This window comes from Chryseobacterium cucumeris, from assembly GCF_016775705.1.
Lineage (GTDB): Bacteria > Bacteroidota > Bacteroidia > Flavobacteriales > Weeksellaceae > Chryseobacterium > Chryseobacterium cupriresistens.
On record NZ_CP068760.1, the window covers coordinates 3,114,259 to 3,229,601 of the forward strand.

Below are 115,343 nucleotides of genomic sequence, written 5' to 3' on the forward strand. Positions count from 1 at the left end.
TTTCTAACCTGTCTGTGTGCTTGAAAATGATAATTCATTTTGCAAAATTTTTAATCACCAAAAATAGTTTAATAAACTGGAAATGACAATTTTTGAGCAGGAGATTAAATCAAATTTTATATATTTTTATGAAAAAATCAGATCATACTATTGAGTTTTAAGACTTCAGCAGTTCTGCAAGTTGTATCAATACGGGATTTTTTAACAAACTTTAACTCAAAAATGGCATTTATTATGTTGATTAATGCAAGTATTTATCAGAAATTTACCACTTATTTTAAATCAAGCTATGTCAGAGATATATCAAGCTGAAGATATCCGCCAATTGACGGAAAAAGTAAAAGAAAAAAACTACTTATTTACTCTTCTGAGACAGGAAATCAACAAAGTTATTATCGGACAGGAATACATGGTAGACCGTCTTTTGGTAGGGCTTTTGGGAAACGGACACGTTCTTCTTGAAGGAGTACCGGGACTGGCTAAAACCTTAGCGATAAAAACATTGGCAGATGCTGTTCATGGAGATTTTTCAAGGATTCAGTTTACACCGGATTTACTTCCTGCAGACGTAGTGGGAACGATGATTTTCAATATCAAAGACAATGATTTTTCTATAAAAAAAGGGCCGGTATTTGCGAATTTTGTTTTGGCGGACGAGATCAACCGTGCGCCGGCAAAAGTACAGTCAGCGCTTCTGGAGGTCATGCAGGAAAAACAGGTGACGATTGGTGACGAAACCATGAAGCTTCCAAAACCGTTCCTGGTATTGGCGACACAAAACCCTATTGACCAGGAAGGAACTTACCTGCTTCCTGAAGCACAAAGCGACCGTTTTATGCTGAAGTGTACCATAGATTATCCTGCTTTTGAAGATGAAAGACAGGTGATGAGAATGGTTTCAACCTCACACCAGCCAACGGTTAAGCCTGTAATCTCCCTTCAGGATATTGTAGATGCAAAAGAACTGATCAATCAGATTTATCTCGACGAGAAAATTGAAAAATATATCCTGGATATGGTGTTCGCAACACGTTATCCGGAAAATTACGGTCTTTCTGAACTTAAAAATTATATCAGCTTCGGAGCTTCTCCAAGAGCATCCATCAACCTTGCTATTGCTTCAAGAGCCTACGCCTTCTTAAAAGGAAGAGCATTTGTCATTCCGGAAGATGTAAAAGCATTGGCAAAAGATGTATTGAGACACAGAATGGGATTGACCTTTGAAGCAGAAGCGGAAGAGATCACAACTGAGGAAATTATCAATAGAATTTTAGCAAAAATACAGGCACCATAATGAGTGATGTGATCATAAGAAAAGCAGTTCAGCAGGACTGTGCTGCTATGCTGGATTTGATAAAAGAATTGGCAGAATATGAAAAAGCACTGCATGAAGTAACCGTGACTTTAGAGGATTTTACTCAGGATGGTTTTGGTACTTCTCCTGTTTGGGGAGCTTTTGTAGCGGAATATGAAGGAGAAATAGTTGGAATATCCCTGTATTACGACAGATATTCAACCTGGAAAGGAAGAAGGCTGTATCTTGAAGATCTTGTAGTAACTGAAAAGCTAAGAGGAAAGCAGATTGGAAAAAAATTATTTGATGCAACACTGGAATATGGTCAAACCAATAATTACAGTGGAATGGTGTTTCAGGTATTAAACTGGAATGAGCCAGCCATCAATTTTTATAAAAAATACAACACAAAGTTTGATAATGAGTGGTCGAACGTATCCATTGAGTTTAATGACTAACCCAAAACCCGGATTCCGAAACTAGAACATTAAACTTTGAATTTGAATTCGTCTATGCAGATAAAAGATATTGTAAAAAAAGTAAAGCAGATTGAAATCCGTACCAGAAAAAAGACGGAGGCTGCTTTGATGGGGCAATATCACAGCGCTTTTAAAGGACAGGGGATGACTTTCTCTGAAGTTCGTCCTTATCAGTTTGGAGATGAGATCAGAAGAATCGACTGGAATAAAACCGCACGTTTCCGTGAACCATTCGTAAAAGTAATGGAAGAAGAAAGGGAACTGACAATGATGATTCTTGTGGATATTTCCGCTTCCATGGATTATGGAACAAAAGTCCAGCTGAAAAGGGAATATGTAGCTGAAATTGCCGCCAGTTTAGGATTTTCAGCAGCTGGTAATAATGATAAAGTAGGATTGATCCTGTTTGCTGATAAAGTATATAAAGTCATTCCTCCTCAAAAAGGAAGAAAACACATTCTTTCCATTATCAGTAATATTCTCACTGCAGATTATGTTCCGGCAGAATCTAAAATAGACAAGGCAATGGAATATATGATGGGAATTTTTAAAAGAAAATCTCTGGTATTTCTGTTTTCAGATTTTGAGGATGCCTATGACTCCAAAATGCTGAGAGTAGCTTCAAAGAAACATCAGTTGCTGGGAATGAGGATTTATGATGAAAAAGATAATGAAATCCCTGACGTTGGGTATGCCCGATTACTTGATGTAGAAACCGGAAAAGAGATCTGGGCCAATACTTCCAGTGCAAGATGGCGGTATACCTTCGCAGAAGCTCAAAAACAAAAACTCAGAGCGCTGGAAGAAGACTTTGCCAACAGCTCTGCCAGTTTTATGAATATCAATACCGGTTCGGATTATTCAAAATTATTGTATAATTACTTTCAGAAAAAATAACATCGGGCTGAGCCCGTAACTTAAAAACATCAGGCGTTTTGCCTTATTATTTAACATTGAGAAAAATACTTTTAATATTATCTTTTCTGATCTGTGCAAATGCTTTTTCACAGATATTATCCTCTAACGTAGAAAAGAAAACCCTTGCTCTCGGAGAAATCAATCATCTTACCATAAAGATTGATAACCTTAATGAGCAACAGGTAACTTCAGCAGCCAAAAATGAGCTGCTACCTTTTCATTTTGAAGAAACCAAAGACAGTATCGGACAAACGGCTAACACCTATGAAAGGAAGATAGAATTTGCTGTTTTTGAAGAAGGAAAATTTACCATTCCGGAACTGGAATTCAAAGTAGGTGACAGAATACTTAAAACGATTCCTTACGAAATAGATGTTATTAATACGGCTCAAAAAGCAGATCAGATTAATGATATCATGAATAATAAGCAGGTGAAACTTGAACCCAAAGATTATTGGGAGCTTTATAAGTTTTATATCCTTGCTGTATTGGCTGGTATTGCACTGGTTATTGCTATTATTATGTTTGTAAAATGGGGAAGAAAATCAAAGAGTTCTCCTGTAGTGGCAACCAACCAGACCTTAAAAGAGCTCGACTCTCTTAAAAAGAAAAAATATATTGAACGAGGAAACTTCCGTTCGTTTTATGTGGAACTGATCGATATTTCCAGAACCTTCATTACAAAACAATACTGCCTTCCTGCAGATGTACTTCTTACCGATGATCTTATTGAGGTCATGAAAAAAAATAATACCATCTCGCAGGACAACGAAAAAATAATAGAAGATGTTTTCCTTAGGGGAGACCTGGTGAAATTTGCCAAAACATTTCCTGATCAGGAAACCATGGAAAGAGATTTTGCCAATATCAGAGATTTTGTGAAAAGATCATCCAAAGATTTAGAATTCGAAAACTTAAGAAAGGATGTTTAATTTTGAGTTTTACAGCCCATGGTTTTTGCTGCTTTTTCTGCTGTTTATTCCACTTTTAATTAAAGATATTGGAAAAAATAAAAGAAAGGGTATAAAAGTTCCTACCATAAAAAATATGGATCACAGCGGGAGTATCCAGGGTGTGCTTTTTTTGCTGAAAATATCAAAATATATCATTCTTTCTGCGTTGATTATTGCCATGGCAAGGCCGAGAACGTTTACCATTTCTCAGGACAGAGATGATACAAAGGGAGTCGATATTATGTTATCCATTGATGTTTCTCTTAGTATGCTGGCGAAGGATCTGAGCCCGGACAGAATTACCGCCCTGAAGAATATTGCTGTAAAATTTGTTCAGAAACGTCCCAATGACAGGATAGGAGTGGTAGCATATGCTGCAGAAGCGTTCACAAAAGTTCCGGTAACCTCAGATCACCAGGTAGTTATTGATGAAATTAAAAATCTGAATTCTGCAGGTCTTGAACCTGGAACAGCTATCGGTGAAGGACTCTCAGTAGCAGTGAATCATTTGATTAAAAGTAAAGCCAAAAGTAAAGTGGTGATCCTGATGACGGATGGGGTAAGCAATATTCAGAATGCGATTCCACCACAGGTTGCTGCCGAACTGGCAAAAAATAATAATATAAAGGTATATTCAATCGGAATTGGAACCAATGGCTATGCGCTGATGCCGACATCGCAGGATATTTTTGGAGATCTTATTTTTACTGAAACAGAGGTTACCATTGATGAAAATACCTTGAGAGAAATAGCTCAGACAACGGGAGGCAGATATTTCAGAGCTACCTCAAACAGCAGTCTGGAAGAAGTATATAATGAGATTAACCAATTGGAAAAATCTGATGTAAAGGTTTCCAAGCTGTACAATTATGAAGAGTATTTCAAAATATTCCTTTGGGTTGCACTGGCCATGCTGGTGCTGGATGCATTGTTGAGATGGGTGTTTTATAAAATTTTAAGCTGATGAGTTGGTCTTTAGGAAATTATTGGTATTTATTTTTACTGTTGCTTCTGCCGCTGTTAGCTTCTTTTTTGATCCGTTTTTTACAATGGAGAAATAAAAAAAGAGAAATTTTTGCTGCCAGCCAGTTTCACGAGAATTTATTTGAAAAAAGATCAGGATTTACAAAGTTTTTTCCTGCATTATATTTATTGGGAACATTATTTCTGATATTTTCTATCATTGATCTTCTGAACGGTTCTGAAGAAGTGAAAAGTACCCAGAAACTGAACAATGTCATTTTTATGCTGGATGTATCCAATTCTATGAATGCTGAAGATATAGATCCAAGCCGTCTGACAGAGGCTAAAAACCTGATGCTGGCTACCATGAAGAAAATGAATAATGACAAAGTAGGTATAGTGATTTTTGCAGGGAATGCCATGTCTATTATGCCCCTTACAACGGATTATAATTCTGTGGAAACTTATATCAGCGGTATTGAAACCAGCTCTATGCAGATTCAGGGGACGGATTTTCTGAAAGGAATGCAGGCTGCTGCTGAAAAATTTAAAAATGTAAGCAAAGGATCCAGAAAAGTGATTCTGCTGAGTGATGGTGAAGATAATGAAGGAAATGATAATGCTGCCATCAGATTAGCTAATAAAGAAGGAATAAGCATTACTTCTGTAGGAGTGGGCACAGATGAAGGTGCGCCGGTTCCTGAATATGTGTTCGGACAGCTGATGGGATATAAAACCGATGCCAACGGTGGTACCGTGATTTCAAAAAGACAGACGGAAGCATTAAAGAAAATGGCGGAATCTACAGATGGAACTTATATTGACGGAAATAATATCAATGAAGCTCCGGACAGGATTGTAGATGCAGTGAATAAAAAATCTGCCGGTGCGGAAACTATGGTGAAATCACAGAATGCCAATCATTATTATCAGTATTTTCTTGCAGTATCTCTTCTGTTTTTCTTTTTAATTTATATTTTTAATCCTAAAAAAGATTTTAATGTGTAGAATTCCTTTATTTATAGAAGAAATTCTACAAGTACTTTAACCGAACTTTAACAAATAAAACTCTGTTTCTTAACATATAAAGGAATAATTTTGCAAGTGATGAATACTAAAATCATATTTTTATCGTTTATTGTTGCCATTTCTTTCTCAGGCTTCATGTTTGGGCAGGAAAGCTATAAGAATTTAGTGTATGAAGGCAATCAGAAATTTGACGGTAAAGATTATGAAGGTGCCTCTTCGAAATATATGGAAGCGATAAAATCCAATGATAAAGATTTTACCGCTCACTATAATATGGGGAATGCATTGTATAAAAGTAAAAAATACGAAGAAGCAAAGGCTGAGTTTGAAAAAGCAGAAAAACTTTCACAGACACTGCCTGATAAAGCAGCTGCTCTTCATAATTTGGGGAATGCTTATATGCAGATGAATCAGCCGGAAAAAGCGGCTGACTATTATAAAAAAGCTTTGAAGCAGGATCCCCACAGTGAGGTAACCAGAAAAAACTATGAGATTGCCAAACTGAAAGAGAAAGAAAAACAACAGCAAAAAAACGAACAGAATAACTCAGGAAAAGGTGGCGGCGGAAATGATCAGAACAAAGGAGATGATCAGAAAGGCGACAAAGACAAAAAACAGGATCAGGGTAACGGCCCGCAAAACGAAGGTAAAAGTGACCAGGGTGACAATCCTAAGCAGAATCAAAATAATGAAGGCAGAATGCCAAAGAATCTTGAAAATGCGATCTTAGATAAAATAAACGAAAAAGAAAAAGAAACCGCCAGAAGAATTTTAAACAAAAATTCTTATTCGATGCCTGAAAGCAACGAAAAAGATTGGTGATGCAGCATAAATTGATTTACATATTGCTAACGCTGGCATCCGTAATTACTTACGGACAGGTAAATCTATCTATGGATGCAGATAAAACCGAATATGCAGGTAAAGATATCATCAACCTGACCATCGTTCTTGAACTTAACGGTAGTGATCTTGTACAGCAGACAGGTTTCCAGCTTCCGGATCTTTCAAAATTTAATATTATAGGAAGCGGGTCTGTTACGAATACCGTGATTGATCCTGCTACCAATACTTTAATTACCCAAAAAGTCTCCAGAATTGCTCTGGAACCTAAGAAAAAAGGGAAAATAAAAATCGGTTCCGTTCTTGTTACCGTCAACAACAGAATCTATAAAACCGAACCTTTTGATGTCAATATCCGTGATATTGTCGACAGAAGATCTCTGGCAGCAAATACTTCCAATGATGTGTATCTGAACATGGAAATTGATGATCGGGATGTCTATCAGGATCAGCCTACTGTAGCTGTTCTGAGAGTGTATTCCAGAAATATGGATAACCTGAGAAAGGTGAAAAATATCCACCTTCCGCAGCAGGACAATATCAACGTGCATCCTATTAATTTTAATAAGTCTGAGATAGATCCTTCCGGATATGGAAATATGCCTTCGCAGGTTCTGGCCATGTTTATGGTATTTCCTAATGAAGCTGGATATGTGGAGGTTCCCGGAGTATCTGCTTCAGTAAGTACCTATTCCAATAAAACAAAAATTGTTTCCAATAAAGTCAGAATCAACGTAAGAAAGCTTCCTGAAGGAGCTCCCGAATGCTTTAAAAATGCTGTTGGAAACTTTAATGTAAACGTATACAATGCTTCCAAAGAAAAACCGGAAGCCAAAAAGCCTCTGAATGTAGTGGTGAAAGTTTCAGGAGAAGGTAATTTACCTGATATGGAACTTCCTAAGATTGCCGCCTCTCCGGACTATGAAGTTTTTGCCCCGAAAATTACCTCAAAAGTTGCTCCGGGAACTTCAGGAATGAAAGGTGAAATCCTGGCTAATTATGTGATTATTCCTAAAAAATCAGGAGTAATTTCAATTAAAACGGAACAATTTGCTTTCTTTGATCCTGAAAGCAAAGAATATGTAGATCTTGGACAGAAAACACTGGATCTGAATGCATTTTCCCACGACCAGATTTTGGAAGCACGTTCTACAGTGGAGAAAGTGAATGAATATACCAATAACCTTTTGGAGACGGTAAATACTCCGGTATTAAAAACCACTTCTTTTAAAGTAAAAGAAAAAAGCAAATTCCACTGGAATATTCTTCTGACCAATATTGCTATTCTGATCAGCTTATTCGTTGCATATCTGCTATTTAAAAATTGGCAAAAAAAACGTACATTAGTTAGGGAAACTGTACCGTCAAAACCTTTAGGTTCAGTGGCCGAAACAGAAAAGGAGATCAGAGAATTGATGAAAACAGATATCAATGATTATTTTGGATATCTGGAAAACCTTAAAGATAACGGAGAGTATGAAAAGTTCTTTGTAACGCTGGAAGAATTGGATGAGGAAGTAAGAAGCCAGTATTTCCAAGGCTCTACCCCTGAGTTTAAGACTTTTCTTGAAAAACACAAGGGTTCTTCAGTTGCAGATGAATACAGCAGACTGCAGCAGAAAGTTCAAATGGAAAAATACAATCCTGTGAAATCTGCTGAAGCTTTGGAAGAACTTTTGAAAACTATTGTTAATTTATATTCACAAATTAGCAAATAGTCAGTTTATTTTCATATTTTTGCGAAATTTTTAATTACAAAGAGATGGAAATTTTTGATGGTTTTTCTTTTAAAGAGATTGTTACCAGCTTTATGGTTCTTTTTGCCGTTATCGATATCATCGGCTCAGTTCCTATTATCGTAAGCCTTCAGCAGAAGTTTGGACAGATTGAAGCCGGAAAGGCTGCCATTACTGCGGGAGCAATTATGATCGTTTTCCTGTTCGTAGGAAATAAGATTCTGAAGCTTATCGGAGTGGATGTAAATTCCTTTGCCATTGCCGGAGCTTTTGTGATTTTTGTCATAGCGCTGGAAATGATTTTAGGAATTGAAATCAATAAAACCACTGAAGCAAAGGCTGCATCCATTGTACCCATCGCATTTCCGCTGGTTGCAGGAGCCGGAACCCTAACAACCGCACTGTCTCTGCGAGCTGAATTTCATGATATTAATATTATCTGCGGAATCATTCTTAATACAATTTTCGTATATTTGGTGCTGAAATCAGCGAAATGGCTGGAGAAGAAAATTGGGGATGCTACTTTGATGATCCTTCAGAAAGTTTTCGGAATTATCCTTTTGGCAATTTCAATTAAATTATTCACCGCAAATTTTGCTCAACTCGTGCAGAATTATATTAATTTTTAAGAGTCATGAAGAAGTTTTATAAAGTATTTTTAGTACTGTTTATCGTATTCATCGCCATCAATCTTTATGCTATCAACTGGCAAGCGACAGATATCCTTGGAGATGAAGATAATATTAAGTTTGTATTCTCTGCTGGCGCTGCTGCCATAGGCCTTATCCTGCTTTTTGTAATGGATACCTGGAGCAGAATTGGTGTAAAGAAATAAATTGATTATTTCAATATAGATATAGACCTCTTTCTTTTGAAGGAGGTTTTTGTTTTTTAGGTGGTAGATAAAAGGAATTAGGTAGCAGCGATTAGGAATAAGGGATTAGAAATTAGGTGTCTTAAATGCAATACTGTTTTTTATATTCAATAGGAACGGGCTTTAGCCCGTTCAAAAGAAGGAAATATATTCCATTGGCTTTAGCCAAAACTTATAATTATCGCAATATTCTCACTTAGGTTTTTATGAATGGTCATAAACTCGTTTTACTCAGTAAAAAAATGCGCGCAAATATCTGTGCAAATCTGTGCGATCTGTGGGAGAATCTAAAAATATCAGGAAATAACCAGGTTTTTCAATATCGCTTCAGACTTCAGTTCTGTTTCTCTCCATTCCTTTTCCGGATCACTTTGAGCTGTTATTCCGCCTCCTACAAAAACATGTACCGAGTCTTTATAAAGTCTTGCACAACGCAGATTGACAAAGTACAGAATACTCTCATCCGTTTCAACCTTGATATAACCTGCATAAAATTCACGTGGAAATTTTTCATATTTACGGATATTTTCGTTACAAAAATCTTTTGGAATACCGCAGACTGCAGGAGTAGGGTGCAGATCCTGGATAATTTTATCAAGATCTTCAGGTTGTATACTGGTTTTAAAATCTGTTCGTAAATGTTTGATATTACCGGAAATATGGTCATAGGTTTCCGATTGTTCTACATTGTCAGAATAGTTTTTAAGAATATCCTGAATGTAGGCAGTAACCGGCTTTTGTTCTTCAATTTCTTTCTCAGACCATTCCTCAGACACAGGAAGAGTTCCGGCAAGAGCCATGGTTTCAAATTCGTGAGTCGTTTTATTAAACTTCCCTAATACTTCTGAGAAAGCTCCCATCCATGCATTTTTCCCATCATTAAACAGATATCTGAAAGCATTGGGGTAATTTTTACATACATTTTTGAAGCTCTCTTTATAATCGATGGAACTAAAGTCTTTGAAAATCTTTCTTCTGGAATAAACCAGCTTTGGCAGGTGATTTTCTTTAATCACTTCGATCACTTTCTGTAATGTTTCGCAGTATTCATCTTTTGTTTCGGCAGAAGAATTTGTAGAATCACTGATCAGATTTTCATTGGTAATAGAAGTATGAGCAAATTCAACAGCATCAATTTCACAAATTTCTCCGTTGAAGCTGATTTGATCCAGGCCGTTATAAGAAAGAAAGTTGACAGCATTTTTTGTATTATTTTCATCAGCAGACAGGAGTCTCTCGTCAAAAGGAAGTTTGAAATAAATCATGAGTTATGAAAGATTTTGAAAAATCATCATGGAAATAACATAGAAATTCCCGTTGTGATTTTCCTTTTTACAAAGGTATTACTAGTCTTAAAGATGTCAAAATAAAAAGAGCTTAAATTTAATTTAAGCTCTTTATTTTTTTATGTTGCTGCAACTTATCTGTGAATAATATTATTCGTCATTGTAGTATGATTGATCAAAACGCCTTTTTCATCACGGATTTCAATTTCAGAGACATGCATGGTTTTGCCTTTTCTGATAAAACGTGCCGTAGCGGTTACAATACCATCTTTTTTACTTCTTAAGTGATTGGAGTTGATATTGGTTCCTACTCCATAATATTTTTCACCATCGATAAAAATATTAGACAGGCTTGACCCTAATGTTTCCGCTAAAACGCAGCTGGCTCCTCCATGCATGATTCCAAACGGCTGGTGGGTTCTTGGGAGAACGGGCATTGTGGCTGTAAGGGTTTCATATTCCAGATCAATATCGATGAATTTGATTTCAAGCGTTTTGGCAAGAGTTACATCTCCCCAGTTATTGATAAATGCTAATATTTCTTCTTTTGTCTGACCTTTCATTTTTTAATAGTTGATAAATGATGATTAATTTTGCTTCTAGCTTCTAGCTTCTAGCTTCTAGCTCGGTTCCCATAATATTGGGATTCCAGTTGGCCGGAACTTTTGGAACAATGTCATTTTTTACATAATAGTCCTGGATTTCCTGCATGATTTCTGAAAAAGGTACTGAGGCTATTCTTTCATAAGGAATGGTGTAACCCAGATACACAATTTTTCTTTTAAAATCACCTGCTGCCAGAACGATAGGAACTTTTGCTGCCAAAGCCATATGATAGAATCCTTTTCTCCATTTTGGTACCCAGCTTCTGGTTCCTTCCGGAGTAATAACAAGACTGAAATCTTCCTTTGAAAACTGGTTGGCCACGAAATTCACAAGGTCATTTTTCTGGCTTCTGTCGATTCCGATACCTCCAAGTCCTTTTACGATACTTCCATACCAGGCTTTGGTGTGTGCATCTTTGATGATAATTTTTAAAGGTTTTTCCAAGGACCAGTAGGCGAAATTTCCTAAAATGTACTCCATATTATGAGTATGTGGTGCAACCACAAGGATACACCTGTTCAGGTTGTTGACATCGCCCTGCAGGACGACCTTCCAACCTAATAATTTTAACATTGCTTTGCCTAATAGCTTTTTCATAGATTTCCCGGATTAAAAACAAAAAAGTATAACCAAACTTTGGTTATACTTTACAAATATATTGAAATATTATCGCTCTTAAAACAAACCGCTAATTAAATCTACGATTTTCATTACGAATTCCATTGCAAATTGTATCATGATAAGGCTGCGTTTTTGATTGGTTGGTTATTAAATTTTAGCTTTACGAAATTAAAACTTTTTTTTCACATAAGAAACTAAATGGAGCTTTATTTTCACTTTTCTGAGAGAAGAAGGGTGTGAATTTCAAACGGTTGCCATCCACCCACACCTTCTACCACTCTCTGAAGTTAATTATTTAGTTTGTATGGAAATTTCATTTTTCCCGTCTTTGATTTTGATGTCCATATCTTTATTTGATTTTTTAATATTGGACACTGCAGAATCAATTACTTTCTTTGCCTGGTTGTTCGGAACTTTTTTACCGTTTACAATGATGCTGTCTTTGTCATCAGAGTTGTACTCAATGCTGGAGCCGTTTACTGTGATTTTATTTTTTTCGATTCTGACACCGTTGTTGTCTTCATCACTGTCCTGATCATTATCATTGATTCCGTCTCCGTCTAAATCTCCATCCATGTTGATACGGTCTTTTTTCATCGATATAACCACCATTTTCTGAGGAACTACAAGTTCATAATCAAGTCTGTAATCTCTGAATCTGTGCTCATATGGATACTTGATGTAGTTTGGAAGTAATACTTTATTGTTGACCACTTCTACAGGAACTGTAAGCTGGATAGGGAAGTTATATCCTTTTCCTTCTTTTTTGATGATCAGATACGGTGTTTTGATGTCCGGTTTTCTGGTTACATCTACAGAAATATAATCTTCTTCATACACTGATTTTTTATCAGAATAAATATCATTGTCATACGCTTTGAAGCTCTGAGGAATGTTGATCTGTTTTACATCCACATAAACAGTATCTGAAGTAGTATTGATGGCAACATTTTCTACATCTTCCTTACTTCCTCTGTAGATCATATCTTTCTTAGCCATGCTGATACCGAAGTAAGTTCCAAGTCCGATCAGAAGAAGGAATAAACCTCCTACAACCCATCCGATATTTCTCAGTTTTGTTTTCGGAGAGAATATTTTGATACTTAACAAGCTGAAAAGGATTGCCGGAATTAAACTTCCGATCACCATCATCGCAGCCAGTACTTTATCCAATCCCTGATCATCCATATAGAATCTGATCTCATTAGCTCCCGGGAAGTCTGTGTCCATTGCGAAAAGGGCAAATAATACAAACACTCCGATAATGCTGCTTACAGCCATCAATACGAAGAATCCTCCTACAATATACTTAAATACATTCCAGATTCCGCTTCCTGCATTGTTGATGTATGGCTTGTTTTCGTTATAGATTTCTCCGACCCTCTGAGTAGATTCATTGGCAAACTGTACCAATTTATTAGACTCATTCTTAAGATTGTCGAAGTTCATAGGCTTTCCCTGCATTTTCAGGAAATCTGCTGCTGTTTCAGCTTTTGGAAGTACGATCCAAAGGATTACATATAGAAGACCTATTAATGAAGAAGAAATGGCTGCTGTAAAAATTCCTAATACGAAGATTCCCAGCCAGATTGCTCTCATGGTAGTAATATCCATTCCTACGTACTGAGCTAAGCCTGCGCAGACTCCGGCAACTTTTTGTTTTTCGGGATCACGGAACAGCTGCTTTTTATCGGTATAATGAGTTCCTGAATTATAGTTTCTGGCAGATGTTTTTTCAGAATAATAAGCTTCTTCCTGCTCTTCGATTTTTTCAGGGCTTCCGATCTGTGCGATTACCCTTTCTACATCGGTATCGTTGATCACTTCACGTTTTCCTAAAGAATCTTTGAAAATTTCCACCATTCTTATTTCTATGTCATGCATTACTTCATCAGCCTCAGAAGCATCCAGAGAGCTTCTCAGTGCGTTCAGGTAATCGCTGAGCTTTATATATGCGTGTTCTTCTATGGTAAAAGAAAAACCTGCGAGTCCTATTGAGAGTGTCTTGTTCATAGCTTTGTTTTTTAATTTTGTTGGGTGATTTGGTTTACTGAGGCTGTCAGTTCATTCCATGTATTGAGAAGTTCATCCAGGAAAAGTTTTCCTTTTTCTGTGATCTGATAATATTTTCTGGGTGGTCCTCCGGTAGATTCTTCCCATCTGTAAGAGAGAAATTCTCCGTTTTTAAGTCTTGTAAGAAGAGGGTAGAGGGTCCCTTCCACTACATCCAGTTTTCCTTTTTTCAGTTCATCAATAAGATCAGAAACATACATTTCTCGGTTATTGATGAGACTTAGAATACAGAATTCCAGAATTCCTTTTCGCATTTGCGCTTTGGTATTTTCGGTATTCATCTTTGATAAGTTTTGTTAATTAGTTATATTTTTAGAAAAATGCCCCTAGCTAGCTGAGCCTATTCTAATTTTACATTACAAAGATATGTAAATAAAATGGTATTATGCAATACAAAGTAGTGAAATTTTTAAAATAAATTATTTAAAACACTATAAATCAATATAATAATTTTAATCATCAATTTTGAGTCAAATGGATTTTAGAAGAAAATGTCTGAGAATTTTTAAATTTTTAGATAGAATTTTGAAAATTGGAGAGAAAAAATGATCTTTTATCACTTATCACTCATGTTCTAGCCCCGATAGCAGCGGTTACCCCACAGCAGCCACGGCTTTAGGCAGGCGCGAGGAGTATGAGCGGATAGCGGGAGAAAGCTTCTTATCTGTGAATACTGTTTTATGGAAAGGGAAATTCTGGCAGATAATGAGAACATGGATTTTGAGATCGGTATTATGATTCGTATTTTTGTTAGAAATAAAAAAGACCCAAATCATTCCTATTACCATGAATATTTTAAATAAGTACAGGCACTTATCAGTATTTCTTTTGGGACCGCTCTGTTTCGGGCAATATCAGTTTGAAATTAAAAATGTATCAAAGAACTATGATGCAGTCATTCAGACAGAAAACTGTTACGATGACCGATGTGGAGGAAAAGGAACGGTGGAACTGTTTGACCATAAAAACAGCAAAGTACAGACTTTTGTTTCTGATGATCTTGTTGTATATGCGGAACAAGGCCAAAAACTGGTTCGCGGGAAATTGATTCCGCTTTCAAAGGATCAGCGTAGTGTAATTGTAGATGATTTTAATTTTGACGGCACCGAAGATGTAGCGATAAGAAACGGAAATATGGGAAATTACAGTTCGGCTTCTTATGATGTTTATGTATTCAATACTACAAGAATGGCATTTGTAAAAAGTGAAGAACTTACAGACCTGGGCTCAAACGGTTTTGATTTTTTTGAAACAGATGCTAAACGAAAGCGTCTTATTTCCTACGGTAAGTCCGGTTGTTGCAGGATTTTTACAACAGAATATACCGTTATTCCGAACAAAGGGCTGGAGAGAGTGCTGGAAAAAGAGGAGGATATGACCAATGAGGATCAGGTAAAGGTCATAACGAAAGAAAAGATCAATAATAAATGGATTACCAGAACAAAGGTATATCCGTCAGATCAATATAACAGAAATAAAAAGTAAGATGAAAATTCAGAAAGAGATAGATTTTATTCTGGCAGTAGATGCGCTTAAAAATGTACAACGAAGAAATTATAATGCAGACGATTCCCGAAGAGAGAATACGGCTGAACATTCCTGGCAGATCATTATTCTTGCCCAGATCCTTTATCCATATGCTAAAAACCGAGCTGATATTGATTTGCTAAGAGTGATAAGAATGCTTTCCATTCATGATCTTGTGGAAATAGAAGCCGGAGACACTTTTATTTTTGATGAAAAAGCTATGGTCGGAAAGTTTGAAAGAGAGAAAGCTTCAGCCCAAAAGATCTTTGGAATTCTGGATGAGCCTTTACGTACAGAATTTTTTAACCTGTGGCTGGAGTTTGAGGAAGAGAAAACACCGGATGCTATTTTTGCCTGTGGAATCGATAGAATTATGCCGTTTATTTTAAATTCCCATACTACAGGAAAGAGCTGGACAGAAGCCGGAGTGACGGAAAGACAGATCCGGAATATGCTTGAAAATGCAATCAGCAGAGCATCAGACGAAATGGGAGAGGCTTTTGAACTTTTATTGAACAGAAGTCTGGAAACAGAAAAGGTATTGAAATAATGTCAATGAAAATATTTAAAGCTTCGGGCGGCCTTTGGCCGCCCGAATTTTTTATAATTTATAGTATCTGGATTGGTTTTTTGAATTCGTCGATGGCTACAAAAGTAAAATCACCTACAATAGCTTTTTCTCTTTCATAGGAGTACATCTGTTCAGTGTAAATTTCAACATTCACCTTCATACTGGTTTTTCCCACGTATGAAACTTTTCCGATCAGTTCCACAATAGTTCCGGCAGGAATAGGTTTTTTGAAATCAATTTTATCACTGCTCACGGTTACCACTCTTTTTCTGGCAAAACGGGTTGCGGTAATAAAAGCTACTTCATCCATCAGCTGCATGGCAGTACCTCCAAAAAGGGTATCGTAATGATTGGTGGTGTTAGGGAAAACCGCTTTAAAGATTCTGGTTTCGGATGCTTCAATTCTTTCTTCTGTAGTCATATATCATTATTAATTAAAGCGAAATGAAATAATACTAAAACAACAGAATAATGACAGGAATTGATAGAACTCCTGAAACAATCCATCAGATCAATACAACTTCAAATCGCGAAAGTTACATGTTTAAGAAAAAGGCAGGTCTCCTGACTTGTAACATCATTTATCTCCTTCCCATGCCTCGCACAGTGGATCTTTGATAAAGACTTCAGTTACTTTACAGTTGCGCGACAGTCCGTGATTTTCACACGGTTCCCTTTTAATCTGCGGTGATGCAGAACCAATTTCTGTGATGAATAAGCGTAAAAACTTTTCGAATGCAAAAATAATGAATTTATTCCGGATTATGATAAATAATCTGGCTGATTACTCTTCCTTTCTTAATCGTCCAGAGAGTAGTGTATCTGTTTTCCCCTGAACCATTGATCATATAAAGGAAAATATTATCATTGTCGAGGGAAGTTACCCCGATGTTCTCAAAATCCATGGTAGGCTGGAACATGTTTTTGATGGCTTCCCTTACAAAAACAGATCCTCTTCCGGGCTGCTGCACTCTGATGGATTTGATTTCGGTCATTCCCTCAGGAAGGTCATTTCCAATTCCCCATGGTTTTACTTTATCAATCGTAAGAATTTTTCCATCTGCATCTTTTTCCTTTTTACGGTATCCTGCATTGGAAGGGTAAATATCAATGACTACTTTGCTTCTTTGGGCGGTAGGGATTTTAGGATCGGAATTATCGGTAAAAATAAGGGATCTTCCATTTTTGGATTTGGATGGAGTATAGGCGGGAAGCTGGTCTACATAAGCAATACGTCCTTTATTCACCATTCCTTCTTTATCAAGAGTTTCATAACGCACAAAAGGCTTGTCGTCATCCTGTTTCTCAGGATATTTGATCCAGATCCATTCTGTTTCTCCCGGAGCCGGTTTTACATAAACAAATACATCACCTTTGCGCATACGGATCTTATCAACAATTTTTCGGTAGTCGTCTTTATGTACACGTACGTTGGCATATCCTTCCTCAGCTTTTACCACTCCAAAAGGAACTTTAGTTTGTCCTTTTACAAAGACAACAGATAAGATACTGAAAGCAGATAAATAGAATACTTTGTTTATGAAAGTCATCATGAAATTTTTTTGATCCCTCAAATATATAAATTAAATGCTTTTCGGAAGATAATTATACCGTTGCAGTTCATTTAAATCTTGTATTTGTTTCAGATAGCCTTCACGCAAAAGAAATATTTGGTGTGAAATATCAAGAACTTCCTGATAATTATGGTCAGAAATAATGAATCCCTTATACGCAGACTGTTCAATGATTGCAGCTTTCAATGCTGCAGAAATTTTCGGAGAAAGACTATGGAAAGGTTCGTCCAGTAAAACAAAATCAGCTTCAGAATAAATAATCATCAAAGTTTCAATAATTCTCTGTTCACCTTTGGAAAGGTTTTTAGGCTTTTCATGAAGGAAAGGCTGTACGAATTCTGATGTAAAAAGCAGCTCAGTATTCTTTTGATTACAAAAAAGAGGAACCAGGTTTTTTATTTTTATATTTTTGGGTAAAAAAAGATCTTGTGGCAAGTAAGCAATTCTGTTTTTTCTGTCGGAAATGCTTTTCAGAATAGTGTTGTCATATTTTATAAACTGAGTATCGCCATATTCAGTTCCGAAGATAATTTTTAACAGGGTTGATTTCCCGCTTCCATTTCTGCCCAACAGGCCTATGATTTGTCCTGTTTCGCATCCTATATAAATATCCTGCAGAATTTTCCTCTCATTAAAAGATTTGGTTACGCTATCAACATGCAGTCTGCTCATAAAAATAATGTTATAATTTTTACAATAATCCCCGATACTATTGTTCCTGTCCAGAGAAACATCCTTGAAAAGCCTGAATTGGCATAAAAGTAATATTCGCTTTTAAGCCTTACTTCATATATAAAATAATGAAGAACAGGTAAAATCAGAAGAAAACTTAATCCAAATGTTTCAATACTGAAGGGAAGCAAACAAGAAATAAGTAATGAAAACAATAAGGCGGGGATCTGTATTTTTTTATAAAAGATCCAAAGAATAGTAAAGTTTCTTGCCATGTTCAATACTTTATGAATTCAAATATATTAAAAACCTTTATACAAGAGAGAATGAAAAGCTTCATTAAAAAATAATAAAAAAGAGAGAGCTCCGAAAAGTGCTCTCTCTGTATTTACGTAACTAAATCTTCGGATAGATTAATTAAATTCTCTCAAGTTCATCTGCGTCAATTGTGGTTTTGAAAGTTCCGTAATTGACAATCACTTTGTTTCTGGAAATTTTCTCAATGGTTCCGACACTGGTACTTCCTGTAATACGGACACGTTGTCCGATTTTCATCCATACAGCACGATCGGTTTTACGCTTTTCTTCCAGTTTTTCATTGGTTTCAGCAATTTTTTCAATTACTTCTTCTTTTTTCAGCTGTTGAGTGATTTTTCTCTTGACAACCTGCAGGCGTTTGGATTCATCCTTATCTGTTCCCAGTTTTCGGAATTTTTCCTGTTCAAGAAGCTTTACAAAATCTTTTACAACATCCTTTCTGGATTTTCCTTTGGTATAACTGTCGATGAATGCTTCAATCTTATTTCCGAACTGAAGTTTGCGGTGTTCCTCTTCATACAGCTTCTGGAAATTGAAAAGTTTCTGCTGAAGCTGGTCATTCAGTTTCTGAAGGTTATCACGTTTATCTTCTACGGATTCTTTTCTTTCGGCAAGATCGGATTTCAGTTTCTCAACCTCAAATTTTTCCTGCTGCAGTTTTACAATCGTCTTATCAAGATTCACAATATCATGCTCTACCTTTTTCTTGGCCGAATGGATGATAAATCTTGGAATTTTATTCTTTTCTGCAACTTCAAAAGTAAATGAACTTCCTGCCTGTCCCACTTCAAGCTTATACATCGGCTCCAGTGTTTCTTCATTGAAAAGCATGGCTGCATTCTGGGCGTTGGGAAGCTGTTCTATCACCAGTTTAATATTGGTATAGTGCGTTGTGATAATGGCAAAACTCTTTTTATCATAGAAAAACTCCATGAAACTTTCTGCCAGGGCACCACCAAGCTCCGGATCAGAACCTGTACCGAACTCATCAATAAGCAATAGCGTATTGGCGTCTGCTTCACGGATGATTCCTGACATTTTCTTCAATCTTGATGAATAGGTGGATAAGTGGTTTTCAATAGATTGGTTATCGCCAATATCCGTCATAATTTTCTCAAAGAAAAACATTTCAGATTTTGGATGAACCGGAACCAGAATACCACTCTGAATCATCAGCTGTAATAATCCTACCGTTTTCAGGGTAATTGACTTTCCACCGGCATTCGGACCGGAAATACAGATGATTCTGTTATGTTCTGTTAAGGTAAGTGTTTGAGGGTGAATGGTTTTGTTCTCTACTTTGTTTCTTAACCATAAAAGAGGATGATAGGCATCTTTTAATCTCAGCGTTTTATGATGATTGATTTTTGGAAGAACGCCGTTAATCAGTTCACCAAATTTCGCTTTAGCTCTCGTAAGATCAAGGTCAAAAATATACACCTGATATCTCCACAGCTGAGGCTGAAATTCTGCCAGTTCAGCTGTAAGCTTACGGAGAACTTTATCAATTTCTTTTTTCTCTTCCTCTTCATTCTCACGGAGTTTGAAATAGTGCTTTACAACACTGTCCGGCTGAATATATGTGATGGAACCTGTTTTGGAAATTCCTAATGTTCTTCCGGCAACTCTTTTTTTGAATCCTGACTTTACTGCCAGAACCCTTTGGTCGTCAATAATTGTTTCCCGGATGTCATCCAGAAAGTCACTCTGTCCGTACGTGGTAAGCGCACGGTTGAAATTTTCCTGAATCGCCTTTTTAGCCAGCTGAATTTCAGTTCTTATCCCTTTCAGAGCTGGAGAAGCTTCATTTTTTACTTCACCAAAACGGTTAAAAACCTTATCCACCTTCTCAATGATCTCTTTTCTGAATTCCAGTACAGAAATTTCTTCCAATAAAGTAGGAAACGTTTCCGGCATGGTTGGGAAGAATTTCTGAAGTCTTCCGATCTGTTCCGTGATGGTTTTTATTTTGATGAAAGCAGCATTTTCCAGACGGTAGTTCTCGATCAGCATCAATTTCAGCTCACTTTCAATATCTTCATATTCATCAAACGGAATCGCATTTGAACTTTCAAAACTCGACAGATATTCTGACGTTTTTTTTAATGAAAGTTCCGCCTCGTCAATTTCCATCGGACGAAGTTGAAGAATTTTTTCTCTGGTTTTCGGAGAATACGCAAATGGGGAGATTTCCGCGAGCAATTGCGGAAACTCTAATTCGTCTAAATCTTCTTTATCTATATACACAGTGCAAATTTAATGAGAATTTTGATTATTACGTATATCTGAGAGATTTACAGAATAAATTAACCGGGATTTAAAGTTTTAACGCTAAAAAATAAACCTTAATATTCTTTTATTAAATTTGAAATATGAAACTGGAAACCCAAAGATTATTACTGAGAGATATCAACGAAAGCCACGTTGAGGATATTTTGCGAATCCGAAGCAATGAGGTGATCAATCGGTTCGTTATAAGGAAATCTCCTGAAAATAACTACGATGCACTCCAGTTTATTCTGACGATTAAAGAAAAAACTAAAAATAACCAAACCATCTATCTGGGAATTTCTTTAAAAGATCAGCCGAACCTTATCGGAACCATCTGTCTCTGGAATTTTTCTGAAGACCGTAAAACAGCGGAAGTCGGTTATGAATTACTGCCCGAATACCACAGGCAGGGAATCATGTCTGAAGCTTTGAAGACCGTTCTGGATTTTGGATTTGACGAACTGCATTTACAGGAAATTGTAGCCATTACCAACAAATTCAATGAAAGCTCAAAAGGACTTCTTTTGAAACATCATTTCATTTTGCAGGAAGGAAAGCCGGATGAAGGTTTTCCGGATAATATTATTTTCAGACTACAAAAAGCCTCTCGCAGCCCTTATCAAATCTAGCGGGTTTTTCTCTATCTTTATTGCCGATTGAAATTATATATGAAAAATGAAATAAAATCTTTAACGGGACTTAGAGGAGTAATGGCGTTATGGGTGACTTTTTTTCATTTTTTTGATTTTAAAAACGAAATTCTTCAGCATATTATAGGAAAAGGATACCTTGCTGTTGATGTCTTTTTTGTATTAAGTGCTTTTCTGCTAACAGTTTCCTATTCTGATACGTTTAAAAACTTAGAAATTAAAAGAGTAGTGACGTTTTATAAAAAAAGAGTCAATAGAATTTATCCTGTTTATTTTATTTCAATGATTTTGATTATTCTGTTGGCAGGAAAAATTTCATGGTTTACATTTTTTATCAATGCCGGATTGGTACAGTGTTTTTTTAATCCAGACCGTCTGTTGAATATCGTTTATTGGTCTCTGAGTACAGAATGGATGTGCTATCTGATATTTCCTTTCATGCTCTATCTGATCATTCGCTATAAAATCCGTGGTGAAATCCTGATTGTTGCAGGTCTGCTTTTAAGGGTGGCACTTCCACATTTTCCTGATATGTATTTTAACGAGGGGGCTGTCAGTATGTGGAAATCTTCAAAATACCTTGATATTCCCTACGGAGTAAATTCTTTAATCAGAACAATAGCTTCTTATTTTTTTGGAATCGGAGTTGCTTTGCTCCCGGAATTTAAAATAAAAGGCCGCTGGCCTGTAAATGCTGTATTCGTGCTATCCTTACTATTATTGTTTACGACAAGAGGACTGGTTTTTATTCCATTCTTATCAGCATTGATGATCAGACAATTATATACAGGTGAAAAAAATTATCTTCAGATGTTCTTGGAGACCAGGCCTGTTTATATTTTAGGGAATATCTCGTATTCATTGTATATTATACATTATATCGTTAAAAATCAGAATTTTATAATAGTAGGTCTGCCACTTGTTAATACCCTTTTATTGATCACTTTTTCACTAATGCTGTCTTACTTTTCCTATATGCTGATTGAAAGAAAAGTAAAGATATTTAAGGTATAATGTAAGCCCTTATTTTAATATTATTATTTTTGCACTATGACCTGGACAGAAATTTTAGCCCCAATAAAAAGTACGGAATACTTTACAACCCTTTGGGAGAAAGTGAAGAATGAATATGCAACAACCAAAGTTTTTCCACCAAAAAATCAGATCTTCAGAGCATTGGAACTTACTGCTTTTGATGATGTTGAAGTCGTGATTATTGGGCAGGATCCTTACCATAATGATTATCAGGCGAATGGTTTATGCTTTTCTGTTTCCGAACAGGTTGCAGCACCGCCATCCCTTAAAAATATTTTTATTGAGTTAAAAGATGATCTGGGAGTTGTAAGAACTTCCAAAGAACTTGATGATTGGGGAAGCCAGGGTGTTTTACTGTTGAATGCTACCTTAACGGTTCGTGCGCATTCACCCAATTCCCATAAAGACCTTGGCTGGGAAAAATTTACCAACTTTATTATTAAGGAAATTTCAGATAAAAAAGAGAATGTCGTGTTTGTATTGTGGGGCGCTTTTGCACAAAAAAAAGCCGAACTCATAGATCCGGCTAAACATTTTATTCTGAAATCGGCACACCCTTCACCCTTTTCTGTGCACAGAGGTTTTTTTGGAAGCAAGCCTTTCTCAAAAATTAATGAGTATCTTGTTTCCAAAGGGAAGAAGCCTATTTCGTGGTAGAATCAGCTGATGGTTCAGCTTTTTTTATTGTAATTCCTATTTTATATTTTCCGGCTAGTGCTTTTGTTCCGTCCTGTGATTTTGGATAAGGAGCAATGTCCTGTAATGTAATCGTGTAACCATTAAATTCTGTCGACTGGTGGTAATTTCTTGCCGGAAAATTTCCGCTGGCAAGGTTCAGAATCATCGGCCGGGTAGAAGTTCCCATGACTTCCACCTGAGCAAGAGCAACTCCCGACCAGATACAATTGACTCCTTCAGGACAACGGCTGTCTTCAGAAACCCCTTTGAACGTCACATTCATCTGGTATTCTCTTAAAAACTTATTCTCGCCTTCACTCAGGTAGATAATACCATCTTTCTGATTATCAGGACTTGTTGATTTTGTACCTGTAGACATTTCAGGGGATTTTGTATTAATTCTGGATTTCTTTTGGGCATCGCATCCTGTTAATGCAAATATTCCCAGACTGAGTATGATAATTTTATGGAACATAGTTTCTTATATTTAATTAAATGACGTTGAACATATCAAGTAATACTACCAAAAACATTGCCACTCCAACCACAAAGCTGAATCCGGTTCCGTAAATGAATCCAATCAGTGCTCCTTTGGTAGATTGTAAAGCCTTATTCATATCCTTACTGTCGTGAAGTAATTCACCAATAAATACCCCTGCAAACATTCCTATCAGAAATCCCAATGGAATCGGAAGAAATATCCCGACAATAGTTCCGATAACAGAACCAATGCTTCCCCAACGGGTGCCTCCGTATTTTCTGTTAGTCTTTGCCGGAATCACATAGCTTAACACTACAGAAGCTGCCGTAAGAATTCCGAAGGCCCAGATATAAATCATCGGAAGATCCGCATCTGTCCCGAATTTATAGATCAACAGTCCGCAGATACTCAGTAAAAGACCAGGTAATACAGGAAGAAAAGTTCCTAATATTCCTATAAATAATAAAATAAGGCAGAAAATATTAATAATCGTTGTATCCATTCTTTAAAAAAATATACATGCAATATAAAAAAAGTGGCCTTATAAAAAGCCACTTTGAGAACTGAGTTATAAAATTTTATTACAAATTTAAGATTACGTATTCCAGAATCGGTCCTGCTTTACCGATATTTCCGCTTGCGTGGTTATGGAAGGTGGTATAGTAGATATTTCCGCTGGTAGAGTTTCCTGTGCAGGATCCCATGGTATCTCCATGTGCCTGATGTGCGTTCCAGGCATTCTGGTTGATGGTAATGGTGATGTTATTTCCACTGGCTGTGTGATGACAGATGGTGATGTGGTTGTTGTTTAAAGAAGTTCCTACAGGAGTCTGTGGGGCAGAAGGATTGGTATAATGTCCTGTTCTTATCATCAGAGGTTCGTTACCTTTTTGTACCAGAACATCCCAGAATAAAGGGTCATAGTTTTGAATTTTTTCCCATGCGCCCATATCATATTGAATGTCCAGGGTATTAAATCCTAATGCAGTTGCCAAAGCCGTGTTTGAAACGTTACAGCCCATATAAGTGGTGGCTGTGCCTGTATCCTGCAGACAAAGAAGGTTATCATTGATAAAACCTCCCGGAGCATTACAGTTTTCAGTATTTGTATTTCCCCCTACCAGATAAGCCGAAGCCCAGTCTGAGCTGTAAAGGCTTCCGCCATTAGTTACAAAGGTGGAAAGATTGTTATAAACACTGGTATCATTGGATGGCGTGGAAGTTCCTGTTTGGGGGTAAGTACGGGATCCGCAATTCAGGAAAATAATATCATACTGGGAAATCGTATTGATATTTTTTAAATCCTGATACGTAATTTCAGTGGCAGTATATCCAAGTGAGGTTATAATGGCTTCAATTTCATCATAGCTCCCTTTTATATAAGCCATTTTTGCTATCTGATCCAATTTTGAATCTGTGGCAGCTACAGTAACTGTTTCATCTTTCTTAATGGTAAGAGGAAGTTCTGTTCTGAAATTTTTACCGTCACCTGTCTGAATGTGAAGGGTTGTCTTGCCTTCAGGAGCTGTTAAGCTGAAACTTCCGTCAGCATTGGAATAGGTATGGTAAACATTGCTCTGGCCGTCAGTAGTAAATACAAGAGCCCCTCCAATCGGTTTGGTCCCGTTTTTTGCCAATACTCTGCCTTCCACTGTTCCTGTGGATATTACTTTTGTGGGGTTTTCTTCGGGAGTAACAGAGTCGTCTCCTTTACAATTAGCTAAGAGCAGAAGGCTGCATAGCGTGATCAACAGGTAGTTTTGTTTCATATTTAATTGATTTTGATGGGTTTAGTTTTAATCAAATTTAATAAAATTTTAATATTAATACATTAAAATTGAAATTTGTTTTAATTTTTTTTACTTAAATGTATTGTTTGTGGTTTATTTTTCAATTGTAATGGTGGACTGTAGAAGATTTATAATTTTTATTAAATATTTTCTGATGAATACCTTTTGGGATGAAAATTGATTGCAAATAATAAAATGATGATTCTTAATTTCATAAATTTGCTGTAATGAATGACCAGTTACAAGAAACCAAAAACTTTATACAGGAGCTGAGCGAGCAGCTTTACATCTATATCACCCGGATTTCACCAGCCGGGCTCGACTGGGTTTTTCATATCATTGTAAAACTGAGCTTACTTCTTGTCCTGTTTTTAATCACTGATTTTATTTTTAAATTCATTATCAATTCAGTATTCAGGTTATTTCATAATGAACAGAAGTTCCCGATCGTAAAATCTATTTATCAGTCGAAAATCACCAATTCTGTAGCCCATTTTGCTGCTTTGATTGCGGTTGCCGGGATCCAGGGATCTATATTTCCGGAAAATGCGCTGCCGAAGACCACTATTTTTATTATAAGATGTATCAATCTTGGGTTGGTCTTGATAGTAGCGGGAATGCTTTACAGATCACTGACCGCTTTCAGGAATTATTTCAGTATTAAACAGGATTTCTACAAAATAATGGCACTTAATGCCATTTCAGAAACTGTAAAGATTTTAGGACTTTTTATATTTACAGTAGTAGGACTTTGTGTGATTTTCGGGATCAAAGGAACCACTATTGTTGGAAGTCTGGGGGCTATTACAGCTGTTCTGGTATTGGTTTTCAGAGATACTATTTTAGGATTTGTTACAGGTCTTCACGTGGCTACTTCTAAAAACTTAAAAGTAGGGGATTGGGTAAGTATTCCCAAATATAGTATTGAAGGGAATATCACGGAGATCAATCTTTTGACGACTAAAATCACCAATTTTGATAAAACGGTTTCCACAATTCCAACCTATGATCTGATGACCACTGAGATCAAGAATATGCAGGTGATGTCTGAATCCAATACAAGAAGAATAAAAAAATCAATCTACTTTAATATCAATTCTTTTAAGTTCCTGACGGATGAAGATGTCGAGCGTTTAAAGGAAATTAACCTGATTTCAGATTATCTGGATGAAAGGACATCAGAGATCAAAAAAGAAAAGGAAAGCCTTGTACATAAAGATAAAATTGTGAATGGAAGACAGCTTACCAATATCGGTGTATTCCGCTATTATGCACAGAAATATATTGAAAATGATCCTGATATTGATAAAAACGGAACCCGGATGGTCCGCCAGCTGGAGATCACCCCACAAGGGCTTCCGCTTGAAGTATACTGTTTTGCCAATGATTCCAAATGGGAACGTTTTGAGCAGATACAGGCCGATATTTTTGACCATTTACTGGTGGCTTCAAAAGAATTTGAACTTCAGGTGATGCAGGTAAGCGTGAAAGTGTAGAAGCAGGAAGATTGAAAAGGGAAGTGGATATTTCCAGTCTCTTTTAACCCAAATTTTAAATTAAATTTTTAAATGATCATAAATGTGGAAGACCAATAAAAGTACGAAGTCTGGATTTACTTCCAACTCCATGCTTCCAGCTTCCAACATCTTATATCTAACATCTAAAATAACAATGACAAAACTAAGCGTAAACATTAATAAAATTGCGACGTTAAGAAATGCAAGAGGAGGTGAAACTCCAAGTGTTACAGAAGCTGCTGTAAAAATTCAGGAATTCGGAGGACAGGGGATTACCATCCATCCAAGACCTGATGAAAGGCATATCACAAGAAAAGATGTCTATGATCTGAAGCCGTTGGTTACGACTGAGTTTAATATTGAAGGAAATCCTCATCAGGATTTTATTGATATGGTATTGGAAGTGAAACCTGAACAGGTGACTCTTGTACCGGATGCTGATGATGCCATTACATCCAATGCCGGCTGGGATACCAAAAAACATCTCGATTACCTTACAGAGATCATTGCAGAATTTAAAAAAGTGGGAATCCGTACTTCTGTTTTCCTTGATCCTTTACCGGAGCTTGTAGAATATGCGGCCAAAACAGGAGCAGACAGAATAGAGCTGTACACTGAAGCTTATGCAAAAAACTATCTTACCAATAAAGAACAGGCTATAAAACCTTATTACGACACTGCTGTTGAAGCGACAAAGTTCGGGTTGGGAATTAATGCAGGACATGATCTGAGCTTAGAAAACCTGAAGTATTTCTCAGATACCATTCCGAACCTTCTGGAAGTATCTATCGGACATGCTTTGATTTCTGAAGCACTTTATATGGGATTGGAAAATACAGTTCAGGCTTATCTGAAGAGACTGGCAAAATGGTAATTAATAAGAAATCAGAAGTTAGAGATGAGAAGTTAGTACAACTTCAATTATATTAAAAATAGCATAAACAGATGATGCATAATTTATCTAACTTCTAGTTTCTCACATCTAACTTCTAAAAATATGGAAATTTTAAACTCAAAAATATTCAGCGAAAATGTAACGAATACGCCGCTTCTAGTATTTCACGGACTATTCGGAATGCTCGACAACTGGGGAAGTTTCGGAAAGGATCTGGGAGAATATCTTCCGGTACACCTGATCGATCTTCGAAACCACGGAAGAAGTTTTCACTCAGAAAGTATGTCTCATGATGACCTTGCAGATGATATTGCCCGTTATATGGATCATTGTGGTATTCAGAAAGCTCATGTTTTAGGGCATTCTTTAGGCGGAAAAGCAGTGATGCAGTTTGCCATAAAATACCCTGAACGTGTTGAAAAACTGATTGTTGTAGATATTTCACCTAAAGCATATCCACCACATCATCAAGGGATTATCAAAGCACTGGAAACGGTTGATTTCAATACGGTAACTTCAAGAAATGAAGTGGAAGCTGTCCTGAATCAATATATTCCCGAAAGATCTACCGTGCAGTTTCTGACGAAAAATCTGTATTGGGATGACAATAAAAAACTGGGCTGGAGGTTCAACCTTAAAACATTATCTGAAAAATATACTGAGTTTGTTTCCAATGCCATCAAATTCGGAGTTTTTGAAGGTGAAACCTTGTTTATAGCAGGGGCAAAATCCAATTACATCCTTCCACAGGATGAATTCGGTATCAGGCAGCAGTTTCCTAAAGCTAAAATAGTGACGGTGAAAAATGCAGGACACTGGGTGCAGGCAGAAAATCCGGTTGATTTTGCAAATGTTGTTAAGGAATTTCTTGGTTTAAATTAATTTTATACTTTGATTTTTAATATTATGTTAAAATTTTATTAAAAACATATATTATTTCTCCATGAGTTGAAATTTTTGTACTTTGGATTTTCAAAAAACAATAAAAATATTAACTTATGGAAAACAAAAATTCAAAAAAGAAGCCGTTTTTTGCATCATTCTTAGAAAAACAGGTTAAAGATCCTGAAACAGTAAAAGGTGGAGGTATTACTTCCGTATTGGCAGATCAGATCACTACAGCCCTGCAGGATCAGATCACGACTCCTCTTAAGGATAATGTTACCAAGCCTGATAATGATAATGTAACCATGAAATATCCTTCTGACGGTGATGAGGATGTTTTAGAAGTATGATAATGTACAAGCATAAGCTAAATTATAATCCAACCAAAACTAAAACATTATGAAAAGCAACAACTCAAAGAAGAAGCCGTTTTTCGCATCATTCCTGGAAAAACAGGTGAAGGATCCCGAAACTGTAAAAGGAGGAAGTGACATCACACTTGCTGAAACAGATTTGATTACAAAGCCGACAATAGACACGGTAACCTCTCCAAAAGATGATATGATGCACACGCTGAAATATCCATCTGACGGTGATGATGATACAATCACTATTCCACTATAATAAGTAGAATATTCAATAAAATAATAGGGGAAACTTAAATAGTAAGTTTCCCTTTTTAATAAAAAACCGGCAAATGATTCTCTGCATCACCCACTCACAGGATTTTTATAATATTGATCTCTTTTTCGAATATCTTACCTCTAAAAATATTCCCTTTTTCAGACTGAATTCTGACCGCCTGAACCATCTTCAGAAAATCAGTATTCATGAAGATTCATTTGAATTGACTGACGAATCAGGAAATACCATCCATTCTGATGATATCAAAGGCGTATGGCACAGAAAAGCCTGGAGGATCAGTGCACCCGAAGAACTGGATCAGGATTATGAAAAAATCTTTCTCAACGAATATGGCAGCCTGAGGTATAACCTGATAACGGCTTTAGAACATATTCCCTGGATCAACCCTTATGAAAACGAAAAAAAAATCGACGGTAATAAGATCTTTCAGCTGAAAATTGCACAAAGAAATAATTTAACCATTCCCAAAACCATTTTTTCTAATGATGAAGAAAAAATAACCACATTTTTCCATCAGTACTGCCAGGGAAAAGCCATTGCGAAGCTTCACGGAGTTACCGCAAAAACAATGTCAGGGGAAAATATGATTTCCACTACAGTTATTGAGGAAGAATCCCTGGAACACCTTTCAGATATTGCATACTGTCCGATGATTTTTCAACCCTATATTGAAAAACAATATGAATTACGAATCGTGTATGTAGATGGTGAGTTTTTCACAGGAAAAATCAATAACAGTGAAAATGCAGACTGGAGAGTTGCCCGCGAAGGATATTTCTGGGAAGCCTACGAATTACCTGATGCTATTAAAGCCAATCTCACTTACATGATGAAAGAAATGGGACTTTATATAGGAGCGATCGATATGATCAAAGGAAGAGACGGGGCGTATTATTTCCTTGAAGTCAATCCTCAGGGAGAATGGGGAATGCTTCAGAAAGAACTGGGATTTCCCATTGCAGAAAAAATTGCCGATAACCTTATCGAAAGAATTAATTTCCATGAATAAAATTTTAATAATTACCCATACCGCAGATAACTTTTCCATTGAAAAAGTAACAGAATACATTGAAAAAAATAATTGTGAAGTCATTCGCTTTGATGTAGACGTTTATCCATTACAAAACAAACTGTCCACTATTTTCCAGGATGGAGAATGGGTAAGTTACCTTGAAACGCCTGAAACAAAACATCGTTTGGACGATATTTCTGCCATATGGTACAGAAGAGCCTACAATATCGGAAAAGGATTAAAGGAAGAAATGGACTCAAAATTTTACGGTGCGGCTATGGGAGAAATCAGAAATACCCTTTTCGGTTTCTTCGAATCTGTGGATGCTTATTCTCTGGGAAAACCAAGTGTTTACAGAAGACTCGACAGCAAAGAAGAACAATTGAAAATTGCAGATAAATTAGGGCTGACCATTCCGGCAACCTGTCTTACTAATAATCCTGATGAAGCAAGGAAATTTATTCTGAAACATCAGAATGTGATTGCCAAAATGCAGACCGGGTTTGCTATCTATGAAGACGGGGTAGAAAATGTAGTGTTTACCAATGTTGTTGGCGAAGATAAACTGGAAGAACTGGATTCATTGCTGTATTGTCCGATGCAGTTTCAGCAGATGATTCAGAAGAAAAAAGAACTTCGTATTACCATTGTGGGAAGAGACGTTTACGCATTCGAAATAGATTCCCAGCAGTCTGAAGATGCCAAAATAGACTGGAGAAAAGACGGGGTTAATTTGATTGATAAATGGAGCAGAACAGAACTTCCGGCAGATGTAGAAGCAAAACTGCTTGAACTGCTTGATACTTATAATGTAGATTATGGAGCCATAGATATGATTGTTTCTCCTGAAGACGAATATTATTTTATCGAGATCAATGCGGCAGGAGAGTTCTTCTGGCTGGATAATCTTACAGATGGAAACCTTATTTCCAAAAGCATTGCAGATGTTCTCTGCGACAAAGCGCCAAGAAGAAATAATGAGGTAATGGCGTAAGCAATAAAGAATTTTAAATATAAAAAGTCCTGAAAGTTGTCAATTCTTTCAGGACTTTTCACTTGGATACCCTTTTGTGATTTAAATTTTCAGGTTTGTGGTATTCGGAATGATAATATTGGTTAAATTAAGTTGAATTATGCTTTAAAAATCGCAAATTTGCAAAAACGGTTTTTCCAAATAATTTTTACCGATCCGGAAGCATTGCCGGATAGAAAATATTGTTATATTTTAGTCAGCAATCAAGTAAAATAATTAATGATTTTTGTAACGGGGGCTACCGGAATTCTGGGAAGAATAATTGTACTGGAACTTCTTAAAAGAGGGAAAAGTGTACGTGCTTCCAAACGGCCGGGCAGCAATTTAAACGAAGTAAAGCATTCATACAGCTTTTATACGGAGAATCCTGACGATTTTTTCAATAAAATTGAATGGGTAAATGTAGATTTTGATGATCTCGATTCTTTAAAAACTGCACTGCAAGGCGTAGATGAGGTGTATCACTGTGCTGCCAAAGTAAGTTTTCATCCGAAAGATGAAAAAGAAATGTACCATACCAATATCAAGGGTACGGAAAATCTTTTGTTTGCCTGTGAAGGATCCGACGTTAAAAAATTTCTCCACGTAAGTTCTGTTGCCGTTCTTGATAATTTCAATGAAAAAGGAGAACTGGACGAAGATTCTGACTTTAATCCAAAACTGGAACATTCTGCCTACGCCATCTCTAAGCATTTATCCGAAATGGAGGCATGGAGAGCATCAGCAGAAGGACTGAATGTGGTGATCATTAATCCCGGCATGATCGTAGGAAGCGGAAACTGGAACCAAAGCAGCGGCGAGCTTTTCTCAACCTTTGAAGACAATAGCTTTACCTTTTCAGGAGGCTCTGCTTATGTCGACGTAAGGGACGTAGCCAATACGGCTATAGGATTAATGGAAAATAACCTTTTCGGAGAACGTTTTATTATTGTCGCTGAAAACAACAGATATGCTGAACTTGCCAAACAGGTAAGATCACGCCTGGGACTTAAAGATGCGAGAATTCTTTCACAATCTGTACTCAATATCGGAAGAATAGCCAACACCCTTTTCGGATGGCTGATTCCCAAACTAAGGATGGTAACCAAATCAAATATTGAGGCCATCTCTTCATTCAACACCATTTCCAATCACAAAGTCAGAGAAAAGCTGAATTATCAGTTTATTCCCGTAAAAGAAAGTATAGACTTTCACCTGAATAATTATATTAACGACAAAAAGCTGAAGAAATGAATCTTGCAGAGGCAATTATCCTTAAAAATGTAGAAAAACATCCTATAAAAGCGGCCATCGGATTTAAAAAGAAAGATGCCTGGAAAGAGCTGAGCTGGAAAAAATTCAGTGAAATTATTTTTAAAACAGCCAATGCTTTAAAAGAATCCGGAGTTCAGGAAAATGACAGAGTGGCGATTTATTCAGACAACTCATCAGAATGGATGATCATGGATCTGGCTTCTCTGGCTATCGGGGCAGTTACAGTACCCATTTATTCCACGAATAATGCTGAGCAGGCAGAACATATCATCAACGATTCCGGTGCTAAAGCCGTTTTGGTAGGAAACCAGATGCAGTACGATGCCTGTCTTGAGTTTTTACATAAAGAAGAAAACAATCTTGAAACCATTATTGTTTCTAAAAAAGCAGTGTGGATCAAGAAAGAGTTCAATAGTTTTTATCTTGAAGATTTTATCGCAAAAGCCTCGCCGGAGCTGGAGATCTGTAAGAAAGAAAATGATGATACCGCTACATTAATCTATACTTCCGGAACTACCGGAATTCCAAAAGGAGTAATGCTTACCCATGGAAATTTCATCAAAGCATTCGACTCACACTTTGAATTTTTTAAGTTTAAAAACTTTGAAGAAGAACTTTCACTGGCATTCTTACCTTTAAGCCATGTATTTGAAAGAAGCTGGAGTTTACTTTGTTTGTACGGTGGTGCCCGTGTGTATTTCCTTGAAGATCCGAAAAATGTTGCCAAAGCACTGGAAGAAGTAAAACCTACCGCCATGTGTGCAGTACCAAGATTTTTCCAGAAAGTATATGCCGGAGTTCTTGAAAAAGCGGAAGAAGGTTCAGCTCTGAAAAAGAAAATCTTTGACTGGGCGCTTAAAACCGGATGGGAAACCGCAGAATTAAGAAGAAATGAAAGACCGGTTCCTTTTGGATTAAAGTTCAAAGAATCTGTAGCTGATATGTTGGTTTTCAGTAAAATTAAAAATAAAATGGGAGGGAGATTATGGTTTTTACCTTGCGGTGGAGCTTCATTATCACCCGAAGTTACCCGTTTCTTTGAATCGGTGGGCATTCACGTAACTGTTGGATACGGATTAACGGAAACTACTGCAACATTGACCCTTTTCCCTTTAACTCACTTTGAGCATGGAACCAGTGGAAAGCCTCTTCCTGGAGTAGAAATGCGTATCGGTGAAAATGATGAAATCCAGGCCAGAGGGAACGGAATCATGAAAGGATACTACAATAAACCTGAAGAAACCCGGAAAGTATTCACAGAAGACGGATGGTTCAAAACCGGTGATGCCGGAAAGTTTGATGAGAAAGGAAACCTGATCATCACAGACAGAATTAAAGACCTGATGAAAACTTCCAACGGAAAATATATTGCTCCGCAACAGATTGAAAACCTTCTGACCAATAATAATTTTATCCAGCAGATTATGCTGATTGCGGAAGGAAGACAGTTTGTTTCAGCACTGATCGTTCCTAATTTCGAATTTTTACAGGACTATATTAAGAAAAATAATATTCCTTTTACCAATTGGGAAGATGCTGTAAAAAATGAGAAAGTAATCGATCTTTACAAAGAAAAAATCAAAGAATTACAGAGCCACCTGGCAGATTATGAAAAAGTGAAGAAATTCACGCTAATGCCGGCAGAATTTGACATTAATACAGGAGAAATTACTCCCACTCTGAAAGTCAAAAGAAATGTGGTGATCAAAAAATATGCGGATATTATAGAGAAGATGTATTAAAAATTTTAATCTCCCTTTTCACGTCAATTACAACTGAAGATGTGAAAATTCCCCTCTTTTGGAGGGGTGGCAAAAATTCAAAGAATTTTTGACGGGGTGGTTCAAAATAATGATTTAAAGTAAACTATGACAACACAGGATTTTATAGGAAAAGAAAATTTCAATATTTATACCCAAACGGTTTCAGAAAGTTGCCCGTCTAATATTGCCCTGATTAAATACTGGGGAAAATATGCTGATCAGATTCCTGCTAACCCAAGCATCAGCTACACGTTAAACCATTGTAAGACCAATACTTCAATGGAATTTACTGCGAATGAGCCTTTTTCAGTACAAACTTTTCTGGCTGGAAATGAAGAAGTGAAGTTTGCCGAAAAAATTGAAAAATATTTCAGAAATATAGAACAGTATCTTCCATGGATTCTGAAAGGAAAATATATCATCAGAACAGAGAATACATTCCCGCATAGTTCCGGGATTGCAAGTTCTGCTTCAGGATTTGGAGCGATTGCAAAATGTCTGATGGCATTGGATGTTTCATTTACAGGAAAAACTTCTGAAGAAGAATCTTTGAGAAAAGCTTCATTCTTAGCAAGATTAGGAAGTGGAAGTGCATGCCGAAGCCTATACAACGGACTTGTCGTGTGGGGTGAAACCGATGAGGTAAAAGGAAGTTCAGATTTGTTCGGAGTACAGTATCCCGATGCTGAAATTCATGAAGTATTCAAAAATTTTAATGATTGGGTTCTGTTAGTCCATGAAGGGCAGAAAAGTGTTTCTTCAACAGTAGGTCACGGCCTGATGAAGACGAATCCTTATGCAGAAAGAAGATTTCAGGAAGCAAGGGAAAATTTTATTCCCATGAAAGACATCCTGAAAAAAGGAGATATGGAAAGCTTTATCAAATTGGTAGAACATGAAGCACTTACCCTGCATGCCATGATGATGATGAGTGATCCTGCTTTTATCCTGATGAAAACAGGAACATTGGAAGTCATCAATAAAATCTGGAATTTCAGAAGAGAAACCGGTCTTCCTTTATTCTTTACGCTGGATGCAGGAGCAAATGTTCATCTTCTGTTCCCGAATAATGGGACTGAAGAACAGATTAAAGCCTTCATTGAAGCTGAATTATTACAACATACTCAGAAAAATGGAGTAGTGAAGGATATAATGAAATTTTAAATAAGAATAAATAATCAATAAGAGTGGGCTTTAGCCCACTTTTTTTAATCCTCAGTGACCACAGTTTCCCGTTCGCCATCTTCTTTCTTTCCTTCCTCGATCATGATTTCAGCCTCAGCTTTCTCTTCAGCAGTTGCTGTTTCTATCAGTTCTTCCTGTTCATCGTTGTGATGATCTATGAAAAACTCGCAGTATACCGGAAGGTGGTCTGAACCAAAATTTTCCAAGGTCTTCAGCTGTTTAATAAAAATATCTTCACTGTGAAACATCAGATCGATAGGAAACCTTAAAAGACGGTATTTCGCATGAAAGGTAGAAACGAAAGAGTATCCGATTCTCGGATCTATCAGATGACTTGTTTTTCTAAAAAGAACAGATGACCGTGACCAGGCCACATTATTGAAGTCTCCCACCACGATAACCGGTTTTTGGATGTCTTTTACACGCTTGGCAGTACTCAAAAGATCGCCATCTCTTTCCTTTGATGTTTCTTCTTCCGTAGGACTTGGCGGCGGCGGATGAACTCCAAAGAAAACAAAAGAAAAGCCATCAGCAGTTTTCATATGGATCTCTATGCTCGGAATATCATCAGCTACAAAATAATGGGTTTTCGCTTCTTTAATCTCAACTCTTGAATAAAAATGCATTCCATAGGTATTTTCAAGAGTTACTTTGTGTTGGTAGGAATATTCTTTTTCCAGAGGTCTCATTGCTTTCTCCCAGTCACTGTTGCTTTCCATCGTCATGAAAAAATCAGGGTTATGTTTTTTAACAAGCCCTATGAATTTCTCATACTCTTTATTAAACTGATATACATTGGCAGAAATAAAATGTAGTTTATCAGAAGATCTGTGACGCTGTCTGTGTTTTTTTACAGGATAGAAATGGGTGTATCTGATCAGTGTTTGGCCGTGATGAATAAACATAACCAGCAGAAGCCCCTGATAATACCAGAAATATTCTGTAGAATCTGTGAAAAAGCCTAATAAAAAAGTACATAATATAAGGTAGGTGACCTGTATTTTGGCAAATTCAGGAACTCTGAATATCCAGTGGGAATGCTGAATTTTCGGCAGTATTGTCATGACCAGAAGAACTATGGCCAGAGTCAGGTAAATAATCCACATATAAAAAGCTCTGAAATAATTTTGACCACAATTTAAGGAAAATGAATTTTAAAATTTGTTAATCAATTTAAATTTTATTTTATCTATTTTTAATTATCTAAATCTATACTATGAATAAATTAATGGCATTTCTTGTTCTGATTAGTATTTCGTGCTTCGGCCAGCAGAATACAGATATTGAAAAACCTATCCGAAACCTGTTTCTTGGTATGAAAAATGCAGATCCTGAGTTGGTAAAATCCGCTTTTGCAGAGAGTGCAGTACTTCAAACCATCACCAAGGACGGTACTGTGAAAAGTGATAGTATTTCGGATTTCATTGCTTCGGTTTCCAAATTTACAAAAGGAGATCTGGATGAAAGAATTATAGTGGAAGCCATTCATACGGATGGGAATCTGGCAACTGTTTTTACCCCTTATTCTTTTTATTTAAAAGGAAAATTATCACACTGCGGGGCTAACAGTTTTCAGCTGGTAAAACAGAATAATGAATGGAAGATCCAGTATATTATTGATACGAGAAGAAAGGATAACTGTAAAGAAATACAATAATAAAGTTCAATTGAAAATCAGGTTAAAATAAAAATGAAGATTCACCATATTGCCATCATCTGTTCAGATTACGCCGTTTCAAAAAAGTTTTATACGGAAATTTTAGATCTGAATATCATCCGTGAAGTATACCGCGAAGAAAGACAGTCTTATAAACTTGATCTTGCTATAGGAGATCATTATGTGATCGAACTGTTTTCCTTTCCCGATCCTCCCCAACGTCCCTCACGTCCCGAAGCATGTGGTTTAAGGCATCTCGCTTTCTCGGTAGAAAATGTCAGTGAAAAACGAAATGAGCTGGTAGAAAAAGGATTAAACTGTGAAGAAATCCGCATAGACGAATTCACCGGAAAAGAATTTTTCTTTACCCAGGATCCCGACCAGCTGCCGTTAGAGTTTTATGAAATGTAAAAAATTAGTGCGCGTAACCGGCAAAGAAACTCACCGCCATAATCGCTAAAACAATAGAAGAAATGACTACATATACGTAGTCTTTTTCTTTTAAATAACCTATTAAAGCGAAAACAATTCTCATAAGGGGAGTGAAGATCAGCAAAAGAATACCCAGCTGAATGATAGCCATTCCTTCTCCTTTACACAGAGAGTTCCAAAAATGTCCCCATACTTTTTCAGAAGAAGTACCTACCACAAGGCTGGTATATTTTTCGGGCATTTTAAAACCTTCAATAAATAACTTGACAAAACCAATCAATGATGTAGCCACAGACAGAATAACACCCAGTCTCAGAAGATTTCCTACCGAACGGTTCAGATCGACATCTGTAAAATTCTTTTTCATTATCTGAAACTTTTGTTGATACCGTTATACATCATATAAATGGAGAGAATGGTAATCACGATGGCAAAAAATACTTTCAATTTTTTGGTCTTCGATACCATCAGCGTTTTTGAACCGATAAAACTTCCGATCACAACTCCGATCAGTACGGGAGCTACAATTACCGGAATGATTTCTCCCCTCTGGAAATAGATCAGGGCACTGGCCACTGCTGTTACTCCGATCATGAAATTACTGGTGGTTGTAGATACTTTGAAAGGAAGCTTCATCATATTGTCCATTGCCAATACTTTCAATGCACCGGAACCTATTCCCAGAAGTCCGGACATGGCTCCTGCAAACATCATCATCAAAAATCCGGGAACTGTATTTCTTGCAGAATAGCTTTTCAATACTCCTTTATCGGGAAATGTTCCGTACAGTTTCAGCTTTTCCTCCAGACTTCCTTTTACCAAAGGTTCCTGGTGATCAGGTTTCCCTTTAAGATTTAAAATAACGGTTAAAAGAAGGATACTTGCGAAAATAATTCCGATTGTATTTGGGTTAAGCATTCCTGAAACAAGGGCTCCAATAATAGCGCCTGCTGTGGTGGCTATTTCGAGAAACATTCCGATTCTCATATTGGTAAAGCCTTCTTTTACGAAAGCTACAGCCGCACCGGAAGAGGTCCCGATCACAGAAATAAGTGAAGCACCGATAGCGTAATGCATTGGAACGCCGAATCCCAGCGTTAATAAAGGAATGATGATAACTCCTCCTCCTAAACCCGTAAGTGAACCTAAAAGACCCGCTGAAATTGCGCCAAGGAAGAGTATGATGATTTCTGACATACTACAAATAATACTACAAATATAAAATTATTGTGATAGTCTGCCAAACATTTGAAAAAGATAAATTTAACGTATTTTTGTATGCATGAAAAATGAATTGAAATTATTTTATGTCATCCTCGGGGCAACACCCAAAGGCAGAAATATAGAGCAGCACGATGTTTTCTTCGGAATTGCGGAGAATCTGAAAGATCTGATTCCTGATATGAAAGAATTTTGGAAGGAAGCAGAAGGAAAAATTCACCTGGATTGTTACCAGGAAGTGAAATTTGCAGACGGTTACAAGGTGAAAATTGTAGAAAAGGGAGAGAAGACATCAGAAAACCAGTTGTTTTTTCTGAATCTGGGAGGTTATAAGCCAGGTTTCTTTGAAGAATTTCATGAGCAGCACTTAATGGTAGGACAGTCTATGGGAGAGATTGTGAAAAGAGCAAAAGCTACCGAATTCTATCAGACCATGGGATTTGAAGGTGCAGTAAGCCATATTGATGATAAGCATGGAGTGGATATTGATGATATTTTCAATGTGAGCGATATTCTTCCTGCGTATATGAAAGAAAAATATGCTATCATTCTTCAAAAGTCTGATGAAGAAAATCAGGAGAACCCAATGGGGTTAGGCTATTTAAAAATTGATAAAATTCAATAAGAGTAAATCTAATAAAAATAAAAAATGAAAATAGGAATTCTGGGAGGCGGACAGCTGGGAAGAATGTTGATACAAAGTGCACTGAAGTATGATGATGAGTTTTATACTCTGGATCCGGCCTCTGATGCACCATGTCATAATATCTCGTATTTTACACAGGGAAATTTCAATGACTATGAAACAGTTTTGAATTTCGGAAAAGATAAAGATGTTGTAACCATTGAAATAGAACACGTAAATGCTGATGCACTGGCAGAACTTGAAAAGCAGGGAATAAAAGTGGTTCCTAATGCCAATATCATCAAAACAATTCAGCAAAAAATCCTTCAGAAAGAATTTTATAAAGCTCATGATATTCCAAGCCCGGAATTTCAGGTAGTATGGAACAGTGATGAGAAAATCATCATGCCATTGCCGTTTGTTCAGAAGATGAATACCGGAGGCTATGATGGAAAAGGAGTACAGGTGATCAAAACGGAAGAAGACTATCAGCAACTATGGACTGAACCTTCTGTCATTGAAAGTCTTGTTGATATTGAAAAAGAACTTTCTGTCATTGTAGCAAGAAACGAAAAAGGAGAAACCAATATTTTCCCGGTAACGGAAATGGTTGCCGATCCAAAACTGAATCTATTGGATTTCAATGTATGTCCGGTTCTGCTGACGGAAGATGTTCAGAACCAGATTGATTCCATTACTGAAAAATTTCTGGCTGCAGTGAACTCTCCGGGGTTGTTTGCCATCGAATTATTCCTTGATAAAGAAGGAAAAGTATGGGTAAATGAAACTGCTCCAAGGCTTCACAATTCAGGACATCAGAGTCAGGAAGGAAATACTAATTCCCAATTTGAGCAAATGTACCGCGTGGTTAAAAATTTACCATTAGCGGATACTGACGCCATCACTTACAGCGGAATGCTGAATCTTGTAGGAGCAGAAGGATATTCCGGAAAAGTAGTCTATGAAGGAATGGAAGATGTTCTTAAGCTTCCCGAAACATACATCCACTTATACGGAAAAACTGAAACCAAGCCGGGAAGAAAAATGGGACATATCAACGTTCTTGCAGATTCCAGAGAAGAGCTTATGGAAAAGCTTGTACAGGTAAAAGGAATGGTAAGAGTAATTGCTGAGTAATATCGATTTAAGATAGATAAAAGGGAGCTGTTTTAACTTTAAAAACAGCTCCCTTTTATTTTTGAACTCATTCAATAGGAACGGGCTTTAGCCCGTTTAAAAATAATTGTCAACTCAATTGGCTTTAGCCGAAGCTTAATTTTAGGTTTTCGGCTAAAGCCAATTTTATTTTGATTGTTCACATCGGGCTAAAGCCCGATCCTATTGATAATGTAATGCTTTCATGATTAAGGATTTTTAACCACCTCAATATTATCCTTTTTATAATTGTATTTAATATAACTTCCTAAAGCGGTTGATAAAACAGAAAATTCTTCCAGCGTTGTAAGCGGTGCATAGAGTTTAAACGTACAAATGTCCGTTGCAGAAATAAAAGGATTGGTTACTAAATGGCTGTGGGTAGACATAGTTACCGTTCCTCCATTTTCTAAGGCTGTAGAGGTTGGAATAAGTCTTGAGTGAAATTTTTTATGGGAAATAATATTCCCTTTTTTATCCGAAACAAAAAGATAATCATTTCCGAAAGGAATTATACCAGACTGGACAGTACCAGGTATCAAATACACCTTATAGTTTTCATTAAACGGAATAATAATCATATTAAGACTATATCCCTGTGGTACCGTTACCGAATACTTTGGGTCGGATAACTGTGGAATAATGGCAGAACGGATATTTTTTAAAATACTTTCAGTTTCATTAAGTCCCCTTTCTTTAAAATTTTCTTTGACAGGTTTTGTCTGGTTATTTTTGAAAGACAGTTCTGCAATAATCATATTACCTGCTTTATTAAGAAAGGAAGTTTTGATGGTATCGTTTTTCTGGTACGTGACATAGCTTCCTGTATTTTCAGCAAGTCTTTTATTGCTGCCTACAAGATCTCCCGCATGCCATGATGCATTTTCGTAAGAATAGAGTAGGTTTCCTTCAGTTTTGATAGAATCCAGTTTTTGTTTCAGTTCTTTATCCGAAAGGGTAAGGTTTTGTGCAGAAAGAATGATGGACACAAAAAAGAAGAGAAATCCGATAATTTGTTTCATAGGTTATTTTTTTGCCAAAATACAAAATTCAATAGGAACGGGCTTTAGCCCGTTTAAAAATAATTGTCAACTCAATTGGCTTTAGCCGAAAACTTAAAATTAAGTTCGGTTAAAGCCAATTTTATTCCTATGGAGCCCGACGCTATTGATGATTTAATTGTTTAATCATAACGAAGAATTAATTATTCGCAGAGAAGAAACTTCCGGCACCCTTCTTCCTTCTTCCAGCCTTTTTATTTAAAAATCTTCTGAATCACATTTCCAATCTCCACAAAATCCCCGTGATTTCCTACAGAACGTATTTCCGGGCTGTTTTTGTCATACTCCGAGAAAGGGAAAATCAGAAGGTAATTATTGTCTTTCAGATTCCTGTTCAGCAGTTCAGGGATCAGTCTCATTCTTGGAATATATGACTTCATACCGCGCTTGGCCATCAGAATAATCAAGGCTTCATCATCTTTCAGCTGTGCTGCGGTTCTTTCTCCGTCCTGCCATGTGCTCATGATAATGAATTCAGCTTCTATATTGGCTTTCTTTATGATTTTCTGAAGAATATCAATAATATTTTCAGGAGCATAAAAAACAACTGTAGCACCGGAATTTCGGGCAATATTCCAGACTCTCAGCAGTGCATGGAAGAACCCTGCTTCCTGATGAGCATTTTCAGGAATCATCACCGCATATTTCTTAATGGTGGAAAGCGGTTGTGCAGCATGGTAAACCAGCACATTCACATCATCATTCTGCAGATAACCATTGTAAAGGTTATACACAAAAGAAGGGGAGAACCCTTTTTCATCTTCCAATCCGATGATAAGATCCGTTATTTTCTGTTCTTTAATCACATTATTGACCCCGTTGATGACATCATTGTCATATCTTTTTAAAGCCTGCAATTTTACATCTGCCGCTGCGGCTGCATCTGCTGCCTGGTGAAGAAGTTTCTCCGCATTCTTTACCGAAGATTCATTTTTGTCTTCGTTGATGACATTCAAAGCAAAAAGATCTTCTGTATTCGAATGTGCTTTGATCAGAATTCCCAGATTCACCATTCTCTCAACAGTGGCTTCGTGGTTGATGGCTAAGAGAATATTTTCTTCCTCATGGGTATTTCCGGAAACGGTATCTTCGTTATCACTCTCAGCAATTTTCTGGGCACTCGCCATGGAAATAAAAGACGAGATCGTACATGAAATGAGGATAAGAAGAATACTTCCGTTCAGTACGTGTTCATTTAATAATCTTACAGGTTCTCCGGTTTCGGTTTCAGAAAGGATGATGTTATATCCAACCATTACGGAAGCCAGTGTTGCTGCTGCCGAAGCGGAACTTAATCCAAATATCAGTTTTCCTTCCTCTTTGGTTAGTCTGAATGTTTTCTGAGTGGCCACCGCAGAAAGGTATTTTCCTCCGATAGAGGCAACCAGCATAATTGCGGCAACTTCAAGTGTTTCCCAGCTTTTAAAGAAAACTTTAAAATCAATCAGCATTCCTACACTGATCAAAAAGAACGGGATAAATATGGCATTTCCTACAAACTCAACCCTGTTCATCAAAGAAGAAGTGTGAGGGATAAGTCTGTTTAACGCCAGTCCGGCAAAGAATGCTCCGATGATAGCTTCTACACCAGCCAGTTCAGCAAGCATAGCAGCCAGATAAATCATAACCAGTACAAAAATATACTGCGAAATTTTATCATCCACTCTTTTGAAAAACCATCGTCCTATAATAGGGAATACAATAAGTACAATGAGGGCAAAAACGACAAAAGAGACCGATAATTTAACCCAGAATTCTGTTCCCACATCACCTTGAGACATTCCCACAATCACAGCAAGTACCAATAAAGCAAGAATATCTGTGATCATCGTACCACCAACGGTGATGTTAACTGCTTTATTTTTCGCAATTCCCAACTTACTCACCAATGGATAAGCGATAAGCGTGTGAGATGAAAAAAGACTGGCAAACAGAATGGAAGTCAGCATTGAAAAGTGAAGAAGGTAATATCCACCCAGATATCCTAATACAAAAGGAACTGTAAAGGTATAGATACCAAAGGTGAGACTTTTCCATTTGTTCTTTTTAAAGTCGCCCATATCGATCTCAAGCCCGGCCAGAAACATAATGTAAAGAAGTCCGGTGGTTCCGGTTACTACAATACTGCTGTCTCTGGACAATACATTGAATCCGTTCGGACCAATGATGGCCCCGGCAATAATAAGTCCCAAAAGGTGGGGAACTTTAATTTTATTAAGCAGCAATGGTGCTGCAAGGATGATGACCAGTACTAACAGGAATTTCAGTACCGGATCTTCTATGGGAAGACTCAGGTTGTGTATACTCAGTAAAATCATATGTGTTTATTTTGTGGAACGTACTAATTCAACAGAGAACTTGGCGGTACAGCCATCAGAGGTAATGGTTCTGGTTCCTTTGATCTTGTTGTCCGAAATATCATTAAGAAGAACGCTCATTTCTACATTCTTTTTGGCCGTAGAATCGGTTTTGAAGGACAGTCTGATCTCATTGTTTTCAAACTTGCCTGTATAAAGCCTTACCAGATTATTATTGTTGATGATTTTGGTAATAGGCTGGGTAGAATCATTATCAAATTCCCAGATATCGGTACGCTGGTCGCCTACAGCATATTCGCTGCAGTTGGATTCTGTACAGATTACTTTACCGTTCCATGGTCCGGAAATTTCTGCAGGCCATGCAGCGGTGATCACTACAGAATCTTTTTTCGCAAAAATACTGTCTCTCATTTTCAGCAGAGACTGATATTCGGATTCTTTTTTTGCGAATACTTTTTCTTTCTCTAATAATTGTTTTTCCCTGTCTGTCAGGTTCTTTTCCTTCTCTTTGTAATCACAGCTTACCAATAGAAAAGTGGCAGCCAGCAATAAAAAAAATGTGTTTTTCAGCATATTGTATCGGTTGGAGTATACAATATAAGAAAAAATGAAGGAAATAGAAAATCCCCATATAACGGATCTGCTTTTAATTCTATTTAATACATTAAAAAGCAGCGGAATAGATGGGTTGAAATAATGAATATTATTTTCTGATTTACGACTCGATTCTTTGTTTTTTAAACATGGCCGGATTGTAATTGATCACAAAAACCCCAACAATAATAAGTATGGCAGCAATGATGAATTTGGCAGAAATCTTTTCATCAAGAATCAGCCAGCTTAAAAAAATGGAAATTACCGTATTGATGTAGGCCAATATGGATACCTGAACCGGAGAAACTTTGGTCAATGCATAATGAAAAGCAAAAAATGCAGCTACAGAGCCGAAGCACGATAAATAAAGCATCGCAGAAATACTTTTCAGACTCCAGTTTCCGAAATTATAGTCTTCTGAAAAAAGGAAGGCAAAAATAATCTGGATAATTCCCGCAAAGGCAAACTGGTAAAAGAGGTTCAGTGAGATATTCCCGCTTTGAATGTTCAGTTTTTTGGTGAAAATAGTTCCTGAAGCCCATCCCGCAATGGCAATGAATAAAAATAATATTCCCAGTGCATAATCCGGATTTTTCAGATCATTAATGCCATCCCAGAAAATAAAAAGAATGCCGCTGAAACACAGAACAACTCCGGTAAAAGCCCGCCAGCTGAATTTCTGCAGGCCTAAAGCCATACTTCCGAAAAACACCAGGATAGGAGAGCAGGCACTTATCAGTGAAGTAAGGCTGCTGGTAACTTCCTCTTCCGCTACTGTAGTCATTCCGTTTGCAATCACAAGCATTAATAAAGAGAAGATCAACTGATACTTCAGACTTGTCCAGCCTATCCATTTGAATTCTTTTCTATAGGTAAGAATAAGGAACATGATAATCGCTGCAAGAAATTGACGTATTCCTGCGACAAACCAGGCGGGTATTGTTTCTACCGCAACCCTTATCGATAAAAACGTAGTACCCCAGACAATAGCAACGGTACATACAGCCAGTGTAAGTTTATAATCTTTCAATTTAATGTGGTGTAACAACAAATATATCTATTTTCCCAGGAATTGTTATGGATACAGATGCTGTAATTTATAGGAGTACAGATGAAAAATCTGAGCCAACAAGATCTTTATTTATTCTTTACATTTTAAATGGAAGATCTATTGAAAGATTAAATTATTTTTAGGAATTATAATCATAAATCGTTTCCCGGATTTTTTGTAATTATTCCTCTTTACATTTTTATTTTTTATCTTTGAACATCTAATAAAATTGAAGATGGTAGGAATTATTATGGGCAGTCAGAGTGATCTGCCGATTATGGAACAGGCTGCAAATTTTCTTAAAAGCCTTGATATCCCTTATGAATTGACAGTAGTTTCAGCGCACAGAACTCCGGAAAGAATGTTCGATTATGCAAAAACTGCTAAGGAAAGAGGGCTGAAGGTCATTGTAGCCGGAGCAGGTGGAGCAGCACATCTTCCGGGGATGGTGGCGAGTTGTACTACACTTCCGGTAATCGGGGTTCCTATTTTGTCCAGTAATTCTATAGACGGATGGGACTCTGTTTTATCTATCCTTCAGATGCCCGGTGGGATTCCGGTAGCTACCGTAGCTTTGAACGGAGCTTTGAATGCCGGGATTTTAGCTGCAAAAATTTTAGGAAGCGGTAATGAAGAAGTCGCTGCAAAACTTCAGAAATATCAGGATTCTTTAAAAGATAAAGTTCTGGGAACTGTGGATGATATTAAAGCACAGCACCCAAATCATTTTGATCAATAATTTATTTCAACTCAAAATAGAAGCCTCACTTTTCAGCGAGGCTTTTTATTTTATTTTTTAATGAATTTTGAAGAAATGGTCTGATCTTTCAAAATGAGCTGCAAAATATAATTTCCTTTCGGTAACGATCCTATATTGATCATTTCTTTATTAGGATTTCCTTCCAGTACAAGTCTTCCACTTGCATCAAAAATTTTGTAATTTTTAATATCACTTAATCCTTCAATATGGATATCATCTGCGGCAGGATTAGGATAAAGCAGAAATTTCTTTCTGAGCTTTATGTCTGATGAAGATAGTAAGCAGTTTCCTACCGTATCACCAGACATCGTCCATCCTTTATTAATAAGAATATCCCTTTTATCTGTTGCATTGGAAGCATAAGTCAAAGGGGCTACAATGTCTAAATCAACATTATTGGCAGTATTAGGATTATCTGCCCATCCTGCCAGTGTTTTACTGAAATTTTCACAATCCATTCCTGTCTGCATCAAAGCCTGGGCCCCGTTATTAACGCTGGCAAGATTCCAGCTTGCAAGGGAATGATTAAAGTTGGGTGTTTCCTTAAGAATCTGGTCTATTCTGGTAACCTTGGTCATATCCCAGTTTTCAAGGGAATGACTATAGGCCGTGCAGCCATGAATAGCATGTGCCATATTGGTAATTTTAGAAGTGTTCCAATGGTTTAAAGATTGGTTAAAGGCAGAATCAAAATGGAACATAAAACGGATGTCTTCAAGGCTTGAGGTATCCCAGTTATCCATTGGTTGATTATAGTTTGGGCAAAGAGCAAACATCCATTTCATATCCGTTACGCTCGAAACGTTCCAGTTGTTTAAGGTCTGGTTAAAATGTGCTCTTCCCGCAAACATAAAACTGAGATCAGTTGCAGAGGACATGTCCCAAGTATTAAAATAAGGAGGATTGAACTGATCAGAAACTGAGCTGATAACGGTGTCAAAGATCAAAGCAAACATAAATCTGAAATGCTTAACCTTAGAAGTATCCCAGTTTTGCATGGAGCTTGCGCCTGTAAAGCTTTTTGTACCATAAAACATATAAGAAGCATCTTCAACATTACTTAGATCGGGAATGTCTGTAGCAGTGATCTGAACAAGTTTACATTGGCTGAAGGCATTGTTCATCGATGTCCACACAATGTTTCCCCATTGTTCTATTTCCAGGATCTTATCAGCGCTTCCGTTGACCTGCCAGATCGGGAAAATCTGATCCGGAAGCTGAGTTTCCTGTACATCTCCGAATTTTATCTGTTGAAAAACGCCATTTCCGTTACTTACTTTTACTCTGTATTTGGCATCATTTTTTTCTGCGATCGACGTACCGAAGTCGATAAGAACCTGTTTTGTGGAGGTTACGCCGAGGAGGGAACCGTTGTGTTGTGGATATCCTACTTCTTCCCAATAGATATCATAGTTTTCACCAATTCCTGGAAACCATATCTGTTGGGAACTTGCCTGATAGGGAGCACTTACAGTAATTGGCTGTGTTATCGTGGAAGCGGGTTTCCAGATCGTGATAAATTCATTCTGGGCTTTAGCCATGAATACCAGTGTAATACAAAAGCTTACCAAAAAATTTCTGAGTAACATAGGGAAAAATTTATGGTTATTTTTTAATGAATTTTGAAGAAACCGTTTTTTCTTTCATGACAAGTTGTATCATATAATTTCCTTTTGGCAGAGTGCTTACATTGATGATATCATTATTAGGATTTCCTTCTTTTACAAGTCTTCCGCTGGCATCATAAATTTTATATGCCTTAATATCAGCTATTCCATCAATGTGAATATCATCCACTGCAGGGTTAGGATAAAGCAGAGGCTTTTTGTTCAGCTTTATATCCGATAAAGATAATAAGCAGCTTCCTGGAGTATCACCTACAAATGACCACCCTTTATTGATCAGAATATCTCTTTTGTCTGATACATTGGGAGCATATTTTAGTACTGTTAAGGAACCTAATGAGATATTGTTTGCTGTATTGGGGTTGTCTGCCCATCCCACGAGTGTTTTGCTGTAATTTTCACAATTAAGTCCTGACAGTGTTAAAGAGCCTGCACCATTAATAAGTGAAACCAAATTCCAGTTTCCTAATGGCTGATTGTAATTCGTTGCACCATTCAGTATATCATCTATTCTCTTTACTTTGGTCATGTCCCAATTTTCTAAAGACTGATTAAATGATGTACAGCCATGAAATATATGCGCCATATTGGTCACTTTTGAAGTATTCCAGTTTAAAGGCTGATTGAAGACAGGAATCATGTGAAGCATAAAGTGCATATCTTCAAGGCTTGAGGTATCCCAGTTATCCAGACGTTGATTAAAACTTAAACACTGCCCGAACATCCAGCTCATATCGGTCACCTGGGAAACGTCCCAGCTATTAAGAGACTGGTTAAAAACTTTTCTGTTTCCAAACATATAGCTGAGGTTGGTAGCAGAAGACATATTCCAGCTGTCAAGATAAGGCGGGTTGAATTGCTCAGTCAGCCCGGCTGCTGGGGGCGTATCAAATAAAAGTGAAAACATAAAGCTGAAATTCTTAATTTTCGATGTATCCCAGTTTTGCATAGAACTGGCACCCTTAAAGCTGGTTGTGCCATAAAACATGAAAGAAGCATCCTCCACATTATTAAGATTGGGAGTATCGGTTGCCGTAAGCTCCATAAGCCTGCACAGACTAAAGGCACCGTTCATCGTAGTCCATGAAATATTACCCCATTGCTCTATTTCCAGTATCTTATCTGAACTTCCATTGATCTGCCAGATAGGAATGATTTGCTCAGGACCAGGAAATAATTGAGCAGTTCCGAATTTTATCTGCCTGAACATTCCGTTACCATTCGTAACTTTCACCCTGTATTTGGCATCATTTTTTTCTGCGATTGATGTACCAAAGTCGATAAGAACCTGTTTTGTGGAAGTTACATCGAGGAGGGAGCCATTGTGCTGAGGATAGCCCACTTCCTCCCAATAAATATCATAATTATCGCCAATCCCGGGAAACCATATCTGTTGTGTGGTTGCCTGGTACGGAGCGTCTACATTTACCGCCGGTAATACAGTAGAGGCCGGCTTCCAGATAGTGATAAATTCATTTTGTGCCTTTGCGAGAAATAGTAACAAAAGAAAAATGAGTGTTGGAATTTTCTTTAGAATCATGGTTATCGTTTTATGGGTATTAGTTGTTGTCTTGGGCTATTGTTTAATAAATAGAAAGGAGAGATCCTCTTATCCGCCAGAACTTGTTGCTGAACGGATATGGAATTTTGATCATGTTCCTATATGACTTTACCGGAAGTGTTTTTTGCGAAATGAAATGATAATATATGGAGAGAAAAAAGTGAAAGTTTTTGTGCATGTCATTAGTTTGTGAAATAAGCAATGCTAAAATAATAAAAACTTAATATATTTTCAACTTAAATGTAAAATTTATAGTATTTTATAAATTTTAATGAATTTATGTAAATAAAAAAACTCTCCGTTTTGGAGAGTTTACTTTATTCCTGAAGCATATTATCACGGGTGTTTTTCTGAACTGCAATAGCTCCGAAGAGTGCCAGTAGAAAGGCAAAGGCATAAAAACCTTTTTCACTTGGAAGGATGGTGGCATTCCAAAGTCCGATGGCCAGTAGTACAATCGATGATAATGTTGCAAACCAGCAGATTCCATAATAAATATCGGTTACCTGAATGTTTTCTAATCTGTCACGTACTGCTTTCTGTAACGAAACCACAGCAAATAAGCCATAAAGAAGGATGGTGAAATAATATCCTTTCTCATTCAGCAGCATTTCTGCTCTTGCAAGACCGACAATAAAGCCGATCATTCCTGCTCCCAATGCTACCCACGACGCAGCCACAAATGCATTCGATACTCTTTGTTTTTTCATAGTTTAATGTTTTATTTAAGAGGGCTAAGATATTCATTTTTTATAAATAGAGCTGTGACAAAGGAAAAATATGGGAAAAATACTGGATAGAAGGATGAAGTAGGTGTATGTTTCAGGCTCCCTTCGTCTAAACTCAGGATATCACCCGTTACTATTGAATAATATAAATCTATTCATCATTCATCACTCATCATTTATCAATTATAATTCATCATCTTCTCCTAGCCCCGATAGCAGCGTTTACCCCGAAGCATGAGTGGGAGAGTTGGTGGGTAAGAGGCTGGGGCAGGTTGGAGCGAGGAGTATGAGCGGATAGCGGGAATCAGCTCATAAAAAAACTCTCCAAAATGGAGAGCCTTGTTTTACAGAGTGATATATTCGTAAGTATATTTTGCATAATCATTATTATCCAGTTTTACCATGACCTGAGTTGGCAGTTGATTACTATTATATTCTATCTGATAGGTAAAATTCATAATTTGACTCCAGTTTCCAGTGCCATCTTTGCCACTTATTTTTACTGTGGTATAATTATTTTGACTTAAAAACTCTGCTCCTCCCATAATCATTCTAAAATATTTGCCCATCAAAGAATAGGGATTTACCTTATTATCATATGAAAATTCTTTTTTATTAGTATGTGGACCGCCGATACCATCACTAACCGAAATTTCTTCCGAAACATTATCACCACTATAAGTATATGACATGGTAGACGGAATGGGACAACTGGAAGACTCACAAGTAGAAGTAGCAGTAACTTTACCATAAGTATAAGTCATTGTTGTATTATAGTGAGTATCTGGATCTATTTTCTTGATCATCGTAAGCTGATCACCATTATAAGTAAAGGTTTTATAATAAGCTACGGTACCATCTGCTTTCTGGTAAGTGATTTTTGAAGGTTTTCCGGCACCATCATATTCCAGAACGGAGGTTGTAGTTTCTGATGTAATTTTAAGTAATTGTTTCTGACTGTTATAATCTAATTTTGTAATACTGGTGTGCGGCCCGGAGGGACTTGTATAATAAACTGTAGTGACTTTACTTAATAATATTTGAGAATCAGAAGGATTGGGTTCATTATTTTCGTCATTATTGCTACTGCAGTTGAGGAATAAAAATGAGCTCATCAACCCGATAAATAATTGGTTTTTCATGTATTTAAAAGTTTTATTAAATAAGGATTAAATATATTCATTATTTATAAAAACAGGCTTAATTGATGACGAATATATCAGATAAAAAAACTCTCCAAATTTTGAAGAGTTAAAGCCTTATTATTGAGTGATATATTCGTAAGTATACTTCGCTGAAAGATTTCCGTTGGCTTCTTTTGAAATCACCTCAGTAGGATAACCAGCGCTGTTGTATTGAATGGTGGAAGTTCGGGTTTGATTTTGTGTCCAGACTCCATTACTTTTATAGCTGATTTTTTCCGACAGATAATTGTTTTGACTTACAGCGTAGGCTCTTCCCATCATAATTTTTAAATATTTGTTGATATTGATGTATGGGTTCTGTTTATCATCATATGAGTAAACAATTTTTGTGCTGTAGCTGGATCCTCCACCTTCTGAAATTTCTGTTGAAATATTGTTTCCATCATAAGTATAAGTATCCACGATGGGGTTGGAACAGGCTGGTGACTGGCAAAGAGATGAAGAAATTACCTGTCCGTTGGTATTATAATTATAAGTAATGGTTCTGTTATAATCCGGATTAGTAGTATAAATGGCTTTAACCGTCGTAAGCAGATCTCCATTGTAACTATATGCTGAGTAATAGTCTACCGTACCATCTGGTTTATAATATGTGGTTTTAGTTGGTTTTCCGTTACTGTATTCAAACTTGGAAGTTCCTAAAGCTGACGATGTTTTGATAAGTTCACCCTGATTATTGTATTCCAGAGTTTGTATGCTTGTCTGCGGCTGCAATGGATTGTCATAATAAACTATTGTGACTTTGCTTAATAATACTTTAGAAGAGGTATTGTTTCCCTCATTATCATCATTACTGCTGCAGCTGTTAAAGAAGATTACAGAGCCCGCGAGCCCCAGAAATAAGAATTTTTTCATGTTATTTTTTTAGGGGACAAAAATAACGAATGCTTTATTTCTCCGCATAAAAAAATCCCACTATCTTACCAATAGCGGGATCATATCATGTTTTATTAAGATCTTAGTATCTGTAGTATTCAGGCTTGAATGGCCCTTTTACGTCTACACCGATATACTCAGCCTGCTCAGGAGAAAGAGTTTCAAGCTCCACGCTTAATTTCTTAAGGTGTAAAGCAGCTACTTTTTCATCCAGGTGCTTAGGAAGCATATATACTTCGTTTTTGTAAGCTGCAGAGTTATTCCATAGTTCGATCTGAGCTAACGTCTGGTTAGAGAAAGAGTTAGACATAACGAAGCTTGGGTGGCCAGTAGCACATCCTAAGTTAACCAATCTACCTTCTGCAAGGATGATTACTTCTTTTCCTTCGATTGTATAGATATCCACCTGAGGCTTCACTTCAGATTTAGTATGACCATAGTTTTTGTTCAACCATGCCATATCGATTTCATTATCGAAGTGACCGATATTACAAACGATCGCTTTATCTTTCATTTTAAGGAAGTGTTCTCCTCTTACGATATTGAAGTTACCTGTTGTAGTGATGATGATATCAGCATTGTCTACCACAGTATCTAATCTTTTTACTTCATAACCGTCCATAGCAGCCTGAAGTGCACAGATCGGGTCGATTTCCGTAACAGTAACGATAGAACCAGCTCCTCTGAATGAAGCTGCAGTACCTTTACCTACGTCCCCGTATCCGCAAACTACCACTCTTTTTCCAGCAAGCATTACGTCTGTAGCTCTTCTTACTGCATCTACAGCAGATTCTTTACATCCGTATTTGTTGTCGAATTTAGATTTAGTAACCGAATCATTTACGTTGATGGCAGGCATTACTAAAGTTCCGTTCTTCATTCTTTCGTAAAGTCTGTGAACACCTGTAGTGGTTTCTTCAGAAAGACCTTTGATATCCTTTGTGAACTCAGGGTATTTATCAAAAACCATGTTTGTTAAATCTCCACCATCATCCAGAATCATGTTTAATGGCTTTCTGTCTTCACCGAAGAATAAAGTCTGCTCAATACACCAGTCAAATTCCTCTTCATTTAATCCTTTCCACGCATACACCGGAATTCCAGCAGCAGCAATAGCAGCAGCAGCGTGATCCTGTGTAGAGAAAATATTACAAGATGACCATGTAACTTCAGCTCCTAAAGCTACAAGAGTCTCGATAAGCACAGCCGTTTGGATGGTCATGTGAAGACATCCTGCGATTCTTGCTCCTTTCAGTGGCTGAGATGGTCCGTATTCTTCACGGATAGCCATCAAACCTGGCATTTCTGCTTCTGCAAGGGTAATTTCTTTTCTACCCCATTCTGCAAGGGAGATATCCTTAACTTTATAAGGAACGTATTGTGTTGTAGTACTCATATGTAATGAATAGTTTTTAAAATTCAATTGATAACGAAAGGCAAAATTACGATTTATAATTAAGATATAAAAACAACCGAGCAAGTTCAGGTTTATGAGATTAAACATAGTTTAGTATTATTTAGTCTTAATATAAATAACTAATTTTAGCTGATAAACAAATATATTATGAATCAAACCCATACAGAAAAGAGAATCAAACCTGTTGCTCCCAGAGTACAGGAACTGATCAATGCTTCAAAAAGTGTAATTCTTGCTACTGTTGATGCCGAAGGAAATCCTAATTCAAGCTATGCACCTTTTGTACAGGTAGATCAGATATTCTATATTCTGGTATCTTTCATGGCAAAACATACTAAAAATCTTGCAGACGGAAGAAAAACATCTGTTATGTTTATTGAAGATGAATCTGCCACCAAACAGATCTATGCCCGCGAACGTCTGACCATTGAAGCAGCCACTTCTCAGATTGAAAGAGATTCTGAAGTATGGAATGCTGTTGTTGGGAAACTTAGAGAAACTCATGGCAAAGTAGTAGAGGTAATTTCCGAAATGGGAGATTTTATTTTAATTGCATTGCAGCCTGTAAAAGGCTCTTATGTAAATGGTTTCGGAAGTGCTTATTTTGTAAATTCAAAACTTGAAATTATAGAGCACAGAAATGATGTGAATCATCAGTCTAAATAATTAGCTGGAAGATGGAAGAATGATGCTGGAAGTTATAAAGATTAAGGAAACAAAGAGTTTGTTTTTTCCTCAACGGAAAATTATTTTTACGATGAATAGTAACTTCCATCTTCCGGCATCCATCTTCCATTCCTTTCAACTTCCGCATCTTTTCACTATTTTTGTCCAATAAAAAAAGAATGCCCCTCTACAGAGATTTTTCAGATGATAATGCCACCATTCTGGTTTGGAAGTACGATGAAAGTGAAGAACTTGATATCAACCAACTTCTGGAGCCTGAAAATGCTGAGAAGGTAAAAGATTATCATCCTAAAAAATTGCTGGAAGTCCTGATGGTTCGCAAGCTCCTGAAAGGATTAAAGCCTAATTCTAAAATTTTATATAAAGAAAGAGAGCCTTTTCTTTCTCCCTACGATGCGGAAATATCTATTACGCATTCTTTTCCTTTTGCAGCGATTGCTGTTTCTAAAAATAAAATAGGAATTGATATTGAGAAATTCAATCCTAAGATTTTAAGAGTGATTGATAAATTTACCTATGAGAATGAGCGTGGATTTATTCTGGAAGACAAAGCGGATACTTTCTATACCATTATATGGAGTGTAAAAGAAAGCATGTACAAAATTCATCACTCAAAATATTGGTCTTTAAAAAAGAATTATGAAGTAAAGCCTTTTGAGCTGAAGCACCTTCATAAAATCAGTTGCCGTGTTTACGATGATCAGTTTTCAGATGAATTCAAAGCCAGGGTGGAATTCTTTGACGATTACTGCTTTACGATTGTGGAGGAGTAGGCTCAGTTTCGTTTTTATATTTTTCGATCACTTTTCTCTGCTCTTTTGCGACATCATAGATCAGCTCAAGAATATCGTGGATATTTTTAAGCTCGGTTAAATGTGAAATTTTATCAGGATCTCTTCGGTCAACAATTTCATTTTCTTCAATCTCTGTTTTTCTTTTCAGGAGCATATCTTCAATGGAGGAATCTTCCGGCTCAAGACGGCTTTCCATTTTCAGTGTTTCGTTAATATCATTTCCGTTGAGAAGGGTAGAGGTTTGCTGCATTTCGGCCTCAATCTTTCTGCTCCAGCTTTCAGCATCTATTTCAGGATACTGCTCATTACTTTTTGCATATTGGGATAGGGAAGCCGTATAGGCAGTAATCAGGTGAGATGTTGCCACAAACTGGTGAACCACTTCCAGTTTTTTCTGCTGATTTTTAGGATCAGAAATCATTCTCTGGAAATTATCGGAAAGGTTAGCCAAAGAAATAATGGCATTTTTTCGCTTTACCTTATAATCTTCGAGATCGAAATTTCCCTGTAGGAATTTGGAAATCACGCTCTGGAAGTAGATAAGGTTGTCCGCGGCAGACTTCTTCATTAGATCCAGGTTTTGCGTATGTTCCCAAACCGGCAGTACAATATATGACACGGCAAAGGCAATGATCCCGGCAATAGCAGTATCCAGGATTCTGTCTTTAAAAATAACATTGACTTTCCCTGGGTTTAAGAAATTAAAGCTGAGGAATACATAGATTGTCATAAATAATACCGCCCAGAAATATCTTCCTTTCAGAAAGCTGAAACACATGATCATGCTGATCAGAAGGATCGCAAATAAAACGCCATTAATATGGACAAAATGGAGAATGGCATAAGCTATACTTGCTCCGGCAATGGTTCCATAGAGACGGAGAAGGTTTCTCTGTTTAGTGATGGAATATGCGGGTTTTAAGATCGCTGTAATGGTAATTAATATCCAATACGTGTGTCCAAGTCCCAGAAAATCGAACATAGAAAAAACGTATCCCAATAGCAGAGCTGTTGTAATTCTTATAGCATGGCGGAAATGGGAAGATGATAAGGAAATATTATTTCTCAGAACCTTAGCATTCAGTTTAGGTTCATTGGGCATAAATTTCTTAAGATCCAACCCTGTAGATAAACTTTTCGCCAGCTTGATATCCTGTGAAAATACTTTATATATTTCGTTGATTTCTTTCGTGATTTCATAGATACGCATCAGGATCTGGCGCAGGATCATGAAATTTTCCAGATTGTCGGGAGAAAGCTGTTTATTTCTGAGTTCGAAATAATTATAATTTAAGTTATTTAATTCCTCTTCCAGATTAAACATCGGCTTGGCTCTGGTACCACTTTGCAGGGCGATTCCGATATTGGTGATCTCTTCCGCCAGAAGGTTAAGATAATCATGGATATTCACCAGGATCATACTGTCTTCAAAGCTCTGCTGTAACTTTTGATAGTCACTTTCCGAGGTCATCAGTTTTTCATGAAGGTCCATCGAATTAAGAAACATCAGCATTAATAAGCGGCTGGTGGTCGTAGATTCATTGACAATAGTTCTGGTTTTGAAAACGGTTTCTCTGGTATCTTCCTGAAGGTTTTTTATTTCAATCTGCTTGGCAATAACCTGAGTGGTCAGCTTATTAAAATCCGGATTTTTCTGATAATAATTGGCTTTGATCTTTAAAAACTCAGCCAGCTGAAGATAATTTTCGCCAATCATCTGGCTTGCCAGTTTATAAGGACGAATGGTAGTTACAATAAGGAATATCAACAGAAACCAGATACAGCCTGAAGCAAATATCAGCAGACTTTTAAAAATATTGCTTCCTGTAAGATGCCCGTCAATAAAGATGGCCAGTACTACCAAAGATAATGAGCCTACTGCAGCCAATCTCTGGCCATAAACGCCAATCAGGGAGAAAAACATCCCGAAGACAATGACTTCCAGAATGACCAGCACTTTAATATTCATCACAAGACTGGCAATAAGTGCTACAAAGACAAAACAGCAGATCGCAAAAGTAAGGGCATTTCTTCTTCGGATAAATGGACCTGGCTGGTCGGTAAGGGCTACAAAGCTGGTTCCTAGTGGGAAAAGGAAGTATTCTTTCAAAATCCCGAAGTGGGCGAGGACTAAACAAGGCAGAACAGTAGCTAATGTAATTCTGATCGCAGAATATACATACTGACTGGTTACAAATTTTTTTAGTTCCGCCGAATAGTTCATATTACAAAAATAGCTATTGAATTTAAGAAAATCGCCATAAATAAGAGACTTTTATTAACTTAAATATTATATTTTTTTTAATTAAGATGTAGTATTATTTAAAATAAATTGACAGATGAAACATATGAATGAGTCGCCACTTACAATTCGTCATTTTTTAACACAACAGCTAACAAATCCTGTTCCACGAATTCCTATCTTAGCTTATCTCAAGCGTAAATTATCATTTTATGAATTTCATCAGTAAAAATATAGTGGCCATTTTGTTTCCTTTGATCATGTTAAGCTGTAGCTCACAGAGCAAAAACAGTTTTAAAGCAAAGAAAATATATGAATCAAAAACCCTGATCATTACTCAGATTTCAGAGAATTCTTTTATTCATACCTCCTTTAAACAGACCAATGATTTCGGGAATGTACCCTGTAATGGATTGATTGTAAAAGATCATCACGAAACCGTTGTTTTTGATACACCTACCAATGATAAAAGTTCAGAAGAGCTGATACAATGGATTAATGAAAAGCTTGATTCGAAAATTAAGGCCATTATTCCAACCCATTTTCATGATGATAGCTTAGGAGGATTAATGGCTTTCCATAAAAAGAATATTCCCTCTTATGCATATGCTAAAACCATCGAATTAGCAAAAGAAAATAATTTTGTTATTCCTGAAAACAGTTTTAATGATTCTGTTATTTTAAAAGTCGGGGATAAAGATGTCATTGCAAAATTTTTCGGTGAAGGGCATACAAAAGACAATGCTGTGGGATATTTTCCAGGCGAGAATATTTTATTTGGAGGCTGTTTATTAAAAGAGCTGGAGGCGGGGAAAGGGTATCTGGGAGATGCCAATCTTTCTGCCTGGTCCAATACCGTTGAAAAAGTAAAAAAAGAATATCCGGATGTGAAAATTGTTGTTCCCGGACATGGCGACTACGGTGATGGAAAACTTCTTGACTATACGATTACATTATTTAAAGGTCAATAGTGAATTTTTGCTTCGCAAAGTGAATAGTGAATGTTTGCAGCATAAAAAAATTGACAAGCGAAGCGGATTGACGATTGACTATTCACGAATCAAAAGTAAATTTTTACTTTGCAAAGTGAATGGTGAATGATTGCAGCATAAAAAAATTGACAAGCGAAACGGATTGACGATTGACTATTCACTAATCAAAAGTGAATTTTTACTTTGTAAAGTGAATGGTGAATGATTGCAGCATAAAAAAATTGACAAGCGAAGCGGATTCACCATTGACAATTGACATAAAAAAAGCCTCCATACAATAATGTATGAGGCTTTTTTTATCGCTTTTTCTTTTATTAACGATCGTTGTTGGATGTTTCTTCTCCGATGTTCCAGGTTAGACCGAAACGAAGCGTGTTATCCAAAGCACTGTTGATCTTAGACATATTGATCAGGTAAGAAAGATCAAGTCCGAAAGAACGGTATCTTAGCCCAACCCCTGCAGTTGCAAACTGTCTTGCTCCCTGCTCTTCACTTTCATGGAAGTAACCTCCTCTTACAGAAAATGCATTGTCATAAGAATATTCCAGAGCACCACTGTACATGATACTGTTTTTATTTTTGAAAGATTTTCCGATACCAGCCATTGGTCCTACATTCGGGATCTGGTAGATAGGCTGTCTTGTATTCGGGTCTATTCCTGCATACTCAGATCCAGGAACTAATAGTTTTGAACCTTCCACAGAAATTCCAACTCTGTTCATATCATCCAGGTACATATCGTATCCAACCCCTAATCTTGCCATAGTAGGAAGATAAGATCTTGATTCTTCATTCCCTGTATAATCCAGTTTTGGACCTAAGTTCTGAATAGCTAAACCTGCATTGATTTTACCATCATATCCGCCAATACTGGAGAATCTTGGAGAGGTATAGTATCCTGAAACGTCTACTGCAAAACTGTTCGCAGCCTTAAGTGTTGTATCTGTGTTGAATCCTCCGGCTAAGTCTGAACGGATAAATCTACCGGTAACAGCTCCGGAGAATGAATCAGAAAGTTTCAAAGCGTAGGCAACGTCAATGGAGAATTCGTTTGGTTTTGATGTACCCATAGAAGCAATTTCTGTACCCACCAATTGAGTCAGGTCTACCTGTCCCATATTGAAATAATAGATACTCGCGGAGATTGTAGATCTTTCTTCCTGTCCTAAAAACTTATGGAACGAAGCATATAATAAGAATACATCATTGGTAAGTTTTCCCATGTAAGGCGTATAGTTAAGACCTACGGAAGAACTTGTCCTGCTGAAAGGGTATTTAGCCGCATTCCAGAATTGTGAAAATGCATCCGGAGAGGTTACCACCCCCTGATCTCCCATACCTCCCGATCTTGCATCAGGTGCAATTCTTAAGAAAGGAGCTCCGGTAAGAACTGGGTTTACTTTACCTAAATCTTGCGAATAGCCTAAAAAACCAGCACTCAAACCAAATCCTAATAGCAGTTTAGTAGTTAAATTCATATGTTGTCTTTTATATATTATCAGTTTTTTATTAATATTATTGTCTATTGTTCTATTTTATTATTTCAAAAGTACCATTTTTTCTACAGCTGTAGCACTTCCTTTGCATTTTTCTTGATTTTGACTTTTTGCAAATATCTTAAAAATATACGTACCTTTTGCTACAGTAGCTCCAAAATCATCTCTTCCGTCCCATTCTATGGCCTGACGAGGGGTTCTGAAGCCCTGTAGGAACGGTTCTGCAACCACCGGCTGCGACAAAGTTCTTACCAATCTTCCTGTTATTGTATAAATTTGTACGTTCACATCCAGAATATCATCACAATTGTGTTCAAACTGAATATAGGTTTTGTTGGTAAATGGATTTGGCCAGTTCAGCGGACGGTTTATTGTCAGATGCTGGTCAGACTCATCTTTAACTTCAAAATTTAACGTAGCAGTTGTAGAATTATTGTTTATATCCCAAACTTTAAATGTTAATTGATGCTGTCCTATTGCAAGATTTCTGAAAGGGTAGGTTACATTTCCTTTCTGGTATTCAGCAAGACTAGGATTTAAACATCCGTTTCCTTCTCCCGGAGCATAAAAATCATTTAAAACAACAGTATTGATAATCTGCCCGTCAAGATATACTGTAATATCATGCCCTACACCGGATCCTGTTGAATTAATTCCTGTATCATCGGTAAGACAGGCAAGAAGCATTGGATTCTGATTGGTAATTCCACCATCTGCAAAGTTGGTGTTGTTCATATACAGTTTTACTTTTGGAGGCTGATTATCATTGATTCCGTTTGGATTAATATCGCCTACCTGTACAGCCTGATTGTTGAAAACATCCGTTGACTTATTATCTGCATAGGCTAGTATTCTTCCCTGGCCTACAGCATAGTTAATGTCTTTAGGTACATAGAATTCAGCAGTGAAAACCCCATTTACAGCAGTTCCTGCAGATTTTACAATAGCACTTCCTTCCTCAGTATACTCTAACACCGGAGATAAAACGCCACTGTTATTTAATGTTTTTTTATTTAATCTCTTATCAAAAATATTGATGCTGACCTTTCCGTTGAAGGTATTGTTCAGTGTTCCGTTCGGATTATTGATGTGTCCTTTGATTTTTACAAAATCCAGCCCTCTGATCAGTCCCGGAACAGGTGTTTCAATATTATCAATAACCAGGAGTCTTTGTGGTCTGCTTAATTTCATGGCAGGATCACCCAGTAAGTTTACTTTTAAGTGGTTACTGTTTGGTCCTTTTTGTTTTTTGGCAATTAAGTGGGCATTCCCCAGCGTATTAAAGTCGTCATTGGTTAACTTAAAAATATTCTGAGTAAAGGTATTGGTAAAATCACGTCCATAATCAACCCCGATAGCACGGCTGGAAGTAATCATGGTAGAAACACCTCCCTGTTTCATCTTAATAAACTGTTCTCCTACAGAGTTGGTTGAAGGTTCGTCCCATAATGTAAACTCACAGGTAATGGTAGATACAAACGGGAATCTGCTGTATACATTAGAGAAATTGTTGGCATTCTGAACTTCTGTGCTGGTAAGTACTCTTTCCTGTGCCCAGCCATTGATTCCTCCGTGTCCGAAATAAAACAGATATAAGCTGTTTCCGATAGCATTGGAAATGGCCTGGTTTACCTGCGGATATCTTCGTCCTCCGGAAGTACTCTGGGCGGTAAAGGCATCCATGTATAATTTTTTAACATTATACTCTTTAAGTTCTTGCTGGCCAGGCTGTTCAAATATGCCGGCAAGGGAGTTGTTCATGACATTGTGGAAAGGGCTTCCCCCTTCGTTGTTATCATCCACTACAAAGTCAAGTCGCATACGCCAGTCTCCAAACGGGCTCGACTGTCCCTGAAGGGAATTATAGTAAGCCAGTGTTTTATTGATCATATCTCCGGCTTCACTGGCATTGGCTGCCGGAATTCTGCCAACCGGAAGATCCGGAAGGTTGTTTTCAATTAATAATGTATTCTGCGGCTTGGTCATTACGATATAATCATCCGTCACAAAAGAGGATACATAATCGGAAGACTGCTCACTCTGATAGCTGGCAACAACGTTTGAATTATTCGGAACCCTGTTTTTATAATCGTATGAAGCATCCCCAAGGATAAATACATATTGAAGTCTTCCCAGTGGAGTATTGAGTTTACTTACGAAATCTCTTATCGCGGTAAGATCTTTACTTCCGCTGCCATATTCCTCGTAGATTTTATTGATGTCAACAATTTCTACCTTATAGTTATTCTTGGTTTGATGGTAGTTGGCAATTCTCTGAGCCTGGCCCATCATTTCAGGAACGGTAAGGATCAGATAATCTACGTTTTGTATTGCGGAAAGATTCTGATTCGAGATTCTTCCCACAAACTGCGGACTGAAAGCCGCATCAGCACGGAAAGCTACAAACTCATTGTTGAAATTCTGATCAGCAGCTGTGTACGCAAAGCTGAAGGAACCGGCTCCTGCCTTATTCACTCTTCTATTGGCGTTTGTAATATCCGTTACATCCCATACCTGTTCTATAGCAGCAGCATTACTGATACTGAAACCATAGTCTGTATTGCTTCCACTTACAATTGAGTAATCCCTGAAGTTCATTTGTGAACCATTGAATGCAAGGTTTTCCTTATACTGAACCTCTACATAATCAAAATAGAAAGTTCCATTCGGATTCTTGGAGATATCAGGATTATAAACCAGTGTAAACTGATTTCCGGTAAGATTGGTTAATGTTCCAGTATAAGTTACCGGATAGAAAGTATACTGATACGAAGAGGTGTCTGTAGGAATTACCTGCAGCGGGTGCGGATTTAAATTGTTGATTTTAAAATCTATCGTATTCTGCTGGGAATTGTACGCTACCACCTGGGTTCTGTATCGTATTACATCATTCGCCTGTATCGGGGAATTGGTAGTAAATGTTACTGTTTTTTCATTGGTGAAAGGAATATCTTCTACCCATGTTCTTCCTACTTTTAACAGGTTTTTCTGATCCTTGTTGATCACCTGGTAACTGTCATACCTTGTAATCAGCTGGGCTGGAAGGTTTCCGTCTACAGTCGCAACCCTTTTCCCCGCACCTTTATCAAAGTTGATATAATAATAGGAGAAATCCTCATAGATGTTTTTGACATTATTGCTTCTTTCACTGAACCGGGTATCGTGTCTTTTAAAACCGTTCCCGTTGGAAGTATCATAAAGGTTGTATCCGTCGGGACCCTGTGCATAGAAAAGAGCGTAGTCATTGTCATTCCATACCCCGTCATCTTCACCTACCACCTGAATGGCATTTTCCTGTAAAGCACCGTATCTTGGATCCTGGTTGTATTCGGGAAGCATGATTCCCCCGTTTCCATAAATTCTGAAATTTTTAGGATTTACAGAACCCGGATTGATTCCGTTGTCTTTTAAAAACTGCGAAGTGATTTTGAATACTCCGGACTTGTCTACCTTTATTTTATAAAAATTTCCACTTGATAAAGGATTGCCGGTGGTTCCTATTTTATTAACAGTTCCTGTTGTATTGATAAAAGAAGAAGCTTCCGAAACATTAAACGAAGATAATCTCTGAACACGGCCTTTTACATTTTTAAATAAAGCAATACTAATGCTGGCATAGCTTTCACCATCTAAAGTATAATAGGAAACATCTGCTACATCATAATCAGGAAGTCTGCCCTTATCCAGTTCAAACAAATCCTGATTTGAAACGCTTTCCCAGACAAGGTCTGAGATTTTTAATTGCTTTTCTCCGATTTTTTGCTTGCTTACGATAAAAACATTATTTTGGCTGTAAGAAAAACCTTCATTTTTAAAATTAGGAAGATTTAATTTTGTGTCACCAAAATCCTGGATTTTAGAACCATTCCATTCTATGGTGTTTCTTTGAGCGTAAAGTGTTGATGCAAAAGCGATTAAAGATAAAATCGTAATTTTTCGTTTCATGTTTACTATTGAAATTGCTAAATTACAAAATAAATGAAAATTTTAGAATTAAATTGTGATACAATAAAATTAATTTGTTAACGTTTTTCAAAAAAATCAAATGTTTACTTGATTTATTGAATAATTTATTTTTTCTTTGTACTTTGAAAATATTTATATCGACTATGAAAAAACTAAAGTTGTTTTCATTAATAGCATTAAGTTCTACACTTGCATTAACCAGCTGTGGCGGATCAGGAACCAGCAAAGGTGGCGGTACCAAAAAATTTGTCAGCAAAACAGGTTGGAAACCAAACGAAAAACAGGGTTGGTTTTTTGCAGGAAAGCAACAGAAGCAGAAGGGTTGGCCTGGGATGGTATATGTAGAAGGTGGAACTTTTACAATGGGATTAGTGAAAGATGATGTTATGCACGATTGGAATAACACACCTCGCAGAATGCAGGTAAGTTCATTCTTTATCGGAGAAACTGAAATTACTAACTACGAATACCGCGAATACCTTACATGGTTGAAGTATGTATTCCCACCAAGTGACCCGAGTTTTAAGGAGATCTATAACGGTGCTTTGCCGGATACCTTATTATGGGACAACAAATTAGCAAGAAACGATTATAACGAAACGTATCTGCGTTCTCCGGAATTTGATTACTATCCGGTAGTAGGAGTTTCCTGGACTCAGGCAAACAGATACTGTGAATGGCTGTCTGACAGAGCCAATGAAAAAGCTTTGATGCAGGCTGGTATTATTGCCAAAGATTTGTATATCAACGAATCCAACAACCAGGGAGGAACTGCTTTCAACATGGATAAATTCAAATCGAATGATCCTGAAATGCAGGGATATATCAATGAGAAAAGAATGCAGCAGAAAACTGGTATGAAAACGACAAACCAGAGATTGCTTGCAGCTAACAGAGCTCCGAATTCTGCAATGGTACAGAAGTTCAGACTTCCTACTGAAGTAGAATGGGAATATGCAGCTCTGGGTATGGCTAAAAACAGAGAATATAACCAATATCTGGGTAAAAAACCTCAAATTGAAAGATTAAGAGGTTCCAAAGGAAGAGACAGAGGAATGTTCCTTGAAAACTTCAAAATGGGTAGAGGTGATTATTCTGGTATCGCAGGTTGGAAAAATGACGGATCAGCTCAGACTTCTGACGTAAGACAATATCCATCTAACGATTTAGGAATCTACGGTATGTACGGAAACGTTTCTGAATGGACGGCTGACGTTTACAGACCTATCATCGATGAAGATTACAACGATTTCAACTACTACAGAGGAAACATGCCTCAGGCGATCGTAAGAAACGGTGACGGAACTTATAAAATGATCGACGAAGGTACTATCAAGTATGATACGTTAGCGGATGGAAGATTAGTTTACAGAGGACTTCCTGGACAATTCGAAAGACAAACTATTGCTGACTACAGAAACTACAGAGATGGTGACAGACAGTCTTCTTTAGAATATTACAGAGCTTCTGATTCTGCTGCCGGATTCGATATGTACAACGCTCCTAAAACAAGCTTCGTTGTAGATGGAAGCGGTAGAGTGAAACTACAAAAAGATACCAAAGACAGAACTTCTGCAATCTCTAACGAGGTTAGAGTAGTAAAAGGAGGTTCATGGCAGGATACAGCATACTGGCTGGATCCGGGACAAAGAAGATATAAAAATCAAAACAGAGCTTATGGTTGGGTAGGTTTCCGTGTTGCACAGGATGCTAAAGCCAGCGATAAGAGTAGAACTAGAAGATAATATTTATCAAAAAATACTTACAAAAAACCTTCCGGACTTTCGGAAGGTTTTTTTATTTTTGAACCATGAAACCGCTTGGGCTGAAAAGCCTGAAATACTCGTGTAGATTTGGCGGTTGCATGTCAATTCTTAAAAAAAATATATATTTCCACATGAATATAGAACAGTTTTATCCTTTATTTCTGCAGGCGGCAAAAGTAACCATTGACAGCAGAAAAATAGCAGAGAATGATATTTTCTTTGCCTTTTCCGGTGAGAATTTCAATGCAGCTACGCTGGCAGAAAAAGCCATTGATGACGGAGCTCTGGCAGTGATTGTTGAACTTCCGGAATTCGAAAACATAGATAAAAACATTTTCTATGTTCCTTCTACGCTGGAATTTTTACAGCAATTGGCAATCTATCACAGAAGCCAGCTTCATATTCCTTTTATCGGGCTTACGGGAAGTAATGGAAAGACGACTACAAAAGAGCTTATCCATGCTGTTCTTTCAGAAAAATTTAATGTTCAGTATACATCTGGAAATCTCAACAACCATATCGGAGTTCCGTTGACTATCCTTTCCATTAAACCGGAGCATGAAATGGCCGTGATTGAAATGGGAGCGAATCATCAAAAGGAAATTGAATTCCTTTGTACCATTTCACAACCTGATTTCGGATATATTACCAACTTTGGGAAAGCTCATCTGGAAGGCTTCGGAGGTTTTGAAGGAGTGATAAAAGGAAAGTCTGAGCTTTATGACTATCTTAAAAATAACAACAGAACGATTGTTGTGAATGAAAACGATCCGATCCAGGCTGAAAAGACTGAAAACTATTCACCTAAAATTACTTTCGGGAAAGAAACATCGGATTACAATTTTGAATCTTTTTCCGCTGAACATTTTGTAGGATTGACTTATCAGGGCGTAAAAGCCGTTTCAAAACTGACAGGAGAGTATAACTTTACCAATCTCTGTGCTGCTGCCAGTCTTGGCCTTCATTTCGGAATCAGCTTTGAAAAAATTAAGCATGCTCTGGAGCTGTATACCCCCACCAATATGAGATCTCAGGTGGTGAAAAAAGAGGGCAGGACTTTGGTGCTTGATACTTACAATGCCAATCCAAGCTCTATGACCGCTTCTTTAAATAACTTTATCAGTTTTGAAGGCAGCAAAACCATTATCATCGGAGATATGCTGGAATTGGGGGATGAAAGTGAGAAAGAGCATCAGAACATCTTAAAACTGGCTCAGGATCTTCATTTCGATGAGATCATTACTGTCGGAAAACATTTTAAAGCGGTTAATCATTCGGAACTTGCTTTTGAAAATACAGCCGAATTAACAGAATACCTGAAGCAGAATACCATTCAGTCTGATAATATATTGTTGAAAGGTTCCAGAGGAATTGCTCTGGAGAAAGTAATCGACTTTATTTAAAGTAAGGAAGCTGGGCGCTGGGGGAGGAGTGTTCATGAAGGAAGGAAATTAAAGACCGTTCTCTTATTTCTTCAGCTTTATAAAATTTCACTGATGAATAACTTAAAGAAGTAATTGGCCGGATAGTAACTTCCGGCTTCATTCTTCCAGCTTCCAGCCTTCTTACTTATTTCTTCGAATCCCAGAATTCTTTTACGATTAGTTTGATATTTTTAAAAGTACTCGGGAACACTTCATTTTCAATTTCTGAGGTCGTTTTCCAGGCTACTTCGGTAATACCTTCTTCTATCTGCGGTTTGGAAGTATCTTCGCCGTCAAAGTTCATTTCAAACCAATGGGTGCATTTTAAGATTTTCTCCCCGTTTCTTTCTACATAGATATGATAAGTCGTGTTGATGAATTGTACAAGCTCAACATCACTCAACCCTGTTTCTTCCTCTATTTCCCGTACGGCAGACTCTTCTCTGGATTCTCCTTTTTCCATTTTACCCTTGGGAAGATCCCATTTGCCTAATCTTCTGATGAAAAGAATCTTACCTTCAGGATTATTAACGAGACCACCTGCCGCCTCTATAATTCTGAAAAGCTTTTGAAACTCCTGCCAGATTTCATCCAAATTCTCTCCATACACATTAAGTTCCTGCACAGAAGTATTCTCCAGAAGATCCAGGGCGATCTCTAAAGTTGTATAATTTTCGTATCCAAGCTTTTTTTCAAGTTCTTCAGGATGCTTAGATAGTAATAATTTTTTTTCGTTGACAAAAACTTTATACATTTGTAATAGTTAAGAATTTAAATACAAAAATAAAAAATGAATTTAGAAGGACGAAAGATTATTGTCAATAAATCATCTAAAGAACTTACAGAGTTGCTGAAATCTCCTGAAAATTATAAAGATTTTATGCCAGACGGTCTTCAGAAATTTGAAACAAGAGATAACGGATTTAAATTTGGATTACAGGGGATGCCTGAAATCGCTTTAAAAATAGATGAAGTGGATGATCAGAAAGCTGTTTTAAGGTCTGCAAGTTCAAGTCTGGACTTCTCATTAACAGCGACATTGAACCCGATCAGTGAAAACCAGACCGAAGTTCAGATGTTATTTGAAGGGAAATTCAATCCATTCATCAAAATGATGGTAGAAAAGCCTTTACAGAACTTTATCAATACGCTTACGGATAAAATCGAAGCTTATAAATAATAAAAACCTTCATTTTGAAGGTTTTTTTATTTTACATGAAAGTTTTTTTATGCAATAACTCCCGAGCAATGATCCGCTGTACTTCCCGTGGCAGAAGACAATACATTGATCTCGTTATTCATCTTTAAAACGCCCATAAAGGCAAAAATCAGGGCTTCTTTATAATCGATAATCTCTTTTTCAGGGATGATCATTTCGGCTTGTGTTTTTGCTCTTATTTTTTCAATTAAAAAAGTGTTGTAAGCACCTCCTCCGGTGATAAGGATGTCTTTTATACTATATTCATTGATGACGTTGGCAATCTGCTGGGCAGCATGTTCTGTAAAAGTGGCCAGAGCATCTAAGGCTTCAATATTTTCAAGAAGGGGAAATATATGTTGATGGCACCATTCTATTCCCAAAGATTTTGGATGCGAAATCTGGTAGAAATCCAGGCTGTTAAGCTGGTTCAGTAAAATTTCATCTATCTTTCCTTGTGCGGCCAGTGCTCCGTTTTCATCAAAATTTTTATGCAGCTGCTGGGCCAGATGGTTCAAAACAATATTCACGGGAGCAATATCAAAAGCGATCCTTTTCCCATCCCACTGTAAAGAAATATTGGAAAATCCACCTAAATTCAGGCAGGCGCTGTATTTGGAAAAAAGTAATGCATCACCTATAGGAACCAGAGGAGCTCCGTTTCCTTTCATCAACACATCCTGGCTTCGGAAATCATAGATAACAGGTAATCCGGTTTCCAGCTTTATGGCTCTGCCGTCACCAATCTGCAGGGTGAATTTTCTTTTAGGCTGATGAAAAACGGTATGCCCATGAGAGGCAATCAGGTCAATATTTTCAAGTTGATGCTGATGGATAAATGCTTTAACCTGCTGCCCGAGATAAAAACCATACGCTGAATGCAGTTCCAGCAAATCTTCGGACGAAAGATGAATGGAGTTTCTAAGTTGGGTTTCCCAATCCGCAGAATAGGAGAGTGTTTCGGCTTTCAGGATTTTAAAAGTCCATGTGTCCTGCTTTTCAAATTCAGCAAGACAGATATCCAGACCATCCAGACTTGTCCCGGACATCAGTCCAATAGCCACAGCTTTCATTCTTTTTGGATTTATTTTTTATTTTCAGAAATTCTTTTTGAACTGAAATCTCCGGAATTGTTATAGAATGTGTATTCGGAAAAATCATCTTTGGCAGTCATTCCATTGGCACCTACCAGGGTAGAACCGTCTTCCATGGTAACATAAACCGTGTCTTTGGTGTAGATTCTGTTTCTTTTCTGATCCCAATAAATACTCTGCATGGCAAATCTCTGTCCTTCATTGGTTTTTATCCTTACATCACCTTTGGCTTCGTAGAATTTTTTATATTCGAAAATACGGGCATATTTAGCGGTAATTCTTCCCGGAACTTTAGGTTTCTTTTTATCAAAAAACTCAATATCAATTCCTTTTCGGGCTACCACATACGGGCTGTCGATCAGTTCGTATTTTTCAATGATGGGGGCTTTGGCTTTTAAAGTCACAAAACCGGAATCACGCTGTATAATATTGGCGTTGTTAATAATCTGTGAAGGGAAATTTTTGCTTTGGTTGCCATTTCTTTTGGTAAGATCCTCCTCACAGGATGTCAATATAAAAAATATAGCACAACTAAAAAGGCATGCTATATTTTTATATGATATTTTTTCTGAAAAATTCATCTTAGTTATAAAGAGTCTTTCTGAACCATTTATCAGCGAAATTAAAGCCGATTCTCAGGTTGACGAAATTCTGGTTGATCAGGTTGTTTTTAAGAGTTCCTCTCTTACCCACTTCCAATCCGATTTCAAGACCACTCATTCTTGTGATACTGCTGTTCTTGAACGGTAACATTACCCCAGCTGAAATACCGAACTTATTAATGCTGTTTCCTTCCAGTTTAAGGTTTCCTCTCTCATAGAACGCTCCATATCGGTAGATCACCCTTGAGAAGTAGTTTCTGAAGTTATTATAGTTAGGAAGGTACCATCCACCGGCAGAAATTCTGTAAGTGTCCTGGAAATCAAAAGTCTTACCGAAATAAGAGATGTCTTCTCCTTTTTTATAGTCCAGCTGCCCTGATACAAACCAATGGTTTTCACTACCATATCCAACCCCTAATGAAGCCTGTAACGGAAGAAGGTTTTTGGATTTTGTTTCTTTTTGCTCAATAATGGTTTCCGATCCGCTAAGCTTGGTGGTTTCCTGAGCATCAGAATATCTGTAGGTACTGTTGACGTACTGTGTCGTCATATTACTGGTATTCCCAAAAGTAGCAGTAGCTCCCAATGTGAACTTCTTATCAGTACGTGTATTTAAAGTCTGGTAACTTGTACCTAGTGTAAAATTAAAGTTTCTGACTCTGTTTTTAGTCTCATAGCCATTAACATATTCACCTACATAAGTCCCAAGGTTACTGTTGTAAGCGCGGAATTCATTAAGGTCGTTAAGGTCTCCGAAATAAAGGTTGGCTTTTGCTCCTACGGATAATTCCTGATTGATTTTATAAGAAACAGCAAGCTGAGCCGTATTTAAAGTTCCGCTTCCTTTAAAGCTGTTTTTGTATAGAGGAGTTTTATCTTCTGTAAACTGTTCCGTTACGATGTCGTAGCTTTTAGAACTGTAAGGCTGATAAGAGATCCCCATTTTTACTTTTGAAGATAATGGAAATGCAATCGAAATATTGGAAAGATACGTAGAATGCTTTGTAGATTTCATATCGTTATAGTTCGATTTGAAATAATTGTTTTCGTTGGTAGCTTCCAGTCTGATACTCGTAAGTTCAAAATTGGCGTTGTTTGCCGGGTTGGCAAAATTGAAACTACTGGTAAAATCACTTATAAAAGCAGTAGATATGCCTCCCATAGAAGCAGTTTCGATCGTATTATCATATTTCACATCTCCAATTCCATAAGTTGCATAAGGAGAGTTGCTTAGACTCTGTGCGTTCAGAAAATATCCAACTGATATGAATGATACTACAAAGATTTTTTTCATTCTTGATTTTTAAAACAATGCGCAAATATCTTAAATATTAATGAATTGTAAAAATTATATGTGGTTAAAGTTTGTTAAGGGCTTTCCTTTAAAAGAAAAATGCAAATTTTCAGCAATAAAAATACACTTTGTAAATGTATCGCCTGACATTAAATTGTAAAATCCAATTTTAAATTTAACTCTCATCATATTATTGATATTACCTATAATACAATCAGATATAAAGCCCTTTCATAATTTTAATCTGCATTCATACATTTTAAGCAGACTTAATTTTATGAATTGAAATAAGATTTTTTATCTTTGAAACATGAATTGGGAGAACATCGCCGGACAGACGAATCTGAAAAAACTTCTTAGAGAAAGCATTGCTGAAAACAGAGTGAGCCATGCCCAACTTTTTGTAGGAAAAGAAGGATACGGAACATTGCCTATGGTATTAGCCTATGCAAGGGAAATTTTCAGCCAGGAAAATGAACATGCTGCTGCGAAGGTTGAGCACCTCAATCACCTGGATCTGCATTTCAGCTTTCCGGTTTTTACGGATAATAAAAACTCATTAAGCAAAAATAAATTTGATGAATTCAGAGAAATGATCCTGGCTTCACCCTATGCAAGTTATGATGACTGGACCGCTTTTTTAGAATCAGAAAATAAACAGTTATTTATTTCTGCGGATGAAGTGGATGACCAGAATCAGAAGTTCTCTTTAAAAAGTTATGAAGGAGGAACCAAAATTCTTATCGTGTGGAGAGCAGATAAAATGAATGTCGCCGCTTCTAATAAGTTTTTGAAATTTTTGGAAGAACCACCAGCAAAAACGGTCATTCTTCTTACAGCTGAAAGTACAAACGATATTCTTCCAACTATTCTTTCCAGAACACAGATTGTAGAAATTCCAAGAATTAATGATGAAGATATAGAAAGTTATCTTAAAAATAATTTCTCTGTTTCAGAAGAAAAAGTGAGAGAGATTGTTCATGAAGCTCAGGGAGATCTCAATGAGGCTATAAAATTGTTGAATTCCGGAGATAAAAGCAACGAGTTTGAAAAGCTTTTCGTACAATGGGTAAGAGATGCATTTATGGTAAAAAAGAAACCGGAATATCTCAGAAGTATTATTTTATGGGCAAGGGAAATTGCAGGGTGGAACAGAGAAAAGCAAAAAAACTTCCTCAATTATTGTTCTGAAATTTTCAGACTGGCGCTGCTTCAGAATTATCAGTCCGAAAATCTGGTTTATAAAAAGATCAATGCGAACGGTTTCAATTGGGCCGGTTTTTCAAAATTTATCAGCGGAGCCAATATTGAGAGTATTTTAGAAGAAATCAATACTGCTGATCTGCACCTGACCAGAAACGGAAACCCTAAAATCGTCTGGACCGACCTGGGGATAAAATTATCAAGATATATTCATAAAAGCACATAAATAAACTCCGGTAAATGCCGGAGTTTTTGTTTTTGTCCTGAACAGATTATTATTTCAGCTCTATTTTCCTTATATTTTTACGTTTACTTCAATTGAACGCATTCTGAAAATATTAAAATTATCGTTCAGGTTTTCCCGAATATTAATTCAAAATAAACTCTTTTAAATTAAAAACTGCCTTTACAGCGCTTTCAGCATATATTATAGAAACCGTCTTTTCTTTGCAATAAATTAAATCTATATTAAAAAATCAATCAATCGTTTGATTTGAATGAAAACTTGTGTACATTTGCGCCCTGAAAAATGAACACTAACATGATTTCAAAAGAAGAAAATATATTATTCGCTGCCGAGAAGCTCTTTGCAGAACAGGGATTCGAAGGAACTTCCACCCGGGAAATTGCAAAGGCGGCGAATGTAAACATCTCTATGATCTCATATTATTTTGGCTCTAAGGAAAAACTTTATGAGAAATTAGTGGAATACAGAATGAATGAAGGTCAGTTTTTCTCAAAAGACCTTTTGGGAAGAACAGACATCAACGAATGGCAGAAGATTGAAAGAGTAATCGATCAGTTTTCTCACAAGATCCGGACTCAAAAATGTTTCTACAGGATTATGCAGAGAGAGCAGCTGCATACCAAGAATCCTCAGATTATAGAATTTTTGAAGCAAACCAAAATGGGATTCCTTTCTATGTATTCGCAAATATTGGAAAGTGGTCTTAAAAATGGAATTTTCACCAAAAATCCACCTATTTATCTCCTTCATTCTACCGTAAGCGGAACCTTGTTTTATGCATTCAATGCAAAAGAAATGTATAAAGAGTTCCTGAATGAAACAGAAGATGAAGAAGCTTTTGATGAAAAATACTACACAGAACTTAATAAACATATTAAATATTTACTAAAAGACCTTTTAGGTTATGAAGAGAATAAATAACTCAGTGATTGCATTATCACTATTCGTAGGAATAGCAAATGCAAATGCTCAGGAGAAAAGAACACTTACTCTTGACGAGGCCGTGCAGCTGGGAATCCAGAACAGCAAGAATCTCAAGATCGATGCAGCCAAGATCGAAGAGGCTACAGCTGATCTTTTGGAGGCTAAAAACAGACAGCTACCGGAATTAAAGGTGTCAGGTAGCTATATGTACCTTCCGATAAAACCGAATGTTGATATCAAACTTCCAGGTCTTGCAGGAGGAGCTGGCGGACCTGAAATACATCAGGTAGTTTACGGTTCTGCTAATCTTAGCGTTCCCATTTACAGCGGTGGAAGAATCAAATACGGAATTCAGTCAGCAAAATATCTGGTAGAAGCTTCTAAATTAAGCACTGAAAATGATAAAATTGCCATTGCTTATAACGTTGCCCAGGCTTATAATAACCTGTTTAAAGCCAACCAGTCCATCAAGGTTTTTGAAGAAAATCTTGCCGCTTCTCAAAAAAGAGATGAAACCTTCCTTAAAATGGAAAACAATGGTTTGATTGCAAGAAATGACAGATTAAAGGCAAATCTTCAGACTTCAAATATTGAACTTCAGCTGTTGGAAGCCAAAAATAACTACAATATTGCCAACATCAATATGGATTTACTGCTTGGTCTTCCTGAAACGACCGAACTGGCAGTAGATGAAAATTATATTGAAGAAGGAACAGATGTTAAACCTGTTGATTATTATGTTAATGAAGCCAGAGAAAACCGGAAAGATTTACAGGCTCTGGCACAACAGAGAAAAGCAGCGGAATTAGGTTCGAAAGCAGCAAAAGCAGAAAATCTTCCTTCCATCGCATTTACAGGAGGTTATGTAGCAGCTGATATCCCTAAGTTTCTTACCGTATACAATGCCATCAATGTAGGAATCGGGGTTTCTTATAACCTGTCCAATCTTTGGAAAGAAAATTCTTCATTGAGACAATCGCAGGCGAGAGAAAAACAGCTTGCCGCTACTGATGAATTACTGAATGATAACATTAAGCTTGATGTCAACAGAGAATATCAGAACACAGACTATTCGAAAAAGAGAATTGCTGTTTTTGAAAAATCGGCGGAACAGGCTAATGAAAATTACAGAATTACCAAAAATAAATACGACAACGGTTTGGCAACCATGACTGAATTGCTGGATGCAGACGCAGCTCAGATTGCTGCCAATGTTGGCGTGATCAATGCTAAGGCAGATGCTGCACTGGCATACAGAAAACTATTACAGACAACAGGAACTTTAACAATTAAATAATCAGATCGAAACCAAAATGGAAAATAATAATACACAGGCAGCTGAACCTAAAAAGAAAAAAAGTTTAGTTTTTCCTATCATTTTAGCGGCAGTAGTAATCGGAGGAGGAATCTACGGTTACAGAGCCTTTACTTACGGACAGTATCACGAAGAGACTGATGATGCTCAGATTGCTTCCAATATGGCACCGGTAATTTCTAAAATCTCCGGCTATGTAGCTCAGGTAAAAGTAAAAGACAACCAGTTTGTGAAGAAAGGAGATACCTTGGTGATTTTGGATAACAGGGATCAGAAAATGGCTCTGGAACAGGCTCAGGCAGCTTTATCTACAGCCAGAAGCAATATTTCAAATGCAGAAGCTACTACCACAGCTACTTCAAAAAATATAGGTTCTTCTGAAGCAGCGGTAGTTACTGCTAATGCTCAGATAGAAGCAGCAAAAGTAAATGTCTGGAAAACTTCTCAGGATCTGAAGAGATATGCTAATCTTGTAAAAGACCATTCTATCACGGAACAGCAGTATGAGCAGGCTTTGGCAGCAAAACAATCTGCAGACAGACAGTTGCAGGTTTTAGTGGATCAGAGAAACCAAATTGCTCAGCAAACTCACATCGCTTCTTCTCAGACGGCTGCAAGCTCACAACAAATCAGTGTGGCAGGATCTGTTGCTAAACAAAGAGAAGTAGATGTAGAAAATGCAAAATTGAATTTATCCTATACTGTAATCCTTGCTCCTGAAGATGGATACGTAGGAAAAGTACCTACGCAGGCAGGTCAGTATCTGCAGGCGGGAGCTCAGTTGTTTGCTTTGGTTAAAAACGACCAGAAATGGGTGGTGGCCAACTTTAAGGAAACGCAGGTAGATAAAATGGTAGAAGGGCAGAAAGTGAAAATTGAGATTGATGCCTTCCCTGATAAAGAATTTGAAGGAGTGGTAAGCTCATTCTCTCCTGCTACTGGAGCTACTTTCTCTATTCTTCCTCCGGATAATGCAAGTGGTAACTTCGTAAAAGTAGTTCAGAGACTTCCTGTAAAAATTGATTTTGTAAATCTTGACAAGAATATTGCCAAAAGATTAAGAACAGGAATGAACGTGAAGGCAGAAGTTGCTTTGAAATAACATTTAAAATTGTTAAAAGTCAATGAACTTCGTTGTCAATAGTGAATCAGCTTTGCTGTCAATTAAACGGCAGGCTTTACAATTCACCATTCACCTGCGAAGCAAAATTTGCCATTGATTTTTCACATCGAAAAAAACTTATGCAAGATTCATTAGTAGAATATGGAGCGCGGAGAGTAATTATTACGATTACGGCTATCCTTTGTGCCCTTCTTGAAATTGTAGACTCCACGATTGTCAATGTTGCCTTGAATGAAATGAAGGGGAATCTTGGAGCTACGCTTTCAGAAGTAGGGTGGGTGATTACAGCGTATGCCATCGGGAATGTTATCATTGTTCCGATGACGAGCTGGCTTTCACAGCAGTTTGGGCGTAGAAATTACTTTGCGGCATCCATCATTATATTCACCGTATTTTCATTCTTATGTGGAAATGCAACCAATATCTGGGAACTCGTGTTCTTCAGATTGATGCAGGGAATTGGGGGTGGAGCCTTATTGGTAACCTCACAAACGATTATTACGGAATCTTATCCGATTGAAAAAAGAAGTATGGCTCAGGCTATTTACGGCCTTGGGGTAATTATCGGTCCTACACTGGGCCCGCCTCTTGGAGGATATATCGTTGATAACTTCAGCTGGCCCTATATTTTCTATATTAATATTCCGATTGGGATTGCAGCAACGCTGATGACGCTTCAGTTTGTAAGAAGTCCGAAATATGCAGAAAAACGTAAAGCTTCAGATGTTGACTGGCTTGGAATTGCGCTGCTGGCAGTTACAGTAGGCTCATTACAGTTTATTCTGGAAAGAGGACATGAAGAAGACTGGTTTGAGAGTGGAATGATCGTAGCCTTTACTGTAGCAGCAATTTTAGGATTTATACTCTTCCTTTGGCGGGAACTTACCTTCAAGTACCCGATTGTTGAGCTCAGAGTACTTAAAAACAGTAACCTGAGAATCGGGACTATGATGTCATTCGTTCTTGGATTCGGATTGTACGGTTCTACATTCATCGTTCCTTTGTACACCCAGAGTATTTTGGGATGGACAGCCCTTCAGTCGGGAGCGTTGATGATTCCGGCTGCATTAACGACAGCCTTTATGATGCCCATCATTGGGAGACTACTGGCAAAAGGAGCAAAACAGCAGATCCTGGTTTCATTAGGACTATTTATCTTCTTCGTTTACAGTTTCTGGGGATACAAAATTCTGACCCCGGATACCAGTAAAGATGCCTTCTTCTGGATGCTGATTGTAAGAGGAGCAGGTCTGGGATTATTATTTATTCCGATTACCTCTTTGTCGTTAAGTACCCTGAAAGGGCAGGAGATTGGTCAGGGAGCAGCCTTTACAGGGATGATGAGACAGCTGGGAGGATCTTTCGGGATTGCGGCAATCACGACCTTTATTGCCAATGCAGGACAGAAGTACAGAAATAACTTAATTTCCCACCTGGACGAAAACAGTTTTGATGTTCAGCAAAGACTGGCAGCATTGAAAGCCAATTTTATAGCAAAAGGAATGACTCCTGATGCTGCAATGAATGCTGCCTATAAAATGCTCGACTTATCTGTAACAAAACAGGCCACTGTTTTATCTTATATGGATGTATTTCTTTATCTCGGAATCGTATTCCTGATATGTATTCCGTTTATCTTACTCGTAAAAGAAAGAAAGAGTAAAGAAAAAATAGATTTGAGTGAAGCCATGCACTAGATTTTAAAAAAGACCTTCGGAATTTCGAAGGTCTTTTTTTGTTGTATCTGCCTTAACATGATAAGAGACAATACTTTCTGTTTTCATTTTGTTAAATAAAAAATAATATCACTTATTGGAGAGTTTATTTATTTTTTCTAGCTTTACATCACCAAATGAAAAAAATATGAATAAATTCCCTCACCTTTTAATAATCCATTCAAAAGGATTTGCCGGAATGCTGTGTCACACTTTATCTGATTTCCGGTTATTGAACTGATAGATCTGGCTGCCTTTCACTTTGCTTTTTATAGTTCATAAAGGCAATTTCCCAATATCCGAAAACGGTATGAAGTATTGTATTCCGTTTTATTATTTAGCTAAATCATGATTTCAAGTCACTAATAACTTATTATATATGAATCAAATTCAACTGCCGGAAACTTACGCGGCATTATCAGATTTCAGAAAAAATGATGTCTATCTTCCTGAAATGAATCAGGCTCAGCTTATTGCAGATTTCTTTCCCGGAACTTTTACAGAGCTTACCCAGCGCCTCTCTGATATTACAGGGGCTTTTTACGGAGGCATGCTCAAACAGATTGGAAAACTTTACGGAGCTGAAGCTATTGAACAGATTTCCAGTACTTTTATGTACGATCTGGGATCAAGAATGACACTGAGGAATCTTGAAGTAAAACCCAATCTGCAGCCTGGAATTCCGGCTGTTGCAAAAATATTGATGGGAGCAGTTTTTACATCCAGTCCTGAATATAATTTTGAATTTAAAGAATTAAATGACTACAAATGCGAATTGCTCATTAAAGGAGTAGACCGTTACCACAAAATCACCCATAGCCTGCAAATTGCAGGTCTGTTGAAATGGCCAGTCATCAAACCTTTTATACAGGGCATTTGCGACACTATGGGACTGGATGTTTTACTTGAGATAAAAGTACTCAGACTTGATCCGGACAGCAAGTGCACTTATCATGTCATGGTTACAGAAAAATAGCCTTCAACAAAAATAGTACCTGAAAATTGTACAGGCAGCATTCAATAGGAGCGGACTTTAGTCCGCTTTCTCTATACTAAATCAGGGATAAGATTCAGCCTCAACATGAAACCCGTGTCTCGCACCCCGCATTGCTAATCAATCTTTTCTATCCATTCAATACCACTCACATCAATCAGTTTCAGACTGTGGATATCATTTTTTTGAAAAATATCATCAATATTCAGGGTCACATCTGCTTTTGCTCCTAATGGAATTATCAGACTGTGCTTTCCCGGTTTCACTTTGGCAACATAATGATTCTGAATATCCTCTTTAGGAATTCCGGCAAGTTCTTTATGATCCAGTTCCTTTAAAATCTTTCCGTTTTTGTCGAGGATATGAATCCCTATCAGAAAAGAGCCATACACATCAGCACCTTCCGTCCTGTAAACTTCGAACGTTAATTTTGAATGCTGATGAGAGATTTTTGAAATTTCAAGCTTGGGTTTTACCGATTTATTGTGAAGTGTTCCCCACACACCTCCATGAAAATACTGATTGGTAAAAAGAGTTAACCCCAATATGATGAGTGAGCCTGCCAGTACAAAACCCTTTGGATCTGACACAGGAAAATTTCCTGAGCCAAGCCATTGAAACCATCTTTTTTGAGTGAATTTTTTGTTGTTTTTCATGAAATAATGATCCAGAGAATAAGGACCACTTCCTGTGAGAAACATGACAAATCCACCGGCTACACCCAATACACCAATCTGCCACTCGTCAAGGCAGGTTGTTCCCAGCCAGCCGGAACCTAATAAAATCCCGAGAGCAAGGCTGAAAATGCCAATACTCATCAGCCTGGTAAATAAACCGAGGATGATGAATAATCCGACAATTGCCTCAATAATGGTAAAAATCATCATGGAGCGTTGTAAAGCATCAGGATGAGTCACCAGATATTCAATAACAGGTTTTATTCCGAGTGCATTGGGTAAAAAATGATTGAATTTTTCCCCGATATATCCCTTTTCATCAGGAATAAGTTTGTTTTCAAGGATAAGCCGGCGCCAGAACGCTGAAAAGTAGGTCCATCCGATAACCATACGGAGGGATAAAGTATATAATCCGGCCATGTCTGAAGACTGGCTGTTTAAGGTATGTTTCATTGAAATTAATATTGTATTGTAAAAAACTGTTTTTTTATAATCTGACGTAAAAAAGTTTAAACCAGATGAAGTCTCAGTCTTTTAAACAGAATATATTTCGGAGGGCTGTTCCCGGTAGAATGCCCGGAATAGTTATTGAGAAAAGCTTTTTCTTCAAAAAGATTGGCTGCGGCTGAATTAAAACCAGATAAAAACTTATGGTACTGGTTTTGAATTTTGGTTTTTGAAACTGCAGTTTCTGAAGAAGCAAAAGCGGTATCACAGCTGAAAGAGAGCGATGAGGTTGTTTTTACCTTATTAAGCCCGCTGATGTACTGAATGTCAAAAATATCAAGGACATTTCTTTTGACTGAGCACGGAGACAGCGAAAACACCAATATAAGCATCGTAATGACACCTTTATAAGTTTTCATATGAAGTCCTGAAGTGAGCATGATTACAAAACTACGCTTTATTTCAATGTAAGCTTAATAAATTCCAAAAAATGATCCTGCTGATCTACAAATAAGTAATGAGAGCAGTTATCAATCAGTTTAAAGTTTCTTTTTCCGGCAATATTTTTAAGATCATTAAGTTGTTTTTCTGAAAATATACTGTCATTCTTACCATATATGGCAAAAACAGGAATTCCTTTCTTTCGGATATCTTTTAGAACTGTAGTATTGTCAAGGTTATTTAAAGGTTCATTCTGATAAAATGTAAGAGGAGAGTTGGGGTTTCTTATATTGCTTTTATAAAATTCTCCTGTAAGGTATTTCTTTCTCAGATTTTCACTTTCTGGAGTAGGGTTGGGCATGTCAAAAAAGCCAAGTTTTCCTGCCATTTCATAGCATCTTTTTCTGTAGGCTGCGGAATTTTTATCCAGATTTTCTATTGCTGGAATCTCTTTTAGCTGCACAGAATCATTTTGGAAATGCTCTTTTGCCTTTTTAAGAATATGGTTATAGGTCTCCTGCTGGGTAAATAAAGCGCCTGCAAGGGTGAGTGACTTTACCTTGTCAGGAAATTGTTCCGTAAACAGAGTTCCGATAATTCCGCCGAAACTGTGAGCAATAATATTGGCTTTTTTGATGTTATAAGCGGAATAAATACCTTTTAAATCCTCAAAACTTTCTTTAAATGTCATGGTTGCACTTGCATCTTTTGAACGTCCTTCACCGCGTCTGTCATAAACAATGACATAAAATCCTTTGTCGGCAAGTTTTTGCGCGGTAGTCCCCTCAAATAAAGTTGCATTTCCTCCCGGCCCGCCATGGATAAAAATGACAGAAGGGTTTGTAGGTTCTCCATAAGCTTTAGAATACAAATTCTGTGCTTTACAGAACATTGAACCTATCATCAAAAGAAGGGAAAACAGTAATTTCATGGTAATTGTTTTGAGTCTTCTAAACTACTAAATTTCTCTGGACAGAAAGTTATAAAACTTTTTTTACGGCTGTTAAATCTAAAAATTAAAACACTACTGACGAACAGTTGTCACAATCCTGCTTTATCTTTACAGTCAGAAAGTTTACAAAATAGAAAATATACAGAAATGAGTTACTGTTTAGCAATAGAAGGAATGCAGCCTGAGAGCAGAAAAGAACTGCACAAAAATTACCATGATAACCACTACGGATTTCCTATCCATGATGATAATGAATTGTTTGGAAGACTGATTCTGGAAATTAATCAGGCAGGATTAAGCTGGGAAACGGTTCTGAAAAAAGAAGACAGTTTCAGAAAAGCATATGACCAATTTGATATTCAGAAAATAGCAGATTATACAGAAGAAGACCGTGAAAGATTATTGAGTGATCCGGGAATTATAAGGAATAAGCTAAAAGTAAATGCTGCCATTGAAAATGCTAAAACAATTATTGAATTACAAAAGGAATTTGGATCCTTTGAAAAATGGCTGGAGCATCATCATCCACTGACTTTGCAGGAATGGATGAAGCTTTTCAAAAAAACATTCAAATTTACAGGTGGAGAAATTGTAAACGAATTTCTTATGAGCACCGGATATCTGAAAGGAGCCCATCATGAAACCTGTCCTGTACACTCGAAAGTATTGGCTCAAAAGCCTTTGTGGAAAGAGGTTGAGGGGAAGTAGAATACGACTTTCTTTCAATTAATAAGTCTGGATTCCTACAGAATGAACTATAGAATTGTTTGACATTATGCATACACTCAGTCATTCCGTAGGAATCCAGCTTCCGAAAATTAAGAATAGAAAAAGAAATTCCATTTTATATGTCAGCTGGTAGCTAGGGTTTTAAGCTCTGGCTCAAGCCCATTTCTATTGAATTGATCGATCAGATCATTTTTATGTACCTGTCTCCGTTGAGTGTAAGATCTTTGCAAAAATCTTTTAACCAAACCTTTTACTTGTTTTCCATAATCTGTTTATGCTCATTACCCCATTTTTCAAACTCAAGAATGATGGGCCTCAGCTTATAGCCGATTTCTGTAAGCTCATATTCTACCCGTGGAGGAACTTCGGCATATACGGTTCTGGTAATGATTTTGTCCTCTTCCAGCCTGCGGAGCTGGAGAGTAAGCATACGTTCAGTAATGTTCTGAAGCTTCTTTTTTAGTTCCCCGAATCTCATTTTCCCGTTGATAAGATAACAACAGATAGCCAATGCCCACTGTCCTCCGATAATATTGGAAGCATAGATTTCCGGACATTCATCAGCAAGTGCTTTTTTATTGGCAAAATTGGTTGAGGTTTCCTTTATTTTAGTCATTACTTACATTTTTTATAGTACCATACAATAGGTTGCTAATGTACGAAATGTAAGTAACGTGTTGTAATTTTGTGATCGAAATTTAAACATAATGAAAACATTAGTGATTGTGACGCATCCTGATATTGAAAAATCAGTGATCAATAAAAAATGGATCGACGAGTTAAAAAAATATCCTGAGAAATACACGGTTCATCAACTGTACGAAGCTTATCCTGATGGAAAAATCAATGTGGCAGAAGAGCAGAAGCTGATGGAATCGTATAACAAGATTGTATTTCAGTTTCCTTTTTACTGGTTCAGCAGTCCGCCGCTTTTAAAACAATGGCTGGATGAAGTGGTTTTGTATGGCTGGGCGTATGGAAGCAACAGCGGTTTCAAACTGGCCGGAAAGAAAATGACACTGGCTGTTACCGCAGGAATAGATGAAGATGGATATTCTGAAACAGGGGAATATAAATACACGATGAATGAACTTTTCCGACCTTATGAACTGACTTTCGATTATATAAAAGCCGATTATAAAGAACCTTTTGTGTATTATGGAATTGAAAGAGATTCTTCCGATGAATGGATCAACAGAAGTGTTCCGATGTATCTGGATTTTCTGGATAATTTATAACTGAATAAAAGTAAAGTTGAACTTGAATTAAAACGGGTTCAACTTACTTTTGTATGTATTTTTTTTAATACAAAGAAAAATACTTGAAATCTTTATCCCACCGTAGGCGTATCCTCTTCTTTGAGTATTTTTTTCTCCTTCATCGTAAGCATCATTCTTTCATATTTGTACTTTTCCCAATCAAATGTGTTGAGAAAATCAAGGGCAGCCTGAAAACCTCTGTTGAAGAGTTCTTCCTTTTCTTCTCTTTTCATAAAGAAATTCAGCCAGCTGCTGGTCCCACAGTTAACGGTCTGTATACTGTATAGCTTATAAAAAGTATGTTTGGTAAGGAATGTTTTATCATTAAACCCTTTCAGGGTACTGATGATATTCCCTGCGTAGCTGAACGGTGTTGTAAGGATTTCTTCACTGGTTTTTCCTTTTTCAGAATGAATGGCAGAATCACTGGTTAGCTGTACCCCAAAAAGAGGCATTCTCGGATAAAAAACTTCATCCGCGTGAAAAAGGTCAATAGGGAAGTTGGAGATACTGCCGCCATCAATGAAAACTCCTGCCGGATTTATATTTTCCGGTTGGGTATTCATCCAATACCTCCAGGCATATTTTACAGAATCATCGTTTCTGTTAATTTGTTTCTGGAAAGGTTCAAAGAAAAAAGGTACCGCCATAGAGGCTCTTACAAATTCAGCCGGGCTGATGTGTTTCAGTTCCTCTTCGGACCAGTAGAGATTGGCCATCGTAGGAAGTTCTACCTTAATTTTAGCATTGATATCAGTGGTAATAACCACATATTCTGAGGAAAGAAGGTAAAACGGATTGTTTTTATAATAATCATTATTGACGGCACTTTCATAGAAAATTCTGTACCGGGTCTGGTCAATGTGTTCCTGATTTTTGATTTTAATCTTTTCAATGCTTTGCAAAGCCATCTGATAATATTCCTGCCCGTTCCCATAGCGGTAGCTGAGATTAAGGTCTTTTTCTTTCTGAATGAATTTTTTATTGAGATCGGCAACTGTTTGTATTCCAAATTGATCCAGCGCATTTTGCATGGTATTCTGAAAAACATTTCCGGGATTCAGTCCGCTGTTTTCTTTTCTGAAATTATTATAAAGCTTTTTAATACAGAAAAAGAGAATGACAGCCGGAATCAATGGAATCAGGAACATCAGCTTGGCATTCAGGATTGTTGTGGGAGGAGCCAGAAAAGGAATGCTGAGCAGAATAATGAAAAGAATGACTGCAATGATGGCATTGATTTTAAAAAAATCTTTGTTGTTCAGCATCGCATGAAGAGTCGTTTTTACATAGGTTTTCCCATCCATAAAATCCGCAAAATTCCAGCTGAAAAGTATATCCTTGATCAGCTCACTTTTAGGTTCTTCTTTGGTTTTGCAGGCTGCAATAAGCATGGTATTAATAGCTCCGGCACTCGTTCCTGCTACTTTCAGAAAACGGATTCCGAATATTTCCAGACCATAAAGATAGCCTACCAGTGCACTTCCCCAGACACCGCCACCTTCCTGTACAAACTCTATATACTGATTACCGGACTGATCCAGAATATCAGAGAATTCTTTGGCAGTTATATTCCCGTGTAAGGCAAGCAATTTATCTTTTGATGCCTGTGAAAGAGAAGGATCTTCCAGAATTTTGTTGAGGTTTTCGGTAGTCATGGTATTTTGTTTTGAGGATGTGCCGGTAAAAGACAAAGATCATCAATTGGATTATTAAAATCTTTGTGCCTTTGTATTGATATAAAAATGAATCACCACTGTTTTCGCCTTACATAAATAAATGTACTGATTACTACAGTAGCCATCGCTCCCAATGTTATAAAATATCCATACTTATGATGAAGCTCAGGCATATTATCGAAATTCATCCCGTAAACTCCGGCAATGAAAGTGATTGGTAAAAAGTAAACAGAATAAATGGCCAACACCTTCATCACCTGGTTGGCTTTTTGGTCCGAAAGTGCCAGGAACATGGAAATAAGGTTGGTAATCTGAATGTTTAAATGATCAAAATCGGCAACTACATCCTTATGTTTATCTTTCAAATCGACAATTTCTGAGTCCTGTAAATTCAGCAGTTTAAATTTATCAATAGCATCCGTAGAGATTACCAGTACGCGGGAATTCAAGCCCGATTTTCGTTTCAGTTTGTAAAGACGGCGGATCTGGCTGGTATGATTCGTGTTTTTAAGAAAAATTTCATTTTCTATATTGTCCATCGTTTCGAACAGACTTAAAGATTCATCGTCAAAACTTTTCATAATTAAGATAGCAATCATCAGGGTGATTTGCTGAGGAGTAACATCTTCCTGAATCAGGGAGACTTTTTTCTTGGTCTCTGTGATACTTCTGGTTTTCATCCTGTGGATGGTAATAATGGTATTTTCAACCAGAAAAATCCCAATCTTGGTACTGATATCACTGATGGTATTCAAATTCTTTCTTTCCAGTTCGGTACTTTCACGGAGTAAAAAGAATTTTACATTCCCGTCTTCTTCATATTTCGGAAGGTGATTAGGATCCATCGTATCTTCCAGAAGAAGGTTGTTGATTTCATATCTTTCATGAAGAAATTTCAGGTCTTCTAAAGTAGGAGCCTCTACATCTACCCATTCGCACTGGGAGGTTCTGTATATCGTATCAATTGGCATAAAGTAAAAATACTAATATTTTGAAAAACTATGTGTTAAATAAGTTTTATCTTTGCCAAAATTAAAAAACTATATGATTAAAAGTACAATAAAAGGTGTGGGATTTTATGTTCCAGATAACGTTGTTACAAATGATGATTTAGCAAAACTAATGACTACCAATGACGAATGGATTACGGAAAGAACAGGTATCAAGGAAAGAAGACACAGAAAAAACAGATATGACTCTCAGGAAACCAGCGCTTATCTAGGTTTTAAAGCTGCAGAAAAAGCCATCCGCAATGCTGGTCTTACCTCAAAAGATATTGATTATATTGTTTTTGCAACGCTTTCACCGGATTATTACTTTCCGGGATGTGGTGTCCTGCTTCAGGACATGCTGGGATGTGATACGATCGGAGCACTGGATGTAAGAAATCAATGTTCAGGATTTGTATATTCTATGAGTGTGGCCAATGCATTCATCAAATCCGGTACTTATAAAAATATTCTTGTGGTAGGAGCAGAAGTTCATTCTTTCGGATTGGACTTTTCTGACGAAGGTAGAGGAGTTTCTGTTATTTTTGGTGATGGGGCAGGAGCAATTGTTCTTTCTGCATCAGAAGATGAGAATGCAGGAGATATTTTAGCAATGAATATGCATTCTGAAGGAAAATATGCTGACGATCTTTGTACCCAGTTCCCGGGTTCAAAATTCGGATGGAGCGACAGAATGAGAAAAGATCCTGAAAATGTAACGAACAAAGAAGTATATCCGATCATGAACGGAAACTTCGTATTCAAGCATGCGGTAACAAGATTCCCCGAAACCATGATGGAAGCTTTGAACAAAGCCGGAAAGACGGTTGAAGATCTTGATATGTTTATTCCGCACCAGGCGAACTTGAGAATTGCCCAGTTTGTACAGGAAAAATTCGGATTACCGGATGAGAAAGTCTTCAACAACATTCAGAAATACGGAAATACAACCGCTGCTTCTATTCCTATTGCTTTGAGTGAAGCGATAGAACAGGGAAAAATAAAAAGAGGTGACCTTGTACTTCTTTCAGCATTTGGAAGTGGATTCACCTGGGGGAGTGTTTTGTTTAATTTTTAATTTTTCATCATTTAATAAATTAGGCAGTTTTTTTAATTGATTTTATCTAATTGGTTGATTTTTAATTAATTGATTTAGGTAATGCATAACAAGACAAAATAAATCAAAAACCATAAACTTTAGTTTATGGTTTTTCTTTTGTAAAAGATTATATATTTTTTATTGTGATCATAGTAGTTGATTTTATTCTTTGCTTGTCAATATGTTGTATTTTTTTTTGTTGATTTTTAAACTTGCGAAGAGTATAGAACTTATAAGATATTTTATCATTTTTAATTGAGAATATTCATTATTATTAGGATGATTTGATTGTTTTTTCTTGTAATTTTACTTTTATTAAAAATTCTAAAAACAAAACATGAAAAACTATTTATTATCTGGGGCTTTTTTAGTTCCTTTATTTTCGTTTGCCCAAATTGGGATAGAAACTTCGACTCCTCAGAAAACTTTGCACGTTAACGGATCATTACAAGTGGTCAATGAAATCAATGTAGGAGGAAATGCCACAACAGCAGGTTCTGCAGGAACCACCGGTCAGATTTTAACTTCTAATGGACCAGCAGCCGCTCCTTCATGGCAAACCCTAAATACAATAAGCGGAACTATTAACGGCGCTTATTATGTACAGGGAACTACTACTGCCAGTGCTAATGCAGGACAAACAATAGATGTACCGGGAGTTACCTATACAGTAACTGTTCCGGCAGGAAAAACGCAAACCTTTTTGTTTACGATTATAGGTTATGCCCTTGATATATCCTCAGGAACAACTTCTCAGGGGGTTTTCACGCTTTTGCAGAATGGAACTAAAATTTCGTCTGCTTATGTCTCTAAAGCAGGTATTTTCTCTAATAGTGGTTTGTCGGGAGGATTAGTAAATATGCCTGTTCCTGTTACTTTTTTAAAATCTGTCAGCCTGTCTTCAGGAACATATACGTTCAAGGTTCAGTATGTTTCTTGGGTTGGTACAGCAAGTGTAAATGTAGTTCCTTCCACTTTTGCCGGATATAATGGTGATACCGAAGCAATGCTTACCAAGATGCAGATTCTGGTATATAATAATTAGAAATAAGCACTTTCTTAAAAAAACAAAACCCGCAGAACGGAAGTTCTGCGGGGTTTTGTTTTATGATTAGAATAACTCTTAAAGACTCTTCAATAATTTTTCTGTGTCTGTAGAATCCTGTCCTGTGCTTTTTGCCAGTTCAATAGACTTTTCAGCCCATATTTTTGCATTTTTCTTGTCACCTACCTTATTGTAAAGATTGGCTAAAGTATCTGTATTGGCAAAGTTCTGGTTTTTCTTTACAGATTCTTGCGCCCATGCAATGGCTTTTTCCAGAGAAGCTTTATTGCTCACATTTTCAAAGAAGTTCCATGCAAGAGAGTTCAGTTCTTCAGAACCTGCTGCAGAATAATCTTTGTAGATATCAAGGATCAGCTTTTCATACTCAGGAATATCTTTATTCTTTAAAGCCCTGTTTGCTTTCATTCTTTTTAAGATCTTGTCGGCCTCTTCTTTGCTTAGAAATTTCTGAGCTTCAGCCATAAAATAACTGTCATCCCATTTTTTAGTCTCTGCATTATAAGCTTTTTTAGAAATGGTATTCAGCTTGATATTTTTCTCAAACTTTTCGTATTTATCTTCCGGAAAGAACTTAACGATATCAGCCTTTTTATCCTGAAAAATTTTGTATAAAGGACTGTCTGTAGTCTGTACTCCTGAAAGAAGCATTTGGATATCTTCCTGATCTAAAATTGTTTTCTGCTGAAAGTAACGGTTAAGAACTTTCCCGGCAAACTCAGCATCGTTATACATAGTAAGGCCTGCAAGATTCTTTAAAAACTCAGGATCTTTTTCCCCTTTTTCAAACTGCTGTTTCAGAGAAGTCAGTCTTTTGTTTGGATCTTCCGCGTCTTTTGCAAACTGGATAAAGTCTTTTTCTTCCACATATCCTAAAGTTCTGTGTACAGCTTCACCATTTCCGTCAATAAACAGGTAAGTAGGAAATGCTTTTACATTATATTTTTTGGCCAGCTCAATTCCTTCTCCTTTTTCCATATCAATTTTAGCATTGATAAAGTGGGAATTATAGTAATCACCTACAGACTGAAGTGGGAAAATATTTTTAACCATCAGTTTACAAGGTCCGCACCATGAAGCATATGCATCAATGAAGACCAGTTTTTTTTCTTTTTTTGCTTTGGCAAGAATGGAGGCAAAATTGCCTTCTTCAAATTTAATTCCCTGTGCCCAGGCTAGGACCCCTATAAAGATTGAGGAAAGTATGGCTATTTTTTTCATAAAAACTTTTTATTCCATGCAAATGTAATAAATATGACGACACCTGAGCCGTCCATATTAAAAATAATTATACAGGAATTTTGGTTTTAAAACAGAAATCAGTTTATATTAAAGAAAACCATGTATTATTTCTGTCTTATTATTAAAATTAATACAAATTGATGTTTTTGGTTAAATGATTAAATTTCAATATAATATTTTAATAAAAAATAAAATATCACTAGTTTTGTAAAAAACAAAAAGACACTCCGTGAAATCAATGATGAATTATTATAAAATGAAAATAATAATTTGTTTTTCTATGCCTAAAAGTCTTTTGAAATTCTTGTTTTTGCTGATAACAGCAGTTCCCATATTCGCCCAGAAAAAAAATAGCTTTGATCTTATCTGTGAAAGGACTTCTTCTGTTACAGCCTATAAAGATTTACCCAAAGCCATTAAAACTGCAGATTCTCTCTATATGAAGGCACAAAAGCCTTCAGAGAAAATAAGATGTCTTATCCTTTCTTCAGAGCTGTACCATCATGCAGGTGAACTTAAAAAAGCAATCTGTTACAGTGAAAACGCCCATTCGGTAATCAATAAGATTAATGATCCTGAATGGATGGCTGTAGTAACCCGATTACTTGCGAGACAATATAGACAGGTAGGGTTATACGAAAGATCCAAAAAATATATTATAAAAGGGCTGCAGGCTTCAGCCCGGATCACCGATTTTCAGAAAAGTAATGAAGCCGCAGGACTGCTGAATCAGGAAATGGCCTTCTACGAAATGGAGATGGGGAATTATCCTAATGCCATACAGCATATCGAATCCTCCCTGAAATATTTTGAAAAGATCAATAGTTATAATGAAAACAGAACGGCAGCCGCGTCTTATCAACTATTGGGAGATGTCTATTTCAAGCTTAATAATTATTCTGTCTCTGAAGATTACTATAGAAAAGCTGAAGGATTGCTAAAAAAAGGAAGCTGTACGCTGGGATTGGTTTATAATGGCCTGGGAGGAATCCGTCTGAAGCAGAAAAACTGGAAAGATGCTGAACTGTATCTTAAAAAAGCAGAAAAAATTGCCGATACTTCCCGGAGCCTTAAGCTTAAAAAAGCAGTTTATTCCAATATTAATGATTACTATGAAGGGATTGGGGACAATTTCAAGGCTTCTTTATATGCAGTAAAATATGTGCGTGCCTATGACAGTATTGCAGCCCGCAATCAGAGTTTTGCCATAAAAGATTCTGAAAATCCCAAAGGAAAAGCTACCAAAAAAAATGGGCAGATGAATGGAGTGAAGAATGCGGCTATTGTCATTCTGTCCATTTCATTGGTTGGTCTGTTTCTTTTTATTAGAAGGAAACAGAAAAAACAGCGGTCAAAGCTTAGAAATATCATCAGAACTCAGTTGAACATGATCGGTAACAGGACACACTATCCTTTACAACAATCTGGTGATTTTGAGTTTTCCAATATTTTTGTGGAAGAAATTGATGAAAAAGACTCCGAGACAGACCGAAGAAGGAATGACTCTCTGATGACCCCGGAAACAGAGTCAAAACTACTGGAACTGCTTGAGGATTTTGAAAAAGGTAATCTTTATAACAATAAAGGCATGTCCCTTTCTTTTCTCGCCGGAGAATTGAACACCAATACAAAATATCTTTCTTATGTTATCAATCAGCATAAAAATGCAGATTTTAAAACGTATATCAATCGTTTAAGAATCAACTATATTGTAGACAAACTGATCAATGATGAGAGGTACAGACAGTATAAAATAAGTATCCTTGCTGATGAATGCGGATTTTCTTCCCACAGTAAATTTGCTGCGGTATTCAAGGCGGTCACAGACTATTCTCCATCAGCTTACATCAAATATCTGGATAGTGAAACCCGGTCAGATAAAAAATAGTCATTTTCCCGAAAATGATTAAAAACGGGCATTTTATCCAATTCTATATTGCTATTTTCACGAAAATGAACAACCTATTATTTTAAAGGAACCCTCTGCTATCATATCTTTGTAGCAGTTTCAAAGTACACAACAATTCTGTTACAGCTTATCACTTTTATTTCATTTCTGAACTAAGATCATTATAAGAGAAACTGCAAATCCCATTTTTTAACTTTTTAAGGAAATATTCTGACCAGAATATCTGCCATATCCTATAATCGGGGTTGATTGCCCGGTTTTTTTTCAGTCAAGTTTTTTTAAGTGCAAATCCACAGATGTCTGTGGATTTGTGATTTTATTTAACTTTCGTACTGTCGGTTTTTACTTTTGAAGAATCCGGGGAAGGGATTGAATTCGCTACAGCAGAATCTCCCATTCTGTTTCTTAAGGAATCTTTATTGTGAGCATCTTTATATTCCTCTCTTTTTTCTTTGTTTTGAGCACAGCTTCCAAGGAAAATAAGTCCAAGAACTGCTCCTATCCATAATTTTCTCATAATAGTTAATTTTTGATTGTTGATGTTAATCAAATATAAGGATTAAAAGATAAAAGATAAAAGATAAAAGATAAAAGATAAAAGATGTTCCTTTAAATATCTGGATTCAATAGGGGTGCTCTTTAGCCGCCATTAGAAATAATATAATCACCGGCTGTAGTCAGAAACCTGAAATAAGCATCATTTCAAGCCGAAATTTCATTGTTCATCCAACATTTCTGGTTATCCAATAAAAAAATCTGCAGCGCTTTCATCTGCAGATTTTCCATTTTAAATTAAACGTATATACATGTTATTTGACAGGAGACGTTGCCATAGAATCCCTTTTGATCTTGATTGTATCAGGATTCGTCATTTTTTTAGTCATCGTATCAGTAGTTGTAGGCGGTATACTTTTTTGGGTACTGTCTACTGTTGCTGAATCTCTGCTACTTGTTGACATTGTCGATTCTTTGGTTCCACAGCTCACTGCAAATATTCCTATTCCGACGGCTGTTAGCAATAACTTTTTCATATTATTTTATTTTGGGGTGTATAATAACAGAAAATCAATAATTATTCCTAACAGGACATTTAAAATCGTAAAATATCGGTAAAGTTTGTTAAAAGATGTTAGGTAGCAGGTAGCGGATTGTAGGGATGAGGAGTTAGGTATTAGGAGTTAGAGTGTTGGAGAGTAGGAGGGTTAGAGAGTTGTGGGGAATTGAGTATTGAATATCGAGTATTGAGTATCGGAGGAGTAAAAGTGTATTTCTGGATCCCCATAACTTTAAACCTTGAACTCTAATCCCCGCAACTCGCTTCCCGAACCTCGCATCCGCCTATCACCACAAAAAAGCCCCGAAACCGAAATTCCGGGGCTGTATTCAAAGAACAGACAACAATTACTCATTGCCTATTACTCATTATTTATTAATTATCCAAGGTATGGATATTTGTAGTTTTTAGGAGAAACAAAAGTTTCTTTTACGCTTCTTACAGAAACCCATCTTAGAAGGTTCATTTTAGAACCTGCTTTATCATTTGTTCCTGAAGCTCTACCACCACCGAAAGGCTGCTGTCCTACTACGGCACCCGTTGGTTTATCATTGATGTAGAAGTTACCTGATGCATTTTCTAAAGCTTTGTAAGCTTCAGCGATTGCGTAACGGTCTTGTGAGAACACAGAACCAGTCAATGAATAAGGAGATGTTGAATCTACAAGCTTCAACGTTTCTTTCCAGTCCTGATCTTCATATACGTAGATCGATAAGATTGGTCCGAAGATCTCTTCAACCATACTTTCGTAGTGAGGATTTGTAGTTTCAATTACTGTTGGGTGTACGAACCATCCTTTAGAATCATCATATTTTCCACCGATAGCAACAGTAGCTTCACCTGAAGCGTTTGCTCTGTCGATATATCCTTTACATTTTTCAAAAGAATTCTTGTCGATCACAGCGTTGACGAAGTTAGAAGTATCTTCCGGCGAACCGATTTTGATAGTGCTCATCTGAGCTTCCATTACTTTTTTCACATCAGCCCAAAGAGACTTAGGAATATAAGCTCTTGAAGCAGCAGAACATTTTTGTCCCTGGTATTCGAAAGCACCTCTTACCAATGCAGTAGCTACAGCTTCCACGTTAGCAGACGGGTGAGCAATAACGAAGTCTTTACCACCAGTTTCTCCAACAATTCTTGGATATGTTCTGTAGTTGTGGATATTATCACCGATCATTTTCCACATTCCCTGGAATACTTTTGTAGAACCAGTGAAGTGAAGACCTGCAAAATCCGGGTGAGCCAATATTTTCTCAGCAGTTTCTTTTCCGTCTGTAAAGATCATGTTGATAACCCCTGCAGGAAGACCCGCTTCTGTTAATACATCCATGATTACTTTTGCAGAATATACCTGCTTGTCAGAAGGTTTCCAAACCACTACGTTTCCTAACATGGCCATACAAGTAGGAAGGTTTCCGGAAATCGCTGTAAAGTTGAATGGAGTTACTGCAAAACAGAACCCTTCTAATGGTCTGTATTCAACGCGGTTCCAGATTCCGTTATCAGAAACCGGCTGCTCAGCATACATTTCTGTCATGAACTCTACATTGAATCTTAAGAAGTCGATGAACTCACAAGCAGAATCAATTTCAGCCTGGTGTACGTTTTTAGACTGCCCGATCATTGTTGCTGCATTAATCACATCTCTGTAAGGTCCTGCTAAAAGATCGGCTGCCTTTAAGAAAATTGCTGCACGCTGTTCCCAGCCTAGTTCATTCCATTCTTTTTTAGCTGCCAATGCCGCGTTGATAGCGTCATCCACATGCTGCATACCACCCTGATAGTAGAATCCGAAATCATGAGCATGATCCTGTGGAGACTGAAGCTGTACTTTTGTTTCAGTTTTTACTTCTTTTCCATTGATAATCATTGGGATTTCTACCTTTTCAGCCCACATTTTTTTATAAGTGTCGATAAGGCTTTTAACTTCCGGAGATCCCGGTTCGTATGAGTTTACAGGCTCGTTTACCGCTAATGGTACTTGCGAAATTGCTTTTGACATATTACGTTTTATTATTTTATTAAATTAATAAGATGTGTATACAAATTTACAATAATTATAAGGAAAGAAAAAATGCAGCCTTTTTTTGTCAGATAAACCAGAAAAAAGATCCGGTAATGTCATATACGTTTTTTTTGAGATTAATTTTTATTAAATTATGGTCTATTATGAGGATTCTTTAGGTTTTAGAAAAAAACACATCATTTTATTAGAATTATAGGAATTAAGACAATAAAACATTTGTCATAGTTTAAGAATTGCTGTTAATGGCTGTAAATAAATGGTTTATGTTACAATGTTAAAATTATATAAATTCACATTTGTTGCGATTTTGAACATTTTAAATAATTTTTTTGATAGCCTGAGGGATCAGATTGTTCTAATTTTACATCATTATTATCAGGTATGAAAAAAAGAGTATTATTTTTCTCTTTTGTGATATTTTTCTCAGCGTTGTGTGCAGGTCTTTTTGCACATAAAGGAAAAACTCAGGCATATTCTGATATCCTTTCAAAAATTCATCTTTTACAGCAGAAATCTGATCAGCAGACCCAGCCTGAACTCTATAGTTTTTCAGATGTGCAGGATGTGCAGGATTCCAACGACTGGGAGAAAGTAAAATTTGATTATTCAATACTTGCACAGAATTGGCTGCACTATTTCTTTGCAGGTTACACTTACAATACACAGGTTGCGGCTGTTCAAAACCGCGTTTATATTACGGCACCAAGATACATCCTGTATCACTGTCTGCAGGTAGCGGGCTGCTAATCCCTTTTCTTAATTTTTAATGATCCGTTGTGGTTTGTATTCATGTCAATACAGATCTGAAAACATCATTTCCCATTTTACATTTTTGAACATTTCTGTTTGCCTTTACGGAGAGGTGAACCGGATATTGTTTGTCCAATTTTAAATAAAAAATATTATGCACTTAACACCGAGAGAAACGGAAAAGCTTATGCTGTTTCTGGCAGGCGAACTCGCTCTGAAAAGAAAAGCAAGAGGCCTTAAATTAAACTACCCGGAATCCATCGCTCTGATCAGCCACTTTCTGCTTGAAGGCGCAAGAGACGGGAAAAAAGTAGCCGAACTGATGCAGGAAGGCGCTAATCTCTTAACTAAAGAGGATGTAATGCCGGGCGTTGCGGAAATGATCCACGATGTTCAGATTGAAGCAACCTTCCCAGATGGGACAAAACTGGTAACCGTACACAATCCAATCCGCTAATACTACTGATTATGATACCAGGAGAAATTTTTGTAAAAGAAGGAACAATTATCTGCAATGAAGGCAGAGAAACTGTAAAAATAAAAGTAACCAATACCGGAGACAGGCCTATTCAGGTAGGTTCACACTTCCATTTTTTTGAAGTTAATAAAGCGATGAGCTTTGACCGCGAAAAAGCTTTCGGAAAGAGACTGAATATTGTAGCAAGTACTGCAGTACGTTTTGAGCCGGGAGAAGAAAAAGAAGTGGAATTGGTAGAAATAGGAGGAACCAAAAAAGCAATGGGCTTCAATAATCTTGTCGATGGGCAGGTAGATTCTGAAGAACAGAAAAAAGTAAGCCTTGCAAAAGTTGAAGAGTTAAACTTTAAAAATCATTAAGATGAGCTTACACGTAGACAGAAAACAATACGCCAATATATTAGGTCCTACAGCGGGAGATAAAATCAGGCTGGGAGACACTGAAATTATTATTGAAATCGAAAAAGATTTCACTCATTTTGGTGACGAAGCCGTTTTCGGCGGAGGAAAAACCGTTCGTGACGGGATGGGACAGAATGTCACGGCCAAAAGAGACGAAGGCGTTCTGGATCTTTGTATCACAGGAGCGGTAATTATTGACCATTGGGGAATTGTAAAAGGAGATATCGGAATCAAAGACGGAAAGATCGTAGGAATCGGAAAAGCCGGAAATCCTGATACGATGGACGGTGTAACACCTAATATGATCATCGGCGCCTCAACGGAAGTTCACGGAGGGAAAGGATATATTGTAACTGCCGGAGGAATTGACACCCACATTCACTACATCTGCCCTCAACAGATTGAAACATCTCTTTACAGCGGAATCACCACAATGATTGGTGGTGGTACAGGCCCCAATGACGGAACCAATGCTACAACAGTTACTCCCGGAAGATTCAATATGCAGAAAATGCTGGAAGCAGCAGAAGAATATCCTATGAATCTTGGTTTCTTCGGAAAAGGAAACTGTTCCGCTGAAGAACCCATTGAAGAGCAGGTGAAAGCAGGTGCTTTGGGAGTGAAAATCCATGAAGATTGGGGAGCAACTCCTGCAACCATTGATGCAGCATTGAAAGTAGCCGATAAATATGACGTTCAGGTGGCCATCCACACAGATACTCTGAATGAAGGAGGGTTTCTGGAAGATACCATGAGAGCCATCAACGGAAGGGTAATCCATACTTTCCACACAGAAGGAGCAGGCGGAGGCCACGCGCCGGACATTATTAAAGCTGCTATGTATCCGAATGTATTGCCGGCCTCAACAAATCCTACGCGCCCTTACACCGTAAATACAATTGATGAGCACCTGGATATGCTGATGGTTTGCCATCATTTGAGTAAAAACATTCCTGAAGATGTAGCATTTGCAGATTCACGTATCCGTCCTGAAACCATTGCAGCAGAAGATATCCTTCATGATATGGGCGTTTTCAGTATCATGAGTTCAGACTCTCAGGCGATGGGAAGACCAGGAGAAGTGATTACCAGAACATGGCAGACGGCAAGTAAAATGAAAGAGCAGAGAGGTGATCTTACTGAAGATAAAGACAGTGGAAATGACAATTACCGTGCAAAAAGATATGTAGCGAAGTATACCATCAACCCGGCTATAGCGCACGGTATTTCAGAATATGTAGGATCTGTTGAAGAAGGAAAATTAGCGGATTTGGTGATCTGGAAACCAGCCTTATTTGGAGTAAAACCGGAAATGATTGTAAAAGGAGGATTTGTTATTGCTGCTAAAATGGGAGATCCTAATGCTTCTATTCCAACACCTCAGCCTATTATTTACAGAAATATGTTTGGAGCCCATGGAAAAGCTAAGTTTGGTACTTGTGCGAACTTTGTTTCTCAGATTTCTATTGACAATGGAACCATTGCTTCTTACAAACTTGAAAAAATGATTCTTCCGGTGAAAAACTGTAGAAATATTGATAAAAAAGACCTTATCCATAATGATAAGACACCTTTAATTGAAGTGAATCCTGAAAACTATAAAGTAACGGTAGACGGAGAATACATCACTTGTGAACCGGCAGAAACACTTCCTTTAACACAGTTGTATTACTTGTTCTAAGATAAATTTTACAAATAAACCTAACAGGTTTCAAAAACCTGTTAGGTTTATTTAACAACAAAAAAAAGATTTATCAGACTCTATTGTAAAACAATTATAGAACTAAGTGTAAAATGAAATATTTAAATAAAACAGTTGTTTCTCTTGCGATAGCCGGAATGTCATTACTTTCCGGTAATGTAAGTGCCCAGTTTTTGGGCGGACACAGGCTTAAAAGTGATGAAGACGGACCAAAAGGGCAGTTTATGGTGTACGGTTCATTAGACTATTCAAAACTTACAACACCATCAAGCAGCAGCAGTACCGTTTCCAGTGCACCGCTTGGAGTAGGGTACTTCGTCAATAATAATGACCTTATCGGAGTTAATTATGCTTACTCGCAGAATACAGTGGATCACAATGTAGTTTACAAGCAAAATGAAGCAGGAATCTGGTATAGTCCTTCAGTAATGCTTGGAAAATATTTTATGTTGATTGGTCAAGTGGATGCCCACTATGTTTGGGGACAGCAGCTTTCAACAGCAGCGGATGCCATGCAGAATTTTAACGGATTCCGTCTTCGTGCCTATCCTTTGATCGGAATCGTATTAGGAGGAGGCTGGGCACTGAAATTCAAATTCGCAGAACTTTCAATGCTTCAGACCAAAACAAAAGAAGAAGGCTGGACGAAAAGCTACGTAGCAGGAATCAGCGGTTCAACATTCGGGGTGGGAATCTCCAAAAACTTAGACTTCAGAAAAAAAAACAAAAATGATCATTAATCAAATCATAGGCAATCTTGCTGAAAATCCTACGGAGAAAGCCATAGACTATCTTGATCTGGAATGGTTTGAAACCACCAAAAGAATCCAGCGTAAAAAAACCAGACAGGGAATTGATGTTGCCATCAAATTTCTAAGAGAAGGACAACGATTACGTGAAGGTGATATTCTTTTTGAGGATGCCGAAAAAATAATTGCAATCAACGTTCTGGAAACGGAAGCTATTGTGATGTCACCAGTTTCACTGCTGGAAATGGGAACTGTATGTTATGAGATCGGGAACAAACATATTCCGCTTTTTATTCAGAATGACAAAGTTTTGCTCCCTTTTGAAATGCCGATGTTCAGATGGCTGGAAGCAAGTGGTTTCAAACCGGAGAAACAATCTGTGAAACTGCTTAATCTTCTTAAATCTAATGTAGAGCCTCATGGACATGGAAGTCTCGGCTCCACAATCTTTACAAAAATCTTAAAAATGGCGGCTCCGAAAGATGAATAATATAAATTTCCTGTCAGGATTGCTTCACCTTGCAGATCCTACACTTCCCATCGGAGGATATACCCATTCCAACGGACTTGAAACGTATGTGCAGGAAAGCATTGTACATGATCTGGCAACCGCGAAAGAATTTGTACAGAACATGCTTCAGTACAACCTTAAATTCAATGACGGCGCTTTTGTAAAACTTGCTTATGAAGCAGCAGAAAAGGGAGATTTGCAGCAGCTTTTAGAACTGGATAATGAATGTAAGGCGATAAAATGTCCAAAGGAAATCCGCCAGGCCAGCCAGAAACTGGGTCTCAGACTGATTAAAATATTCAAAAGAAGAGAAAATTCTCCTTTAATGGAAGCTTTTGAGAAAGCCATTCAGCATAAAGAAGCTAATTCCCACTACTGTATTGTGTTCGGAGTGTATGCTTATTTAATGAAAATTCCTTTGTACGAAGCCCTTTTAGGATTTTATTACACTTCGGTTGCCGGGATGATTACCAACGCTGTAAAGCTTGTTCCTCTTGGACAGCTGGATGGACAGGATATTTTATTTTCACTCTATCCCGTCATGGAAAAAACAGCTTTAGAAACTATAGATCTGGACAGAGACATGGTGGGACTTTGTAATACGGCCTTTGATATCAGATGTATGCAGCATGAGAGGCTTTATTCAAGACTTTATATGTCGTAGAAGGTGAAAGGTAAAAGAGCAAATTGACGAATTGCCCATTGAGTGAAACGCCCTTGCGATCGAAAAATATTCACAATCAAAAAAACTTAGCGCATATAGCGTTAAAAAATAAAATTTAAATAAAATGGAAAACAGAAAATATATAAAAGTAGGAGTAGCAGGACCTGTAGGTTCAGGAAAAACTGCATTGTTGGAACGTTTAAGCAGAAAATTATTCGGGACTTATGATCTTGGAGTCATCACGAATGATATTTATACCAAAGAAGATGCTGAATTTATGGCGAAAAATAGTCTTCTTCCTCATGACAGAATTATCGGAGTAGAAACAGGAGGCTGCCCTCATACCGCCATTCGTGAAGATGCAAGTATGAACCTTGAAGCGGTAGACGAACTGGCAGCACGTTTTCCGGAAATCGAACTGGTTTTGATTGAAAGTGGAGGTGATAACCTTTCAGCGACATTCAGCCCGGACCTTGCAGATGTTACCATCTTTATCATCGACGTCGCAGAAGGAGAAAAAATCCCTAGAAAAGGAGGTCCTGGTATTACAAGATCAGATTTACTGATCATCAATAAAATTGATCTTGCCCCTTACGTAGGTGCCAGCCTTGAAGTGATGGAAAATGATGCCCGAAGAATGAGAAAAGGAAATCCTTTCGTGTTCACCAACCTCAAAACAGATGAAGGACTGGATAAAGTAATAGGTTGGATTAAAAAATATGCCCTTTTAGAAGAAATTGAAGAACCGAATTTGGTAAGATAAATGGATAGTCATTTAAAAATTATTGCAGGATTTAAGGGAGGAGAATCCTATGTGAAAGACCTTTATGTCTCGCTTCCTTTCAGAGTAGTTTCTGTTGGGCAACGAAAAAGTGACAAAAAGCTCTATCAGATGGTGATGAGCTCCTCTCCGGGAATTCTGGATGGAGATCACTATCATTTGGATGTTGCGCTTGAAAAAGGAGCTGCGCTTCAGTTGCAGTCACAATCCTACCAAAGGCTTTTCAACATGCAGAACAAAGCGCTTCAGGAACTCAATGTTTCTATGGAGGATGAAACTTCTTTCGCTTATGTTCCTCATCCGATTGTTCCTCACGAGGATTCCAACTTTAAAAGTAAAGCCAATATTCATGTTGGTAAAAACAGTCAGATCATCATCAGCGAGATTATTACCTGTGGGAGAAAACATTATGGAGAAGTTTTTAAACTGAAACGTTTTCAGAATATCATGGAAATCTATCATAACAACAAGCTTGTGGTGAAAGATAACGTTCTGATTCAACCTGACATGATCCCGATCAGCAGCATCGGAAATCTGGAACAGTATACGCACCAGGGAACTCTGATCTTCTATAGTACAAAGGAAAATGTAGACAAAAATGGATTGATTGAAGAGATTGTTGAAGCCGCCGCACAGCACCATGAGCAAATGGAAGTAGGGGTTTCTGCAATGGATGAAAATGGTTTTGTAGTAAGAGCTTTGGGACATGGAGGAGAGTTGATGTACAACTTCTTCCTGCATATTCAGGAGATTCTCTGGTCGTTGGAGTAAAAAGAGGTCCTTGTCAAGGTTCAACCTCATGATGATTCGTCTACAAAATTTGAAAGAAGCATATTCAATAGAAGCGGGCTTTAGACCGCTTAACAAAAAGAAATCTTCCATTGGCTTCAGTCAAAACTTAATAAAGAATCTGAAATAACAGAATTAATAAAAAATGGATAGTACAGTTTGGGCACTTCTTGTAAGCGCCGTTTCAATAAGTTTTATACACACCGCTTCAGGGCCGGATCATTACCTGCCTTTCATAGTGATCTCAAAATCTAAGAAGTGGAGCGGCATGAAAACAGCCATATTAACGGTTGTCTGCGGTTTCGGACACGTATTCAGTTCCCTGATTTTAGGTTTTATCGGTGTTTTCCTCGGATGGCAGCTGAATAAAATCTCCTGGTTTCAGGATATGAGAGGGAATTTCTCAGGATGGGCACTGCTGATCTTTGGCGGTGTTTACCTTGTGTACGGCCTCATCCAGGCGATCAGAAACAAACCGCATAAGCATTTTGATGTAATGGGTGATGATGTGTACGTATACGAACATAACCACAGCGAAATCGTAATGCCTCAAAAAAGAATAAAGGTAACACCGCTTGTCCTGTTCATGATTTTCGTGATGGGACCAAGTGAACCTTTGATCCCCCTATTATTTTATTCAGGAGTAAAACATTCCATGTCTGAAATTGTTGTCCTGGTAACTTCTTTCACAGCAACAACAGTGTTGACCATGCTTGGAATGGTTCTTTTGGGACGCTATGGGTACTCAACACTATTCAATACCGAAAAACTTGAAAGATATATGGGGGTAGTAAGTGGAGCAGTAGTAACTGTGTGCGGTGTGGGAATGGTCTTTCTTGGATGGTAAAGGGGTTTCGTGTTTCGGGATTCGAGTGGGAGAGTTTGAGGGTAAGAGAGTTTTGATGTGGATTCCGAAACCCGCACCTCGCAACCCGCAACGAAAAACAACCCGCAACGAAAAACAAACAACAACCCCATTATTAATAAATTAAAAAAACTATGAACGAATTTTTCAAAAAGCTACCTTTTTTAGACCATATTTTAAAAGGAATCGGGCAGATTATGCTCCAGGAAAACAGATGGACCGGGCTTCTGTTTCTGATAGGAATCTTTATAGGAAGCTGGCAGTGTGGAGTGGCCGTATTGCTTTCAACAGCAGCCGGAACTTTTATCGCAATGAAGCTTAATTATGACAAATCTGAAATCAATGCGGGACTTTATGGTTTCAGTGCAGCTCTTGTAGGGGTAGCATTGGCATTTCTATTTGAGACAACCTTGCTGATCTGGATTTTAATAGTTTTGGGCGGTGCATTGGCGGCTGTTATTCAGCATTTCTTTATCCAAAAGAAAATACCGGTGTTTACTTTTCCTTTTATCATTATTACATGGATATTGGTATTTGTACTCCATCATTTTACCAATATTCCGCCTTCTGAAATGCTAAGCAGTGAAGTGGTTCCTTCAGAATATGATGACTTTCTTACCTGTACCAATGGCTTTGGGGAAGTGATATTTCAGGGAGGAGTGCTTTCCGGGATTATTTTCTTTCTGGCGGTTTTTATTAGCTCTCCGATAGCTGCTTTATATGGATTGGCAGCGTCTATTTTGGGTGCGGGATTATCACAGTTGAATGGCGAACCCATCAAAGAAATCCACATGGGATTATTTGGATTTAATGCTGTGCTTTCCGCAATTGTTTTTTCCGGAGTCAAAAAAACGGATGGTTTATGGGTATTGATCGCCGTTCTCATTACCATTGCCATTGATGATCTTTTAATAGACAATCACTGCCTGGATATAGTGGGCGGAGTATTTACTTTCCCATTTGTAGCCGGAACATGGATTACACTTTTGATTCAAAAAATATTTCTTAAAACAAAAAAATAAAAAGTTGGAGAGTCTTAGAGTTTAAGAGTGAGAAAGTTCAATGTTTAAGGTTTTTTCATAATGATTGACAATTCACTTGCGAAGCAAAATTCACCATTGATATTCCTCTAACTTCTAACCTCTGGTTTCTAAAATCAAAATATAATTAAACTAAAAAATGAAAATAACAAAAATAGCAGCCGTATTTCTGGTTATGGCATTCAGTGGAAAAATGATGGCGCAGGAAACAGAAAAACAGTTGCTGATAAAAGATGCAGATGACAAATTTCCCATTGCCGATGCTTTGGTAAAATATGACCACGGAAACAGCCATATCCACACAGGAACAGACGGAACATTTTCCATTCCTGTAAAATCTCTTCCCGATACCCTTGTGGTCAGCCGTCAGGGATATGATGAGGTAAAATGGGTCGTGACCAATGATGATGATAAAAATAAAGTTATTTTTTTACAGCATAAGCCCTTTCAGATTTCTGAAGTAGCCATCAATCACAGTTCATTTCTGTCTGCTATTACCAAGGTTGATCTGAATAAATTTCCGGTAAATTCAGCGCAGGATCTGTTGAGGAAAGTTCCAGGATTATTTATTGCACAGCATGCCGGAGGAGGAAAAGCAGAACAGCTTTTTTTAAGAGGATTTGATGCGGATCATGGTACCGATGTAAGCGTCAATGTAGACGGAATGCCTGTGAACATTGTTTCTCACGCCCACGGTCAGGGATATTCTGATTTACATTTTGTGATTCCTGAAACAGTAAACAATATCGATTTTGGAAAAGGAGCCTATTACATGGACCGTGGGGACTTTAATACCGCTGGTTATGTTGATTTTCAGACCTACAATGGCTTGAAAAACAGTATGATTAAACTGGAAGGAGGTTCTTTCAACTCCAAAAGAGTATTGGGAATGTTCAATATTCTGCATGATGATCTTGGTAGAAAGAATGCGTATGTGGCAGCGGAATACAACTATACCGACGGACCTTTTGATGTAAAACAGAATTTTAACAGGGTTAATATCTTCGGTAAATACAATCAATGGCTGACTGACAAAGATTACTTCAATATCCAGTTTTCAACATTTAATTCTTCCTGGAATGCTTCCGGACAGATTCCGGAACGTGCTGTAGACGAAGGAATCATTGGCCGATGGGGAAGTATAGATCCTACTGAAGGTGGGAAAACTTCCAGAACAAACCTCCAGATGAACTTTAAGCACATTATTTCTCCTTCCGAGCAGATTGATGCGATGGCTTTTTATTCAAAATACAATTTCAACCTGTATTCCGATTTTACCTTTAATTTAAAGGATAAAGAGCATGGAGACGAAATTCAGCAGACGGATGGAAGAAATATTTACGGTGCTGAAGTAAAGTATACAAAGACTTTTTCTTTTGCCAACAGCTCTTTAAACTGGACTTCAGGAATCGGACTAAGAAATGATGATATCAATACCTTACAGCTTAATCACGTTTATCACAGAGACCTTCTGCTGGACAGACTATCCGATGTGACAGGAACGGAAACCAATCTTCATGCCTATTCAGGATTGATATGGAAGACAGGAAAATGGACCATCAATCCAGCTTTGAGAGTGGATCATTTTATCTTTAATATGCACAATCTCCTGGATGTGGAGCAATTACCTTCCGGACAGTCGAAAGAAGCAACAAGACTGAGTCCCAAACTGAATTTTTCCTATGCTCAGAATGACAATGTCATGTGGTTCCTGAAAACAGGAATGGGTTTCCACTCCAATGACCTAAGAGTAGTAGTTCCCAATAAGAACGAAAATACTCTTCCGTACTCCATCGGAGCGGATTTTGGGGTAAGATTACACCCGTTCAAATCCTTGATCATTACTCCGGCATTATGGTATATGGATCTTCAGCAGGAATTTGTGTATGTAGGAGATGATGCAGTAGTAGAACCTTCCGGAAAATCAAGACGTTTCGGGGCTGATCTTGGTGTTCGTTTCCAGCCATTGGAAAATTTTTACCTGAATGCAGATATCAATTATTCCCACGCCAGATTTACCGAAGAAGAAAAAGGCCAGGACTACGTTCCGCTGGCTCCGGTAGTTACCAGTACCGGATCTGTCAACTGGGATTTCCTGAATGGTTTTTCTCTGGGACTTCAGTACAGATATCTGGGAGCAAGACCCGCTGTTGAGGATAACAGCATCAGAACGAAAGCCTATTTTGTGAATGATTTGATGCTTTCTTATAACCGTCAGAAATGGGGAGCGAATATTCAGATGAACAACCTTTTCAATGTAAAATGGAATGAAGCTCAGTTTGCCACAGAAACGCAGTTAAAAGGAGAAGCAGAACCCATTACAGATCTTACTTATACACCAGGAAGTCCTTTTGGAGTGAGAGTAGGAGTGTATTATAAGTTCTAAACATGAGAGTGGGAGAGTGGGAGAGTAGTAGAGTGAGAGGGTGAGAGAGTTTGAGAGTAGAAGGATTGAAGAGAGTAAATTATGGGTTTCGGGATACGTGTTTCGGGATCTTTACTATTTACACTTTAGCTTTTTCACTCTTTTACTTACCTCCTTTGCTTTAAAATATTTTGTATAACTTTAAATAATCATAACAAGGATATGGAAGTACTATCCAATTTTCAATATAAAAAGCTTTTTCTGCCGAATATTACGGATAAGATATTGGCTAATAATGCTGATATACAGCTGTATCGGATAGAAAATTATCTTAAAGGTATTCTGATGCCGGTGATTCCGTATCGTACAACGTTCAATTTTATTATTTTCGTTACCAATGGCCATATCCGACAGTATCTTGAAAATAAAGAATATCATGCTGAAAAAGGAGGCGTGATCTTTATCAAACAAGGGACAATTACCGCAACCGTAGAGCTGTCAGACGATATTGAAGGTTTCTTCCTTGCTTATGAAAATAATATTCTATCTGAACAGGAACTGCCAAAACATAAAAGCAGTATCTTTTTCATGACCCCTTTCCTGAATCTGGACAGCTTAACCTACGGAACCATCACACAGCTTCTTCCGATAATGGAACAGGAATTATGGTTGAATAATTTGAATATCAATGATGTAGTGGTAACAATGCTTCATTTGATTCTGATCAAAATGCTGAGCACAGATTCTGATACCCATCACAAATCTGCAACACGCCCCATGGAACTGTCTCTTCAGTTCCGTGATCTTTTGTTTAAATATCATGTAGGAGAAAAAAGAGTGGCTTTTTATGCTGATAAACTGTCCGTTACGGAAAGTTATCTTAATAAGTGTGTAAAAGGAGTAACTCAAAAATCTCCAAAACAATGGATCAATGAGATTGATATCAATTACAGCAAAGCATTGCTTCACTCCAGTAAAGATATTGCAGAAATTGCCTATGAACTGAATTTCCATACCGCATCCCATTTTACCCAGCTTTTCAAAAAAATTGCAGGAATCACCCCGAAGGAATACAGGATTCAGTTTTTGAATAACAGTAGGATTTCAGTGTCATAAGGCTGGAAGCGGGAAGTCAGATGCTGGAAGTATTGAAGCAGGGTAAACAAAATGAATCGAAAGTTCAGAAGTTGTTTTTAAGAGTTTCAGAACTTCCATCTCCCAGCTTCCATTCTTCCATCTTCTACATTCTCTCGTTTTCCAGAATTTTCAAAACCAGCCTTTCCTCTTTCGTCAGATCTGCTTTTCCGTCATTTTCTTCTATGACTTCCAGTTCGTCAAGATATTTTTTGATCGTATTATTCTCGTAAAGGTTGATGACTAAAGGATGAACATAATACTTTCTGCAGACAGCCGATGTATTTCCCAGGTTTTCTGCCACGATGTCCAGGGCTTCTTTTACCTTCTTTTTATATTCAGTGTCATTTTCCGCATACCCGATTTCTTTAAAAGCGATCAGAGCACTTACGGTTCCGGACCATGTTCTGAAATCCTTAGCGGTAAAATCTTCACCACTGATCTCTTTAATATAGTCGTTCACCATCCCGGAATCGACGGAATGGCGGTTTCCTTCATCATCAAAATACTGAAAAAGCTCTTTCCCGGGAATATCCTTGCATTTCTGAATAAGCCTTGCCAGCCTTGGACTCCTGAGGTCGATTTGATGCATGACACCTTTCTTCCCTTTAAAAGAAAAAGAAATTTTTTGTCCTTTTACCTTTACATGTTTATCCTTTAATGTGGTCAGACCAAAAGAACCGTATAATTTTTCATATACGTTATTCCCGATACGGATATTGGTTCTTTGCATAAGGCTTACAATTAAGGCAAGGATTTTTCGTTTCTCAAAATTTCTCAGGGCAAGATCCTGTTCTATATGCAGACGGATGTCCGGTAATGCATATCCGAACTGAAGCATTCTGTAAAATTTTGTATGATTTCTTAAAGCACTCCACAGAGGGTGGTAGCGGTACTGTTTTCTTTTTTTTACATCGAAACCCGTGGCCTGAAGATGGCCATTGTCAAGAGCACAGATCCATACATTTTCCCACGCAGGCGGAATCACCAGTTTATTGATCCGGGTAATTTCGTCTTTATCCTTTATTTTTTCTCCGTCTTTATAATAGGAGTATTTCTTCCCGGTTTTCTTACGGGTAATTCCGGCGGTTTCCGCATCGGTGGTATATACGAGATGTACCGCCTTTGCAGAAGCTTCCGGATCCTTCATTATTTTAACAATTTTTGAAGGCTTAAGGTGAGAAATGATCTCCAAATCTGTATTCTTCTCCATAAAACATGGTTAAGAGTTTTTACCCCTCGAAAAAATCAGTAAAATAATCCCTACTATCACACAGACTAAGATTATTCCCCACCACATTCCTGCCTTAAAAATCGTTTCTACGGCTTCACAACTTGTTAATGTCAGTATACTTAACAGTATAATACTGTAAAAGCTCCATTTTTTCATAGGTATATATTTTGTTGGTGTGTTAAATTCTGAGTCGGTCAGCTCTCCATTTTTTGATAGACCTTTTAATTTCGTCTCCTGAGATGTTTTCATGAAGTGCTCTGTATAAAAGCTCTTTGAATTCATCATCATACGTAAATCTCAATGCAGCAATCTGATCGAATTTCAGTTTTTCAGCAGTTTCATCAGACCTTTTATTGAAGATCTCAAAATAACGCTGTTTAAATTCCAGTATAACCAACCGGTTTTGAAGTCCCAGCGCATAATGCTGCCTTGTCATAAATGCCAGATAAAAAAGCAAAAAAATCACGACAGAAAACAGTATCCAGATCAGCTGATTTCCGGGGTCATCCCAGATTTTGTAAATTCCTAAAATCTCCAATATCATAAGCAATGGAAGATAAATGAAATGATGTGGCGGATAAAATTTCCTGTGGTTATTGTAGTTTTGCTGTTTCATGCAATAAAATGTAGCAATAATCTTTCCAAAAATTTATTATTTTGATAATATGGTAGTTTTTTTTACTTGAAAATGGTTTATTTTGTTAAATGTGTTCAGTTGTTCGATTTTTTTCAGAACACTTTAAGAATAAAGAATTATTAAGCAAAATAGCCGGTAGATTTACCTTCAGACATCAAATTTTTTGTAACTTTCGGTGGTTAAAAATAAAAAGAATGACTTCAAAGGAAAAAGTTGCTGCGCTTCGTGAAGAAATGCAGAAAAATAATGTTGATGCATTTATAGTATATTCTGCAGACCCGCATATGAGCGAGTACCTTCCCGAAGAATGGCAGGAGAGAGCATGGCTTTCCGGCTTCTTAGGTTCTGCTGGTTTTGTGGTAATTACCAAAGATAAAGGCGGACTTTGGACAGACGGAAGATACTTTACACAAGCTGCCTTAGAGCTGGAAGGTTCCGGAATTGATCTTTTCAAAGATGGAATGGAAGGAACTCCCAATTATATCGACTGGATTATTTCAGAAATTCCTGCAGGCGGTAAAGTGGCGGTAAATGCTGTTGCAGCCTCTCATGCCAACTGGGAACTGCTTTCTCAAAAACTCAACTCCAAAAATATTACGCTGTCAGATATTCCGCTTTTAAAAGAAGTATGGAAAGACAGAGGAACTCCATCTGCTAATCCTATCTTTGTTCATCCGGTTGAAAGAGCCGGTAAATCAGTATCCGATAAAATTGCTGCGATCCGTCAGAAAATGGAAGAGCAGGAAGCTACCGTACACATTATCTCAAGTCTTGATGATGTGGCATGGACACTGAACCTGAGAGGAAGTGATGTAGAAAGCAATCCTGTATTCTTAGGATACATTGTGATTACTAAAAATGATGCTGTTCTGTTCACAGGATTAGAGAAAATGGAAGTGGCTGCAAGAAAACAAATGGATGATTCCTTTGTAAAAATGATGCCTTACGAAGAATTCTACAATTATCTGAAAACTTTCAAAAACGAAAAAGTTTTGGTTTCTCCGAACAGCAACCAACAGATTTTTGAAACATTAAAATCAGACAATCAGTTTATCAAAGCTCCGGTTCCCGGCAACCTGATGAAAGCTCAGAAAAACGAAGCTGAGCTGAATGGTTTCAGAACAGTAATGGTAAGAGACGGAGTAGCAATGGTGAAATTCCTTTACTGGCTAACGCACAATGCAGGAAAAGAAGCCATGAATGAATATTCTATCGGGCAGAAACTGAAAGGATTCCGTGCAGAAGGTGAAAACTTTGTCGGAGAAAGCTTTGGTTCTATCGTTGGATATAAAGATAACGGTGCTATCATGCACTATTCTGCTAAAAAAGAAGGTAGTAAAGAAGTGACCAATGAGGAAACAATTCTGGTAGATTCAGGAGGCCAGTACCTTGAAGGAACTACAGATATTACGAGAACTTTTGCCTTAGGAACCCCTTCGGAAGAGTTTAAAAGAAATTCAACATTGGTGTTACAGGGACTGATCCGTTTATCAATGGTGAAATTCCCGAAAGGAACAAAAGGAGTACACCTGGATGCTATTGCCAGACTACCGCTATGGATGGAAGGAAAAGACTTCAACCACGGTACAGGACATGGGGTAGGAAGTTTCATGAACGTTCACGAAGGACCGCAGAATATCAGAAAAGATCTGAACCCTCAGGAGCTTCTTCCGGGAATGGTATGTTCAAATGAACCTGGTTACTATCTTGAAGGACACTATGGAATTCGTCATGAAAACCTGATTGCAGTAAAAGAAGCAGAGAAAACAATTCACGGAACATTCTATGAATTTGAAACATTAACATTCTGTCCGTTCTTCAAAGATACAGTAGTGAAAGAGATGCTTTCAGAAAGCGAAATCGCATGGCTGAATGGTTACCATAAAACTTGTGAAGAAAAGCTTGCTCCACACCTGGATGGAGAAGTAAAAGAATGGTTCCTTCAACTGGTAAGCCCTCTTTAATAAAGATTCAAAGGTGAAAGCAGATGTCAATCATCACTTTAAACCTTAACCCCTGAACTTTAAACTGAATATTGTTAGATAAACCAAAAGTCCTGTAAGGTATTTCCTTCAGGGCTTTTCTTTTTATACAACCGTATTTTTACGGATATAATTACAGGGATTCTACTGACGGATAAAAACAAGGCCTGCCCTATATTTGTATCAACAAAACATCATTCATATCTTCATAAATAACTCAAGTAAATTCAAAACGGTAGATCATCTCGTCCTGAGATGATTTTTTTTGTTTTCAATGGGAATCAGCCGGATCTATTTGATTTAAAATATTCAAACTGATTGATATAAAAACGCAAAGAAACTATTAGAACATCTTATTCTTAAGAGGGCTAAGGCTTCAACAAAGTCGCTGATGAAGCTATATGGCTATGTATGAGCTTAGAATGAATCAATGAAATTGATCCCGTCTTTGCCCTCTTTACATTAAAACTCTGCAAAAATTAAAACTTTGCGTTGATAAACAACATTGCCTCCATCTTTTTATTTATTTTCGCTGAAACTTATTTGATATCATGGAACGTGACTATTTCCGAAGCTTTAATCTGTTTTCAGAAAATGAAATTGAAGAATTTCTGAAGCATTCCGAATTCAGGCATATCAGCAAAAATGATTATTTCATACAGGAAGGAGAGCTTTGCAAGGAAGTAGGATTGGTGAAGTCCGGTATCTTCCGTTCCTTTTACACCTCTGATGAAGGAAAAGATATGACGTATTGTTTCCGGTTTCCCAATCATATGATCGCCGCCTATTCGTCATTTGTTTCCGGATGCCCAAGCAAAGAAAGTATGCAGGCTATTACTGATGCTGAGTTGATTATTCTTAAAAAAGATGCGGTAGATGAACTGGTTCAGAACAGTCTTAACTGGACAAAGTTTTTAAAAATCATTGCAGAACAGGAATATCTTGAACTGGAATCACGTTTTTTTCAGCTGCAAAGAGACAGCGCAGCCCAGCGTTATCAAACACTGTTAAAGAATCATCCTGATTATATTCAAAACATTCCATTGCAGTATCTGGCTTCCTACCTTGGCATTACCCAACGTCACCTGAGCCGCATCAGAAAGGAAATTTCTTTTTAGACATTTGTCCTGTTTATTGAAACAGCAGCGCTCTACTTTTGTCAAAAAAAGTTATGGAGCAAAATATTCTGATAATTGGTGGAAATGGATTGGTTGGAAAAACAATTTCCCGGATCCTGATATCAAGAAATCCTCATCTTACTGTTTTTATCGGAGGGAGAAAAGGTGGAAAAACAGATAAAGACCTGAAGATCGACGTTACAGATCCTTCCTCGTTTAAAGTGATCTCAGAGAAAAAAATACATCTCATTATCCTTTCCGTGAATGATAAAGAAGATCATGTACTTCGTTTTGCGATTGATCACCACATAGACTATCTGGATATTACAAAACCTACTCCGGCTTTGGTGAAGGCTTATGAAATTGCCGGTAAATCAGATGTTAACAGCAGAATTGTTTTCAGTTCAGGCTGGATGGGTGGTATTGTCCCTGGATTAGTCAATACCTTGTCAGATTCCGGTGATATTAATGAGGTGAAACTGTTTGTCTACTATTCTGTAAAAGATCTGGCAGGAGAGAGTTCTGCTCACTTTATGGCAGAAAATGTAGCCGTTCCTTTTGTGCATTATAAGAATGACAAACCGGTTTCTATCAGACATTTTTTAGATACAGAAGTTTTTAATTTTTCCTTTGGAATCGGGAAGAGAAGCGCCTATAATTTTGATGTGCCCGACTTGTATATTCTCAACAAAGTGGAAAGAATTTCCGATGTGAGTGTGAAAATGACCTACAACTCAAAATTCATAACCTGGCTGCTGGGAGCATTTCAATATTTAAGAATCTACAATATTCTGTCTTTAAAAGAAAGAAAAATGATTTTTGGATCCAGCGGTAACGGAGATCAGGCGGTCTTTGAAATTGTAGTCGATGATCCGTCAGGACAAAAGAGACTGAGTTTGCAGAGTGAAAAAGGACAGGCAGAATTAACCGCTTTATCTGCTGTTCTGCACACCGAAGAACTGTTGAGAAATCCTCATGAAAACAAGGTGTATTTCAGCCATCAGCTGCATGAGCCTTTATCATTAATGGAACAGCTTAATGCCTACGATTCTATCAATATTAATGTGAAATCATGAAAAAAATAGCCATTATCAATGGGCATCCCAATAAAGATTCCTTCAATTTTGGGGTAACAGAAGCTTACAGGTTGGGAGCCTCAGAAACAGGAGCAGAAGTGCGGGAAATTGTAATACGGGATCTCAACTTTAATCCCAATTTACAGTTTGGATATCAGAAAAGAATGGAGCTTGAGCCGGATCTGATCAAAGCCTGGGAAATTATTCAGTGGGCAGATCATCTCGTTTGGGTACATCCGGTTTGGTGGGGAGGATTTCCTGCCTTGATGAAAGGATTTATAGACCGTCTTTTTTTACCGGGAATGGCCTATAAATATCGTGAAAATTCTGTGTGGTGGGACAAGCTTTTAAAAGGTAAAACAGCCCACATTATTACCACATTAGACCAACCTGGATGGTATTACCGTCTGTTTTTTGGCAGACCCAGTGTCAATCAGCTTAAAAAATCCATACTTGAATACTGTGGGGTAAAACCGGTGAAAGTGACTTATGTAGGTATTATCAGGAATTCTAAAGAGGAGCAACGGTCTCAATGGCTTAGTAAGGTGAGGGAATTAGGAAAGAAGTATAAATAATTTGCACCTTATTTTTTGGGTAACGGAAAATGATAACTTTATCTGGTAATAATGGTGTTTTATTAGCAGATAAAGTTTCATTATTAAAGTAGAAACACTTTTGTTGATCCATTTTTACAGTCCTTTTTTCCCTTCAATCCAGTAGGCTTGTGATTTGATACATTTTGGTGATACGCCTCTGGCTTTAAGGAATTTTCTGATCAGAGACATTCGTCCTCCGTTTCCTGTGAGATAAAAAATAACCTCATCATCAGAGATGGATTCTTTTTCTTCCAGCAGAAAATCATTCAAAGCTTCAATCATTCTCATGGTATTGTTTTTAGGACAGTGATAGCCATATAAGCTGAGCTTTTCAAGAGCAGAGCAATCATCAAGCTCATGAAGGCAAATAAATAAAGAACCGGATTCCTCCACCGCTTCCTTGATCGAAAGAGAACTTCCCAATGATGTTTCATCTCCCAGAGAGAAATGAATCCGGGCACCTGGAGTAAAGAATTGTTTTCCTCTGGGCATTAAAAGTTTTATGGAATCTCCTTTTGTCAGTCCGGTTACAAAATGACTTCCTGCAGCAGACCTGTCATGCAAATGAAACAAAACATCAAAAGTTCCTGCTTCTTTGTTAAAATTAAAAGGAGAATAATTCCTGAAATCCCTGTCGTTGATTCTTATTCCAATGGCATAGGCAGGTTCATAAGGAACATTCTCTAATTCTGTTTCAAAGCGTATCAGTCGAAGATCATTGGTGATCTGTTCTATATGGTTAACGGTGCATTCTTTGAATTTTGAGGACCAGACATTTTCTACGGTGTCATTGATCCATTTTGGTAGGCTCGGCATAAATCATTTTTATTGCAAAGGACGTTGCAAAATCAGAAAATACCGATAGCGGTTTCGGGGAATTAATTGGATTATTCGTGGTTGATGATCTTATTGATGCCGTCCTCTGAATTCTGATGGAGATTGATCTTCAAGTTTGGAAAATAAACGGCTGAAATAGGTATGATCACTGTATCCCAGTTCATAAGCTACTTCTTTTACACTCAGATTGGTAAAGACCAGCAATCTTTTGGCTTCGATTAAAATTTCCTGATGAATCCAGTGTTGTGCAGGCTTTCCTGTGACCTCACGAACCGTTTCCGTTAAATATCCTCTTGTAATGTTCAAAATTTCTGCATATTCTGATGGACTTTTCATGGTTTTGAAATTTTTCCGGACAAGAGTCCTGAATGCTCTGGTTAATTGTAAAGCACGGTTTTCCTCTGAAGCCGGAGAAGTACTTTTCTGAGAATACAACTGGGCAAACATTCCGAGAAAGGCATTAAGCAGTGATTGAACAATGAGAAATCCTTCTTTAGTGGAAAGCATTTCGTTCGTATATGAAGCATGAAGTAGGCCGGCTGTCGTATTGAGGTTTTTGACAAGGTTCTTATCCACAGACAGCGGCTGTATTTCACCCAAAGATTCATCAAAAAAAGAACGAACTGTATCCGGAACAAGTTCTGCTTTTACTGCTACAAACCATCCGCAGACCTCTTTCATAAGAAGTCCCTGATGTACCTGTCCCGGCAATACACAGAAAATAGTGGATTCTTTGGCTTCAATAGTTTTAAAGTCAACCATCATTCTCACATGACCGCTCTCCATACAGGTGAAAATATAATGACTGTCCCGGTGTATACCTTTGCCCAGAAGAATATCCCCAGAATCATAAGGCTGTTTATCCATCCTTTTGATATGGAACTGATGGTGGGTGATACCATTTAAATCATAGGTGGGAATGGTCTGTTTCATCTTTAAACCTGTTGTGATGAGGATAATACGGAACAGCAAAATTACGTATTTTCACGGTTTTACATCCCGGATTTTAATCTCAAATTCGCGGTGCATAATCATGATGCTTTCTTTAAGTCAGATTTTATATGAATATACACCGGAATTCGGAACAGAAGGAAACCTGTTCCGGATTTTATTTTGCTTTTGAAAATGCCATTTTTATGGCTAAATAAGTTAATACGCTGGCCATAAACCATTTCTGGACCTTTATCCACACCGGATTATTGGAAAAGAATACAGCAACTTTTGCAGCTGTTAATACAATGATAAAGTTGATGCTGAAGCTGATCAGAACCT

The 115,343-nt window shown here is 37.4% G+C and carries 112 protein-coding genes and 1 riboswitch (2 of these 113 only partly in view); of the genes, 64 read left to right on the forward strand and 48 right to left on the reverse strand.

The features are described 5' to 3' along the window. Window positions 1-38 carry the beginning of a DinB family protein gene (locus tag JNG87_RS13940; protein ID WP_202838931.1) on the reverse strand. Its footprint begins 433 nt before the window's first position, so the window shows 38 of its 471 coding nt (coding positions 1-38); it begins with the start codon at window positions 36-38; its stop codon lies off the left edge, out of view. Between the two features lie 251 nt (window positions 39-289). On the opposite strand from JNG87_RS13940, the gene JNG87_RS13945 reads away from it, so the two are divergent. The 10 genes from JNG87_RS13945 (at window position 290) to JNG87_RS13990 (ending at window position 9,050) form a co-directional block, all read left to right on the forward strand. Continuing rightward, window positions 290-1,294 carry an AAA family ATPase gene (locus JNG87_RS13945; protein WP_202838932.1) on the forward strand — a complete coding sequence of 335 codons (1,005 nt, stop codon included), beginning with the start codon at window positions 290-292 and terminating at the stop codon, window positions 1,292-1,294. Then, window positions 1,294-1,752, forward strand: coding sequence for a GNAT family N-acetyltransferase (locus JNG87_RS13950; protein ID WP_110010135.1), 459 nt, complete (start codon window positions 1,294-1,296; stop codon window positions 1,750-1,752). The genes JNG87_RS13945 and JNG87_RS13950 overlap by 1 nt, the downstream gene beginning before the upstream one ends. Before the next feature lie 54 nt (window positions 1,753-1,806). Continuing rightward, window positions 1,807-2,670, forward strand: coding sequence for a DUF58 domain-containing protein (locus JNG87_RS13955; RefSeq protein ID WP_076597442.1), 864 nt, complete (start codon window positions 1,807-1,809; stop codon window positions 2,668-2,670). Window positions 2,671-2,726: 56 nt separating this feature from the next. After that, window positions 2,727-3,623 carry a BatD family protein gene (locus JNG87_RS13960; RefSeq protein ID WP_202838933.1) on the forward strand — a complete coding sequence of 299 codons (897 nt, stop codon included), beginning with the start codon at window positions 2,727-2,729 and terminating at the stop codon, window positions 3,621-3,623. Next, window positions 3,616-4,608, forward strand: a complete 993-nt coding sequence (locus JNG87_RS13965; RefSeq protein WP_202838934.1) for a VWA domain-containing protein — start codon at window positions 3,616-3,618, stop codon at window positions 4,606-4,608. Before JNG87_RS13960 ends, JNG87_RS13965 begins: the two co-directional genes overlap by 8 nt. Continuing rightward, window positions 4,608-5,615, forward strand: a complete 1,008-nt coding sequence (locus tag JNG87_RS13970) for a vWA domain-containing protein (protein WP_202838935.1) — start codon at window positions 4,608-4,610, stop codon at window positions 5,613-5,615. The genes JNG87_RS13965 and JNG87_RS13970 overlap by 1 nt, the downstream gene beginning before the upstream one ends. A 99-nt stretch (window positions 5,616-5,714) precedes the next feature. Further along, complete coding sequence (locus JNG87_RS13975) at window positions 5,715-6,458, forward strand: tetratricopeptide repeat protein (RefSeq protein ID WP_202838936.1); 744 nt, start codon at window positions 5,715-5,717, stop codon at window positions 6,456-6,458. Then, the gene (locus JNG87_RS13980; RefSeq protein WP_202838937.1) at window positions 6,458-8,197 is read left to right on the forward strand and encodes a BatD family protein; all 1,740 of its coding nucleotides are present in this window, start codon (window positions 6,458-6,460) and stop codon (window positions 8,195-8,197) included. Before JNG87_RS13975 ends, JNG87_RS13980 begins: the two co-directional genes overlap by 1 nt. A gap of 44 nt (window positions 8,198-8,241) precedes the next feature. After that, window positions 8,242-8,844: a MarC family protein gene (locus tag JNG87_RS13985; RefSeq protein ID WP_062674416.1), complete on the forward strand. Its 603-nt coding sequence runs from the start codon at window positions 8,242-8,244 to the stop codon at window positions 8,842-8,844. Between the two features lie 5 nt (window positions 8,845-8,849). Continuing rightward, entirely contained in the window at window positions 8,850-9,050 is a 201-nt protein-coding gene (locus JNG87_RS13990; protein ID WP_110010130.1) for a hypothetical protein, read from the forward strand. Between the two features lie 335 nt (window positions 9,051-9,385). Here JNG87_RS13990 and JNG87_RS13995 read toward each other — a convergent pair whose 3' ends face one another. From JNG87_RS13995 to JNG87_RS14015, 5 genes are all read right to left on the reverse strand, one after another. Then, window positions 9,386-10,354 carry a chorismate-binding protein gene (locus tag JNG87_RS13995; RefSeq protein WP_202838938.1) on the reverse strand — a complete coding sequence of 323 codons (969 nt, stop codon included), beginning with the start codon at window positions 10,352-10,354 and terminating at the stop codon, window positions 9,386-9,388. Window positions 10,355-10,509: 155 nt separating this feature from the next. Next, complete coding sequence (locus tag JNG87_RS14000) at window positions 10,510-10,938, reverse strand: PaaI family thioesterase (RefSeq protein WP_202838939.1); 429 nt, start codon at window positions 10,936-10,938, stop codon at window positions 10,510-10,512. A 43-nt stretch (window positions 10,939-10,981) separates the two neighbouring features. Next, entirely contained in the window at window positions 10,982-11,578 is a 597-nt protein-coding gene (locus JNG87_RS14005; RefSeq protein WP_110010128.1) for a 1-acyl-sn-glycerol-3-phosphate acyltransferase, read from the reverse strand. Between the two features lie 315 nt (window positions 11,579-11,893). Continuing rightward, window positions 11,894-13,615 (reverse strand): PspC domain-containing protein, encoded by a 1,722-nt coding sequence (locus JNG87_RS14010; RefSeq protein WP_202838940.1) that lies wholly within the window; start codon window positions 13,613-13,615, stop codon window positions 11,894-11,896. 11 nt (window positions 13,616-13,626) lie between these two features. Further along, on the reverse strand, window positions 13,627-13,956 hold the full coding sequence (locus JNG87_RS14015; protein ID WP_002977573.1) for a PadR family transcriptional regulator: 330 nt from the start codon (window positions 13,954-13,956) through the stop codon (window positions 13,627-13,629). 505 nt (window positions 13,957-14,461) lie between these two features. On the opposite strand from JNG87_RS14015, the gene JNG87_RS14020 reads away from it, so the two are divergent. Both JNG87_RS14020 and JNG87_RS14025 read left to right on the forward strand, forming a co-directional pair. Then, window positions 14,462-15,160, forward strand: coding sequence for an XAC2610-related protein (locus JNG87_RS14020; protein WP_202838941.1), 699 nt, complete (start codon window positions 14,462-14,464; stop codon window positions 15,158-15,160). 1 nt (window position 15,161) lies between these two features. After that, complete coding sequence (locus JNG87_RS14025) at window positions 15,162-15,752, forward strand: HD domain-containing protein (RefSeq protein WP_137905730.1); 591 nt, start codon at window positions 15,162-15,164, stop codon at window positions 15,750-15,752. A gap of 58 nt (window positions 15,753-15,810) precedes the next feature. On the opposite strand, the gene JNG87_RS14030 is transcribed toward JNG87_RS14025, so the two are convergent. From JNG87_RS14030 to JNG87_RS14045, 4 genes are all read right to left on the reverse strand, one after another. Further along, entirely contained in the window at window positions 15,811-16,194 is a 384-nt protein-coding gene (locus tag JNG87_RS14030) for an acyl-CoA thioesterase (RefSeq protein WP_002977578.1), read from the reverse strand. A 115-nt stretch (window positions 16,195-16,309) separates the two neighbouring features. Further along, window positions 16,310-16,491, reverse strand: a riboswitch (cobalamin riboswitch). Window positions 16,492-16,525: 34 nt separating this feature from the next. Beyond that, window positions 16,526-17,326, reverse strand: coding sequence for a hypothetical protein (locus tag JNG87_RS14035; RefSeq protein ID WP_202838942.1), 801 nt, complete (start codon window positions 17,324-17,326; stop codon window positions 16,526-16,528). 30 nt (window positions 17,327-17,356) lie between these two features. Next, window positions 17,357-18,019 carry an ATP-binding cassette domain-containing protein gene (locus JNG87_RS14040; protein ID WP_202838943.1) on the reverse strand — a complete coding sequence of 221 codons (663 nt, stop codon included), beginning with the start codon at window positions 18,017-18,019 and terminating at the stop codon, window positions 17,357-17,359. A gap of 417 nt (window positions 18,020-18,436) precedes the next feature. Further along, complete coding sequence (locus JNG87_RS14045) at window positions 18,437-20,584, reverse strand: endonuclease MutS2 (protein WP_202838944.1); 2,148 nt, start codon at window positions 20,582-20,584, stop codon at window positions 18,437-18,439. A gap of 125 nt (window positions 20,585-20,709) precedes the next feature. Here JNG87_RS14045 and JNG87_RS14050 point away from each other — a divergent pair, with 125 nt between their 5' ends. Genes JNG87_RS14050 through JNG87_RS14060 form a run of 3 tightly spaced genes read left to right on the forward strand, consistent with a single transcriptional unit; the run spans window position 20,710 to window position 22,950 of the window. After that, entirely contained in the window at window positions 20,710-21,237 is a 528-nt protein-coding gene (locus tag JNG87_RS14050; protein ID WP_202838945.1) for a GNAT family N-acetyltransferase, read from the forward strand. Window positions 21,238-21,276: 39 nt separating this feature from the next. Next, window positions 21,277-22,272 (forward strand): acyltransferase family protein, encoded by a 996-nt coding sequence (locus tag JNG87_RS14055; RefSeq protein WP_202838946.1) that lies wholly within the window; start codon window positions 21,277-21,279, stop codon window positions 22,270-22,272. A 36-nt stretch (window positions 22,273-22,308) separates the two neighbouring features. After that, window positions 22,309-22,950 (forward strand): uracil-DNA glycosylase, encoded by a 642-nt coding sequence (locus JNG87_RS14060; protein WP_202838947.1) that lies wholly within the window; start codon window positions 22,309-22,311, stop codon window positions 22,948-22,950. Here the strand turns inward: JNG87_RS14060 and JNG87_RS14065 are convergent. The 3 genes from JNG87_RS14065 to JNG87_RS14075 form a co-directional block, all read right to left on the reverse strand. Then, the gene (locus JNG87_RS14065) at window positions 22,937-23,446 is read right to left on the reverse strand and encodes a hypothetical protein (protein ID WP_202838948.1); all 510 of its coding nucleotides are present in this window, start codon (window positions 23,444-23,446) and stop codon (window positions 22,937-22,939) included. The two genes, JNG87_RS14060 and JNG87_RS14065, sit on opposite strands and share 14 nt — an antisense overlap. Window positions 23,447-23,462: 16 nt before the next feature. After that, the gene (locus tag JNG87_RS14070) at window positions 23,463-23,954 is read right to left on the reverse strand and encodes a DUF456 domain-containing protein (RefSeq protein ID WP_202838949.1); all 492 of its coding nucleotides are present in this window, start codon (window positions 23,952-23,954) and stop codon (window positions 23,463-23,465) included. A 79-nt stretch (window positions 23,955-24,033) separates the two neighbouring features. After that, window positions 24,034-25,221 carry a carboxypeptidase-like regulatory domain-containing protein gene (locus JNG87_RS14075; protein ID WP_202838950.1) on the reverse strand — a complete coding sequence of 396 codons (1,188 nt, stop codon included), beginning with the start codon at window positions 25,219-25,221 and terminating at the stop codon, window positions 24,034-24,036. A 248-nt stretch (window positions 25,222-25,469) separates the two neighbouring features. Here JNG87_RS14075 and JNG87_RS14080 point away from each other — a divergent pair, with 248 nt between their 5' ends. The 10 genes from JNG87_RS14080 (at window position 25,470) to JNG87_RS14125 (ending at window position 35,410) form a co-directional block, all read left to right on the forward strand. Beyond that, window positions 25,470-26,738: a mechanosensitive ion channel family protein gene (locus JNG87_RS14080; RefSeq protein ID WP_202838951.1), complete on the forward strand. Its 1,269-nt coding sequence runs from the start codon at window positions 25,470-25,472 to the stop codon at window positions 26,736-26,738. Between the two features lie 175 nt (window positions 26,739-26,913). Beyond that, on the forward strand, window positions 26,914-27,633 hold the full coding sequence (locus JNG87_RS14085; protein ID WP_202844327.1) for a pyridoxine 5'-phosphate synthase: 720 nt from the start codon (window positions 26,914-26,916) through the stop codon (window positions 27,631-27,633). 123 nt (window positions 27,634-27,756) lie between these two features. Further along, window positions 27,757-28,536, forward strand: a complete 780-nt coding sequence (locus JNG87_RS14090) for an alpha/beta fold hydrolase (RefSeq protein WP_202838952.1) — start codon at window positions 27,757-27,759, stop codon at window positions 28,534-28,536. A gap of 116 nt (window positions 28,537-28,652) precedes the next feature. Then, window positions 28,653-28,889: a microviridin/marinostatin family tricyclic proteinase inhibitor gene (locus tag JNG87_RS14095; protein ID WP_202838953.1), complete on the forward strand. Its 237-nt coding sequence runs from the start codon at window positions 28,653-28,655 to the stop codon at window positions 28,887-28,889. A gap of 49 nt (window positions 28,890-28,938) precedes the next feature. Next, window positions 28,939-29,163, forward strand: a complete 225-nt coding sequence (locus JNG87_RS14100) for a microviridin/marinostatin family tricyclic proteinase inhibitor (protein WP_110010111.1) — start codon at window positions 28,939-28,941, stop codon at window positions 29,161-29,163. 73 nt (window positions 29,164-29,236) lie between these two features. Further along, window positions 29,237-30,193 (forward strand): MvdC family ATP-grasp ribosomal peptide maturase, encoded by a 957-nt coding sequence (locus JNG87_RS14105; protein ID WP_202838954.1) that lies wholly within the window; start codon window positions 29,237-29,239, stop codon window positions 30,191-30,193. Continuing rightward, window positions 30,186-31,190, forward strand: coding sequence for an MvdD family ATP-grasp ribosomal peptide maturase (locus JNG87_RS14110; RefSeq protein WP_202838955.1), 1,005 nt, complete (start codon window positions 30,186-30,188; stop codon window positions 31,188-31,190). Before JNG87_RS14105 ends, JNG87_RS14110 begins: the two co-directional genes overlap by 8 nt. A 258-nt stretch (window positions 31,191-31,448) precedes the next feature. After that, complete coding sequence (locus JNG87_RS14115; protein WP_202838956.1) at window positions 31,449-32,462, forward strand: NAD-dependent epimerase/dehydratase family protein; 1,014 nt, start codon at window positions 31,449-31,451, stop codon at window positions 32,460-32,462. Next, window positions 32,459-34,225 carry an AMP-dependent synthetase/ligase gene (locus JNG87_RS14120; RefSeq protein ID WP_202838957.1) on the forward strand — a complete coding sequence of 589 codons (1,767 nt, stop codon included), beginning with the start codon at window positions 32,459-32,461 and terminating at the stop codon, window positions 34,223-34,225. Before JNG87_RS14115 ends, JNG87_RS14120 begins: the two co-directional genes overlap by 4 nt. Window positions 34,226-34,351: 126 nt before the next feature. Then, window positions 34,352-35,410 carry a diphosphomevalonate/mevalonate 3,5-bisphosphate decarboxylase family protein gene (locus tag JNG87_RS14125; protein WP_202838958.1) on the forward strand — a complete coding sequence of 353 codons (1,059 nt, stop codon included), beginning with the start codon at window positions 34,352-34,354 and terminating at the stop codon, window positions 35,408-35,410. 44 nt (window positions 35,411-35,454) lie between these two features. Here JNG87_RS14125 and JNG87_RS14130 read toward each other — a convergent pair whose 3' ends face one another. After that, window positions 35,455-36,537, reverse strand: coding sequence for an endonuclease/exonuclease/phosphatase family protein (locus tag JNG87_RS14130; RefSeq protein WP_202838959.1), 1,083 nt, complete (start codon window positions 36,535-36,537; stop codon window positions 35,455-35,457). Window positions 36,538-36,647: 110 nt separating this feature from the next. Here JNG87_RS14130 and JNG87_RS14135 point away from each other — a divergent pair, with 110 nt between their 5' ends. Further along, the gene (locus tag JNG87_RS14135; RefSeq protein WP_123279427.1) at window positions 36,648-37,088 is read left to right on the forward strand and encodes a nuclear transport factor 2 family protein; all 441 of its coding nucleotides are present in this window, start codon (window positions 36,648-36,650) and stop codon (window positions 37,086-37,088) included. A gap of 33 nt (window positions 37,089-37,121) precedes the next feature. Beyond that, window positions 37,122-37,499 (forward strand): VOC family protein, encoded by a 378-nt coding sequence (locus JNG87_RS14140; RefSeq protein ID WP_202838960.1) that lies wholly within the window; start codon window positions 37,122-37,124, stop codon window positions 37,497-37,499. Between the two features lie 4 nt (window positions 37,500-37,503). On the opposite strand, the gene JNG87_RS14145 is transcribed toward JNG87_RS14140, so the two are convergent. Both JNG87_RS14145 and JNG87_RS14150 read right to left on the reverse strand, forming a co-directional pair. Continuing rightward, entirely contained in the window at window positions 37,504-37,887 is a 384-nt protein-coding gene (locus tag JNG87_RS14145) for a DUF1634 domain-containing protein (RefSeq protein WP_202838961.1), read from the reverse strand. Beyond that, window positions 37,887-38,717: a sulfite exporter TauE/SafE family protein gene (locus JNG87_RS14150; protein WP_076597404.1), complete on the reverse strand. Its 831-nt coding sequence runs from the start codon at window positions 38,715-38,717 to the stop codon at window positions 37,887-37,889. Before JNG87_RS14150 ends, JNG87_RS14145 begins: the two co-directional genes overlap by 1 nt. An 85-nt stretch (window positions 38,718-38,802) precedes the next feature. Here JNG87_RS14150 and JNG87_RS14155 point away from each other — a divergent pair, with 85 nt between their 5' ends. Both JNG87_RS14155 and JNG87_RS14160 read left to right on the forward strand, forming a co-directional pair. Further along, the gene (locus JNG87_RS14155) at window positions 38,803-39,366 is read left to right on the forward strand and encodes a DUF1543 domain-containing protein (protein ID WP_228432438.1); all 564 of its coding nucleotides are present in this window, start codon (window positions 38,803-38,805) and stop codon (window positions 39,364-39,366) included. A 24-nt stretch (window positions 39,367-39,390) separates the two neighbouring features. Then, window positions 39,391-40,503, forward strand: a complete 1,113-nt coding sequence (locus JNG87_RS14160; RefSeq protein ID WP_123279428.1) for a 5-(carboxyamino)imidazole ribonucleotide synthase — start codon at window positions 39,391-39,393, stop codon at window positions 40,501-40,503. Between the two features lie 227 nt (window positions 40,504-40,730). Here JNG87_RS14160 and JNG87_RS14165 read toward each other — a convergent pair whose 3' ends face one another. The 4 genes from JNG87_RS14165 to JNG87_RS14180 all read right to left on the reverse strand — a co-directional run bounded on the left by JNG87_RS14165 (window position 40,731) and on the right by JNG87_RS14180 (window position 45,524). Then, on the reverse strand, window positions 40,731-41,543 hold the full coding sequence (locus JNG87_RS14165) for a hypothetical protein (protein WP_202838962.1): 813 nt from the start codon (window positions 41,541-41,543) through the stop codon (window positions 40,731-40,733). 233 nt (window positions 41,544-41,776) lie between these two features. Beyond that, window positions 41,777-43,900: a cation:proton antiporter gene (locus JNG87_RS14170; protein WP_120231911.1), complete on the reverse strand. Its 2,124-nt coding sequence runs from the start codon at window positions 43,898-43,900 to the stop codon at window positions 41,777-41,779. 6 nt (window positions 43,901-43,906) lie between these two features. After that, window positions 43,907-44,473 (reverse strand): hypothetical protein, encoded by a 567-nt coding sequence (locus tag JNG87_RS14175; RefSeq protein WP_202838963.1) that lies wholly within the window; start codon window positions 44,471-44,473, stop codon window positions 43,907-43,909. Window positions 44,474-44,615: 142 nt separating this feature from the next. Next, window positions 44,616-45,524: a DMT family transporter gene (locus tag JNG87_RS14180; RefSeq protein ID WP_202838964.1), complete on the reverse strand. Its 909-nt coding sequence runs from the start codon at window positions 45,522-45,524 to the stop codon at window positions 44,616-44,618. 256 nt (window positions 45,525-45,780) lie between these two features. On the opposite strand from JNG87_RS14180, the gene purE reads away from it, so the two are divergent. After that, complete coding sequence (gene purE / locus JNG87_RS14185) at window positions 45,781-46,284, forward strand: 5-(carboxyamino)imidazole ribonucleotide mutase (protein WP_062674497.1); 504 nt, start codon at window positions 45,781-45,783, stop codon at window positions 46,282-46,284. A gap of 50 nt (window positions 46,285-46,334) precedes the next feature. Here the strand turns inward: purE and JNG87_RS14190 are convergent, their stop codons facing one another. The 6 genes from JNG87_RS14190 to ahcY form a co-directional block, all read right to left on the reverse strand. Then, a complete protein-coding gene (locus tag JNG87_RS14190) occupies window positions 46,335-47,894 on the reverse strand; it encodes a BspA family leucine-rich repeat surface protein (protein ID WP_202838965.1) in 1,560 nt (519 codons plus the stop codon). 16 nt (window positions 47,895-47,910) lie between these two features. Beyond that, complete coding sequence (locus tag JNG87_RS14195; protein WP_202838966.1) at window positions 47,911-49,470, reverse strand: BspA family leucine-rich repeat surface protein; 1,560 nt, start codon at window positions 49,468-49,470, stop codon at window positions 47,911-47,913. 338 nt (window positions 49,471-49,808) lie between these two features. Continuing rightward, a complete protein-coding gene (yiaA, locus tag JNG87_RS14200; RefSeq protein WP_034699887.1) occupies window positions 49,809-50,201 on the reverse strand; it encodes an inner membrane protein YiaA in 393 nt (130 codons plus the stop codon). A 362-nt stretch (window positions 50,202-50,563) separates the two neighbouring features. Then, entirely contained in the window at window positions 50,564-51,361 is a 798-nt protein-coding gene (locus JNG87_RS14205; RefSeq protein ID WP_202838967.1) for a hypothetical protein, read from the reverse strand. Window positions 51,362-51,481: 120 nt separating this feature from the next. Beyond that, window positions 51,482-52,279: a hypothetical protein gene (locus tag JNG87_RS14210; protein ID WP_202838968.1), complete on the reverse strand. Its 798-nt coding sequence runs from the start codon at window positions 52,277-52,279 to the stop codon at window positions 51,482-51,484. A gap of 103 nt (window positions 52,280-52,382) precedes the next feature. Then, window positions 52,383-53,696 (reverse strand): adenosylhomocysteinase, encoded by a 1,314-nt coding sequence (gene ahcY / locus JNG87_RS14215; protein ID WP_123843016.1) that lies wholly within the window; start codon window positions 53,694-53,696, stop codon window positions 52,383-52,385. Window positions 53,697-53,864: 168 nt separating this feature from the next. Between ahcY and JNG87_RS14220 the strand changes: the two genes are divergently transcribed. Next, the gene (locus tag JNG87_RS14220; protein ID WP_202838969.1) at window positions 53,865-54,383 is read left to right on the forward strand and encodes a pyridoxamine 5'-phosphate oxidase family protein; all 519 of its coding nucleotides are present in this window, start codon (window positions 53,865-53,867) and stop codon (window positions 54,381-54,383) included. Between the two features lie 179 nt (window positions 54,384-54,562). After that, window positions 54,563-55,177 (forward strand): 4'-phosphopantetheinyl transferase family protein, encoded by a 615-nt coding sequence (locus JNG87_RS14225; protein ID WP_202838970.1) that lies wholly within the window; start codon window positions 54,563-54,565, stop codon window positions 55,175-55,177. Here the strand turns inward: JNG87_RS14225 and JNG87_RS14230 are convergent. Further along, window positions 55,158-57,422, reverse strand: a complete 2,265-nt coding sequence (locus tag JNG87_RS14230; RefSeq protein WP_202838971.1) for an FUSC family protein — start codon at window positions 57,420-57,422, stop codon at window positions 55,158-55,160. The genes JNG87_RS14225 and JNG87_RS14230 overlap by 20 nt on opposite strands. Before the next feature lie 230 nt (window positions 57,423-57,652). Here JNG87_RS14230 and blaCHM point away from each other — a divergent pair, with 230 nt between their 5' ends. Next, window positions 57,653-58,411, forward strand: coding sequence for a CHM family subclass B1 metallo-beta-lactamase (gene blaCHM, locus JNG87_RS14235; RefSeq protein WP_202838972.1), 759 nt, complete (start codon window positions 57,653-57,655; stop codon window positions 58,409-58,411). Between the two features lie 335 nt (window positions 58,412-58,746). On the opposite strand, the gene porV is transcribed toward blaCHM, so the two are convergent. Together porV and porU are read right to left on the reverse strand one after the other, a co-directional pair. Then, window positions 58,747-59,910: a type IX secretion system outer membrane channel protein PorV gene (gene porV, locus JNG87_RS14240; protein WP_062674515.1), complete on the reverse strand. Its 1,164-nt coding sequence runs from the start codon at window positions 59,908-59,910 to the stop codon at window positions 58,747-58,749. 60 nt (window positions 59,911-59,970) lie between these two features. After that, the gene (gene porU, locus JNG87_RS14245) at window positions 59,971-63,873 is read right to left on the reverse strand and encodes a type IX secretion system sortase PorU (RefSeq protein ID WP_202838973.1); all 3,903 of its coding nucleotides are present in this window, start codon (window positions 63,871-63,873) and stop codon (window positions 59,971-59,973) included. Window positions 63,874-64,037: 164 nt separating this feature from the next. Here porU and gldJ point away from each other — a divergent pair, with 164 nt between their 5' ends. Continuing rightward, complete coding sequence (gene gldJ, locus JNG87_RS14250; RefSeq protein WP_110011788.1) at window positions 64,038-65,639, forward strand: gliding motility lipoprotein GldJ; 1,602 nt, start codon at window positions 64,038-64,040, stop codon at window positions 65,637-65,639. A gap of 152 nt (window positions 65,640-65,791) precedes the next feature. Continuing rightward, window positions 65,792-67,063, forward strand: a complete 1,272-nt coding sequence (locus tag JNG87_RS14255; RefSeq protein ID WP_202838974.1) for a UDP-N-acetylmuramoyl-tripeptide--D-alanyl-D-alanine ligase — start codon at window positions 65,792-65,794, stop codon at window positions 67,061-67,063. A gap of 166 nt (window positions 67,064-67,229) precedes the next feature. Here the strand turns inward: JNG87_RS14255 and JNG87_RS14260 are convergent, their stop codons facing one another. Continuing rightward, on the reverse strand, window positions 67,230-67,838 hold the full coding sequence (locus JNG87_RS14260; protein WP_202838975.1) for an NUDIX hydrolase: 609 nt from the start codon (window positions 67,836-67,838) through the stop codon (window positions 67,230-67,232). A 36-nt stretch (window positions 67,839-67,874) separates the two neighbouring features. Here JNG87_RS14260 and JNG87_RS14265 point away from each other — a divergent pair, with 36 nt between their 5' ends. Next, window positions 67,875-68,264: a hypothetical protein gene (locus tag JNG87_RS14265; protein ID WP_034699917.1), complete on the forward strand. Its 390-nt coding sequence runs from the start codon at window positions 67,875-67,877 to the stop codon at window positions 68,262-68,264. Window positions 68,265-68,311: 47 nt separating this feature from the next. Here JNG87_RS14265 and JNG87_RS14270 read toward each other — a convergent pair whose 3' ends face one another. From JNG87_RS14270 to JNG87_RS14280, 3 genes are read right to left on the reverse strand one after another with little or no spacing between them, the layout of a single operon-like run. Then, window positions 68,312-69,355, reverse strand: coding sequence for an anhydro-N-acetylmuramic acid kinase (locus JNG87_RS14270; protein ID WP_202838976.1), 1,044 nt, complete (start codon window positions 69,353-69,355; stop codon window positions 68,312-68,314). 11 nt (window positions 69,356-69,366) lie between these two features. After that, window positions 69,367-69,957, reverse strand: a complete 591-nt coding sequence (gene lptC, locus JNG87_RS14275) for an LPS export ABC transporter periplasmic protein LptC (RefSeq protein WP_110011447.1) — start codon at window positions 69,955-69,957, stop codon at window positions 69,367-69,369. A gap of 1 nt (window position 69,958) precedes the next feature. Next, entirely contained in the window at window positions 69,959-71,272 is a 1,314-nt protein-coding gene (locus JNG87_RS14280) for a hypothetical protein (RefSeq protein ID WP_137905272.1), read from the reverse strand. A 310-nt stretch (window positions 71,273-71,582) separates the two neighbouring features. Between JNG87_RS14280 and JNG87_RS14285 the strand changes: the two genes are divergently transcribed. The 6 genes from JNG87_RS14285 (at window position 71,583) to JNG87_RS14310 (ending at window position 78,775) form a co-directional block, all read left to right on the forward strand. Continuing rightward, on the forward strand, window positions 71,583-72,701 hold the full coding sequence (locus JNG87_RS14285; protein WP_202838978.1) for an ATP-binding protein: 1,119 nt from the start codon (window positions 71,583-71,585) through the stop codon (window positions 72,699-72,701). Window positions 72,702-73,004: 303 nt separating this feature from the next. Then, entirely contained in the window at window positions 73,005-73,643 is a 639-nt protein-coding gene (locus JNG87_RS14290; RefSeq protein ID WP_202838980.1) for a TetR/AcrR family transcriptional regulator, read from the forward strand. Next, on the forward strand, window positions 73,627-74,943 hold the full coding sequence (locus JNG87_RS14295; RefSeq protein ID WP_202838981.1) for a TolC family protein: 1,317 nt from the start codon (window positions 73,627-73,629) through the stop codon (window positions 74,941-74,943). Before JNG87_RS14290 ends, JNG87_RS14295 begins: the two co-directional genes overlap by 17 nt. A 16-nt stretch (window positions 74,944-74,959) precedes the next feature. Next, window positions 74,960-76,063, forward strand: a complete 1,104-nt coding sequence (locus JNG87_RS14300; protein WP_202838983.1) for an HlyD family secretion protein — start codon at window positions 74,960-74,962, stop codon at window positions 76,061-76,063. Window positions 76,064-76,203: 140 nt separating this feature from the next. Next, window positions 76,204-77,781: a DHA2 family efflux MFS transporter permease subunit gene (locus JNG87_RS14305; RefSeq protein WP_062674556.1), complete on the forward strand. Its 1,578-nt coding sequence runs from the start codon at window positions 76,204-76,206 to the stop codon at window positions 77,779-77,781. Between the two features lie 397 nt (window positions 77,782-78,178). After that, entirely contained in the window at window positions 78,179-78,775 is a 597-nt protein-coding gene (locus tag JNG87_RS14310; RefSeq protein ID WP_202838984.1) for a hypothetical protein, read from the forward strand. Window positions 78,776-78,909: 134 nt separating this feature from the next. On the opposite strand, the gene JNG87_RS14315 is transcribed toward JNG87_RS14310, so the two are convergent. The 3 genes from JNG87_RS14315 to JNG87_RS14325 are packed head-to-tail and all read right to left on the reverse strand — an operon-like array spanning window position 78,910 to window position 81,289. Continuing rightward, window positions 78,910-79,923, reverse strand: a complete 1,014-nt coding sequence (locus tag JNG87_RS14315) for a TQO small subunit DoxD (RefSeq protein ID WP_202838985.1) — start codon at window positions 79,921-79,923, stop codon at window positions 78,910-78,912. Window positions 79,924-79,979: 56 nt separating this feature from the next. Continuing rightward, entirely contained in the window at window positions 79,980-80,357 is a 378-nt protein-coding gene (locus JNG87_RS14320; RefSeq protein ID WP_202838986.1) for a hypothetical protein, read from the reverse strand. 17 nt (window positions 80,358-80,374) lie between these two features. Then, on the reverse strand, window positions 80,375-81,289 hold the full coding sequence (locus JNG87_RS14325; protein WP_202838987.1) for an alpha/beta hydrolase: 915 nt from the start codon (window positions 81,287-81,289) through the stop codon (window positions 80,375-80,377). 168 nt (window positions 81,290-81,457) lie between these two features. Between JNG87_RS14325 and JNG87_RS14330 the strand changes: the two genes are divergently transcribed. Continuing rightward, a complete protein-coding gene (locus tag JNG87_RS14330) occupies window positions 81,458-82,018 on the forward strand; it encodes a DNA-3-methyladenine glycosylase I (RefSeq protein ID WP_202838988.1) in 561 nt (186 codons plus the stop codon). Window positions 82,019-82,289: 271 nt separating this feature from the next. Here the strand turns inward: JNG87_RS14330 and JNG87_RS14335 are convergent, their stop codons facing one another. Then, complete coding sequence (locus JNG87_RS14335) at window positions 82,290-82,655, reverse strand: winged helix-turn-helix transcriptional regulator (protein WP_202838989.1); 366 nt, start codon at window positions 82,653-82,655, stop codon at window positions 82,290-82,292. Window positions 82,656-82,746: 91 nt separating this feature from the next. Between JNG87_RS14335 and JNG87_RS14340 the strand changes: the two genes are divergently transcribed. Beyond that, entirely contained in the window at window positions 82,747-83,277 is a 531-nt protein-coding gene (locus JNG87_RS14340; protein WP_202838991.1) for an NAD(P)H-dependent oxidoreductase, read from the forward strand. A gap of 92 nt (window positions 83,278-83,369) precedes the next feature. On the opposite strand, the gene JNG87_RS14345 is transcribed toward JNG87_RS14340, so the two are convergent. Together JNG87_RS14345 and JNG87_RS14350 are read right to left on the reverse strand one after the other, a co-directional pair. Continuing rightward, a complete protein-coding gene (locus tag JNG87_RS14345; protein WP_202838998.1) occupies window positions 83,370-84,956 on the reverse strand; it encodes a patatin-like phospholipase family protein in 1,587 nt (528 codons plus the stop codon). A 92-nt stretch (window positions 84,957-85,048) separates the two neighbouring features. After that, window positions 85,049-85,948 (reverse strand): CorA family divalent cation transporter, encoded by a 900-nt coding sequence (locus JNG87_RS14350; RefSeq protein WP_202839000.1) that lies wholly within the window; start codon window positions 85,946-85,948, stop codon window positions 85,049-85,051. A 73-nt stretch (window positions 85,949-86,021) separates the two neighbouring features. On the opposite strand from JNG87_RS14350, the gene JNG87_RS14355 reads away from it, so the two are divergent. Together JNG87_RS14355 and JNG87_RS14360 are read left to right on the forward strand one after the other, a co-directional pair. Continuing rightward, entirely contained in the window at window positions 86,022-87,044 is a 1,023-nt protein-coding gene (locus JNG87_RS14355) for a 3-oxoacyl-ACP synthase III family protein (protein ID WP_202839002.1), read from the forward strand. Window positions 87,045-87,402: 358 nt separating this feature from the next. Then, window positions 87,403-88,110 carry a hypothetical protein gene (locus JNG87_RS14360; protein ID WP_202839004.1) on the forward strand — a complete coding sequence of 236 codons (708 nt, stop codon included), beginning with the start codon at window positions 87,403-87,405 and terminating at the stop codon, window positions 88,108-88,110. A 78-nt stretch (window positions 88,111-88,188) separates the two neighbouring features. Here the strand turns inward: JNG87_RS14360 and JNG87_RS14365 are convergent, their stop codons facing one another. Next, the gene (locus tag JNG87_RS14365) at window positions 88,189-89,349 is read right to left on the reverse strand and encodes a thioredoxin family protein (RefSeq protein WP_202839006.1); all 1,161 of its coding nucleotides are present in this window, start codon (window positions 89,347-89,349) and stop codon (window positions 88,189-88,191) included. A gap of 277 nt (window positions 89,350-89,626) precedes the next feature. On the opposite strand from JNG87_RS14365, the gene JNG87_RS14370 reads away from it, so the two are divergent. Further along, the gene (locus tag JNG87_RS14370; RefSeq protein ID WP_202839008.1) at window positions 89,627-91,258 is read left to right on the forward strand and encodes an AraC family transcriptional regulator; all 1,632 of its coding nucleotides are present in this window, start codon (window positions 89,627-89,629) and stop codon (window positions 91,256-91,258) included. Between the two features lie 337 nt (window positions 91,259-91,595). On the opposite strand, the gene JNG87_RS14375 is transcribed toward JNG87_RS14370, so the two are convergent. The 3 genes from JNG87_RS14375 to pruA form a co-directional block, all read right to left on the reverse strand. Beyond that, a complete protein-coding gene (locus tag JNG87_RS14375) occupies window positions 91,596-91,796 on the reverse strand; it encodes a hypothetical protein (protein WP_202839010.1) in 201 nt (66 codons plus the stop codon). Between the two features lie 292 nt (window positions 91,797-92,088). Then, entirely contained in the window at window positions 92,089-92,310 is a 222-nt protein-coding gene (locus tag JNG87_RS14380; protein WP_202839012.1) for a cytochrome C551, read from the reverse strand. 402 nt (window positions 92,311-92,712) lie between these two features. Continuing rightward, window positions 92,713-94,338: an L-glutamate gamma-semialdehyde dehydrogenase gene (pruA, locus tag JNG87_RS14385; protein WP_202839020.1), complete on the reverse strand. Its 1,626-nt coding sequence runs from the start codon at window positions 94,336-94,338 to the stop codon at window positions 92,713-92,715. A gap of 405 nt (window positions 94,339-94,743) precedes the next feature. On the opposite strand from pruA, the gene JNG87_RS14390 reads away from it, so the two are divergent. From JNG87_RS14390 to JNG87_RS14450, 13 genes are all read left to right on the forward strand, one after another. Further along, window positions 94,744-95,109, forward strand: a complete 366-nt coding sequence (locus JNG87_RS14390) for a hypothetical protein (RefSeq protein ID WP_202839022.1) — start codon at window positions 94,744-94,746, stop codon at window positions 95,107-95,109. Window positions 95,110-95,266: 157 nt separating this feature from the next. Beyond that, window positions 95,267-95,569 (forward strand): urease subunit gamma, encoded by a 303-nt coding sequence (ureA, locus tag JNG87_RS14395; RefSeq protein ID WP_002977652.1) that lies wholly within the window; start codon window positions 95,267-95,269, stop codon window positions 95,567-95,569. An 11-nt stretch (window positions 95,570-95,580) separates the two neighbouring features. Beyond that, window positions 95,581-95,949: an urease subunit beta gene (gene ureB, locus JNG87_RS14400; RefSeq protein WP_034697259.1), complete on the forward strand. Its 369-nt coding sequence runs from the start codon at window positions 95,581-95,583 to the stop codon at window positions 95,947-95,949. Window position 95,950: 1 nt separating this feature from the next. Beyond that, complete coding sequence (gene ureC / locus JNG87_RS14405; protein ID WP_202839027.1) at window positions 95,951-97,672, forward strand: urease subunit alpha; 1,722 nt, start codon at window positions 95,951-95,953, stop codon at window positions 97,670-97,672. A 113-nt stretch (window positions 97,673-97,785) separates the two neighbouring features. Continuing rightward, window positions 97,786-98,433, forward strand: a complete 648-nt coding sequence (locus JNG87_RS14410; protein WP_202839029.1) for a hypothetical protein — start codon at window positions 97,786-97,788, stop codon at window positions 98,431-98,433. After that, window positions 98,423-98,932, forward strand: coding sequence for an urease accessory protein UreE (gene ureE, locus JNG87_RS14415; protein ID WP_062674602.1), 510 nt, complete (start codon window positions 98,423-98,425; stop codon window positions 98,930-98,932). Before JNG87_RS14410 ends, ureE begins: the two co-directional genes overlap by 11 nt. Beyond that, window positions 98,925-99,617 (forward strand): urease accessory protein UreF, encoded by a 693-nt coding sequence (locus JNG87_RS14420; protein ID WP_202839031.1) that lies wholly within the window; start codon window positions 98,925-98,927, stop codon window positions 99,615-99,617. The genes ureE and JNG87_RS14420 overlap by 8 nt, the downstream gene beginning before the upstream one ends. A 124-nt stretch (window positions 99,618-99,741) precedes the next feature. Then, window positions 99,742-100,380 carry an urease accessory protein UreG gene (ureG, locus tag JNG87_RS14425; RefSeq protein WP_047094673.1) on the forward strand — a complete coding sequence of 213 codons (639 nt, stop codon included), beginning with the start codon at window positions 99,742-99,744 and terminating at the stop codon, window positions 100,378-100,380. Further along, the gene (locus tag JNG87_RS14430) at window positions 100,381-101,169 is read left to right on the forward strand and encodes an urease accessory protein UreD (protein WP_062674606.1); all 789 of its coding nucleotides are present in this window, start codon (window positions 100,381-100,383) and stop codon (window positions 101,167-101,169) included. A 163-nt stretch (window positions 101,170-101,332) separates the two neighbouring features. After that, the gene (locus JNG87_RS14435) at window positions 101,333-102,034 is read left to right on the forward strand and encodes a hypothetical protein (RefSeq protein ID WP_123279482.1); all 702 of its coding nucleotides are present in this window, start codon (window positions 101,333-101,335) and stop codon (window positions 102,032-102,034) included. 152 nt (window positions 102,035-102,186) lie between these two features. Continuing rightward, on the forward strand, window positions 102,187-103,074 hold the full coding sequence (locus JNG87_RS14440; protein WP_202839033.1) for an urea transporter: 888 nt from the start codon (window positions 102,187-102,189) through the stop codon (window positions 103,072-103,074). Window positions 103,075-103,231: 157 nt separating this feature from the next. Then, a complete protein-coding gene (locus JNG87_RS14445) occupies window positions 103,232-105,478 on the forward strand; it encodes a TonB-dependent receptor (protein WP_202839036.1) in 2,247 nt (748 codons plus the stop codon). A gap of 201 nt (window positions 105,479-105,679) precedes the next feature. Beyond that, window positions 105,680-106,573: a helix-turn-helix domain-containing protein gene (locus JNG87_RS14450; RefSeq protein ID WP_202839038.1), complete on the forward strand. Its 894-nt coding sequence runs from the start codon at window positions 105,680-105,682 to the stop codon at window positions 106,571-106,573. A 124-nt stretch (window positions 106,574-106,697) separates the two neighbouring features. Here JNG87_RS14450 and JNG87_RS14455 read toward each other — a convergent pair whose 3' ends face one another. Together JNG87_RS14455 and JNG87_RS14460 are read right to left on the reverse strand one after the other, a co-directional pair. Further along, window positions 106,698-107,804, reverse strand: coding sequence for a DNA topoisomerase IB (locus tag JNG87_RS14455; protein ID WP_202839040.1), 1,107 nt, complete (start codon window positions 107,802-107,804; stop codon window positions 106,698-106,700). A 199-nt stretch (window positions 107,805-108,003) separates the two neighbouring features. Beyond that, the gene (locus JNG87_RS14460; RefSeq protein ID WP_202839042.1) at window positions 108,004-108,441 is read right to left on the reverse strand and encodes a DUF6526 family protein; all 438 of its coding nucleotides are present in this window, start codon (window positions 108,439-108,441) and stop codon (window positions 108,004-108,006) included. Between the two features lie 215 nt (window positions 108,442-108,656). Between JNG87_RS14460 and JNG87_RS14465 the strand changes: the two genes are divergently transcribed. The 4 genes from JNG87_RS14465 to JNG87_RS14480 all read left to right on the forward strand — a co-directional run bounded on the left by JNG87_RS14465 (window position 108,657) and on the right by JNG87_RS14480 (window position 113,213). Further along, a complete protein-coding gene (locus JNG87_RS14465; RefSeq protein WP_202839044.1) occupies window positions 108,657-110,426 on the forward strand; it encodes an aminopeptidase P family protein in 1,770 nt (589 codons plus the stop codon). Between the two features lie 569 nt (window positions 110,427-110,995). Next, window positions 110,996-111,562: a Crp/Fnr family transcriptional regulator gene (locus tag JNG87_RS14470; RefSeq protein WP_137905255.1), complete on the forward strand. Its 567-nt coding sequence runs from the start codon at window positions 110,996-110,998 to the stop codon at window positions 111,560-111,562. Between the two features lie 53 nt (window positions 111,563-111,615). After that, entirely contained in the window at window positions 111,616-112,638 is a 1,023-nt protein-coding gene (locus JNG87_RS14475) for a saccharopine dehydrogenase (RefSeq protein ID WP_202839046.1), read from the forward strand. After that, on the forward strand, window positions 112,635-113,213 hold the full coding sequence (locus JNG87_RS14480; RefSeq protein WP_202839048.1) for an NAD(P)H-dependent oxidoreductase: 579 nt from the start codon (window positions 112,635-112,637) through the stop codon (window positions 113,211-113,213). Before JNG87_RS14475 ends, JNG87_RS14480 begins: the two co-directional genes overlap by 4 nt. A gap of 114 nt (window positions 113,214-113,327) precedes the next feature. Here JNG87_RS14480 and JNG87_RS14485 read toward each other — a convergent pair whose 3' ends face one another. From JNG87_RS14485 to JNG87_RS14495, 3 genes are all read right to left on the reverse strand, one after another. Continuing rightward, complete coding sequence (locus tag JNG87_RS14485; RefSeq protein WP_202839050.1) at window positions 113,328-114,050, reverse strand: siderophore-interacting protein; 723 nt, start codon at window positions 114,048-114,050, stop codon at window positions 113,328-113,330. Between the two features lie 90 nt (window positions 114,051-114,140). After that, the gene (locus JNG87_RS14490) at window positions 114,141-115,004 is read right to left on the reverse strand and encodes a helix-turn-helix domain-containing protein (RefSeq protein ID WP_202839052.1); all 864 of its coding nucleotides are present in this window, start codon (window positions 115,002-115,004) and stop codon (window positions 114,141-114,143) included. Window positions 115,005-115,179: 175 nt separating this feature from the next. Then, window positions 115,180-115,343: the 3' end of a LysE family translocator gene (locus tag JNG87_RS14495; protein WP_202839054.1), read on the reverse strand. It continues 472 nt past the right edge of the window; 164 of the gene's 636 nt are visible here — the last part of the coding sequence; its start codon lies off the right edge, out of view — the gene reads right to left on this strand; the stop codon is at window positions 115,180-115,182.

Bases quoted from the DNA above. Each gene is read 5' to 3' on its own strand.
- ureE (WP_062674602.1), top strand. From the start codon at position 98,423: ATGATCATTAATCAAATCATAGGCAATCTTGCTGAAAATCCTACGGAG.
- JNG87_RS14350 (WP_202839000.1), bottom strand. From the start codon at position 85,948: ATGCCAATTGATACGATATACAGAACCTCCCAGTGCGAATGGGTAGAT.
- JNG87_RS14225 (WP_202838970.1), top strand. From the start codon at position 54,563: ATGCCCCTCTACAGAGATTTTTCAGATGATAATGCCACCATTCTGGTT.
- JNG87_RS14330 (WP_202838988.1), top strand. From the start codon at position 81,458: ATGAGTTACTGTTTAGCAATAGAAGGAATGCAGCCTGAGAGCAGAAAA.
- JNG87_RS14435 (WP_123279482.1), top strand. From the start codon at position 101,333: ATGGATAGTACAGTTTGGGCACTTCTTGTAAGCGCCGTTTCAATAAGT.
- lptC (WP_110011447.1), bottom strand. From the start codon at position 69,957: ATGAATTTTTCAGAAAAAATATCATATAAAAATATAGCATGCCTTTTT.
- JNG87_RS14130 (WP_202838959.1), bottom strand. From the start codon at position 36,537: ATGTGGATTATTTACCTGACTCTGGCCATAGTTCTTCTGGTCATGACA.
- JNG87_RS14305 (WP_062674556.1), top strand. From the start codon at position 76,204: ATGCAAGATTCATTAGTAGAATATGGAGCGCGGAGAGTAATTATTACG.
- JNG87_RS14460 (WP_202839042.1), bottom strand. From the start codon at position 108,441: ATGAAACAGCAAAACTACAATAACCACAGGAAATTTTATCCGCCACAT.
- JNG87_RS14100 (WP_110010111.1), top strand. From the start codon at position 28,939: ATGAAAAGCAACAACTCAAAGAAGAAGCCGTTTTTCGCATCATTCCTG.
- ureA (WP_002977652.1), top strand. From the start codon at position 95,267: ATGCACTTAACACCGAGAGAAACGGAAAAGCTTATGCTGTTTCTGGCA.
- JNG87_RS13950 (WP_110010135.1), top strand. From the start codon at position 1,294: ATGAGTGATGTGATCATAAGAAAAGCAGTTCAGCAGGACTGTGCTGCT.
- JNG87_RS14105 (WP_202838954.1), top strand. From the start codon at position 29,237: ATGATTCTCTGCATCACCCACTCACAGGATTTTTATAATATTGATCTC.
- JNG87_RS14015 (WP_002977573.1), bottom strand. From the start codon at position 13,956: ATGAATACCGAAAATACCAAAGCGCAAATGCGAAAAGGAATTCTGGAA.
- JNG87_RS14455 (WP_202839040.1), bottom strand. From the start codon at position 107,804: ATGGAGAAGAATACAGATTTGGAGATCATTTCTCACCTTAAGCCTTCA.
- JNG87_RS14175 (WP_202838963.1), bottom strand. From the start codon at position 44,473: ATGCTGAAAAACACATTTTTTTTATTGCTGGCTGCCACTTTTCTATTG.
- JNG87_RS14125 (WP_202838958.1), top strand. From the start codon at position 34,352: ATGACAACACAGGATTTTATAGGAAAAGAAAATTTCAATATTTATACC.
- JNG87_RS14465 (WP_202839044.1), top strand. From the start codon at position 108,657: ATGACTTCAAAGGAAAAAGTTGCTGCGCTTCGTGAAGAAATGCAGAAA.
- JNG87_RS14110 (WP_202838955.1), top strand. From the start codon at position 30,186: ATGAATAAAATTTTAATAATTACCCATACCGCAGATAACTTTTCCATT.
- JNG87_RS14355 (WP_202839002.1), top strand. From the start codon at position 86,022: ATGATTAAAAGTACAATAAAAGGTGTGGGATTTTATGTTCCAGATAAC.
- porU (WP_202838973.1), bottom strand. From the start codon at position 63,873: ATGAAACGAAAAATTACGATTTTATCTTTAATCGCTTTTGCATCAACA.
- porV (WP_062674515.1), bottom strand. From the start codon at position 59,910: ATGAATTTAACTACTAAACTGCTATTAGGATTTGGTTTGAGTGCTGGT.
- JNG87_RS14025 (WP_137905730.1), top strand. From the start codon at position 15,162: ATGAAAATTCAGAAAGAGATAGATTTTATTCTGGCAGTAGATGCGCTT.
- JNG87_RS14075 (WP_202838950.1), bottom strand. From the start codon at position 25,221: ATGAAACAAAACTACCTGTTGATCACGCTATGCAGCCTTCTGCTCTTA.
- JNG87_RS14480 (WP_202839048.1), top strand. From the start codon at position 112,635: ATGAAAAAAATAGCCATTATCAATGGGCATCCCAATAAAGATTCCTTC.
- JNG87_RS14490 (WP_202839052.1), bottom strand. From the start codon at position 115,004: ATGAAACAGACCATTCCCACCTATGATTTAAATGGTATCACCCACCAT.
- JNG87_RS14265 (WP_034699917.1), top strand. From the start codon at position 67,875: ATGAATTTAGAAGGACGAAAGATTATTGTCAATAAATCATCTAAAGAA.
- JNG87_RS14315 (WP_202838985.1), bottom strand. From the start codon at position 79,923: ATGAAACATACCTTAAACAGCCAGTCTTCAGACATGGCCGGATTATAT.
- JNG87_RS14360 (WP_202839004.1), top strand. From the start codon at position 87,403: ATGAAAAACTATTTATTATCTGGGGCTTTTTTAGTTCCTTTATTTTCG.
- JNG87_RS14340 (WP_202838991.1), top strand. From the start codon at position 82,747: ATGAAAACATTAGTGATTGTGACGCATCCTGATATTGAAAAATCAGTG.
- gldJ (WP_110011788.1), top strand. From the start codon at position 64,038: ATGAAAAAACTAAAGTTGTTTTCATTAATAGCATTAAGTTCTACACTT.
- JNG87_RS14450 (WP_202839038.1), top strand. From the start codon at position 105,680: ATGGAAGTACTATCCAATTTTCAATATAAAAAGCTTTTTCTGCCGAAT.
- JNG87_RS14115 (WP_202838956.1), top strand. From the start codon at position 31,449: ATGATTTTTGTAACGGGGGCTACCGGAATTCTGGGAAGAATAATTGTA.
- JNG87_RS14070 (WP_202838949.1), bottom strand. From the start codon at position 23,954: ATGGATACAACGATTATTAATATTTTCTGCCTTATTTTATTATTTATA.
- JNG87_RS14335 (WP_202838989.1), bottom strand. From the start codon at position 82,655: ATGACTAAAATAAAGGAAACCTCAACCAATTTTGCCAATAAAAAAGCA.
- JNG87_RS14420 (WP_202839031.1), top strand. From the start codon at position 98,925: ATGAATAATATAAATTTCCTGTCAGGATTGCTTCACCTTGCAGATCCT.
- JNG87_RS14345 (WP_202838998.1), bottom strand. From the start codon at position 84,956: ATGACTACCGAAAACCTCAACAAAATTCTGGAAGATCCTTCTCTTTCA.
- JNG87_RS14290 (WP_202838980.1), top strand. From the start codon at position 73,005: ATGAACACTAACATGATTTCAAAAGAAGAAAATATATTATTCGCTGCC.
- JNG87_RS14085 (WP_202844327.1), top strand. From the start codon at position 26,914: ATGACAAAACTAAGCGTAAACATTAATAAAATTGCGACGTTAAGAAAT.
- JNG87_RS14230 (WP_202838971.1), bottom strand. From the start codon at position 57,422: ATGAACTATTCGGCGGAACTAAAAAAATTTGTAACCAGTCAGTATGTA.
- JNG87_RS14370 (WP_202839008.1), top strand. From the start codon at position 89,627: ATGAAAATAATAATTTGTTTTTCTATGCCTAAAAGTCTTTTGAAATTC.
- JNG87_RS14410 (WP_202839029.1), top strand. From the start codon at position 97,786: ATGAAATATTTAAATAAAACAGTTGTTTCTCTTGCGATAGCCGGAATG.
- JNG87_RS13955 (WP_076597442.1), top strand. From the start codon at position 1,807: ATGCAGATAAAAGATATTGTAAAAAAAGTAAAGCAGATTGAAATCCGT.
- JNG87_RS14220 (WP_202838969.1), top strand. From the start codon at position 53,865: ATGAATCAAACCCATACAGAAAAGAGAATCAAACCTGTTGCTCCCAGA.
- JNG87_RS14205 (WP_202838967.1), bottom strand. From the start codon at position 51,361: ATGAAAAACCAATTATTTATCGGGTTGATGAGCTCATTTTTATTCCTC.
- JNG87_RS14260 (WP_202838975.1), bottom strand. From the start codon at position 67,838: ATGTATAAAGTTTTTGTCAACGAAAAAAAATTATTACTATCTAAGCAT.
- JNG87_RS14135 (WP_123279427.1), top strand. From the start codon at position 36,648: ATGAATAAATTAATGGCATTTCTTGTTCTGATTAGTATTTCGTGCTTC.
- JNG87_RS14170 (WP_120231911.1), bottom strand. From the start codon at position 43,900: ATGATTTTACTGAGTATACACAACCTGAGTCTTCCCATAGAAGATCCG.
- JNG87_RS14030 (WP_002977578.1), bottom strand. From the start codon at position 16,194: ATGACTACAGAAGAAAGAATTGAAGCATCCGAAACCAGAATCTTTAAA.
- JNG87_RS14145 (WP_202838961.1), bottom strand. From the start codon at position 37,887: ATGAAAAAGAATTTTACAGATGTCGATCTGAACCGTTCGGTAGGAAAT.
- JNG87_RS14380 (WP_202839012.1), bottom strand. From the start codon at position 92,310: ATGAAAAAGTTATTGCTAACAGCCGTCGGAATAGGAATATTTGCAGTG.
- JNG87_RS14090 (WP_202838952.1), top strand. From the start codon at position 27,757: ATGGAAATTTTAAACTCAAAAATATTCAGCGAAAATGTAACGAATACG.
- JNG87_RS13985 (WP_062674416.1), top strand. From the start codon at position 8,242: ATGGAAATTTTTGATGGTTTTTCTTTTAAAGAGATTGTTACCAGCTTT.
- ureG (WP_047094673.1), top strand. From the start codon at position 99,742: ATGGAAAACAGAAAATATATAAAAGTAGGAGTAGCAGGACCTGTAGGT.
- JNG87_RS14005 (WP_110010128.1), bottom strand. From the start codon at position 11,578: ATGAAAAAGCTATTAGGCAAAGCAATGTTAAAATTATTAGGTTGGAAG.
- blaCHM (WP_202838972.1), top strand. From the start codon at position 57,653: ATGAATTTCATCAGTAAAAATATAGTGGCCATTTTGTTTCCTTTGATC.
- JNG87_RS14040 (WP_202838943.1), bottom strand. From the start codon at position 18,019: ATGAGCAGACTGCATGTTGATAGCGTAACCAAATCTTTTAATGAGAGG.
- JNG87_RS14470 (WP_137905255.1), top strand. From the start codon at position 110,996: ATGGAACGTGACTATTTCCGAAGCTTTAATCTGTTTTCAGAAAATGAA.
- JNG87_RS14195 (WP_202838966.1), bottom strand. From the start codon at position 49,470: ATGATTCTAAAGAAAATTCCAACACTCATTTTTCTTTTGTTACTATTT.
- JNG87_RS14060 (WP_202838947.1), top strand. From the start codon at position 22,309: ATGACCTGGACAGAAATTTTAGCCCCAATAAAAAGTACGGAATACTTT.
- JNG87_RS14390 (WP_202839022.1), top strand. From the start codon at position 94,744: ATGAAAAAAAGAGTATTATTTTTCTCTTTTGTGATATTTTTCTCAGCG.
- pruA (WP_202839020.1), bottom strand. From the start codon at position 94,338: ATGTCAAAAGCAATTTCGCAAGTACCATTAGCGGTAAACGAGCCTGTA.
- JNG87_RS13970 (WP_202838935.1), top strand. From the start codon at position 4,608: ATGAGTTGGTCTTTAGGAAATTATTGGTATTTATTTTTACTGTTGCTT.
- JNG87_RS14430 (WP_062674606.1), top strand. From the start codon at position 100,381: ATGGATAGTCATTTAAAAATTATTGCAGGATTTAAGGGAGGAGAATCC.
- JNG87_RS13995 (WP_202838938.1), bottom strand. From the start codon at position 10,354: ATGATTTATTTCAAACTTCCTTTTGACGAGAGACTCCTGTCTGCTGAT.
- JNG87_RS14365 (WP_202839006.1), bottom strand. From the start codon at position 89,349: ATGAAAAAAATAGCCATACTTTCCTCAATCTTTATAGGGGTCCTAGCC.
- JNG87_RS14020 (WP_202838941.1), top strand. From the start codon at position 14,462: ATGAATATTTTAAATAAGTACAGGCACTTATCAGTATTTCTTTTGGGA.
- JNG87_RS14140 (WP_202838960.1), top strand. From the start codon at position 37,122: ATGAAGATTCACCATATTGCCATCATCTGTTCAGATTACGCCGTTTCA.
- JNG87_RS14210 (WP_202838968.1), bottom strand. From the start codon at position 52,279: ATGAAAAAATTCTTATTTCTGGGGCTCGCGGGCTCTGTAATCTTCTTT.
- JNG87_RS14190 (WP_202838965.1), bottom strand. From the start codon at position 47,894: ATGTTACTCAGAAATTTTTTGGTAAGCTTTTGTATTACACTGGTATTC.
- ureB (WP_034697259.1), top strand. From the start codon at position 95,581: ATGATACCAGGAGAAATTTTTGTAAAAGAAGGAACAATTATCTGCAAT.
- JNG87_RS13990 (WP_110010130.1), top strand. From the start codon at position 8,850: ATGAAGAAGTTTTATAAAGTATTTTTAGTACTGTTTATCGTATTCATC.
- ahcY (WP_123843016.1), bottom strand. From the start codon at position 53,696: ATGAGTACTACAACACAATACGTTCCTTATAAAGTTAAGGATATCTCC.
- JNG87_RS14440 (WP_202839033.1), top strand. From the start codon at position 102,187: ATGAACGAATTTTTCAAAAAGCTACCTTTTTTAGACCATATTTTAAAA.
- JNG87_RS14095 (WP_202838953.1), top strand. From the start codon at position 28,653: ATGGAAAACAAAAATTCAAAAAAGAAGCCGTTTTTTGCATCATTCTTA.
- JNG87_RS14485 (WP_202839050.1), bottom strand. From the start codon at position 114,050: ATGCCGAGCCTACCAAAATGGATCAATGACACCGTAGAAAATGTCTGG.
- purE (WP_062674497.1), top strand. From the start codon at position 45,781: ATGGTAGGAATTATTATGGGCAGTCAGAGTGATCTGCCGATTATGGAA.
- JNG87_RS14055 (WP_202838946.1), top strand. From the start codon at position 21,277: ATGAAAAATGAAATAAAATCTTTAACGGGACTTAGAGGAGTAATGGCG.
- JNG87_RS13945 (WP_202838932.1), top strand. From the start codon at position 290: ATGTCAGAGATATATCAAGCTGAAGATATCCGCCAATTGACGGAAAAA.
- JNG87_RS14280 (WP_137905272.1), bottom strand. From the start codon at position 71,272: ATGAAAAAAATCTTTGTAGTATCATTCATATCAGTTGGATATTTTCTG.
- JNG87_RS13965 (WP_202838934.1), top strand. From the start codon at position 3,616: ATGTTTAATTTTGAGTTTTACAGCCCATGGTTTTTGCTGCTTTTTCTG.
- JNG87_RS14475 (WP_202839046.1), top strand. From the start codon at position 111,616: ATGGAGCAAAATATTCTGATAATTGGTGGAAATGGATTGGTTGGAAAA.
- JNG87_RS14065 (WP_202838948.1), bottom strand. From the start codon at position 23,446: ATGTTCCATAAAATTATCATACTCAGTCTGGGAATATTTGCATTAACA.
- JNG87_RS14080 (WP_202838951.1), top strand. From the start codon at position 25,470: ATGAATGACCAGTTACAAGAAACCAAAAACTTTATACAGGAGCTGAGC.
- JNG87_RS14255 (WP_202838974.1), top strand. From the start codon at position 65,792: ATGAATATAGAACAGTTTTATCCTTTATTTCTGCAGGCGGCAAAAGTA.
- JNG87_RS14000 (WP_202838939.1), bottom strand. From the start codon at position 10,938: ATGAAAGGTCAGACAAAAGAAGAAATATTAGCATTTATCAATAACTGG.
- JNG87_RS14375 (WP_202839010.1), bottom strand. From the start codon at position 91,796: ATGAGAAAATTATGGATAGGAGCAGTTCTTGGACTTATTTTCCTTGGA.
- JNG87_RS14270 (WP_202838976.1), bottom strand. From the start codon at position 69,355: ATGAAAGCTGTGGCTATTGGACTGATGTCCGGGACAAGTCTGGATGGT.
- JNG87_RS14325 (WP_202838987.1), bottom strand. From the start codon at position 81,289: ATGAAATTACTGTTTTCCCTTCTTTTGATGATAGGTTCAATGTTCTGT.
- JNG87_RS13980 (WP_202838937.1), top strand. From the start codon at position 6,458: ATGCAGCATAAATTGATTTACATATTGCTAACGCTGGCATCCGTAATT.
- JNG87_RS14300 (WP_202838983.1), top strand. From the start codon at position 74,960: ATGGAAAATAATAATACACAGGCAGCTGAACCTAAAAAGAAAAAAAGT.
- JNG87_RS14295 (WP_202838981.1), top strand. From the start codon at position 73,627: ATGAAGAGAATAAATAACTCAGTGATTGCATTATCACTATTCGTAGGA.
- JNG87_RS14320 (WP_202838986.1), bottom strand. From the start codon at position 80,357: ATGCTCACTTCAGGACTTCATATGAAAACTTATAAAGGTGTCATTACG.
- JNG87_RS13975 (WP_202838936.1), top strand. From the start codon at position 5,715: ATGAATACTAAAATCATATTTTTATCGTTTATTGTTGCCATTTCTTTC.
- JNG87_RS14150 (WP_076597404.1), bottom strand. From the start codon at position 38,717: ATGTCAGAAATCATCATACTCTTCCTTGGCGCAATTTCAGCGGGTCTT.
- yiaA (WP_034699887.1), bottom strand. From the start codon at position 50,201: ATGAAAAAACAAAGAGTATCGAATGCATTTGTGGCTGCGTCGTGGGTA.
- ureC (WP_202839027.1), top strand. From the start codon at position 95,951: ATGAGCTTACACGTAGACAGAAAACAATACGCCAATATATTAGGTCCT.
- JNG87_RS14010 (WP_202838940.1), bottom strand. From the start codon at position 13,615: ATGAACAAGACACTCTCAATAGGACTCGCAGGTTTTTCTTTTACCATA.
- JNG87_RS14160 (WP_123279428.1), top strand. From the start codon at position 39,391: ATGAAAATAGGAATTCTGGGAGGCGGACAGCTGGGAAGAATGTTGATA.
- JNG87_RS14165 (WP_202838962.1), bottom strand. From the start codon at position 41,543: ATGAAACAAATTATCGGATTTCTCTTCTTTTTTGTGTCCATCATTCTT.
- JNG87_RS14285 (WP_202838978.1), top strand. From the start codon at position 71,583: ATGAATTGGGAGAACATCGCCGGACAGACGAATCTGAAAAAACTTCTT.
- JNG87_RS14310 (WP_202838984.1), top strand. From the start codon at position 78,179: ATGAATCAAATTCAACTGCCGGAAACTTACGCGGCATTATCAGATTTC.
- JNG87_RS14155 (WP_228432438.1), top strand. From the start codon at position 38,803: ATGAAAAATGAATTGAAATTATTTTATGTCATCCTCGGGGCAACACCC.
- JNG87_RS14035 (WP_202838942.1), bottom strand. From the start codon at position 17,326: ATGATGACTTTCATAAACAAAGTATTCTATTTATCTGCTTTCAGTATC.
- JNG87_RS14120 (WP_202838957.1), top strand. From the start codon at position 32,459: ATGAATCTTGCAGAGGCAATTATCCTTAAAAATGTAGAAAAACATCCT.
- JNG87_RS14445 (WP_202839036.1), top strand. From the start codon at position 103,232: ATGAAAATAACAAAAATAGCAGCCGTATTTCTGGTTATGGCATTCAGT.
- JNG87_RS14050 (WP_202838945.1), top strand. From the start codon at position 20,710: ATGAAACTGGAAACCCAAAGATTATTACTGAGAGATATCAACGAAAGC.